The organism is Paenibacillus sp. 1011MAR3C5, from assembly GCF_003591485.1.
Taxonomy (GTDB): domain Bacteria; phylum Bacillota; class Bacilli; order Paenibacillales; family Paenibacillaceae; genus Pristimantibacillus.
In genome coordinates, this window is sequence record NZ_QZCF01000003.1 from 1 (window position 1) to 115,343 (window position 115,343).

The following is a 115,343-nucleotide window of genomic DNA, read 5'->3' on the forward strand; positions in this document are numbered from 1 at the left end:
GTCCAGTTGCGCCATCGGCCCCTGTCGGTCCAGTAGGTCCAGTTGCGCCATCGGCCCCTGTCGGTCCAGTTGGTCCAGTTGCGCCATCGGCCCCTGTCGGTCCAGTAGGTCCAGTTGCGCCATCGGCTCCTGTCGGTCCAGTAGGTCCAGTCGCGCCATCTGCCCCTGTCGGTCCAGTAGGTCCAGTAGGTCCAGTCGCACCATCGGCCCCTGTCGGTCCAGTAGGTCCAGTCGCACCATCGGCCCCTGTCGGTCCAGTTGGTCCAGTTGCGCCATCGGCACCCGTAGCTCCAGTTGCGCCATCAGCCCCGGTCGGTCCGGTTGGTCCAGTTGCGCCATCGGCACCCGTAGCTCCAGTTGCCCCATCAGCCCCGGTCGGTCCAGTTGGTCCAGTTGCGCCATCGGCACCCGTAGCTCCAGTTGCGCCATCAGCCCCGGTCGGTCCGGTTGGTCCAGTTGCGCCATCGGCACCCGTAGCTCCAGTTGCTCCAGCAGCCCCGGTCGGTCCGGTTGGTCCAGTTGCGCCATCGGCACCTGTTGCTCCAGTTGCCCCGGTCGGTCCAGTCGCTCCGTCGGCCCCTGTTGCGCCAGTGGCACCCGTCGGTCCAGTCGCTCCGTCGGCACCTGTTGCACCAGTCGCGCCATCAGCACCTGTAGGTCCAGTTGGTCCAGTAACGCCACTGTCTACTTCCAGTCTAACAATTGCAGATCCTTCTGTGACAGTAATATCGAGCGTATCAGATTCAAAGATCAGATTTTCGCCTAGGCCAACTGTTGCAGCTCCTGTTGGTCCGATAACATTAAACAGTAAGTCACCTTCAAAAGTTCCCGTAGGTCCAGTCGGTCCAGTCGGTCCAGTCGCCCCGTCCGCGCCAGTCGGTCCAGTCGCGCCAGTTGCGCCATCCACACCAGTCGGTCCAGTTGCGCCATCCACGCCAGTTGGTCCAGTCGCACCGTCGGCACCCGTCGGTCCAGTCGCGCCAGTCGCACCGTCGGCACCAGTCGGTCCGGTCGCTCCAGTTGCGCCAGTCGCGCCGTCCGCACCAGTTGGTCCGGTCGCTCCAGTTGCGCCAGTCGCGCCGTCCGCCCCAGTCGGCCCGGTCGCTCCAGTTGCGCCAGTCGCGCCGTCCGCGCCAGTTGGTCCAGTCGCTCCAGTTGCGCCGTCCGCGCCAGTTGGTCCGGTCGCTCCAGTTGCACCAGTCGCACCGTCCGCGCCAGTTGGTCCGGTCGCTCCAGTTGCGCCAGTCGCGCCGTCCGCGCCAGTTGGTCCAGTCGGTCCAGTTGCGCCAGTCGCACCGTCGGCACCAGTCGCGCCAGTCGCACCGTCGGCACCAGTTGGTCCAGTCGCGCCAGTCGCACCAGTCGCACCGTCGGCACCAGTCGGTCCAGTCGGTCCGGTCGCTCCAGTTGCGCCAGTCGCGCCGTCCGCACCAGTTGGTCCGGTCGCTCCAGTTGCGCCAGTCGCGCCGTCCGCCCCAGTCGGCCCGGTCGCTCCAGTTGCGCCGTCCGCGCCGTCCGCGCCAGTTGGTCCGGTCGCTCCAGTTGCACCAGTCGCACCGTCCGCACCAGTTGGTCCAGTTGGTCCAGTCGGTCCAGTCGCGCCAGTAGCTCCCGCACCCGTTGCTCCAGTCGGACCTGTCGGTCCAGTCGGTCCAGTAGCGCCGTCCGCGCCCGTAGCACCAGTGGCACCCGTTGCCCCCGTTGCCCCTGTTGGTCCGGTAGTTCCGGTACCATACGCACCAGTTGGCCCAGTGGCTCCAGTCGCGCCCGTAGCACCAGTTGCACCAGTTGCGCCTGTTGGTCCGGTAGTTCCGGTACCATACGCACCAGTTGGCCCAGTGGCTCCAGTCGCGCCCGTAGCACCCGTTGCACCCGTTGCCCCTGTTGGTCCGGTAGTTCCGGTACCATACGCACCAGTAGGCCCAGTGGCTCCAGTCGCGCCCGTAGCACCCGTTGCACCCGTTGCCCCTGTTGGGCCTGTTGTGCCAGTACTACCTGTGGGTACTTCCAGACGAACAGTTGCGGAACCTTCAGAAACGACAATGTCTAGTGTGTCGGATTCAAAGATCAGATCCTCACCAAAGCCAACTGTAGCTGAACCAATTGGTCCGATGACATTGAATAACTCTTCGCCGGGATTGATAGTTCCAGTTGGTCCCCGACGGCCTCTTTTCCCTCTTTCACCGTCTTTGCCTCTTTTCCCGCGTCTTCCTTCCGGCCCAATTGGGCCTTCTGGTCCTGGAGGTCCTGGAGGCCCTCTGTGGCCTCTTGGTCCGCGGATAAAGGTTACTTTTTTGCAGTCGTCATTCTTCCATTTTTTCTTTTTCTTCTTCCCGCAATGAGAAGAATCGCCCGAATGAATGGATAACGTACTGTTTGAGCGACGTTTGATTATCTTGATAGATTTCTTTTTGCTAGATGGATAATCCAGTTGAAACACCTCCTTGTATTCTCCCTTATATTACGAAGAGCAGATAGATTCTGCATGTGCGTTCATTTAGTGTTTTTCCCTTATATTAGAAAATGTGTGAATGTACATGAGAGAGGGGAGGGTACAGAGCTCATAAAACAAGAGAATCCAAGTCATAGACTAGGCTTCTACGAAGAATGATGACTATTCGATTGTTAGACCTGCACTACCATAACCGACAACCGCATTTATAAGGTTAAAACCCGTTGCAACAGCAGAGTATACGAGTAGCAAACGTGTTTCTGTCGTTACGGGAATACTCAAGCCCGTTAGTGATGCATTACTAATTGTTCCGATATTTACGACGCCAGTTAAAGGAGGGGAGAGGCTGACAAGCGTCCCAGGGATAGGGTTGAAGATATTATCGGGGGTAGCAGAGCTATATAATTGAACTTGAATTGTTATTTCGGTTCCTGGAATATTGCGCCGGGTCCTGTCAAGTCAATTGCTCCGCCAAGAATAGTAGATGTTGGAGCGCTTGTACCAAATCCAAGCAGTCCGCCGGTACCTGCCAGTCCTCCTGCGATCGTTGTTAAAGCGAGGGCAAGCCCTGAAGCGTAAGGGATAATTGCGCCGCCGCCCGCACCGGTTGCCCCTGTTTGCCCAGTCGCACCGTCCGCACCTGTAGGTCCTGTTGGCCCAGTCGCGCCATCGGCGCCTGTAGCACCAGTTGCCCCATCAGCGCCGGTCTGCCCTGTAGGTCCAGTAGCGCCATCGGCGCCGGTTGGCCCTGCAGGTCCAGTCGCGCCGTCCGCGCCGGTTGGCCCTGTAGGTCCAGTAGCGCCGTCTGCACCAGTCGATCCTGTTGGCCCGGTTGTACCATCGACGCCGGTCGGTCCCGTTGGCCCGGTCGTGCCGTCGGCCCCGTAGCACCAGTTGCCCTATCTGCCCCGGTAGCACCAGTCGGCCCTGTAGGTCCCGTAGAGCCAGTTGCGCCAGTGGAACCAGTCGCTCCTGTAATACCAGTAGCCCCCGCAGCCCCTGTCGGCCCAGTCGCGCCGGTTGTGCCAGAAGGTCCCGTAGCCCCTGTCGCTCCTGTGTGTCCGCGTTTACCTCTTTTGCCGCGAGGCCCCTTTGGTCCTCTAGGGCCCCTATAGCACTCGCATTCATCTTTTTTTCCATGCTTGTATGACTTTCGTTTCTTTTTGTTTTTGCTGCTGCTCGAATGCTTGGACAGGATGATGATCTCGTGATCTGGACCAGATCTTTTTTTAATCATACGCAACTTTTTGTACCCATCTTTTGCTTTCAGTGAAAACACCTCCTTATCATTCACTTATTCTATGAAAAAGTAATAGAAATGGCTTGTACGTTCTGGAGGAAAAATTAAAAGATAATAGGCTAGAGTAGGAGAGTTAGGGGATAAATGTGAATATAGTAATTATGTAAAAAGAGGGTAAGAGAAATCGTTTTTTTTCTATAATATAAAAAGAACAAAAACAGACCAAGCTGGCACTTGGTCTGTTGGGAATAGGGAGTCGGATACGGTTTAGTTAATTGTAATACCTGCGCTGCCATAACCGGCTACTGTATTGACTAACGTTAATCCAGTAGCCGTTGCGGAAAAGACGAGCAGGAGACGGGTCTGCGCTGTAACCTGGATGTTTAACCCCGATAATATGCCATTGCTGGTCGTCCCGGGAGGCACAAGCAGACCAGATAAGGATGGTGCCAGCGTGACAGCTGTGCCCGGAATTGGTCTGAAAATGTTGTCTGGCGTCGTTGAACTGTACAACTGAGCTTGCACCGTAATTGTTGTCCCGAGCAAATCGAGCGCCAATGTTGTACTGAAGTAAGCGGCGATGGATGTGATGACACCGTCTCTTGGGACAGAGAAGGCGAAATTGAGCAAAGTTCCTGCAGCACCAGTCAGATCGATGGTAGCCCCAAGCACGCTTAATGTTGGACCGCTACTACCGAAGCCGACAAGTCCTGCGGTACCGGCTAAGCCGCCAAGGATTGTGCTTAATACAAGCGGCTCGCCAGATGCGAATGGAATAATGGCTCCGCTGCCAGGTGTGCCTGTGGCACCGGTCGCTCCAGTAGCTCCAGTTGCACCTGTGGTTCCAGTAGCGCCTGTGGTACCCGTGGCACCTGTAGCGCCAGTAGTTCCTGTCGGACCAGTAAGTCCCGTTGGTCCGGTCGCCCCTGTGGCGCCCGTACCTGTAGCGCCTGTGGCGCCAGTAGCTCCTGTTGGACCGGTCGCTCCTGTGGCGCCCGTACCTGTAGCGCCAGTAGCGCCAGTAGCTCCTGTTGGACCAGTAAGTCCCGTTGGTCCGGTCGCCCCTGTGGCGCCCGTACCTGTAGCGCCTGTAGCTCCAGTTGACCCCGTCGGACCTGTGGCTCCAGTGCCGCCGTCCACGCCGGTCGGCCCCGTCGGACCTGTGGCTCCAGTGCCGCCGTCCACGCCGGTCGGCCCCGTCGGACCTGTGGCTCCAGTGCCGCCGTCCACGCCGGTCGGCCCCGTCGGACCTGTGGCTCCAGTGCCGCCGTCCACGCCGGTCGGCCCCGTCGGACCTGTGGCTCCAGTGCCGCCGTCCACGCCGGTCGGCCCCGTCGGACCTGTGGCTCCAGTGCCGCCGTCCACGCCGGTCGGCCCCGTCGGACCTGTGGCTCCAGTGCCGCCGTCCACGCCGGTCGGCCCCGTTGGACCGGTAGCTCCAGCAGCACCATCCGCGCCGGTTGGTCCCGTCGGTCCAGTTGCCCCGGTTGTTCCGGTTTCGCCAGTCACGCCTGTCGCTCCTGTGGTGCCCGTGGCGCCCGTGCCTCCTGTAGCGCCAGTGGCTCCGGTATTCCCGATTGGCCCTTGCGCTCCTTGGGCGCCTTGCGACCCGGCGGGTCCCTGTGGTCCGGCAGGTCCTTGCTGTCCGGCTGCACCTTGAGGCCCTCGCGGTCCGACAGGTCCTTGTGCTCCGGTTGCGCCGGCTGCTCCAGCCGCCCCAGTCGCTCCAGTGGTACCGGTGGCGCCCGTAGTACCCGTGGCACCGGTGTTGCCTACAAGACCTTGCGGCCCCTGAGGTCCTTGAGGTCCCACATTGCCTTGAGGTCCCTGTGGACCCAGAGGTCCCTGAGGTCCTAGTGGTCCGGGATCGCCTTGGAGACCTTGAGGTCCTTGAGGTCCTTGGGCTCCTGGCGGCCCGACTGGCCCTTGCGGTCCGATCGGTCCTTGAACGCCTGTCGCCCCCGTTGAGCCAGTTGGTCCGGGAGGGCCTCCTGAAGGCCCGGTAGCTCCTGTGCAGCCTGTTGCTCCGGTGGCTCCCGTAGCTCCAGTTGCACCTGTAATGCCAGTTGCACCTGTTGATCCTGTAATGCCAGTTGCACCTGTTGATCCTGTAGTGCCTGTTGCACCTGTAATGCCTGTAGCTCCTGTAGCTCCTGTAGCTCCGGTCGCGCCAGTCGTACCAGTCGCGCCAGTAGGTCCGGTGCGGCCGCGCTTGCCTCGATCGCCGTCATCACCTTTTTTGCCGCGTTCGCCTTCAGGTCCCTGGGGTCCTAATGGACCTATCTGACCTCTGATTTCGCTATGCTCATCACGATGATGGTGATGAGGACGAGGACGATATCTTCTTCTTGTTCCTGAGATGAAGATGCGTTTTCTCTTTGCAACAGCTATTTTTTTATGTCTCTTCGGATAGTTGCCGCGATTGGACGTTTTGATTTTCAACGTTTGTTTTTTTGTTGAACGTTTGCGGTAACGACGATTGGAATCGTTCAGTTGAAGCACCTCCTAGGTAATTTATTTATACTACGGGCTAATGTGTAGGTTTGCTTGGGTGCAGGATAGATGTGCGCGTAGGTATTGACCTATTTTTAGAAAAATGGGCGCTTGATCAAGGTTGACAACAGTTTATGAGAATGTTTATCATTTAAATGATAATAGTTATCAGTGTATAGGCGGATAAAAGGGAAGCGTCCGAATAAGACAGCCCTTGTTCTGTGCGCGGAAAGGGGTTGGAATCAATGCAGACGGGGACCAAACAGCCATGGAACTGGCTTCTATTCCCATTCTCCGCCGTGACGGCAGGGCCGTATGGCGTGTTCGCCGCTACGGTCGGGCATGGGGTATATTCGATTGAAGATGAATCCGAGTGGGACAAGCTGAGTGCAGGCTTGCCTGATACGACGGGAATCCACCGGCTTCAGCTGCACCAGGAGCTGCTTCATGCTTGCACGAATAACGGTTTGTATGAGTGGAACGGAGAAGTGTGGGAGCAAGATGGCTTGACACTGCCCTGCTATCAATGCCGCAGGCTTGGAGGCGCATGCTACGCCTCAACGTCGGATGGTCTATGGATCCGGACGGGGTCGAAGTGGGGGCAGCTCTCTTGCGAGGGGAAGCATGTATTCGATTTTCTAAGCCTCCCGCAATATGTCATTGTCGGACATGACACCGGCATTTCCTTATACGACAGGTTCATGGATGAATGGGCACATTTTGAGCTGCAGCGCAGTATTACCAGCCTTGCTGTCTATCGGGGGCATCTGATCGGCGCGACGGATCAGGGGGAATTGGTGGTAGGGGATAAGAAAGGCCGATTCGACCGGATTCAATTTGGGAAAAAGATCATTTATTCCATAGTCTCGAAGCGGGGCGGGCTTTATGTGTGCACGGATCAAGGGCTATTCAAGCTCGTATACATAGCAGACCGTCTGGTGCTGTTGTCTGTCCAGCTTGGATTCCCGGTGACGGATGTCGACGTTCTGGGGGATCAGATCTATATGGCGACGCTGTTCCATGGGATTCAGACGAAATCGCTGTAACACGAGCAGCTTCTGTAAGCCAGAGAGCAAAACCTTGCTTGCCAAAGGGGAGAGCCTTGATTCTACGATGAGCCATCGGTAGAGCAGGGCTTTTTTTGCTGAATAGACGTAGACGGCATCCGCGAGAAATAGAGTATGGACAAACGATCTGCACTTCAAGTAACATGGCAGTATTCATGGGAATTAATGCAGCTATGCATCGGGGAGAGAGATCAGCGTGTCAGAAGATTTATTGCTAACGTTTCGTTCGCCGCCTCTGCCTTTTTTTGTAGAGTCGAACCGAATTACATATCGACCAGGCGAGGAGCATCCCAACCGGACGAATCTTGGTGTATTCGACCTGCTGTTCGTGAATGAGGGAACGCTCTATGTAGCCGAGGAGAATCATAAATGGACTTTGAAGCCGGGAGATGTGCTTATCTTGCGGCCGGATCGCTGGCATTACTCCTTTCGTCCTTGCGACGAGGAGACCGTGTTCGATTGGGTGCACTTCCAGACCGTTGGAGCATGGGAGGAGACTGAGGACAATCAGCCCGGCAGCATCCGGGGCGATTATTATACGTATGCCATTCGATTGCCGAAGAAGATGAAGCTTAATTACCCGGATGAAGCGAAGCTTATCTTCTCTCAGCTTCATGAAGCGGCAAAGAGCTCCTCACATGGCGCTTTCTGGGACCGGCAGCAGCGATTCCTGCATCTGCTTCAAATGCTGGATGAGGGCTGGCGTTCGGACGCGGCTAGAGCGGCTGTATCCGTAGCGGAGCGAGCAGCGGCTTACTTGAAATTGAATTACCGAACCTCCATCAGCAACACAATGCTGAGCGAGGTGCTTGATCTCCATACGAACTATATCACACGCTGTATGACGGAAGTGTTCGGCTGTACGCCGCAGCAATATTTGCTGTATTACCGCCTTGACCAAGCGAAGCTGCTGCTGATCAAGACCGACTGGACGATTGCGAGAGTAGCGGAGGAAACCGGCTTCCGGCAAACCCCGCATTTCTCGCGGCTGTTCGCATCCCACACAGGCATGCCACCGCTCAAATTCAGGAAGCGGTTTACGACCTAAATGATTAATCCCGGCAACTAAATCTGGACGTTCAAAATTATTTCGAGAGCTCCCATGCATAATTTACCTCCATCCTACAAAAACTGGATTCAATTACGCAGCCAAGAGGCTAAAGGAGCGATCCAGCGATGATTGAACGGTTTTCGTTGACGGTGGATATGAGTGAGATCGTGGAGCGGTTTGGAATCAAAAAAGTGGTGGTCGGACACACGAATCGGTTCAACATAGCGCCGACACAGAACGTGTCCATCGTTATGAATGATCGGCATGAGACGCGCGTGCTGCAGGAAGCCAGATGGGGACTCTTTCCGTTTTGGGCCAAAGATTCGGTGAATGCCGATTATGCGGCTTTGCCGGATAAGCCATTCCTGCACCGGATGATGAAGCGCCAGCGCTGTGTTATTCCGTGCAGCGGATTTTACGGACAGAAGACCTTCGGCAAGGAGCGGGAGCCGAGAGCGATGCATACGGTTCTGCCCGGTCATGCTGTGCTTGGCATAGCCGGAATGTATGACTGCTGGCGTCATTCAAGCGGCAAGGAAGTGCGTGCTTTCACCATGCTGACGGCTGCAACTAACGGATCGATGTCGGTTTGGCAGCCGCGCTTGCCAATCGTGCTCGACGAGGAAGGCATCGAGGATTGGCTGAATCCGAAATTGACGGAATTCAGTAAGCTCCGCAAGCATATGGAGGTCCCGGAGAGCTACTTGCTGCGTTCCTATCCGGTCACAAACGCCGTCCATGATGAATGGTACGAAGCGCCTGATTGTATTAGGGAAATTGCGCTTCCTGATTTTGCATAACAAAGAAAAGAGAAGCTGGTCTTGTGCAGATTTAATATGCCGAGACCGGCTTTTTTTTGTAGTGGATAATATCTGAATTAATCTCTAATTTTTTCCTATTTTTTCATCATACCCCTTATAATAGAGGGAGTTAACGCTTTTTGCCGCAGATTCATAAAAAATAGATGCAGAAAGGGTGAAGCCGTTGGACATGATTTTTACGGTAGATCTGGAAGACTGGTTTTGCAGCCCGGAGTTGTCACTTGCCGATTGGAAGCGCTATCCATTCAGATTGGAGAAGCCAACGCATCTGCTGCTTGATATGCTGGACGAAAAGAATGCGAAAGGGACGTTTTTTGTATTGGGCTGGATAGCAGAGCATAAGCCTGAGCTGGTGAAGGAGATTCACCGGCGTGGTCATGAGATTGCATCGCATGGATATGCTCACCGACTGGTGTATGAGCAGTCGCGCCTGGAATTTAAAGAGGATATCCGGCATTCGAAGCTGCTGCTGGAGCAGCTGACCGGTTCAGAAGTTCGCGGTTATCGGGCACCGTGCTTCTCGATGACGGAATGGGGACTGGAGCTGCTGGAGGAAGAGGGCTTCAACTATGATTCAAGCTTAATGCCCAATTCATTCGCGGGCGAATCCGAGCGGCTGCGCGGATATCCAAATCTGAATGCCGGTTCCTCATTCCGGATTAGAAGAAGGCTGATCGAATATCCATTACCGGCGCAAAGGATCGGAGGGCTGCATATTCCCTGGGGAGGCGGAGGGTATTACCGGTTGTATCCGTACGAAGTATTTCGTTACGGTGTGCAGTCATGGCTGAAGCGCCATGATTATTTCCTGTTTTATATTCATCCGTATGATTTGGACAAGGAGCAGCCGCGCATATTCCAATCGACGTGGTCTAACAGCTTCAGAAGATATTACGGGCTTGGCGGGACTCACCGGAAAATCGAGCGAATGTTGAATGACTACGACTGCATGTCAATTGAGCATTACGAGCATCAAGCCTTAGGCATGGTCCGGCATGGCTGACCGGGTAGAGCGGATCATCGGCAAGCCAGCCGATGGCAGCGTGGCAGAGTTATTCCGAGATGATGAGCTTCTGACCTGCATGGCTTATTTATTCGCGCGAGAATCGGGCATACGATTGCCTGAAAGGTACAGGATAAGCCATTCTGTGCTGGAAAGGCTGAAAGAACGTGGATGGGTATCCCCCGCCGGAAGATTGCTGGACAGAAGACTTGCCTATAGCTGTTATGAGTATGAACGGCAACTATATCGCAAGGAACGGCTGGACCAGCTGCTCCTTGAAGAAGCGTCGGGCAGGCGAAGCATTGCGGACATTTGCTGCGGCGGGGGCGCTACGATCTTTGCTTTGCTGAAGGCGGAATGGCGGGAGCGGGTATGCGGAATTGATGGTGCAAGTGAACAGATTGGGCTTATGCGGAAGCTGCTGGAGATGGAAGGCAGTTATGAACGGGTACATACGAGCGTTGCAGGCACAGCGGCGTTTGCAGTGGACAGCTTAGCGGATGGACAGCGAATTGAAACTCATATCGGTGACATTCACCGGCTGCCTTGGAAGGAAGCGAGCTTTGATATGGTCATTTGCCGAGCGGCGCTGCACTATCTGGATGTCAGGACGGCAATCGGGGAGATGTATCGCGTGCTTGAACCTGGAGGAAAGCTGTTTTTGCTTGTTCACGGCTCGGGTTATCCGCTAGATTACTTGATTCGCAGGCGGATGATATGGAGGATAGAGACGATCGCATATGCTCTTCGGAAGCTGCGTCCGGTATTTGGGGCTGAGCATGACCTAGACCATTCGCAAGGGCGTTATTTGAAAAGGAAACAGGTGGAGAGCTTCATAACCGAGGCCGGATTCAAACATATCCGTTATTATACGGACAAGCACCGGATGATACTGGGACGATTCCCTGTATATTTTGCAATTGTGGCTGAGAAGCCGGAATGAGAGATAAAGCGCAGATGAAGAGAGCTTGCAGCAAATAGGAAAGCTATGCATCAGAGAAACCTCCGAATCGGTAGATTCGGAGGTTTCTTGTTGCTGCGGTCAGAGTGCAGACAGTAAGAGAAAAGCTCTCTTGTTAGTCGGCCTGCTGATTGGCGCGAAGCACTTCGGAGGTAAGCAGCGGCACGACCTCGAACAGGTCGCCGACGATGGCGTAATCCGCGATGCTGAAGATTGGAGCATCGGGGTCCTTGTTAATGGCGACGATGGTGCGGGACTGGCTCATGCCCGCAAGATGCTGAATCGCGCCGCTGATGCCGCAAGCGATATACAGCTGCGGCGTCACGACTTTGCCGGTCTGCCCGATCTGGAGGGCATAGTCGCAGTAGCCTGCGTCGCAAGCGGCGCGGGACGCGCCTACCGCGCCGCCGAACGCAGCGGCAAGCGCGTGCAGCGGCTCGAAGCCTGCCGCGCTGCGCACGCCTCGGCCTCCCGATACGACGACGTCGGCCTCGGCGAGATCAAGCTGTCCGCTGGCGCGGCGAAGCACCCCGCGCACGGCGGTCCACAGCTGCGGCGGCGCGTACGGAAGCGCCTGTACGGCGCCGCCGCTTCCGCCGGCATCCAGCGGCTCCGCCGGCGGAAGATTGTTCGGGCGCACCGTGACGACCCACGGGTGCCCCGGCAGGAAGCTGCGCCGCTCGAACGCCTTGCCGGCGTAGAGCGGGCGAATGAAGCCGACGTCTGCGCCATCTGCGGGCGGCTCGATGGCGGTGACGTCGGCGATGTGGCCGGCGCCATAGGCCGCGGCCACCCGGGGCGCGAGCTCGCGCCCCGCAGCGGTATGGCCGAGCAGCAGCGCGTCCGGCTTGACCGCATCCATGGCTGCGCGCAGCACGGCGAGATAGGCCTCTGGCGCGTAATCCCGGAGGGTAGGATCGTCGGCGATATGCACGACATCCGCCCCTCGAACCTGCAGCGCGGCAGCGTCCTCCGCCGCGCCGCCGCTTCCGGCGAGGACGGCGTGCACCGAGCCGCCCTCGCCTGCGAGGCGCCTCGCTGCGCCGAGCGCCTCGAAGGCGACGCGGCGCAGCGAACCGTCGCGCCGCTCGGCATAGACTAGTATCGTTCTGGACATGCGATACAGCTCCTTTCACATCTGGGATAAGCGGTGGGTCTTGTCATCGCTCTTACAGCACTTTCGCCTCCGTCCGCAGCAGCTCTACCAATCCCGCTGCCTGTTCTTCCGGGGAGCCGGCAATCCGCTTGCCTGTAGCGCGCGGCGGGGGAGGGGAGAGCGCTGCTCTTTGTGTACGGGCAGCGTCCCCGGCGCTGAGCCCAAGCTCCGATAGCGTTACGGTGCGCAGCGGCTTGCGCTTGGCCTTCATGATGCCCGGCAAGGACGGATAGCGGGGCTCGTTCAATCCCTGCTGGGCGGTAATGAGCGCCGGAAGCGGAATGGCCACCGTCTCGGTATCGCCCTCCGCATCGCGCTCGATCAGCGCGTATTGCGACGCTTGCACCGGATGGGAGAGCCCAAGCTCCTCTGCCGATCCCAGCGTTAACTTCACTGCTGCAGAGGCATGGGGCAAGCCCAGACGCTCGGCCACCTGAAGCGCGACGCTGCCGGAGCCGCTGTCTACGGCGAACAGCCCTGCCAGCAGCAGGTCGGGAGAGAGAGGGCCGACGACCGCAGCCAGCGCCTCGGCAACCTCATAGCTGTCGCCGGAGAGTCCTTTGCTATCTAGCCGGACCGCTTCGTCGGCACCGACGGCAAGCGCCGTCCGCAGCGCTTCCTGCGATCTTTCCGTTCCGCATGTGACGGCGATGACCACTCCTCCCAGCTTCTCTTTCAACTGAATGGCTTCTTCCAGCGCATATTCGTCGTACGGATTGATGACGAACTTGGCCTCACGCTCGTCTACGCCTTGGGGCGTGACGATTATTTTTTCCTCGGTGTCGAAGGTTTGCTTAAGCAACACGACAACTTTAGGCATAAGAGCTTCCCTCCCAGTCGTCCAAAAATAGGGCTTGCGGAAATGCAATACGTATTGTCCATCAGTGCTACCTTATGATGAACGGAGGGCGAATAGACCGCCAGCCATTCGCCGCTCCCGAAGCATGTTCATCGGATGCCGTTCATATACTTGGAGCACCGCGGCCATTTTTGAAAGCGCTTTATAAGCTTGTCCGACCAATCCGGAGGACGGCCATAGCCGGCGAGGCTGGGGCAATACGGGAGACGGGGAGGGCTGTGCGAATGACAGGGATATGGCAGACGCTGGCTGCCGGCGCAGGCGAGTCGCGCGGGCTGGCTGCGCAGCTTACGGCCGATACGGCTGCGCTTCTACTGGCAGGCTATCCAGATGTCATCATGTGGGGGAGGTGGATACTGTTCGCAGCGCTGACAGGGAGCGCAGTTTGGCTGTTTGCCGCTGTTGTGCTTCGTCGCATCGGGTATATGCGGCTGGGGGCGCCGGCAGCATTCGAGCGGCACAAGCCTGTCAGGCACAAAGGCATTGCGGGCGAGGTGCTCGGCCATCGCAGGCTGCTGAACGATGTTCGCAGCGGCGTTATGCATCTCGTCTATTTCTACGGCTTTATCATGCTTCAATTCGGAGCGCTTGATCTGATCTGGAAAGGGCTGAACGGCGGCAAGCCGCTGCCGCTGCCGTATTACGGAGCTTTCTCTTTGGCACAAGAGATTACGGTTGCGCTGGTGCTTGCAGCTGTGCTGTACGGCGCATACCGCCGCTATGGCGAGAAGCTGACCCGGCTGAAGCGGGGATGGAAGCCGTCGCTGGTCATGTGGTTTATCGGCACGCTTATGCTGACGGTGCTGCTGTCTCTCTCCTTCGAGCGATTAGCGGCGGGATCGGGAGAATCGGTGGCGGCTTCCTACGCTCCAATGAGCGAGCCGATATCTCAGCTTCTGATGCTGCTTGGCGTTCAGGAGAAGAGTACGCTTGCCATAGCCGGGTTCGAGCTGTTCTGGTGGTTGCACCTGCTGGTTCTGCTTGGCTTCTTGGTCTATGTGCCGCAATCGAAGCACTTTCATCTGCTTACCGCTCCGGTCAACCTGTGGTTCAGGCGGAACGAATCGCCGGGTCGGCTGGCGCCGCTTGATCTGGAGAATGAGGAAGCGGAGTCGTTCGGCGCCGGGAAAATTGAGGATTTCAACCGGAAGCAGTTGCTCGACCTGTATGCCTGCGTCGAATGCGGACGGTGTACGAATGTGTGTCCGGCAGCGAGCACAGGGAAGCTGCTTTCACCCATGCATCTCATTGTGAAGATGAGAGATCATTTGACGGAGAAGGGAGCTGCCCTCACCTCCAAATCGCCATGGCTTCCCGCCGGACTATGGTCCGGCAAAGGAGTGAATGACGGGGCTCATGTCATGGGCGCGGTCATGCCGGCTTGGGAGGCGGCGGCAGGGGAAAGCGAAGAGATGCTTCACCGCACCGACATTGGCCCTACGATGGCGGTTCAGGGCGCGGCTTGGAGCAAGCGGGAAGATGCGAGCCCGGCAGAGCTGCAACTGATCGGGGATGTCATCACCGAAGATGAGCTGTGGGCTTGTACAACCTGCCGCAATTGCGAGGATCAATGTCCCGTGGGCAACGAGCATGTAGACAAAATTATCGATATGCGGAGATACCTGGTATTGATGGAGGGGAGCATGCCGTCCGACGGTCAACGCGCTCTGCAAAACATTGAGCGCCAGAGCAATCCGTGGGGGCTTCCTCGTGCGGAGCGGGCGGCTTGGATCGAGGAATGCGAGCGGAAAACGGGCATTCGGGTCGACACGATGAGCGAGCGCAAGTCGCAGGACCGCATGCCGGAGGTGCTGCTGTGGGCAGGCTCCATGGGGTCGTACGATACGCGCAGCAGGCGCGTGCTGTTCGATCTGGTTCGGCTGCTTGCCAAGGCGGGCATAAACTTCGCCACTCTCGGCCAAGAGGAACGCAGCTCGGGCGATACGGCCCGCCGCATCGGCAATGAGCTTCTGTTCCAAGAGCTGTGCCGGGACAATATTGCCGTGCTGGCCAAATACGGCGTGAAGCAAATCGTCACTGCATGCCCCCATACGTACAACACATTCAAAAACGAATATCCGGACTTCGGGCTGTCAGCAGATGTACGGGTTATGCATCATACCGAGTTGTTGGCGGCGCTTGTATCGGAAGGAAGACTCATTCCGAGGTTTGATGTGGAGGAGCATGTGACGGTACACGACTCCTGCTATCTTGGACGATACAACGATACGTATGAAGCGCCGAGAAGCATCTTGAAGGCTATACCTGGAATGTTCATCGAGGAGATGGAGCGGTCGGGCAAAAACGGCATGTGCTGCGGAGCGGGCGGCGGGCTGATGTGGATGGAGGAGCATGCCGGTACGCGGGTCAATTACGCCCGGACCGCGCAAGCCCTGGCCGTCAAGCCTACCGTGATCAGCTCAGCCTGTCCGTATTGCCTGACGATGATGGAGGATGGCCTTAAGTCGCTGCAGGAAGGGGAGAATGTCATCGCACGCGATGTGGCGGAGCTGCTCGCCGACAGCGTGTTCGGAGAGTGACAGTGAGCCGGAAGAAGCAGCTTGAATCTATAAACATGAGGTGAGGCGATACGATGACCAACCAACAGACCCGTACGAAGAACGCGGGTTCCATTCGCAATGCGGCCGTCATCGGCTCCGGTGTGATGGGAGCGGGAATTGCCGCGCACTTGGCGAACGCGGGCATAAACGTCTTGCTGCTTGATGTCGTGCCGAAGAAGCTGACTGAAGAGGAGGAAAGGAAGGGGCTTGCGCTATCTGACGCTGCGGTGCGCAATCGATTGTCTGCGGCGGCCGTAGCCAGAATGGCGAAGGCGCAGCCGGCCCAGCTGTACGACAGCGCATGGGTGAAGCGCGTGACGCCGGGCAATCTGACTGATCATCTGCTGAATCTGGGCGATGTCGACTGGATCGTCGAGGCGGTCGTTGAGCGGCTGGATATCAAGCAGGAAGTGCTCGCCGCTATTGAGTCAGCGCGGCGTCCCAGTACTCTGGTCAGCACGAATACGTCGGGCTTGTCAGTCGCGGCGATGGCGGAGGGCAGGAGCTTGGAGTTCCGGCGGCATTTTGCCGCGACGCATTTCTTCAACCCGCCGCGTTACATGAAGCTGGTAGAGGTGGTTCCGACAGACGATACGGACCCGGAGACGATCGCGCTGCTGACAGAGCTATGCGAGAGGCGGCTGGGCAAAGGCGTGGTGCTGGCGAAGGATACGCCGAATTTCATCGCCAACCGGATCGGCTCCTACGGCATGATGGTGACGCTTGCTGATACGGAGATCTTCGGTCTTACGGTGGAGGAAGCCGATGCACTTACGGGACCGGCGATCGGCAGGCCCAAGACGGCGACCTTCCGCATGCTGGATCTGGTCGGACTCGATACGCTTCTGCATGTCGTGGACAATGTACGGGAGAGAAGTGCCGACGACGGGGAGCGGGCGATCTTCGAGAGGCCGGAACTGCTAGCCAGGCTTGTGTCGCTTGGCAGGCTGGGCGAGAAGTCTGGAGCGGGCTTCTATCGGAAGACCAAAGGCGAGGATGGCCGCAGCCGGATCGAGTCGCTGCGCCTGGATACGCTGGCGTACGGAGAGCAGCGGCGTGTCTCGTCCCCTGTCATTGAAGCAGCCAAGGCGGCGAAGGGAACAGCGGCGAAGGCGCGGGCACTGCTGGCCACCGATCCCGATCATAAGCATGCCCGGTTCGCTTGGTCGACGCTGAAGAAAACGCTATTGTATACGGCTGCTCAAGTTGGCGTCATTGCGGATTCGATTACGGAGATTGACCGGGCGATGCGCTGGGGCTTTAATTGGGAGCTCGGTCCCTTCGAGCTATGGGACGCGATAGGTCTGGAAGAGTCAGTCGCTCGGATGAAGCGAGAGGGCGACAGCATTCCGGCCTGGATAGAGGAATGGCTTGCCGAGGGGCATGCGAGCTTCTATCGCGTATCCGGTCAGAAGCGGTTTCATGCGGCAAGGGGCGGATTCACGGCGGAGAAGGAAGAAGAAGATGTCATCTCGCTGGCGGCGCTGAAGTCTGCTGGACGCACGGTATTCTCCACGCAAGGCGCCAGCTTGATCGACCTTGGCGATGAAGTAGCCTGCTTGGAATTCCATTCGCAGAACAATGCGATCGGAGGCGAGGTGCTGACGGCGATCCGGCAGTCGGTGCAGGAGGTGTCCCGTAATTGGAGAGGACTGGTGCTGGCCAATGAAGGCCGCAACTTCTGCGTCGGCGCTAACCTTGTCCTGTTGCTCATGGAAGCGCAGAACGGCGAATGGGATGAAGTCGAGGAAATTATTCGTTTCTTCCAGGACAGCATGCTGCGCCTCAAACGGCTTGACCGGCCAGTCGTGGCCGCTCCGCATCGCATGACGCTCGGCGGCGGTGTCGAGGCATGCTTGCCGGCGGATCAGATCATTCTATCGCCGGAGACCTACTTCGGACTGGTGGAGACGGGCGTTGGCCTTATTCCTGCAGGCGGGGGCTGCAAGGAAGCGGCGGCGCTGGCAGCTAAGCGGGCTGCGGCTGCATCGGGAGGCGCCAGAGGAAGCGCAGACATTCAGCAGCCGCTAAACGCGCTGTTCGAGACCATCGCCATGGCGAAGGCGTCGACAAGCGGTCATGATGCGAAGCGGCTCGGGCTGCTTCGTCCGCAGGATCGCATCATTACGAGACAGGACGCCCGCATATCGGAGGCGAAGCGGGCGGTGCTGGAGCTTGACCGGGCGGGCTATACGCCGCCGTCTGAGGAACGGATTGCCGTTGCCGGCAAGGAGGGCAAGGCGGTGTTGAAGATGGCAGCCCAATCCATGCGCTTGTCCGGTTTGATCAGCGAGCATGATGCTCTGATCGGAGGCAAGCTTGCTCATGTGCTTGCCGGCGGGGATGTGAAGCCGGGATCGGAGGTTAGCGAGCAATACTTGCTGGATTTGGAATGCGAAGCGTTCCTCAGCCTGTGCGGCGAGCGCAAGACACAGGAACGCATGAGCCATATGCTTGCCACGGGCAAGCCGCTTCGCAATTGAGAGGGGGAGTGCGATGAGCAGGCAGGAGAGATTTGCGCCGCATGAGCGGGATGCCGTTATTGTATCGGCAGTCCGGACGGCGGTGGGGAAGGCAGCGAAGGGCAGCCTTGCGGAGACGCGGGCGGAGGATCTCGGCAAGGCGGTTATCCAAGGCGCGCTGAATCGGGTGCCGAATCTGCCGAAGGATGCGATTGAGGATGTGATCTTCGGCTGCGCCATGCCGGAGGGCGAGCAGGGGCTTAATGTAGCGCGCGTCATCTCGTTATACGCAGGCCTGCCGGTGACGACGCCGGCCGTTACGGTGAACCGGTTCTGTGCGTCGGGCCTGCAATCGATCGCATATGCGGCGGAGCGCATCAGGCTTGGAGAAGCTGATGCCGTTATTGCGGGCGGTGTCGAGAGCATGAGCCATGTGCCCATGACCGGCTTCCGGCTATCGCCGCATCCAGGTATTGTGGATGCGATGCCGGAGGTGTACATGGGCATGGGACATACAGCGGAGGAGGTTGCCCGCAGGTACGGCGTATCCAGAGAGCTGCAGGATGCTTTCGCCGCATCCAGTCATCAGAAGGCTGCTACGGCGATTGCCGCTGGTTTGTTCCAGGCGGAGATTGTGCCGATTCCGGCCAGCCGGTCCGGTACGGATGACAATGGACGTCCATGGCAGAAGACGTTCACCTTCGCGATTGACGAGGGGGTACGGCCGGAGACGACGGTACAGACGCTGTCTTCGCTTAAGCCTTCTTTTGCAAGAGAAGGCACGGTAACGGCAGGCAACGCATCCCAGATGAGCGACGGGGCGGCGGCAGTCATCGTCATGAGCCGCAGCCGTGCGGAGGAGCTTGGCCTGAAGCCGCTTGCCGTATTCCGGAGCTTCAGCGTAGCGGGAGTAGCGCCGGAGGTCATGGGTATCGGTCCGATCGAGGCGATCCCGAAGGCGCTTCGGAAAGCGGGCATTACGAAGGAAGACGTCGATCTGTTCGAGCTGAACGAGGCGTTCGCTGCCCAGTGCGTACCCATCATTCGCGAGCTGGGCCTTGATCCGGAACGGGTTAATGTGAACGGAGGCGCGATTGCGCTCGGCCATCCGCTCGGCTGTACGGGCACGAAGCTGTCTGTGTCGCTTATTCATGAATTGGGCAGACGCGGTGGCGGCATTGGCGTCGTGACGATGTGCATCGGCGGCGGCATGGGGGCGGCCGGGGTGCTGGAAGTGTACGCAGGACAGTAGTGATGGGATCGGACGAAGTTCATGCAATTTACATTGCAAGCTATAGGGAGGCATTGGCATGACGGATACGAGACGATTCGGCGGACGGTTCATTATCGAGGACAGCAAGCCGGAAGCGGTCGTGACGCCCGAGGATTTCACGGAAGAACAACGGTTAATGCAGGATGCCGCCTTGCAGTTCCTGGAGATGGAGCTCGTTCCGAAGGATGCGGAGCTGGAGGCGCTGAATTATGAGCTGACGGTGGAGCTGATGCGGAAGGCAGGTGATCTGGGGCTGCTCGGCGCCGACATTCCGGAGGCGTACGGCGGCATCGGGCTGGATAAGGTCAGCACGACTTTACTGGCGGAGACGCTGGCCCGCTCTTCTTCCTTCGCGCTGTCGGTAGGCGCGCATACGGGCATCGGGACGCTGCCGATCGTGTTTTTTGGAACGCCGGAGCAGAAGAATAAGTATTTGCCGGATCTCGCTTCAGGAGCGAAGATTGCGGCGTACTGCCTGACAGAACCGGCGTCGGGTTCCGACGCGCTTGGCGCCCGGACGACGGCGAAGCTGTCCGCGGACGGTCAGCATTATCTATTGAATGGCTCCAAGCTGTATATTACGAACGCCGGCTTCGCCGACATCTTTATCGTTTATGCGAAGGTCGATGGCGATAAGTTCACTGCTTTTATTGTTGAACGGGATACGCCGGGGTTCAGTGTCGGTCCTGAGGAGCATAAGATGGGCATTAAGGGATCGTCAACCTGCCCGCTCTTTTTCGAGGATGTTGCCGTTCCAGCCTCTCATGTGTTGGGAGAGGTCGGGAAGGGACATCACATTGCTTTCAATATATTGAACATTGGACGCTTCAAGCTGGGAGCCGGATGTCTCGGTTCGTCGAAGGAGACGATCGAGCTGGCTTCCAGCTATGCCAACACGCGCAAGCAATTCGGGCAGGCAATATCGAGCTTTCCCTTGATTGCCGCGAAGCTCGCGGACATGAATATTCGCACGTTCGCGCTGGAGAGCTTGCTCTACCGCACGGCGGGATTTATCGACGATACGCTTAGGCTCTCCGATGAGGAAGCGCATGAGGAGAGCGAGCCGTCAGCCGCCGACGCAGGCAGAAGAGCGGCCAAAGCGATTAGCGAATATGCGATCGAATGCTCGATGGTGAAAGTATTTGCTTCGGAGACGCTGGATGCTGTCGTTGATGAGGGGGTGCAAATTCACGGAGGGTACGGGTATATCCGGGAATACAAGGTAGAGCGGATCTACCGGGATTCGCGAATTAACCGGATATTCGAGGGCACGAATGAAATCAATCGCATGCTCATTCCCGGAACGCTGATCAAGAAGGCAATGAAGGGAGAGCTGCCGCTGCTTCAAAGTGCCCAGGCATTGCAGGGCCAGTTGCTGCAGCCTATGCCGCTGCCGGTATTTGGCGGGCCGCTGGAGAAGGAAGCCTATCGGGTGGGCCAAGCGAAAAAAACGTTCCTCGCAATCGGCGGGCTGGCTGTTCAGAAGCTTGGCTTGCGGCTGGAACAAGAGCAGGAGGTGCTATGCGTATTAGCCGACCTGATGATACAGACCTTCGCGATGGAGAGCGTCTTGCTGCGGGCGCAGAAGATGCTGGGCAGGAACGGAAGCAAGGACGCGGAGCAAGCGGGGCTTGCGTCAGCAATGGCCGAAGTATTCATTCAGGAGGCGATGGAGAAGGTAGAAGGTCTTGCCAAAACTGCGCTAGCTGCATTAGAGAGCGGAGATGGCTTGCAGATGCAGCTGTCCGTGTTGAAGAAGCTGATGCGGGCGCCGCTCGTCAATACGATCGCGCTGAAAAGGGAAATCGCGGCCAGAGTGATTCGAAGTGAGCAATATGTCGTGTAGAGGGGGAGAGCCAGCATGGAATCGCATAGACCTGAAGACCCGCTTGTACCCGCACAATCGCCAGCTGAGGAAGAGGTGGCCGGAGCCGAGGAGGAAGCACGCTCCGAAGGGATTCCGCAGACCGCCTCCGCCATCGAATCAGAGCCTGTACAGCCTGCGGAAGACCATGTGACGGATTCTGGACATTCAGCGCAGGCTGTTGAAGCCGATTCGCCACTGGAAGAAGAGCCAGCCGGTTCGAATGAGGAAGGGCCGGACAGGGATAACGGCAAAGCTCCGCATGAGCCGCCGGCAGATCCAGCAGACGAGGAGCGGGACGCAACTGAGGACCAGAGAAGCGATCAAACGCTGGAACTGGAATTAGAACCGACAGAGGCTTATCCTCAGGAGCCTGAGCAGGATGTAGTTCAAAGCGAGGCTCATCAGCAAGAGTCTGAACTGCATGCGATTCCGAGTGAGGCTTACCATGTCGAGCATTCCGATGAGCAAGGAAGCGAAGCGCTAACGGGGGTTACGGAAGAGTTGGAGGATGCGACGGAGCCGGAACCAAGCGATGCCGACGGTCAAGAAGAAGCGGAGCATCCGCTTGTACGACCATGGCTGAATCATTATCCGGAGGAGGTTCCTGCGACGCTAGCGTACCCGAACTGCAGCATTGCGCAGTTTCTGACGGATGCGGCGATGCGGTTCCCGGACCATGATGCGGTATATTTCATGGGCAAAACAGTGACGTACCGCGAGCTTCATGCCTCTGCGGCCCGGTTAGCCAAGGAGCTGGCGGTGAGGGGAATCGCCAAGGGAGATCGGGTTGCAATTATGCTTCCCAATTGTCCGCAGGCCGTGATCGCCTATTATGCGGTTTTGTTCGCAGGCGCAGTAGTCGTACAGACGAATCCGTTATATGTAGAGCGGGAGCTAGAGCATCAGCTGAAGGATAGCGGCGCGTCTGCGATCATTACACTTGATCTCTTCTATGACCGATTGTCCCGCGTACGCGGTGAACTTCCGGAGAAAGGTCCTGTACCGGAGCTAAGGCATGTGATTGTAACTTCACTTAAGGATGGCTTGCCATTTCCAAAAAATATGCTGTATCCGATCAAGCAGCGGAAAGAAGGCTTTCGCTCCAATATCCCGTATGGGAAGCAAGGGGTTATCGCGTACCGCAGCTTGCTCAAGGGAACGGGGCCCAATGTGAGCTTGCCAGAGCAGGGGAAAGGCGATGAGCTGGCTGCCCTGCAGTATACGGGAGGTACGACCGGGACGCCCAAGGGCGTCATGCTGACGCATGCCAACTTCGTTGCCAATACGCTGCAGACCTCCGCATGGTGCTACAAGGCTGAGGACGGCAAAGAAAGATTTATGGCTGCGCTGCCGCTGTTCCACGTATTTGGCTTGACGGTTGTGATGAACATGTCTGTATTGAAGGCAGGCACGCTGATTTTGCTGCCCAGGTTCGAGACGGAGACGGTTCTGAAGACGATTGCCGAACGGAAGCCAACGATCTTTCCGGGAGCTCCTACCATGTATGTTGCCCTCATTAACCATCCCAATGCTTCGAAATTTGATTTGTCTTCCGTTAATGTCTGTATTAGCGGTTCCGCCGCATTGCCGCTGGAGGTACAGGAGCAATTCGAGGCGCTAAGCGACGGGCGGCTGATCGAGGGCTACGGTCTCACGGAGGCAACGCCGGTGACGCATGCCAATCCGATATGGGGGAATCGGAAGATCGGAACAATTGGCATTCCGTTCCCGGACACCGACGCTGCGGTCATGGACCCTGTATCCGGCAAGCTGCTTCCTTCGGGAGAGCTCGGCGAGCTGATTATACGGGGGCCTCAAGTGATGAAGGGCTACTGGAATCGTCCCAAGGAAACAGAAGCTGCGTTTCGGGATGGCTGGCTTCGTACGGGTGACCTTGCGACGATGGATGAGGACGGATATTTTACGATCATGGACCGTATTAAGGATGTCATCATAGCGAGCGGATTCAACATCTATCCGAGAGAGGTGGAGGAGGTGCTGTTCGAGCATCCTGCCGTTCGGGAAGCTGCGGTGCTCGGTGTCAAGGACGGTTATAGAGGGGAGACGGTGAAGGCCTATATCGTGTTGAAGGAGGGCTGGCAGGTATCGCGCAGCCAGCTTGACCGATGGTGCAGGGAGCGGCTTGCGGCCTTTAAGGTGCCACAGTACTATGTGTTTAGGGAAACGCTTCCAAAGACGATGGTCGGCAAGGTGCTCAGGCGCAAGCTTGCTGAGGAGGATATGGAAGCAGACGGTTCGGGGGCCGATAAGGAATGAAGGAGATGGATGAGAAGTGGTTTCACCAGCAGGCGGATGATGCAGGGCAGCTAACTCGGCTGGCTGAACGCGCGCAGGAGACGTTCTGGGGGTTGCTTGGCTGTGAAGTCGTGAAGGCAGACGGCAAGAAAGCGACGATCTGCCTGGATCTGATTCCGTCACATCTCAACTTGCTTGGCATTGTTCATGGAGGTGTACTGATGTCTCTTATGGATAATGCGATGGGACTAGTGGTGATGCTGGCGGAGACGACGGGACGGACGGTGACCGCTAATATGAATACGCATTTCCTTGCCAGTACATCAAGCGGATTGCTTCTTTGCGAGGCGGAATTATTGCATCGAACAGGAAGGACGCTTACGCTGCAAGCTGAAGTGAAGGACGAGGACGGGAAGCTGCTTGCCTGGGGGAGCGGATCGTACCGGCTCATTTAAAGGGTGTTACGAACGAAATGGAAGTAACCAAAGGAAAGTGCCATTGGTTGCCAGTTATTTTCAGATTAGATATAATTGTAGCAAATATATGGAAGCATTCTTGTGCAGTTTGTACATTAAGCGAGTTGCAGAAATAACCGATAATAATCTTAAAGGAAGGGGGCGAGGAGATGGAGCCGAGTTGGATTACAACGCTGTTATTGGTGTTCGGCATAGCGGTGGGCATTGTTGGCGTTATTGCATATTTGCGATTGCTGCGCAAGGAAAAACTGGCAGCGACGGTTCAATCCAGCACCGATTCCTCGCCTTCTGACGTACATTCCGGCGATCAACAACCCAAATCCGAAGGAGAATCTACAAAGGGAACATAATTGTTCACTTTCCTATTCGGAGTCAAAATGATATAATAGTAAGAAAAATGAAAACATTGTGACTCATTGGCCATGGAGTTGCCTGCACCGAAGGGGGTTCTTGCGGTGTAAGAGCCGCATACGTTCTCGGATACTGCTGTTTAGGACGACCATCCATCGTATAAGGGAGGAGATTTCATGGCGAAACATAGCCAGAATGAAGTCAAGGAAAGCCTGAAAGAACTTACGAGAATTTTCCAGCCTAAGGACCCGCGGAAATTTGTGAAGGATTATATTCGCAAATACCGCATCACAGGCGGGTATGAGGATGAGCTAACGTCTTTGGTGGAGGATGAACTGGGCAGAATGAACTCCTCGGTCGGATGAGATTAACAGGTAGAGGCTTTGTTTCCCAAGTTGGGGAGCAAGGCCTTTTTTGTTTGGTAAAAAAAAATGGCTGCTTAAATTGAGAATTGATATCAATTCAGGTATAGTATAGATAATGATTATCATTACCGCACATAGAAGCGCGATGGATGGGCGCTACGGGAGGAAGACATGAGAGATCAGCAGGAGCTTTATGATGTAACGATTATCGGCGGAGGACCCGCCGGATTATATACAGCATTTTACAGCGGGATGAGAGAGCTGAAGACAAAGATTATCGAGGCGCAGGATCAATTGGGCGGCCGTATGCTTTTGTATCCGGAGAAGATCGTATGGGATGTGGGCGGCGTGCCTCCTATTCGCGCTGAGAAGCTGCTGGAGCAGATTATCCAGCAAGGGATGACCTTCGATCCGACGCTGGTGATGAACGAACAGATCGTCGGCTTGGACCGGCAGGAAGACGGGACGTTCATTCTGACGGCGGCAAGCGGACAATTGCATTATACGCGTGCCGTTATTATGGCCTGCGGCTACGGCATTCGCAAGCTGGCAAAGCTTGAGATTGAAGGGGCAGATCGTTACGAGGTGACGAACCTTTACTACACGGTGCAAAATTTGGAGACGTTCCGCGGCAAGCGCGTTCTGATCTCCGGCGGCGGGGACTCGGCAGTCGATTGGGCGAATGAACTGGAGAAGGTGGCATCCCGCGTCACGGTTGTTCATCGCCGGGATAGCTTCGGAGGACTGGAGCGCAATGTTACGATGATGAAGGAGTCTTCGGTCGATGTTCGGACGCCGTACGCTCTTCATGCTTTGCATAGTACAGATGGGCGGGCGATCGGGCAGGTGTCAATCAAGCATATCGAAACGGAGGAAGAGATCCGACTTGATGTCGACGCTGTCATCGTCAATCATGGGATGAGGTCGGACTTCGGGCCGATTCGCGAATGGGGCTTCGATATGGGTGAATGGAAGGCGAATGTCAGCCCGAAGATGGAGACGAATATAGCGGGGGTGTTCGGAGCAGGTGATTTTGTCGGCCACGACAGCAAGGTCGGGCTGATCGCGGGCACATTCACGGATGCGATAGTTGCTTTGAATAGCGCAAAAGTATATTTGGAGCCGGAAGCGAACCCATATGCGTATGTTTCCTCGCATAATGACAGGTTCAAGGAGAAGAACAAGCTGCTTGAGGTGCATGGGTAGGCTTATCATGCGCCAAGCACATGAAACTTTCGGGGAATCGCCGCCAATGCCTTGCATGAGTTCTTGGTTCGTGGAATAGGGTATAGCATATACTCCCAATTTCTGTTATCCACGACTAAGAAGGAGGTACGCACATGGCGGTGGAATTAAAGACCCGCGAACATATCAAGGGGATTCGCAGAGCAGGACGCATCGTTGCGGCATGCCATAAGGCATTGTCCCAGCGGCTTGCTCCAGGGGTGACGACAAGGGAGATTGACCGGTTCGTTGAACGGTTCATGCTGGACCGCGGCGCCACACCTGCGCAGAAGGGATACAAAGGGTACCCGTATGCGACCTGCGCGTCCGTCAATGATGTAGTCTGCCACGGGTTCCCTGATATGGAGCCGCTGGAATCCGGGGATCTGGTGACGATTGATATGGTGGCGGACGTGAATGGATGGAAGGCGGATTCCGCCTGGACGTATATTATCGGAAGGTCTACCGCCGCGACCGAGAAGCTGCTTCGTGTGGCGAAGCAGGCGATGCAGGATGGCATCAAGATGGCGCTGCCCGGCAATTATATCGGAGACATCGGGCATGCCGTGCAGATGCGCGCGGAGCGGGAAGGCTACAATGTCGTGCGCATGTTCGTTGGTCACGGCATCGGACGTCAGATGCATGAATATCCCAATGTGGAGCATTACGGACCGCCGGGCCAGGGCGTCAAGCTGGAGGAAGGCATGGTGCTTACGGTAGAGCCGATCATTACATCAGGCAGGGCTGACGTCTATATTGCACGCGACGGCTGGACGGCCCGCACGATGGACGGCTCATGGTCGGCGCAATTCGAGCATACGATAGCGATTACGAAGGACGGTCCAATTGTACTTACGCGGTGGGATTAATGATGGTGTGATAATTTGATAATTTCATCCATATAGGATATAACCCGCTGTTGGCGAAGAGCCGGCAGCGGGTTTATTGTTATGATGCAATAGAACAGGAATTAAGGCGGAGAAACGGTGAGATCGCATAAAACAACCCGCAAGAGGAACACGTTAATGTGTCCGCCTTGCGGGTTTTGGGAGGATCGTTATACGCGGTAGACAATAGCCTCGTAAGGCTGCAATTCGATCACTGTCTCTTGATTAGTTCTTGTGGAATGATTGCTGATGACGATATCGCCCAGCTTCTCTGCACCGCAATCAGCCGTGTTGACGGTTGCCGGCTGCTCCGAGATGTTCAGCAGCACCAGCCAGGATTCGTCGCCAAGCGTGCGGGTATAGGCATAGATCTGATTGTGATCATCCAGATGAGTCGTGAAGCTGCCGTATACCATGACTTCATTCTGCTTGCGCAGCCCGATAAGCTTCTTGTAGTAATAGAATACGGAATTCGGGTCCGCCAAAGCTTGCTCGACGTTGATTGCCTTGTGATTCGGATTCACGCCGATCCAGGGCTGGCCTGTTGTGAAGCCGCCTTGCTGCGAACTGTCCCACTGCATCGGCGTACGCGAGTTGTCACGCGATAGATGCTGCAGCTCCTTCAGCACTGCCTCCGGATCACGGCCCTTGCCGACTTCTTCCTTATACTTGTTCCTCATCGAGATATCGTTGTATTCATCGATGGAGGAGAAGCGGATGCCCGTCATGCCGATTTCCTCGCCTTGGTAGACATAAGGCATGCCTGGCAAGGTGTGGATGAGAGTAGCGAAGCAGGTAGCGGATTGCTCCCGGTATTCGGTATCGTTGCCGAAGCGGGTTACGACCCGAGTATGGTCATGGTTGTTCAGGAACTGCGAGTTCCAGCCTTTGCCCCATAAGCCGTCATACCAGCGAGCTTGAATCTGCTTGAAGCGCTGCATGTCCCAATGGGCCATATAGTCGCATACTTCAAAGTGGAACATCGTATTTAATTCCCCGCGGTCCTCGCCCACATAGAGCAGGCCGTCCTCTGGGTTTACAAACGGGATTTCACCAACGGTGAACGCATCGTAATGCTTAAGCACTTTCTCATGCATTTCCTGCAAGTATTCGTGAATACCAGGGTTGTTGCCCAGATAGGAGATGTCTGCAGGGTTCTCAGCGTCCGGGAAGCCTGGAATCTTGGCCAGCAGGTTGATGACGTCCATACGGAAGCCGTCAATTCCTTTGTCCAGCCAGAACCGCATCAAGCTATACACTTCTTCTCGAACCTTCTCGTTCTCCCAGTTCAGATCCGGCTGCTCAGAGGAGAAGGAGTGGAAGTAGTATTCGCCTGTGGCTTCGTCATGCGTCCAAGCGGACGGGGCGAAGTAGGAGCGCCAATTGTTGGCTTCCTTACGCCAGATGTAATAGTCGCGCTTCGGATTGTCGATAGAAGAACGGGACTCCTTGAACCAGGCATGCTGGTCCGATGTATGATTCACGACCAAGTCCATAATGAGCTTCATCCCGCGTTCATGTACGGCCGACAAGAGCTTATCGAACGTAGCCATTGTCCCTGCTTTCGCCATAATGGAGCGATAGTCCGCAATGTCGTAACCATTGTCCACGTCAGGCGATTCGTAGCACGGATTGAGCCAAATTACGTCTGCACCCAAGCTTTGGATATAATCGAGCTTCTGATAGACGCCTTCCAGATCGCCGTACCCGTCGCCATTGCTGTCATAAAAGCTGCGCCAATATACTTGATAGACGACTGCTTCTTTCCACCAGGTTTTGTTCATGTTGTTATCTACCCTTTCCAACTTCAACCGCATAGCCCGTTGTATTGCTGAGCACATTCACATGCAGGTCATCATTCGTCGTTAATCGTTGTACTTCAATGCTAAGGTGGCCTTCGCCAATCGGAATTCGTTCGATCTTCAGACGGTTCATGCCGTCAGGAAGCGCTGGATTAAGCTTAATGGCACGGGACAGCGCATCAGGGAATAGTCCTAATGCCGTCTGCGCGATGACAATGGATACAGCCGCAGACCAAGCTTGCGGCGAGCATGTCGTCGGATAAGGGACGACGCCTTCGCCTTCATTCGCATAACCGCAGAACAGCTCAGGGAACCTTGCGTCCGCGAACGAACGGGAAGCCTCCAGCAAGCTGTCGATCAGCTGGACGGCACCGGCTTCATTGCCTATGCGGCTTAAGCCTAGCAGGATAAAGCCGTTATCGTGAGGCCATACGCTTCCATTGTGATAGCTCATCGGATAATAGCCGTCCGCGTCTGTGCTCATCGTACGAATGCCGAAGCCTCCGTTCATATCAGGGGCGCCCAGACGCTCCGCGACCTTTGCAGCGCGTCCCGTGCCGGGCAGCTCACAGAAGAGCAGATGCCCCGGATTAGAGGTGACGGAATGAACAGGATTTCGGTCACGCTCCAGCGCGATAGCGTAATACTGCTCGTCTTCCATCCAGTAGCGTGCCTCGAATTGCTCCTGCAATTGACGTGCTTCTTGCCGGAGCCTCTCTCCCAGCTTCGCATCGCCCAGGCGGTCATAGATCGCCGCAAGCTGCCACTTGGCATAATAGACATAGCCCTGCACTTCGCTTAGCGCGATAGGGGAGGAGGCGAGCTCACCGCTTGGATGGACGATGCAATTCGGTGAGTCCTTCCAGCCCTGATTCGGGAAGCCTTGCTCTGCTTCTTGATGGTAGGAGAGGAACCCGCCGTATTGCCCACTATTCTCATCGATCCATGCCAGCGCCTTTGAGACGGCGGGCGTCAGTTCTTTGACGAGCTCCAGATCGCCTGTCCACTTCACGTATTCAGCTAATACGACGAGAAAGAGCGGTGTCGCATCGACAGTGCCGAAGTAAGGGCCGAACGGGGATTGTCCCGTTGCCACCAGTTCGCCGAAGCGCATTTCGTGCATGATTTTGCCCGGCTGCTCGTCCCGTGTCGCATTATACTGCGTGCCTTGCCATGCCGCCAGTGTACGCAAGGTTGCTTGTGAGACCTTCGGCTGCAGCATCAGCATGTAGAGGGAAGTAATCAGACTGTCTCTGCCGAATGGCGCCGCAAACCACGGCAAGCCTGCTGTAGGCATCTCTCCATAGCCGTAATCGGACAATAGCATCTTCAGATCCTGTACGCTGCGGCTGAATACGCGCTGGAATGCGGGATGATCCGTCTCGACGGTCATCGTATCCTCCGTCCAGGCCCAGTAGCTCGTGGTTAGAGCAGCTAGTCCGTCCGCGAAAGGAGGGAGGGATGGCTTGTTAAGCGTCTCCCACTCCGGCGTAATCATGAAATGAATCGATATCGACTCGCGCGGCTGCAAGATCCGGTAGAACCGGACATGTCCGTCTTCCTTCACTTCGGCAGGCTCCGAATCCCACTGAATGTGAATGAAGCGCTCCATGCCGTCCTTGCCCGAATATTGCAGCGTAATCGCTTCTTGATCATAAGAAGTCTGGCTTATATGTCCGACTTCGCCGGTACGGTAGCGGCGAACGAGGAACATATCTTGAAAGTCTGCTCCAAACAACATATCGATATCGGCGGGTCTGGCATCCGGGAAAAAGTTCGTCACCGTAATCTGTTCATGCAGCGAACCTTTATGGATATAGCGTTCCCGGACAATCTCCATAGCGCCTACGTCTTTCGTTTGGTTCATGAGCCGAAGCTTGGTATAGTAGCTCCGGTCCAGATGGGAGGAGAGCAGCAGGGGCGGCTCTCCGTTCACCTTTAATTCCATCTCGCTCAGGAAGCGAGTATCTCTTGTATAGAGACCGTAGCCTTCTTCGGAGCCTCCGGACATATCGCCGCTTGGCCCTGTCAGACAGAACAAATCTCCTTCTTTCATTACACAGTTATTCATGCGGTCCATTCCTCCTGCCTTACTTCACTGCGCCTTCGGCGACCCCTTTAATAATGTGTTTTTGTGCGATGAAATAGAAGATAACCACTGGTATAATGGATAGCGTCAGACCAGCCATTGCCAGGTTCCACACAATGGTGAACTCTCCGAAGAAGTAGAACGTGGAGAGCGGGATCGTACGCAAGCCTTTGTCCGACAGCGTCAGGGATGGGAGCAGGTAGTCGTTCCACATCATAATGACGTCAAGAATGGCAACGGTAATTGTAATCGTCTTCAGCATCGGGAATACGATGCGCCAGAATACGCCGAACTTGCTGCAGCCGTCGAGTGTCGCTGCTTCCTCAAGCGCAATCGGCACCGACTTGATAAAGCCGTGATACAGAAATACGGCCATACTGGCGTGGAAGCCCACGTTCATGAAGATCAGGCCGCCATGCGTATTGAGCATGGGGATATGCAGATTGTTGCCGATCCAGCCCATGACCTGCATTAGCGGCATCATGAGGGTCTGGAATGGAATGAGCATCGTCGATACAAGCACCATGAAAATAATTTGACTCAGCTTATTGTTCGAACGGACGAGCATCCAAGCCGTCATGGATGCCAGCACCACGATGAACACGAGAGAGACGAGCGTAACGAACAATGAGTTGCCGAACGCCGTCAGGAAGTTCATCTTCTCCATTGCTTGCGCGTAATACTCGAAGCTGAAGGAGGATGGCAGTGCCAGAGCGTTCTCGTACAGCTCGGAGCGCGTCTTGAACGAGTTCACAATCATGATGTAGATCGGCGACAAGAAGAGGATGGCGATGACGACAAGCAATACATCCAGAATCCATTTGCTTGTTTTCTTCATTACATCTGCACCTCTCTTTTCTTCGTGATGTACACCTGTACGAGCGTAACAGCGGCTACAATCACGAAGAAGATAATCGCTTTTGCTTGACCTATGCCGTAACGGCTATAGCCGAATATTTCGGTGAAAATGTTCATGGCGAACATTTCCGTGGAGTTGATCGGACCGCCGCCGGTGAGCGACAGGTTAACGTCGAATATTTTGAATGCGCCGGATAGCGTCAAGAATAGGCAAATCGTAAAGGATGGCATCAGCAGCGGGAATATGATCTTGGTCAGCCTATGCCAAGCATTGGCGCCGTCGACCTTAGCCGCTTCCATCATGTCGTCAGGAATGCCTTGAATTCCCGCAATGTAGATAATCATCGTATAACCCGCCATCTGCCATGCAAAAACGACCGCGATCGCATACAAGGCATAATCGGGATTCAGCAGCCAGTTAAAGAAGAGGCCGCCCATGCCGGTGTTCTCACCGACATACTTGAACACATCGGTAAAGATAAATTTCCAGATATAACCAAGGATCAGACCGCCGATCAGGTTCGGCATAAAAAACAATGTTCTTGCGATGTTGCTGGTGCGCAGTTTGGACGTCACGAGCAGAGACAGGGCAAGGCCCATCACATTGACAATAATAAGAGCTAGAAATGTAAATTTAATCGTCAGCCAAGCCGACTTCAGAAACCGTTCGTCCTGGAAGATATGAACATAGTTGTCGAAACCCACGAATACCTTCGGATTGGCCGGGATACCGTCCCAGCTAATGAAGGAATAGTAGATGCCAATGGCAAAGGGGATAAGGACAACAATGGAAAAGATGGTCAGCAGGGGTGCGGTAAATAGAGCATACCAGGCTCTATTTTTGCTTGCTTTCATTTGCATTCACTCATTTCGGAGTAATTTCGTTCCGTACGGAAGTTCAAAGAGGAAAAACTAACCTGGCACCGCCAGGTTAGTTTCCTTTAATCAGCATCTGCCGGTTATGGCGTGTAAGCTTATTGCTTAGGAGCTTTTGCCCATACTTCATCAAGCTTCTGTAGCAATTGCGCACCCGTCATGGACTTGTTCAAGAAGAATTCCTGTGCGACAGGAGCCAGATCGTTCTGGATGATGCCTTGCGGGAAGTAAGTCAACGCCCAAGGAATCGTGTTGCCACTCACTGTAGCTTCGGATACCGCTTGGGAAAGCGGGTCCAGGCTGCTTGTTTCGATATTTGTCATCGCAGGAATGAATTTGAATTCGTTCACGATTATGTTTTTGCCAGTCTCGCTGTTGTACAGCCACTCGAAGAATGCGTTAGCCGCTTTGATTTGATCAGCGGATGCTTTGTTGTTGATGACCCAGATCGCAGGGATGTCTACAGCAAGCTTCGTGTTGCCTGCAAGCGGCATTGGCATCATGCCAACTTCAACGTCTTGGTAATCTGCAAGCATGCCGTGGCTCCAGTTGCCTTGGTGAACGATGGCTGTCTTGCCAGTGGCGAAATCGCCCATTTGCGTATCGTAAGTGACTTCAAGCGGGTTTTTCGACGACTCGCGGATCGCTTCCATGTATTGACCGAACTCTTGGAACTCTTTCGTGTCAGCCATTTTCACTTCGCCTTTGTTCAGTTGCTCAATGAATGCAACCGGATCTTGTTGTAGCGCAAAAGGCGTGTTGATGATATGTCCAATCAGGAAGTATGCTTCCTGGGACAGGCTGAAGCCGTTAATGCCATTCGACTTGCTTTCTTCCAGGAATGTCTTGAAGGTTGCAAGGTCAGTAATTTTTGCAGGGTCGACTAGCTCTTTGTTGTAGACAAAGCCGAAGCCTTCTACGCCTGTCGGTACACCGATGATCTTGTCGTCAATCTTCACTTCCATGTTCGGAGCGATGTTCTTAACATAGGATTCATTGCTCATGTCGTAGTAGTACGACTGGAATTTGGTTGTCTCAGCGCCTGTCTGCACGCCGAAGATCGTAGGGCCTTCGCCTGCATTCAGTTTCGCTTGAAGCTGAGTCAAGTAGTTGTCACCTGCGGAGCCCCATACGTCGATCTCGTTGCCAGTCTCTTCCTTATACTTCTTAGCCATCGCTTCCAGTTGGTCCGCGATTTCAACTTTGGATTGGAATAACGAGATTTTCGGAAGCTTTGCAGCTCCGCCTTCGCCGTTCGAACCGCCGTTATTGGTATTGTTCCCGCCACAAGCGGCGAGGATGGTAAGTAGCATAACGGAACTGATCATGATGGAAATAAAGCGCTTTACATTTGTCACTTGTAAGGTCCCCCTTTTGATGGATGTACCATTGATTATAAACCGACAGGTGAAGAAGTCAATAAAAAACTTATGAAATTTAGATGTTTTACTTAATAAAATGTAGTTGTTTTAAGTAAAATGTAGACTATAATAGTAAGTAAAACAGAGTTTCATTTTACTAATCGCAGATTGTGGTTGTTTTCAACGGTTCCTGTCGTTTCAATGGTTTTGACATTTTTATTACTGTCGAAAAGTGTAGGTAAAATGCTTGTAAAGTGATATAATTAGTTTTACTTACGGAATTTGATGAGGAGGTTTATGGATGAGCAGTTTGAAAGAGATTGCCCAACTGACGGGCGTATCTATTTCGACCGTATCCAACGTACTGAACGGACGGAAAAACGTATCGCAAGAAACAAGAGAGCGCATCTTGCGGATATGCGAAGAGCAGGGCTATGTGCACGACGCTTCGCCGAAAAAATCAAAATCGGATAAAGATAAAAGGATTGTTTTTATATTCAGCGATTTTGACCGCGAGTTTTATTTGAAAATTATTGAAGGGGTTAGCACCTGTCTGAATGAGAACGGATATGACCTCATCATTTGTACCAATAAATCAAGTGACAACTTCCTCAAGAGCAGCTTCGCGCGAGGCACGATCAGTCTGGACGGAAGCTTGTCGGACGAGTACTTCCAAGCGGTAGCGAAACAGGAATTCCCTGTGGTGCTTATGGACAGAGTGCTCGATAACGATAATAAAAATACAAAAAGCGTCATCGTCGACAATTATCCTGTCATGTGTCAGCTCGTGCAGACACTGGTGGACAAAGGGCTGAAGCGCTTTGGCTTTCTGGGCGGACAAGGTGCCACACTGGATAATAAAGAGCGGTTCGCGGGCTTCATGGATACGCTGCAGGCGAACGGAATCGGCTTCGACCAGTCGTATTATTACCACGGCAATTACCGGGAGAAGAGCGGGTATCAAGCGGCCAAGCTGATGATCCTGAGCAACGACTACCCGGAAGTATTGGTCTGTGCGAATGACAATATGGCAATCGGCGCGATCAAGGCGTTCGAGGAGCATGGGATCTCCGTACCAGATAATATCTCCATTACCGGCTTTGATGATTCCGATGCGGCTGCGCTGGCTGGACTGACCACGATCAAAATTCCGCGTTACGAAAGCGGATTCCTGGCCGCCAAGGAGCTGCTGGAGCTCATCAAAGGCAACGTCAATCGGGAGACCGTCAAGATTGGCGCGTCGATCATTTGGCGCCAGTCTGTGCGATCGTAACGCTGCAGTCGAGACAGCGCAGCTTCTTAGATGAACCTTCACAGTAAACCCAGCCTGGAGACAGGCTGGGTTTTATTTTAATTAAGGCCTAGAGCGGTAAGGAGTCCCTTTAACTTACCCCAATTATGGAAGAGCTAATCACGGACGTTATGTTTCTGAAGCATCTGAGCTAACCGATTCAGGCAACCGGACAATAAATCAAAAATTAAACTGTGAAGCTTAGACTGTAGCGATATAAATAGGGACAAACATTTATGTGGTACAATGATACGAGCAAATCAAGAAACTTATATCGTTTTTAATTAAGGAATGGAGATAAAGAAAAATGAGTTTGTTAACGGTTGAGCAATTATCGCATACGTTTGGCGATCGGGTATTGTTTAGAAATGTGTCTTTCCGTTTGCTTGAGGGAGAGCATGTCGGTCTGGTTGGCGCGAATGGTACAGGGAAATCTACGCTAATGAACATTTTGACAGGCAAATTGCTGAAGGACGAAGGCAAGGTGGAGTGGACGCCTCGCGTTCGTTACGGTTATTTGGACCAGCATACAAAACTTGAAGCAGGCAAAACCATTCGGGACGTCTTGAAGGATGCATTTTTGCCTTTGCTCGTATTAGAAGAGGAGCTTAACGCGATTACTGCGCGAATGGGCGATGCCGATCCGGATACATTGGATCAGCTTCTGGAGCGTATGGGAGAAATTCAAGAGGAGCTTGAAATAGGGGATTTCTATTTAATCGATGTGAAGATCGATGAAATGGCCAATGGTTTAGGCCTTAATGTGATCGGGCTTGACCGCGACGTCACCGCGCTTAGCGGAGGACAGCGGACGAAGGTTCTGCTCGCCAAGCTGCTGCTTGAGAAGCCGGGAGTCTTATTGCTTGATGAGCCTACGAACTATTTGGATGAAGAGCATATTAACTGGCTGACTAACTATTTGAAAAATTATCCGTATGCGTTTGTGCTTATTTCTCATGAAACAGGCTTTATGAATCAGATCGTCGACATTATCTATCATCTTGAATTTACGAAGTTGACGCGTTACTCGGCCAATTATGAAAAGTTTCTGGAGATGGCTGAATTGAACAAAGCGCAGCACATCGACGCCTATGAACGGCAAAAGGATTATATTAAGAAGCAAGAGGAGTTCATTCAAAAAAATAAAGCACGCGCTTCAACCTCCGGCCGTGCGAAGAGCCGCGAGAAGCAGCTCGATCGTATCGATCGCATCGACAAGCCGGAGGAGGCGGCAAAGCCGACCTTTAACTTTAAAGAGTCGAGAACAAGCGGCAAGACCGTATTTGAAGCAGAGGGAATGGTCATCGGCTATAATAAGCCGCTCCTTCCCAAAATGGATATGGTCATTGAGCGAGGCGATAAGATTGCGATCGTAGGCTGCAACGGCGTCGGGAAATCAACGCTCCTCAAGACGATTCTAGGCGTTATATCTCCGCTGGAGGGCAAAACCTATCTAGGCGATTATTTATCTCCTGCTTACTTCGAGCAGGAAGCAAAGGCACCGACCATGACTCCGCTTGAAGACGTATGGGATGAATTTTCCTTTATGAACCAGCATGAGGTTCGGGCAGCGTTAGCCCGCTGCGGCTTGAAAAATGAGCATATTACACGCTCGCTTAATCAGCTCAGTGGCGGAGAGCAGGCAAAGGTTCGTCTGTGCAAGCTGATGATGCGAGAGAGCAACTGGATTTTATTCGATGAGCCGACGAACCATTTGGACGTAGTCGCCAAAGCCGAATTGAAGCGAGCGTTGAAGGCTTACAAGGGTACAGTCGTTCTGGTCTCTCATGAGCCTGATTTTTATATGGATTGGGTAACCAAAACATGGGATGTAGAGGCCTGGTCGATTAAGAGCCTGGCACAATAGATAAACGGCGCGGCTTGCTTAGTGGTAACCCGGTGATCGCGGTAATGTTGTGCGTTCAATTGGCTTGATCGACTAATTCCAGGGAGCCAATTAAGCACCATATTGCATAGCACGAAAAAAGGCTTAATTCTTGAAACTCAAGTGATTAAGCCTTTTTGTTATGAATACCGTTGTGTATACTCTTGCAAAATGACATCAATGACACGCTTGCCCCAGTTCGAGAGCTCAGAGCCTCTCTCATTCCATGAGTAGGTGATGAGCGCTTTCCACAAAGCCCAGCCTCGCGCGCGATGAACGGTAACTTCGTCAACTTTCATCTTGCTTAGGAATACAGCGCGACTCTCATCATCAAAAAAGTTCCAAGCTATCACAAGATCGCTTGAAGGGTCGCCTGTCCCCATCGTACCGAAATCGATGACGCCGGACAGCCGTCCATGCTGAACGAGCAAATTGCCTACGGCAACGTCGCCATGCACCCACACCGGCTCAGATTGATAGTTAGTTGATAAGGACAGCTCCCATATTTCCGATAGAAGCTTCTGGTCATATTGGCCGGCAAGCTCCACTATGATAGCTCTTGTATCGCCATCATAGACCGCAAGATCGCCTCCGCGATGAAAGTTTTGGACACCCGCAGGAATGCCTTCGCTTGCATCGATAGCTTGCAATTCCTTCAAAAAAGCCGAAAGGTCAGCGGCAAACTGATTCAGACTAAGGATGTTGTCATCCGTGACGGTATCGCCTTCGATCCATCGGTTGACGGACCAGGGGAGGGGATACTCGTTTGTCGGCTCTCCCTTTGCAACGGGGGCCGGAATAGGGAGAGATAGATGGGGTTGAAAAAGAGGAAGCCATGTCTGTTCTTTTTCCACAGCGGATGCGTAGCGTTCATGGCTCGGGAGACGAACCGTCATTTTGTCGCCAAGCCGATAAGTGCGATTATCGTGCGGGGTGTTTTAGTGTCCGACTAATTCCCGATATTCCTTGCGTGCGATATGGAAGATGGCACCGAATAGAACGACAGTAGCAAGTCCGGTTGCGGCAAGCGGTGTCAATAGGGGCATGATATCCAGCGCCTGAGGCAAAATCACCCCGATCCCCCCCAATAGTTCCGCTAACCCGATAAAGAAGACGAGCCCCTTCGGGACTTCCTTTACCCATCCCCATGATGCTTTGGCTTTCTCATACTGGAACGCCTTCAACCATCCTGAATAGATGAATCCTAATCAGTTGAGGTAGAGCATGTGGAGGATATTCCGGACGGCATGGTGAGCATCAGCATTCCGACATTGACTTATGCGAAGAGTGAGGATCAACGGGGACAGAATATTGAAGTATCCTTAACGGAATACGTTCAACACTTCGTTTGGAAATTGGCTTTTCCATCTAGAATGGCATGCAGAAAGGTTTTCGACTTTCTTAATTGCTTTTGGATATCTTCAATTTCTTTGATTCTTTGCTCCACCATCTTCTTTTTAACCTCATAGGATAGGTTGAGCTCTTGATTGACTAGCAAACTGATTTCTTCAATAGAAAAATTTACGGATAACAGTGTCTTCACATCATCTAGAAAATCAACAATCTCCTCAGAATAAACCCGATAATTATTTTCATCCCTCTGAACAAATTTGTCCGGAATCAGGTTCTTGCGCTCGTAGAATCTTAAGGTCGATATGGGCAGTCGCGATAATTTGGAAACTTCATTTATTTTCATAGGATAACCTCACTTTTGGGTGCTTGCTATAAACCTAGGTTCATAGTTCATAATACGATTTATGATAACGAACGACATACATCATGTCAAAAAATCCAAGGTTATCAAAAGGAGAGGTTCTATGTTTACGAGTACTCAAAATAACGATTTTGCCAATATAGTCAAGGGCAGACGCTCTGTTCGTCATTATGACGAGAGCATTAAGATATCGAGAGAAGAGATAAGCGAAATGATTGCGGAAGCCAGTCTCGCTCCGTCGTCTGCCAATATGCAGCCTTGGCGCGTAGTTGTAGTGGATACTCCGGAAGGAAAAGAAAAACTAAGACCTCTGGTGCGATTCAATACGTTGCAAAATGACACTTCATCCGCAATGGTGTTAATTTTTGGCGATACAGAGAGCTACTTATATGTTGAAGAAATTTACAATACAGCTGTAGAACAAGGGAAAATGCCCGCTGAAGTAAGGGACAGACAGCTCGAAACCATTTTATCTATGTTTCCGACTTTGCCGAAAGAATTGAAGGTTGAGATTGCCAAAGTCGACAGCAGCTTGTTTGCGATGCAGTTCATGTTAGTCGCCCGCGCACACGGCTATGATACGAATCCCATGGCGGGATTTGAGGTTGATCAGGTGGCACGAGCATTTGATTTGGATGAGGAACGCTATGCTCCAGTCATGATTATTTCGATAGGAAAGGCCAAAGAAGAGGGATATGAGACCGTTCGATTGGCTTCTGACAAAATTACCTTTTGGAGATAAAAAGAAAAAGACGGCCGGTCATTGTGATCGGCTGTCTTGGTCATTCTACTTAGTCCGGTTGATAAAGGTCGAACAGGTTGCCGTCCAGATCCTGGAATCCAACGCCCCAGCCTCCTGGAACGCGATTGGGTTCTCCGTGAAAAACAACGCCTCGCGCTTTCATTTCGTTATAATCGCTATGAATATCATTCGAAAGGAACATGATTAGAATTTGGTCGGCGGCTTGTCTGCCGATCAACGATTCTCTTTCTGGCGTATCGGCCTGAACAAGCTCAATCACCGTCTGGTTGTCCCTATTAGGGGCGACCGTTAGATAAGACCATCCCGGTGAAAATTCGATGTCTGCACAGACAACAAACCCAAGTTTTTCGATGTAAAAGGTTTTGGCTTCCTCCTGATTCTTAACAAAGACTGTAATTTGGGCGGCATTCGTTATCATTAATCTTCCCCCTTTATTTCGTTTGCGTTAGGATTATTGTATCAGCAGCAATGCAGGTGGACTTCTTCTCGATTGCGCAATATGGATATGACTATTCAGATAGGGGGCAGTTGTATGTTTCTTGTTAATGTAGAGGGTGCTGTATTTAAAGAGGACAAGTGGCTCATCATTTGGCGCAGCGAGAAAGAGGAGCATGCGGGAGGGGGGCTTGCTCTTGTTGGAGGTACGGTCGAGAATGAAGGCAACTCGGTCGATATCCTAGAGAGAACGTTAAGAAGAGAACTGCTTGAAGAAGTGGGGATTGAGGTGAAAACGAAGCTGAGCTATGTCAGAAGTACTTCTTTTATGCTAGAGAATGGCAGCGAAGTTATCGATATCGTGTTCTTGTGCGAATATGACAAGGGTGAAGCGTATGCCAAGAGTCCAGATGAAGTGGATGCTGTCTATTGGATGAATACCGATGAAATTCTAGGTCATCCCAAAGCCCCGATTTGGCTAAAGGATAGTATTAGAGCAGCGCAGAAGCTTCGTCACCGTTAAAACAATATTGACCCCTCGCATCCATCGTGATATTTATCCTTGGAGATGATAGAAAGGGGAATTAACCGATGGCAGGAACTTTGTAATGGCGATGTTGTGTTGGAACATTATCCTAGGGATAGTGTGCCTTCTTATGCCATTATAAAGGGACGCAAGGTTAATGAGTTATGAAACCCGTGCGGACACCTTTGTGTCCGTTTTTTTGTTGGGAAGCTCCCATCTCCAATAACTCTATTGCCGTGCCTCCTTACCTATAGGAGGAATGATAGATGAATCGTTTGCAAGGCGATCGGATTTACCCATGGAGCGACATAAGGGAGGCGCACTTGCGAAGTGAGGGCAGGCATAGTCGCGGAAGAATACTATTGAGTGCTAGTATGTGACTCGGAGTACATCGCTCATGTGGCGATGTACTCCTTTGCGTTACGCTGAGAGGTGTCGGGGTCAACAAGGGTCAACAAAATGGTGGTTTAAGGTTCTTGTAACGGAAGTTAATTGTTCGCGTGTTGCGGTCGCCGAGGCACATAATTTTCACCTCTGAAGGCCATGTCTAGGCGACTCGGTCATAGCACGCTCAATATATGACACTGAACACGTATTCGCCTGTGACTCCGCAAATGGAAGGGATATCGTTGGCAAAAAGAAGATCCCCAAGCGGCAGCTTGAGGATGACGGTGGTCAGGAACGGGCCAGTGTTTGGTCAGCTTTGCTGGATAGCTGCTTGAACAGCCACGATAAGGTGAACATGATAGCGGTGAAAGCCAAACTGGACCAGAAGTTGATGGGTACTGTCCAGACATCTTTAAACAGAAAGGTTGAATATACATAGATGGCGATGGCTAAGATATACGTTACACCGCTGAGAATAAACCAGGATTTGCGCCCGAAGACAGTAGCCTTAAGTGCATACAACAGCACAAGTATAACAATTCCGCTTAAAGCGACTATGATCAGAAGGGGCACCATACTGATTTGCTCCACTTTAAGAGAGGGAATGAAATAAGAGAGCAGTTGAACGATTGTTTGTACGGCAAATAGCGAACCTAGCAGAATGGCCGTGTAATTGAACACATCAAGCACCCAGGACTGCTTGCTTTGATGAGGGATGTTGGCAATTAGTGCATCGCAGTAAGCGTGAAGATCTTCGCCAAAAACATCCTGAGCGTTTTTTTTATGCTGCTGTGCTTCAATTAAATGCTCAAGCAGTTCGAGCAATACGCTTTCCGTGATATATTCGGATCGGGCATTCAGCCGGATGTAAACCATAGCATTCTCATAAGCGGCCAAATTCTCATCGCTCAAAAGCTTGCGGCGTTCATTATTCAATAGAATCATTTGCTTGGTGTTCATCGCGATTCCTCCTTAAATAAGCGATTGCCATGTATAACTGTGCCCAGCTTTCATCAAACAGCTGCAATGCACGTTCACCCTTGGCAGTGAGACGATAATATTTTCGATCAGGACCAGTTGCAGAGGGCTTCATGGTTCCTACAATAAGCTCATTTTTTTGCATGCGCAGCAGTAGCGGGTAAATGCTTCCTTCCTTAACCATTGTCAGCCCTGCCTCATGCAGTTTTTCGCTCAGCTCATATCCGTATACTTCCTTCTCCCAAATAATTGAAAGTATGCAGCCCTCCAGCAAGCCCTTCAGCATCTGACTATCCAAGCCATATTCCCTCCTTGCTATTTGCATTGCAAATTACTTGTGCTATAAAATGGATGCTATATTGCAATGCAAGGTAGCTGATAATGATAATATACCATTTACTATGTTGCAATGCAAGTTAGCTAGCGACTTTTATGGTTTATTGAACGGTTTGCTCAAACTTGTTTCAGGAGTGGTTTTGTTTTAAAGGGAGAATGGTGCGATTGTATTCGACCGGGTTACCTTCGGTTACCGGCCAGAAGCACCTGTGCTGAAGGAGCTGTCATTTACGATTCCGCCGCAACTGTTGCGACCTCTTTAATTTGTTCTGCAATAGGAAAAGGGTGCACGGAGTCCCCACGCGTGACGCCTGTCAGACCTAATAGGCTGAATCGCCAAACGAAATTTATGTTTCTTATTTCTACCTTTTTTTATATAATATAATTGATTTACTATATTTTGCATCCGGTGGTGTGCTGATTTTATTGTGATTACCTTTCATAGTAAGGAGGTGAAAATAATGAAAAAAGTAGTGTTATTAGTCCTCATTGCGTTGTTTGCTTTCTCCAGCTCGGCCTATGCCGCGTATACTGCGGAATCGATAGAGACGAGATATGGGACGCCAGGCTATTCTAAACATGCCTATGAAGTGTCGGTTTCGGGACAACCGAATACCCAAGTGACGGTCACTTTGATGTCCAAAGGACCTTTGGGACAACGCGAGCCTATCTACGGATCGACCGTCACCGTCACACTAGATTCAAGCGGAAGCGCTTGGATCAATGGTCCCGATCTTGATTGCTGCTGGGCATCTTATACGGCTCCTTACGCTAATCCTGTAGTTATACAAGCCCAATTCGAAGGCAACTATGGAACTGTTAATTGGTTTTATTTGCACGCTAAAAATTAGTATGGTTGTCGCATCGTACGCGAGTTTGGGGGCTGTGACAGGTTGCCGAAAGGCAGGCTGTTGCAGCCCTCTTTGGTGTTCTCCTTCAACAGCTTGCAAACAAGAAATTTAAGAAAAAACTGGGGCAGCAGAGGTTGTAACCAAGGAGCAGCTTGCGATTCGACAGCTGTTCTTTTTCTCATTAAGCTAAGGGAGCAGGATAGCTTTAATATGTGATATCATAGTCAAAAGTTTAGAACAAGAGGATTGGGGACACAGAATCCTAGAGGGAGCTCGAAATGATGAAGACAGAACTGACACGCAGGCTTAAGATTGAATACCCTGTTCTTCAAGCACCCATGGCTGGTGGTCCGACGACACCAGATCTGGTTGCAGCTGTTTCAAATGCCGGAGGACTAGGAAGCTTAGGGGCAGGTTATTTAACACCCGAGCAAATCAGAAATGCGATCAGGGAGATAAAAGGAAAAACAGATCGTCCCTTTGCTGTTAACTTGTTCGTTCCCGAGCAACCAAGTACACCAGACCACACCATTGCCGAGATGAACGGTTATCTTAATAAATATCGCTTGGATATGGGCATCGCTCTGAATCCATCTATCCCGAAGTTTGCGGAGTCATTCGATGAACAAGCACAAGTTGTGCTTGAAGAAAATGTCTCCGTATTTAGTTTCACCTTTGGCATACCGCCAAAAAATATTATTCAATCCATGAATCAGAAAGGAATAGTCATCGTGGGTACAGCTACGACAGTCGTGGAAGCTATTGCTTTAGAAGCCGCTGGAGTAGATGCCGTTGTTGCCCAAGGAAGCGAGGCGGGAGGGCACCGTGGATCGTTCTTAGCGAGTAGCGCAGACACCATGATTGGGACTATGGCTCTTGTTCCTCAAATAGTGGATCATGTGTCGGTTCCTGTAATCGCATCGGGTGGCATCATGGATGGGCGTGGGCTTGTTGCAAGCCTCGCATTAGGAGCTTCAGCCATTCAGATGGGTACCGCTTTTTTAGCAAGCATGGAAAGCGGTGCCCATAAAGCTCATAAGCAGAAGATACTTTCATCTAATGAGGATGCAACTCAAGTGACAACAATTTATTCAGGAAAAGCTGCGCGTGGCATTCTCACGGGCTTTATGAAAGATATGAGCAACTATGAGGGGACGATACCCGACTATCCGATTCAAAATGCCCTAACAAGAGATATTCGCCAAGCGGCCTCTCATGTGAGTAACCCGGAATATATGTCACTCTGGGCTGGCCAAGGTCTTAGATTAGCCCAAGATCACGCAGCTGCCGAAATCGTGAAACAAACCGTTGAACAGGCCGAACTTCTCATTAAAAGTATCGGTCATCTTGGTGAGCGGTCCTGATGTCGTTATTGATCTAACTGGATGTCGTATAAGGGGAGCCCGATCGCGACGGGGAAAGAGTAAGGGCTTAACAGGCTGCGTCCGACGCGGGATTGGAGGCTGTAACAGGGTTAGGAGCATGTGACCTGTTGCAGCCTTCTTTGGGCTGCTTGCAAACAACAAGTCGAAGAGAGCAGCTGCAAGAAACCCATAGCTTTCTGGAATAGATGGAATCTGATCAGGCTGTGAGGCAACGCAAAGGTTGTGTTTTCATCCTTGGAGGTTAGGCTATATGCTCGAAAAAGGGAACGAATTTATTTTTTATATATATTGACGTGTATATGCACATTGGTATATATTATGTGCATGAACACATCAGCCATGCAACTAACGTTAATCACACTCGCCGAGCCGAATCGCTTCAACATTGTTGAACTGCTAAAAAAAGGACCGCGATCGGTAGGGGAAATCGTTCAAGCACTGGGCATCAGCCAGCCTCATGTGTCTCGTCATTTGCGCATCTTGGGCGAGGCTGGACTGGTACGATCCCGCAGCAAGGCACAACAGCGTATATATAGCCTCGAAGCCAGGCCTTTTCAAGAACTGGATGAATGGTTTGATTCCTTCAGCATCCTTTGGGAAGAGCGTCTCGACCATTTCGAGGAATACATGCTGGAATACGAGAAGAAGGAGGATTTATGACAGGTCTCAACAGCTTTATCCCGAGATACATGCTGAACTACCGGCACATCTGGAACGAGCGGTTTGACGCACTTGAAATTTACCTAAAAAGGATGATTGCAGATGAGAAGAAAAACAACCATTCGTAAAAACCGCGAGCGTAGGGAGCTCACCGTCGAACGCACCGTTGCCATGCCTGCTAAGCTTGCTTGGGAAGGCTGGACTGAGCCCGAACACATTATACGATGGTGGGGACCTAAGCGCTGGACGACAACCGTTTATGAAATGGATGTTAAGCCAGGCGGCGTTTGGCGGTACAGTCTGAAATCTGATGACAGCAGTGGTGAAGAAGCCTATTGTCGAGCCGTATATGAAGAGGTGGAGGCACCTCGGAAACTGGTTTATACAGACTCTTTTGCCGACCGGGACTGGAATATCGTTTCGGATAGCGAGATGTTCACGACCGTCCTGTTCGAGGAAGAAATCGGAGGTACGCGGATTAGCATCGTGACGCGATTCGCTACAGGTGAAGAGTTGGATAACGCGGAAGCTATGGGAATGATCGAAGGATTCACGGATGCGTATGATCGGCTTGAAGATTATTTAGAAACGTTAATGGGAGGCTCTATGAACAACGTTATTTCAAAAGACGGAACAAAGATCGCATATCAAAAACAAGGGAACGGCCCAGCGCTTATACTGGTTTCATCAGCAGCTGCGGATCATCGGGATGCTGCTCAGCTAGCTGAGCATTTGACCGCTCATTTCACCGTATACAATTATGATCGTCGCGGGCGGGGTCAGAGCACAGATACAGCACCGTATAGCGTGGAGAGAGAAGTGGAAGATATTGAAGCTTTAATTGAAGCTGCCGGCAGCCAAGCTAGCCTGTTCGGAAGTTCGTCCGGAGCCGTGTTGGCACTTGAAGCGGCAAACTTGCTGGGGGATCGGGTTGCGAAGCTCTATCTGTATGAACCTCCGTTTATTATCAATGACAGCCGTAAGCCTGTGCCTGCTGACTACGTGCAACAATTGCAGGCACGAACTGAAGCCGGCAAAAGATCCGAAGCCGTCGAATATTTCGCATCCGAGGCTCTCGGTATTCCAGATGAATTTATCGGCTACATGAAAGCCGATCCCTCCTGGAATAAGATGGAGGCATTATCGCACACACTCGCGTATGACGGCATGATTATGGGCACCACGCAGTCAGGCCAGCCGCTGCCAACCGATAGATGGGCAGTGAACGTTCCAACGTTGATCATGACAGGGGAAAACAGCGAGCCTCTCTTCCATGACGCAGCACGCGCACTTGCTGAACTACTGCCTAAAGCTGTCATGCATACTCTGGCAGGTCAAGATCATTCTGCAGTCATAATGGCACCTGAAGTACTGGCAAAGACTGTTGTCGATTTCGAACGGTAGGGGACATATTACATAAGGAGAATGAAAATATGACTGATCTTCAAACGTTGAATCGTTTGGTTGGCACCTGGCATATTAGCGGCGGAGCTGAAGGAATGTTTTTATCCTTCAAATCCCGCAAGATGGCCAGTTTGGTCCTGAAGTTCTGGCAGGACTGTTTGGACGAGTCTTGATCATAGCCGACCTTGTATGGCTTCTGATTGTCGGAATTCAAGCGGTCAAGCTTCATAAGCAGAGTTTATAAATCATATAAAAGGAAAAAGGCTGTTTTGACTGGCGATGATACATAGTACGTTATGATTGCCGGGCTGTGACAGGTTGCTAGTTTAGTGACCTGCTGCAGCTCTTTTGGCGTTTTCGTCCAGGAAATCGATGGACATAGATTGTTATTAAATTATCTACTATGGTATGATTTTTTGAGAACTCTTGTTCGAAAAAGCTTTTGCAAATGGAGGTAAACATGCATATAAATGAATTTCAACAGTGGGTGAAGGAGTACTATCAGCAAAGGAACTGGTCCGACTTGGATATCTTTGTCCGGATTGGATTCCTTGCGGAGGAGACCGGCGAAGTAGCGCGTGCGATTCGCGCACTAGAGATCGGACGAGATCGACCCGATGAGATCGAAGGTTCGTATCAGGAGAATAAATCGGATCTAACCGAAGAACTTGGAGACGTACTAGGAAATCTCATTGTCATTGCGAATAGATACGATATAGCTCTCGAAGATATTTTAAAAGCTCATAAGCAAAAACTTGAAGCGCGTTATTCATCAAAATAATAATTGGAGTGTTCAGCTATGAAATCTATCGCAGTATTCTGTGGCTCCAGCGAGGGAGCTTCTTCAATCTATAAGGAAAGTGCAGTGAAACTAGGTCATGTGCTTGCTGAACATCAGATTACCCTTATTTATGGTGGAGCCAATGTTGGTCTGATGGGGGCTATTGCTGATGCTGTGTTGGAACAAGGCGGTCAAGTAATCGGGGTCCTTCCTTATTTTTTGCAGGATCGCGAAATTGCGCATAAAGGGCTGTCAGAGCTCATTATGGTGGGATCCATGCATGAACGAAAAGCCAAGATGACGGAATTGGCAGACGGATTTATTGCTCTTCCCGGTGGCCCTGGGACGATGGAAGAATTTTTCGAGATTTTTACTTGGGGCCAGTTGGGTTTACATAACAAGCCATGTGGTTTTTTGAACATAAATCACTATTTTGATCCGATTGTATCTATGTTTGATGTGATGCAGCGCGAGCAATTCATGCAGCCCAAGTACCGTTCTATGGTCATTACAGACCATACCCCTGAAGGGGTTTTGAAGCAGTTCTCAAATTACGTCGCTCCTTCTGTCAAAACCTATCTGAATGAACAGCGTACGTGAACCCGAAACACGATTAGGGAATCAATTTTCTCTCTTCATAACTAATGAATACATCGCTCAAGCTTTAGCTTGGGCGTTTTTTAGGTTTAAAAAGTTTGCGATCTTGCTGTCTTACTCTGGTTCTCTATATTACGCATAAGGTGTGTGATACATTAATTGCAAATTCATCAATCTTCAAGGGGAAGTGAAGCGGATATGCATACGGTAATAGAACCTAAAATTCTTTATTTTGGCACCTCTGTCGTTCTTATAAGTACGATCAATGAAGACGGTACGCCTAATTTGGCTCCGATGTCGTCTGCCTGGTGGCTTAATCAATCGTGTATGCTCGGTCTTAGCAGCAAGTCGCAGACTGTACAAAATTTGATCCGCCAGCAGGAGTGTGTGCTTAATCTGCCGTCCATTGACTTAATTCCTGCGGTTGACCGGCTGACTCTGTTGACTGGACGTCATCCGGTGCCGGAATCCAAAGCTATGCGGGGCTACCAGTATGAAGCAGATAAGTTTGGTATCGCTGGACTAACCCCGATTCCGTCACAACTTGTCAGGGCACCTCGAGTCCAGGAATGTCCCGTCCATCTGGAGGCCAAGTTAGTAAAAATACATCCATTCGAAGAACCAAGTTCTCTAGTCGCTATAGAAGTGCATATTGAAAAGGTTCATGTTGAAAATGAGCTGCTTATGGAAATAAACACAAACTATATTGATCCTTCGAAATGGAATCCGATGATTATGAATTTCTGCGAATATTTCGGCCTCGGCGAGCAGTTGTCAGCATCCAGATTAGCTCCGGTATTCGGACCGACAGTTCCGCCGCGCTGATCGCCCCCTGAAGGGGCTGAATGAATAGAATCCGAACGCTAGAATAGAGCACGGCATGAGATGCCGGTGCTCTTTTTTAATAACCTATTATCAAATATTTTATAACAACTTATCATTCATTTTATAACAATTGTTGTAGTTGATATCTGTGTATCCGTTGAAAGATTTGTCTTTATTAATGAAAGGACTATTCATATGAACATAAGAAGAATTTTCTCTGCTTTAGCCATTGTTACGCTACTGCTGAAGTCCTGTCTAAAGTGGGGACTTGAAAATCATTAAATGACTTTTGGGACAGCCCCTTACTGTTGAATCTGGTGCTTTATTAAGCAACGGCAAATTGCAATTCATCCGATTCGGCGAATGGATGGCTTCACACGGAGCCAGGTCTCGATTAAGTATTTGGACAACATGATTATGGTCGGCGGCGGCAGTGCCGAGTTCATCGTGACGGTTGAGACAAGCACTGCAATTCGCAATCTTCTCAGCTCAGAGGAAGAGGATGAATTTGTAGAGTTTACAGTAGGCGGCCAAGCCTGCGAATTTCCCCCGGAAGTTTATCGTTAGCTTCGAGTTAGTTGAATCTGCACTCTTTCAATTAGAAGACACCTCTATTGATCTGAGCTGGGAAGTTATTGAAAGTAATGAATTCAATCTGTATCTAACATTAAATGATCGGATTAAATGCTCTTGCAAAAGCATTTGGCATAGGCTGAATCATGTTGCGCTTCGGCGGAACCGACTATTGTAAAAATTCATGTTCATAAATCGTATGAATCCTCTCTAAAACGTTTCTCGCCTGATCTCTAAATTGTAACTCTGCAACCTTGCCTTTCAGCAAAAACATGCCTGTCTCATTGCTGTAGTCCCCGAGAGCACCGTCATACAGCATGTTTGCGCCGTGGGTCGGTGGAGAGAAAAACAGCTTCATCAACGGCTTGACCAATAGGGGAAGTCCGGATTTCTTCCCTTTTCTAAGCGTATTGTTACTACCTGGGTCAACACTGCGAATCTTAATGCCGTCCTTAACTAGCTGCGGCGCAATGGCCTCTGTCCACAGTGAAAGCGCCAGCTTGGAGGTAGCGTAAGGGCCAATCAGCTTGCGGAAGGTTTTGGGGCGTTCCAAGACTTCGATGCTAAACGCTTTTGTGAATTTAAGTGCTGACGATGACGTGTTGATGACCGTTTTTAAACGGCCGTTGTTCAGGAGTTCCTTTAATTCCATCAGGATGATATACGGCACGACCGTCATCAGCTCATAATGCTTCTCGCGTCCTTGTTTCGAATAACCCAGCTCATGAAAGCTCCCGCCGGCATTATTAAACAAAATATCGATCCGCTGTTCGTTAGCTTTCATCTCTTCCAGAGTCCTTCTCAAGCTAGCATAATCTGCGAGATCCGTTACTTTATACATGCGCAGCCGCCTGCTTACGAGCGCTTTTTGGATGCTCACATCGTCCGCCGGAAACGCCGAACGATTCAAGGCGACCACCTGCCAGTCCTCCGACAGCAATTTTCGGGTTAATTCCAACCCAATTCCGGCGTTTGCTCCTGTAATCAATGCGATATTTTCACGTTGGAATGTGTTCATTGTACTTCTCCTCCTGAAGTCGGGATATTTTCCCCTAGTAACGCCCATTGTAGAACTTGGAGTCGGCTCCAAGTCAAGGTATGAAGATAAGGTTTTGGTTCAAAGGGGAAGAGGCTTGACTTGGAGCCAGCTCCAAGGTGTATAATGCACAAAAAACATTTTCCGGGAGGGAATAGGGTGAAGGCAGAGCACACGTATACGATCAAGCAAACAGCTGAGCAAACCGGCATATCCGAGGATACAATCCGTTATTATGAGAAGATCGCGCTCCTGCCCCGAGCGGACCGGAAGGACAACGGGCACCGCATCTATCGGGAGGAGGACATCCATATGATCCGGCTGCTATCCTGTCTGAAAAAGACGGGAATGCCGTTGGAGGAAATGCGCCCATTTTTGGTGGTTTCCGCCGATTCCGACCCCGCAGAATATCCCGAGCTGGTGGAGCGTTTAAAGAGCCATCGTGAAAATATCGTCAGCCAAATCGCCTCGCTGCAGCAAGTCGTCGATTTTATCGACATGAAGCTGGTGAAGGGGAGATACCGCCGGGACGATTCATCAAGCTGCCACCCTATTGACTGACATACGACCACGATTCACGCAATACCAGCCATGGTAGCTGAAAACAGTACCAGGCGGGGCGAGACGTACCTTCCCACACTCAAGCCCGCTCTCAATTTAAGAAAAACTTTAGGTTTGAGCCCATTTCTTTTTTAACAGTTTGCTTTATCCTTCTAGCATACGAAAGATTAGGAGGAAGCTGGAGCATGAAGAAATGGGTTTTTTGTCTTTTAGTTTTGTTGATGCTAGGCTACGGATTGACGAAGTTTAAGGCGGGTATGAGCGACTTGCCTGATGAATCAAAGCTTCAGATTGAAAACTCAAACAAGCCTGATGAGGTAACTCAAGCAGATGGTTTTAAGATAAAAGTAACGAAAGAAATGATTTTCCAGGGAGACCTGCTGCTCGTCAACAAGGACTATCCTGTTCCAGATGGACTTGGACTTGACGCTGAGTCGGAAGCGATAAGTCTGGTTAGAAATCCCGAATGGATCGATGGCTTCGGCGTGCTGGATAACAGAGTCTTGCTATCGCCCCGGCTGGCAGAGAAGTTCCGCGCCATGGTGAAGGATGCGGCACAGGAGGGGGTTTCCAGCTTCCTGATTAGCAGCGGTTTTCGGAATGAAGCCGATCAAGAGGAGCTGTATCGCACATTGGGAGCAGAGATTGCCATGCCTCCAGGGTATAGCGAGCACAATATTGGTCTATCGATGGATATCGGCTCCTCGCAGGGCGAAATGAGTCGTGCCCCGGAAGGGAAGTGGCTAATCGACCACTCCTGGAAATACGGGTTTGTTTTGCGCTATCCCGAGGATAAAACGGCGATTACCGGTGTCCAATTCGAGCCGTGGCATTTCCGCTACGTCGGTTTGCCGCATAGTGCGATAATGAAGGAAAGGAACTTCGTGCTGGAGCAATATCTGGATTTTCTGAAGGAGCAGAAGTCGGTGAGTACAACGATCGGGGAGGACAACTATCAAGTCTTTTACTATCCGGTAACTGAAAATCACATGATCACAGTGCCTGCGAAAGGCGAATATGAGATTTCCGGCAATAATCAGGATGGCGTTATCGTGACGATTCGCAAATAAGCAGGACAAGGAGGGAACGGGCGAATGAGTGCGAAAATAGGCACGGTGGCAGCATCCAGGATAAAGACGAATATTAGCGTCCATCAAAGCAATAGGAAAGCAAGAAAGAGAGGCCGTCTGAGCGTACTAAGCCTCCGGGCTCTGCTTGTCCTATATCTATACATGCTGGTCAAAATCATCTTATTGAAGTTTCATGCCTTGAGCCCCGGTATTCTTTGGGACCGTCTGCTGACTGGCTTACAGCAGCCGGGGTTGCTCTCCCAGTGGCTGGATGCAGGCAATTTGTTGCCATTCCGGGAAATCTCCAGATCGCTGCATTCGTTAAGCGGCCACGATTTATTTAACCTGCTCGGCAACGTGGCGATATTTATGCCGCTCGGTATTTTATTGGGATTGACGTTCAAGGATGAGAGGATGGCCGGAGTAAAAATATGGGCTTGTTCGTTCGTCTTAAGCCTGGGTCTCGAGTCCGCCCAGCTTCTGTTCAGGATTGGCCAATTTGATGTCGATGACATATTGCTCAATACCTTGGGGGGTCTTCTGGGCTTCGCGATATACCTGGCGGCTATTCTTCCCTTCCGCCGAGCATCAAAGTGAAAGAAGCATTTGAAATCGCAAGCCGGACTCGGTTATGCTTGTCCTTGAAAAGGAGAGAATGTCATGAAATCGATCACCATTCTAATTGCGGATGACGAGGCGGAAATTGCCGATCTGATCGAGCTGCATCTGGTCAAAGAGGGCTACCGTTGCCTAAAAGCCGTCGACGGACAAGAGGCTCTCGGCATGATCTGGACGCAATCCGTGGATTTGGCGATATTGGATATTATGATGCCCAAGATCGACGGGTACGAGCTGACTCGGATAATTCGAGAGAAGTTTCATCTGCCGATTATTTTTCTTAGTGCCAAGGCGACCGATCTGGATAAAATCACCGGTCTGGTTCGCGGCGCTGATGATTATATGACCAAGCCATTTAACCCTATGGAGCTGGTAGCTAGAGTGAATGCCCAGCTGCGCCGCTTCATTCAGCTGAATCCGTCGATGGCTGCTCCGGCGGCAGATACGTCCATACTGGAGGCCGGCGGGGTCGTAATCTATCCCGAGCAGCGCAATGTGTTCCTGTATGGCAATCCGGTCGAGCTTACGCCCAAGGAGTTCGATATATTGGTGCTGCTCGCCAGCCATCCGAAGAAGGTATTCAGCTCGGAGCATATTTTCCAGCGGGTGTGGGGCGAAGCGTATTATGAAAGCGGAAATACCGTGATGGTGCATATCCGAACGCTGCGCAAGAAGCTTGGGGAGGACCAGCATAAGAACAAGCTGATCAGGACGGTTTGGGGAGTAGGTTATGCGTTCAATGGCTAAACCCAAATTCCGAAGCTTCCGTTTCCACATGATTCGCCTGTTCGGGCTCAGCATGCTGTTGTCCGCTGCCACTACCTTCTTGATCTATTTGGTGCTGCAGCAATATTACTACACGCTGCTCCGCGAAAACCCCATGTTCCAAATTCGCGAAATCATTCGCGATATCGGCGATATCAATGCGTTCCTGATCTTCTTTTTCCCGATCTCGTTTTTTTACTTCTATTTATTAACTCGGCGTTACGTTGCTTATTTCCGGGAGATTTCCCGCGGGATCAACCAGTTGGCCGGGGGAGATTTCACCCATCGGGTCCATGTTCCATCCAATGATGAGATTGGGGATATTGCCAGAGATATCAACTTGGCTAGCGAAAAGCTGAAGCAAGCGGTGGAACGGGGCGATTTCGCCGAGAATAGCAAGGAGCAGTTAGTGCTTAACCTTGCCCATGATTTGAGAACCCCGCTGACTTCGGTCATCGGGTATTTGGATTTTATCCTCCAAGGCAAGGATTTGACGGTTGACCAAATGAAGCACTACACGACGATCGCCTTCACGAAATCACAGCGGCTCGAGAAGCTGATCGACGAGCTGTTCGAGATTACACGGATGAATTATGGCAAGCTGAATATTCATCGGGCGCCGCTCGATCTGGGAGAGTTGCTGACCCAATTAGGCGAAGAGATGTATCCCGTATTCGAAAAAAACGAGCTGACCGCTCGCCTTGCAATGGCTCCGAATCTTATGATTTCAGGTGATGGTGAACTGCTCGCACGCGTGTTCGAGAACCTGCTGTCCAATGCCATTCGTTACGGCAGGGATGGTGAATATATCGATGTTCGCGGCAGCGAGGAGGAGGGACAGGTCGTTATTCAAGTCACCAATTACGGCAGAATCATCCCGCCAGATGAGCTGCCTCATGTGTTTGACATGTTCTTTACCGGAGATCGAGCGCGAACCCATCAGGAAGGAAGCACCGGGCTTGGCTTGTTTATCGCCAAGAACATTGTAGATCAGCATGAAGGCGTCATATCGGTGCAAAGCGATCTCATCCGTACCGAATTCGAGGTGCGATTGCCTTACTTGAAAGCATCCCCTCAAACGAATCCATTTTAGGAAAAGTTAAGAATTACCCCACTTCTTATTTTAACAGTCTGGCCTATGCTTAGAGCATCAACGGCAGGAGGACTGGAAGATGAAGAAGTGGTTTTTTTTGTGTGCTCCGAGGGGCCTCGCCCGGTGGATGCGCAGGGACACTGCGGCGGCGTGGCTATTTCTCGCGCCGAGCGCAGTTGGCTTTGCCGTGTTCTATCTGATCCCGTTTGCCATGGGAGTGATGTATTCGTTCATGGGCAGCGCTTCTGAGGGAGGATTTGAGGGCCTTACGAATTACCGGGAGCTGCTGTCCAGCGCTTCCTTCCGGAAGGCAGCGTACAACACCTTTTATTTTAGCGCGGTGAGCGTTCCGCTTATGCTGGCATTGTCCCTGGGGCTGGCGTTATTGCTGAATCGGCAAATTTATTTCCGAAAATGGCTGCGGACCTCCTATGTATTGCCGCTTGTTGTTCCGGTCGCCTCTGTCATCATCATCTGGCAGATGGTCTTTGACTGGAATGGAGCGTTGAACTATGCGTTCAGCTGGTTCGGCATCGACCGGGTGGACTGGATGAAGACGGATGCGGCCCGGAATGTGGTTATAGCGGTATATCTGTGGAAGAACGTCGGATACAACGTCATTTTGTTTCTGGCAGGACTTCAGCAAATTCCGAAGGATTATTACGAAACCGCGCAGCTTGAGGGTGCCGGCCGCTTTCGCCAGTTTTATGGCATTACGCTGGTTTATTTGACCACAACGACGTTTTTCGTAGTCATCATGTCGATCATCAATTCCTTCAAGGTGTTCCGGGAGACGTACTTGATGGCGGGCGATTACCCGCATGACAGCATTTATATGATGCAGCATTATATGAACAACATGTTCGTGTCACTGGATATTCAGAAGCTGACGGCGGCAGCTGCTTTGATGGTCTGCGGCATCATGGTGGTCGTGCTGGGGATGTTCGGCCTGGAGCGCCGGTATCGCCAGTTTATGGAGTAGGAGGAGGAGCTTTGCGAATCATTTCAACTATACATAAAGTCCTGTTAACCGCATTGATGGGGATGATTGGGCTGCTGCTGCTGTTCCCGATCGTCATTACCTTCACCAATTCGCTGATGAGCAAGCAGGAACTGAACATCAACTACGGAGCTATTGGAAAGCTCACGGAGGTGACGTCAACGGGTGCCGATGCGTTCGTCAATATGAAGTGGCTGCCGGACAAGGTGACCCTGGCGCAATATGGCGAGCTGTTGGTGCATTCCCCCAATTACTTGCTGCTGTTTTGGAATTCAGCAGGCTTGGTCGTGCCTATCATTATCGGACAGACGGTTGTCGCGGCGCTGGCAGCCTATGCCTTTGCGAAGCTGAACTTTCGCGGTCGTGATTCCCTGTTCCTCGTGTATCTGCTGACCATGCTGATGCCTTTTCAGGTCACGCTTGTCCCGAACTATATCATGGCGGATAAGCTGGGCTTGCTGCATACGCCCGGAGCTGTCATTCTTCCGGGTATCTTTGCCGCTTTCGGTGTATTCATGCTTCGTCAGTTTATGCTGCATATTCCGTACGCCTATATCGAAGCCGCCAAGATGGACGGCGCCAGCCATCTCAGGATATTCCTGACGGTCATCCTGCCAATGGTCAAGCCGGGGCTTGCTGCGTTGGTCGTGCTGCTGTTCGTCGATTACTGGAATATGGTCGAGCAGCCGCTGATTTTTATAGACGATCCGTTCAAACAGCCTTTATCGGTATTTCTGTCGAGGTTAAGCGGTGAATGGGATACGGTGTTTGCCGCATCGATGCTATATATGGCTCCGATGGTGCTGTTGTTCCTATATGCGGAGACGTATTTCATCGAGGGCGTTCAATTGTCCGGGATCAAGGGGTAGGAGGAGAAGACGAAGGATATGGAGCTATCGAAGGAGCAGGTTGATCGTAAGCGAAAAAAATGGATATCCGCCGTGCTGTTGCTGTTGATCGGATTGCTGCTGTTCTTCACGCTATTCAGCAATACGCTGCAGTCCGTTACCTTGCCGAAGGTAAGGGCCGAGCAGGCGGCAAGTGGTGGGATCGCTTATAAGCTGGAAGGCAGTGGCGAATTGCAGCCTGTTAATCAGGCGGAGCTGCCGAATTCGGCTGGTTGGAGGGTCCGGCAAGTTCTAGTGAAGGAAGGAGAGGAGGTCAAGAAAGGGCAGAGGCTCGTTGCATATGACAGCACCTCTGCCGAGAGGGAACTGGAGGATGAGCTGGCACAGCTGGAGAAGCTGACCATCGCGCTGGAAGGCGTGCAGGACCAATTCAAATTGTCGATGGTCGAAGGAAATGAGTCCGCTACACGGGAGGTTAGACGCGAGCTGGCAACGCGCAGTATTGATATAGCTATGCAGCAGCGGAAAATTGACGGACTAAAGGAGCAGTTGAATCGGCAGAGAGAGCTGAGGGCTCCGTTCGACGGGATAGTGGCGAAGATGAATGTGGCAGAAGGCCTCGTCTCCACTGGCCAGCCGGATGTCGTAATCACGAACCGGGACTTAGGCTATCTTCTGGAGATCATGGCCGACAAGGTGCTTGTTGACCGCTTAGGTCTTGCGGTTAAGCAGCCTATCGAGCTGAGAGTTGCAGCAGAAGGGGAGCAGCCAGCCCGCACGCTGGAGGGCATCATCGATGAAATTGCCGATGCGGGCACGCGAATCGCAGACCCGTCAGAAGGCGGCGGTGGAGCGTCAGCCATTATTCGCCAGAAGGAGCTGCGCATCCATGTGGCCGATGCCGCCCTGAAAGGGGGTGAGCAGGTTTCGGTCAAGCTGGAGCGGGCATCGTCTGGGAAGGGATGGCTCATCCCGAACGAAGCGGTTCATCGGGAAGGCGAGAAGCGGTTTATATTCAAGGTAGAGCAGCAGCGGGGGGCATTGGGCAATGTGTTTGTGGCCCGCAAGGTTCCGATTGATGCAAGCGAGTCCACAGATCGGGAGACGATGATTCCGGCAGATTGGCTGTATGAAGGTGAGCTAATCATTCTGGAAAGCAGCGAGCCGCTGCAGGACGGGAACCGGATTCGTCTGCAATAAAAACAAAGAGGAGAGGTAGGAAGCGATGATGAAAAAAGTAGGTTTGACAATGATTGGAGCAGTTATCATGTTGGTGGCTATGACTGCTTGCAGCACCGGTGGCGGCAACGGGGCTGAAGCGGGAGAAAAAAACAAAGTAACGGAAGAGGGGAAATCCGTTCTCACGCTGTCCATTATGCAGTCCACCCCGTATTATGAAGCATTGGAGAAAGCATTCGAAGCCAAGCATCCGGACATCGATCTGCAGATTCAGGCTTATAAGCAGGCTGGGGAAGAGGCGAAAGCCGGGGACTGGGAGGAGTACCGAAAGTCAATCAATACGGTTTTATTATCCGGGAAAGGATCGGATGTTCTCGAACTGATAGACGGGTTGCCTGCGGACGAGTATGTCGAGAAGGGACTTCTTCTGAATATGGAAGATTTAATGAGCCAGGATGACACGCTGAAGCAAGACAATATGTACATGAATGTATTAGAGGCGATGAAGCACAAGGGCGGAACGTATGCGATTCCGTCCGGATTTTCCCTCAGAGCGTTCATTGGAAATGGAGAGATGTTGAAGGACGCGGGTATCAATGAGCAGACCTGGACCTGGCAGGATTTTGCCGGCATTGCTAAAGGGCTGACGCAGGGAGGGGAGAGCTTGTATGCAATGGCTGATTATACGCCGGATATGCTGATGCAGGAAATGACGGTCGACAGTTACAGCTTATACGTGGATAAAGCTGCGAAAAAAGCAAAGTTCGATACCCCGGAATTCGTGGCATTACTGAAACAGGTGAAGAACATGTATGATGAAGGCGTGATGACCGCCGAGCCAGCGGGGCTTGACAAGCAATTATTCTACTCTGCCGTATTGCGTGAGCCGGCTGACGTGATTAACGTAACGCATGCGGTGTTCGATCACCCTCGGTTACTGCAAAAGCCGCATAGCGTAGAGCAAACCGGCATGATGCGAATCATCCCGTCCTCCAAGTTTGCGATTCGGGCGAAATCCCCGGTGCAGGAAGAGGCGTGGAAGCTGCTGAGCTTCCTCTTGTCCGAAGAGGGGCAGTCGATGCCGGAACGCGCCGGATTCTCGATGCTTAAATCGGTGAACGAGGGGAAGCTGGACGAGATCAAGGAGCAAATCCAAGCCGGAACCTATCAGTTGCCTGACGGTCAATCTGTTCAGGCGAAGGACGAGGAATTTACTCGGTTCAATGAGCTACTGAACATGGCCGATCAATATTCGAGTCTCGACGGAAAAGTGATTGCCATCGTCGGGGAGGAGTCCCTCGCTTACTTCAGCGGTCAGAAGTCTGCGGAGGAAGCCGCCGGGCTGATTCAAAACCGGGCTACGACCTTTTTGAACGAGTAGATGATTTAAAGGAAAGTCCTGTCTTCTTCCAAGGCAGGACTTCTTTAAAATCGCAACCCTTTGCCGCCGACCGGTCTGATTGTTGTCGACTCCACTCCGGCAATCAACGGCATGGCGCGCGCAATGGAGGCTTTTGTTTCTTCATGGTCGAGAGAGGCGCGATGAGCTTCCGGATTGCTCCACACCTCAGTCACCCATATAGCATCTGGCTCGGTATCCGATACATTGACGATATACAGCTCGCATTCCTCCATGGCTTGCATAGCAGCTTCGCCTTCCAATAAAATCTTGACTAACGTATCCCGTTCACCGGGTTTCGCTGTAAATTTGACATACATCCCAAATCTGCTCATGACCATCGCTCCCAACGTTTTTGTTAAGTATAGGTTAGGATGCCTATTAATGTATTGTAAAAAAGCGACAGCTTCTTGTTCCTCTTCACTTTCCGGCAAAAAAGACTTGATAATAATTATCGTTCTTGATAAAATCAAAAAAGAAGAAGGAACACCTGATGTATTCCTTCTCCATGTGGCTTATTTAACTTCGAATGTTTTGCAGTCTGTTTCCGACGATGTGCTAGCTTGGTGTTTGGATACGATGTAAATTTGTTCAGCAGCGCACTTGTTGCCGTTGCTCCAGTGACGGCAGGAGTCGACTTCACAAAGAACGTCTTTAGCCATTGCGGACACCCCCTTATGAAATTGATGGAAGACACAAATCGAATACAGCAAGGCGATATTCAAGTTCGCACCTTGTCATCGCTCGCATGCATGTCCCTTTTTCGCACAAAGGGCTATTTGTGTTTCATGCTTATAATACAACGAAATTAGACGCGACCGCAAGCTGTCTATCGTTGTTGCTGAGAAATTTCATAGGAATTTCATAGATGTATTCCACACGAACCCGTTGCGCTGTATGCAGGCGCAGCGGGCTTTTTTATGATAGATGAAAATAAAAACGGAGCGGACTTTTGTGATGAGGCAAAAATCCGTATAATAGGACGCATGGGTTTAATGTGAAAGGGCGGATTAACATGAACAATATTGTTTCCATGGCATGGGTGAAAGAGCAAATCGGAGCGCCGGATGTCGTTATCGCCGATTGCCGTTTTGTGCTTGGCAAGCCGATGACTGGACGTGAGGCTTATGAGGCATCTCATATTCCAGGAGCGGTCTATTTGGATTTGGAGAAGGATTTGTCCGCGCCTGTGGATGAGCATGGCGGCCGTCATCCGCTGCCGGATATATTCGATCTGACCGTTGCGCTTAGCCGCGCAGGGATCGGCAATGAAACGAAAGTGGTGGCTTACGACGACCAGGGGGGAGCGATGGCTTCCCGGCTTTGGTGGCTGCTGAAATATTTGGGCCACGAGCAGGTGTATGTGATGGATGAAGGATTTGCAGCGTGGGTGAATGCAGGACATCCGCTGACGGACGAGATTGTGGAACCTGCTCCTACGAAATTCCTGGCAGTCGTTGAGCATACGATGCTGGTTGAGATGGATCAGGTACAAGAGCAGCTAGGGCGAGAAGACGTCACGCTGATCGACTCCCGCGAAGCTCCGCGCTATCGTGGCGAGGTGGAGCCGATCGACCGCGTGGCGGGTCATATTCCGGGCGCCATCAATCGCTTCTGGAAAGACGGACTGACGGCATCCGGCAGTTGGAAGGATGCAGCAGATCAAGCGGAACGCTTCGCCGATCTGGACAAGAATCGTGAACTCATCGTGTATTGCGGTTCGGGCGTCACCGCTACGCCGAATGTGATCGCCCTGCAGGAAGCGGGCTTTACGAATGTAAGGTTGTATGCGGGCAGCTGGAGCGATTGGATTAGCTATGAGGGGAACCCGATCGCGACAGGGGAAGAGTAAGAGTGTAGAGGCATATAATAGTATGTAAAGTTTGAATACATCGCCATGTGGGCTAAGTGCCTTGGGCGATGTATTTTTTATGCTCGAAATCAACGTGGAATCAACATATGCTTGGAGAAAGTGTTTTCTATGGGAGAAAGAAATACACGCCCCGGAATGTGTGGGGCGTGTAAGGTGTGATTGATGACTAAAGGACCAGGAAAAGTGAAAAGAACACTCCGAACGCATGTTTTAGACGTTTGGAGTCAACAGAACTGTGCGGCTTCGTTAGTCGGATCAACGGAAAGCCAACGAAACTTTTAGCGAGCGAAACTCCAATTGCCATACTTTTGCCTTGTACATTGACAGATTAACTTAATAAAATTGGCGTAGGATTTTATGTTGAAAAGCAATATTTTAAGACTAGAAATGCGGAATATAAATTGACCAATGGCCTCAATAGTAAAGTTATTATTGAGTATTTGATTAAGTGGGATAATAAAACATGTAACTTAAAAGAAAAGAATTGAATTGTCAACCCAAAACTGAACAACAATTATGAGGGCACTTTTCTGGCTTGTACGGGGGTAAGATAGCCCAGGGTACCGTGAATGCGATTCGGCGTAGTAGATCCGCTCCTTCATCTTATCTGCTCATTCTACTAGCCATTATATTTCTGTCCAACTTAGTGTAGCCGATCCATCCATGGAGGGAGAATAACTAGAGAATTGTTTTACAGTGACGGCCATTCATGAGAGAGATTTTAGCAAAGGTGTGGTGAATTCGTATGTCACGAACACGTTTTGAATGTATGAGCCGCAATCGCATCAATAAGAAAATAAGAAGATGTGAGAGGGCTGTCTCTGCCGTGGATGTTACACGGTGGAGGCGGCTTTTTTAATTTATACTTTTGTAAGCTTTTTATAATCCTTTCGCAAGGGGATCGTTCTTGGATAGTTAGCTTTATCGTTTATGATTCCTTGAGTAGGCTAGTCAATTCTAATGAGGGGGGAACGAAATGAAGAAAAGGTACTGGGGTGTGCTTGTTACAGGTTTGATGCTGCTGCTTAGCGCATGCAATTCGAATGACAACGAGATGTTGAATGAAAAGCCGACCACGGAAATGAACGACAGCATGAAAGAAGAGGAAATGAAGGATAACGGCATGATGGAAGATAACGCGATGGAAGATAAAAAGATGGAAGATAAAAAGATGGAAGATAAAAAGATGGAAGAAGAGAAGATGGAAGAAGGTGAAATGAAGGACGACGGCATGATGGAAGAGAAGGAAGTGGACGATAAGGGAATGATGGACGAAGACATGATGGACGAAGGCATGATGGAAGAGGAGATGAAGGAAGATAATAAAATGTAGACAATGTCCCTCGCTACCTGGCGAGGGATTGTTTCATGGCAGTCGAATGCAACGCCGATTGGCGTTATAATAATAGAAAGAAGATGCAGCAGGGAACGGGGGATCGGCATGAGTACTCGTATTGTCGTGGCTGATGATGAACGAAATATAACGGATGTGTGCCGGCGGTATCTCGAACGAGAGGGCAACACGGTTTATGTTGCATCTGACGGCGAGGAAGCTCTTAACCTGTGGCGAGAGCATCAACCGGATCTGTTGGTGCTCGATTTGATGATGCCCAAGATAGACGGGCTTGAGGTTTGTGATACGATTCGCCAGACAGAGGATACGCCGATTATATTGCTGACGGCTCGCGGGGAAGAGCCGGATCGGCTGCTCGGCCTTACAATGGGAGCCGACGATTATATGACCAAGCCCTTCAGTCCGAGAGAGCTTGTGCTGAGAGTCAAAAATATTTTAAGGCGAACGGGCTATAGGGACCACGAAGCTGCCGCTCTCAGGGATGGAAAAAAGGATGCGGAGCAACTGCAGGACGCGCTGCACTTCGACGGGTTATCGATCTACCCTTCGGAGCGGAGGGTAGAGATTGCCGGGAAAAACGTTGAGCTGACGGCCAAAGAGTTCGATCTGCTGCAGCTGCTGGCGGCATATCCGGGAAAGGTGTTCTCCCGAAGTCAACTGCTTAATCACGTATGGGATGTTGCCTATGAAGGAGATATGACAACCGTCACGGTTCATGTACGCCGGTTGAGAGAGAAAATTGAACCCAATCCGTCCGATCCAAGCTGGATTAAGACGGTATGGGGCATCGGATATAAGCTGGACGGAAAGGGATTCATGCCATGAAGCTGCGATCCTATTTAATTCTGGCAAACACGATCAGCATCGCGTTCATCATTATATTGCTGCTCGTCTTTTTTCAATACATGCTTGTGACAAAGGAGCAGCTCATATGGCTTGCGCTTGCTACAGTCGGAGCGGGTATCGTATCTTCGGGGTTGTTTTTCGTGCTTGTCCGACCGCTTGAAGCATCCGTTAGGCGCATAGGGGAAGGCGCGGGCCGGATTGCGGCGGGGGATCTGGAAGCGCGGGTCGCGGATACGGTATTGTTGGAATTCAAACAACTGGCCGAGCAATTTAACCGGATGGGCGTGAATCTGGAGCAAAGCTTTCGGCAAGTGAAGGCGGCCGAGTCCGCTCAGAGGGAGCTGGTTGCCAATATGGCACATGATCTTCGCACCCCGCTGGCCTCTATGCAATCCTATGCCGAGGCGCTCGAGGATGGCGTAATCGAAGATGAAACGACTTACCAGCGCTATTTGTCGACCATTCGTTCGGAGACGGTACGTCTTGGGGATCTCATTCAGGATTTATTCGAGCTATCGACACTGGAAGCAGGCGGGCAGCAAGGCACTGCATACTCGCCAGCGGTTGCAGAGGATGTTCTCGTAGAGCTGCTTCCGCGATTCACGTTGCAACTCGAGGCGAAGTCCTTGCAACTGCGCGTACTTCTTCCGGAGCGGTCGCTTAAAGTGCATATACTCGCGCGACATTTGCAGCGGGTTCTTCAAAATATGATTGAAAATGCGGTAAGGCATTCTCCGTATGAAGGCATTATTCGAATAGAAGCAGAAGAGCGGAACGACAGCTTCGTTCGTTTTACCGTTACGGATGAAGGGGAGGGCGTTCCGCAGCAAGAGCTTGAGCGTATCTTCGACCGCTTCTACCGCTCGGATCGTTCCCGCAGTCGCGAAGGCGGGGGAGCGGGCCTGGGATTATCCATTGCGAAGCTGCTCGTGGAGCAGTATCAGGGACAGATCGGCGTAGAGCAAGCTAACGGGCAAGGCAGCAGGTTCTGGTTTACGGTTCGCAAAGCGGATGAAAGATCCATTATGCCTGAAAATACCCAAATCGAGGAGGAGTCCCTGTGAGTGGCACACTGGAGAGGCTGCGCAAAGGATTTGGCAAGAAGCTGGTTGCGTTGCATATGTGGAACGGATGGATCGTCGTTATTTTGGCGCTAACGGGGCTCATTCTGGTGGGCGGTTTCTGGCGGGGTATTCTCGGCGAGGGCCGGGTATGGATTAAGTGGCTGCACATTGTCGTCGGCGTCGCATCGATCATGCCGGTACTGTACTACTTGCTTCTCGCGGGCAAGCATTGGAAGCAGCTAAAGGATAAGCCCGCACAGCGAGCCAATGTGCTGATCGTACTGGGGCTGCTGCTCGGCTGGTTCTTATCCGGCGTGCTGTTGTGGCAGTTCCGGGCGGTTGGACCACGCGTGACGAACGTTGCTTTAGTTGTACATGATCTGCTCACATGGGTCGGACTGCCGTACATCATTTATCATTCGATTACGAGGGTGCGATGGCTGAAGGAACCGACCCGAAGGACGGTTAAGCGGGAGAACGAGCGTGATACCGCCACGGACGCTCTTCATCCTGCCGCGCCTCAACCGATCTATACGCGCAGGTCGTTCATTCGCGGCGCGATTGGAGTTGGCTTGGCCGTTACGATCGGACCGTCTTTTCTCAAATGGGTCGGGGATTCGCTTGGCAACTTCGGAGTGGGCGGCAGCCAGTCGCTCGACAAACTCATCGAGAGCGACGCGAACAGCCTCGTTCCCTTGCCGCAGCCGCTTCCGGCATCTGCGCCGCCGATTGGCGGAGGCGCGCAAGGACAATTTCGTGTATACTCCGTGACGCCGATCCCTGCTTTTACAAACGAGAACTGGTCGTTCACGATAGACGGACTCGTCGACAAGACGTCCAAGTGGGACTGGAAGCAATTCGTCGCGCTGAAACGCGAGGTACAGGTTAGCGACTTCCACTGCGTCACAGGCTGGTCGGTGTACAAAAACACATGGGAGGGCATCAAGCTGAAGGACCTGCTGAAGCAGTCAGGGGTGAAGGCGAATGCTCGTACCGTGAAATTCTACTCCGGCGACGGGGTGTACACGGATACGCTCACGCTCGAACAAGCCGATATGGACGACGTTCTCGTTGCCGTCATGCATGACGGCAAGCCTATCCCAAGCGATCTCGGCGGTCCGGTCCGTCTGATCGTACCGAAGATGTACGCCTACAAGTCGGTGAAGTGGCTGAACCGCATCGAGCTTATTGAAGGGGAGCATGTCGGGTATTGGGAGCAGCGGGGTTATTCGAACGAAGCTTGGGTTTAGATGGAGCAGGAGCAGGAGAAGGCGGCCTGTTACAACTATGGCTAGATTACGCATAGGAGCAAGACATTAAGTAAGTAATAGTAAATGGGATGAAACACGAAAGTCCGGGGTGCGGCGACGCGCCCCGGGCTATTTGTTGTACGCCCAGCATGGGCGTCATTTCTAGGGTGAAAGTCTCGAACGGGGGCTGGAGAACGCCTGCCGTTGGCCAAGAGCAAGGGTGTCCATCGCGAGGTGGAATCTGAAGGAAGCTGGAGGCAAATGCACGAGCCAAGGTTCGCGTTCTGGATTCGAGGCAGGGCTAGTCGATGAAGTCACCTACACATGGCGAAATCCCAAGTCGCCAAGGACTACTTCTGTAAACGTCAGTGGCTGAGGGCAGAAAGATGACGTTCTTATTCTTAAGGAGGCCTGCGGAATACGCGAAGTCACCAGAAAATCTCGCAAGAGAGCTCACGGCAAAGAGAAGCGGTGAAGCCGTCAGGGTATGCCGAAGCGCCGAGTTCTTCGTCGGCACAAGTCGCCCCTTCCTCTCGCGAAGGGAATAACGACTTGTTGGAACGAATGCTGAGGGGAGATAACCTCAGGCTCGCCTACAAGCGAGTGGTGCAGAACGGAAGAGCACCTGGCGTGGACGGCGTAACGGTAGCGCAGCTACAAGCTTACCTGAAAACACACTGGGAAGCGGTGAAAACCGAACTCCTGACGGGAACATACAGACCCGCACCAGTCAAACCGGTGGAAATCCAAACCCAGAGGCGGCGTGAGGCTGATCGGCATCCCGACCGCAATGGACCGCTTCCTCCAACAAGCCCTTCTACAAGCGATGAACCCAATCTTCGACTCAGGATAATTCATTACGTATATGGAATATAACGGTAACTAAACCAAGGAGGACTTATATGCTATTTCACTTTAGTGAAGATAATAGTATCGAAATGTTTGTACCTAAAGAGAAACAAAATCGTCCCGATTTTCCTGCGGTAGTTTGGGCAATTGATGGAGAAGTTTACATATTATTTCCCTAGGGATTGTCCTCGTATTGTATGTAAAAGAAACGAAGCAACAACTGACGAACATTTACAACTTTTCTTTAACAATACAATTGCTAATACCATAGTGACAGTAGAAAGTGATTGGTACACAAGGATTTCAAAGCAAACATATTTAGATATTGCTTTGATAATGAGGGTTTTGATCTTTTTGATAACACAGCGGGATATTATATATCTCGTCAAGTAGTGAAACCTAAATCGGTTGAAAAATATGAGAATCTGATAGAGAGATTACTCCAAAAAGGAATTGAATTGAGATTTACAACAAATTTAAATCCACTTAGAGAAGCGATACTGGTTTCCGACTTTGAAGGATTCAGCATACATAGATTTAATAATGCAAGAAAACTTTAATGATTACTTACAAATTATGCTATAATTAGACTAGCACATAGAACGGCTTGCAAGGGCGGTCGGCTACCTCTCAAAGAAGGGAGGGATGCCCATGGAGGTTAAAGACGCTTTGACGTTGATGATCGGTTTTGGCGCGCTTATTATAGCGCTGCTGACGCTGGTGGTCGCCATCGTCGCAGCAATTAACCAAAAGAAATAGACCGCCCCTCTGCTAGGATGACGGTCTATTTCTGATCACATTCCCGAAGCCGACCGCCTTTGAAGCGGTCTACTGTGCCGAGGAGTCGTGTTGTCGCACGGCTCCTTCTTTAGTTTTATTATAACTGTGCAGGTTTATACATGCAACATACAGAATTGTACGGGTGGAATATTGTCTTTGAATGGTTACTCCTGAGTCATTAATAAAATTTAAATAGTTATATCTATGAAAGGGGGATATCATGTGAACTTGTATTATTCCATGATAGGTCGATTGCTGGACGGGAGGACATCAATTCGCAATGAGGGATATTACATCATGGATGATCAGAATGAGGTTGTGTTTAGCAAGAAAGCGCCGATCTACACGGAAATCGTGACAATTGAGCGTTTTACGGACGCATTGGCCGAAGGGTGCAGACATGTTCTTCGTTCTTTCGCTGAAACCTCCGATAACAAACAGGTGTATGCTTTTAGCCTGTGTGCGGATGAATACAGCAGCATCTATGTATATATGAACACGATAAGTTGTTTTGAGAAAACGCTAGAAAAGTATCAGAGCAAAAATGCCGATTATAAGAAACAGGATCGGATTCAATCGCTGAAGTATAATTGCGGGGATTTCGATTTTCAGTTTTGGCAAGACCACATGGGTCAGAATGGACGGTACGTCTCACTTTTTGAATCGATTGCTTATCGTTCCGAGGACGTGGACAAAGGAGAATTCGAACAGGCTATTGCGGGCACTGCTGTTGTCGCATTTGAAGCGGGGATCATCGAAAATGGATATTATGTTTGCGCGCTCGAGGCGATGCAGCGTCTGGTGGACGAGGGTGCGTTTGACATTTTGAATAAAGCCGATGATTTTATTGCCTATACTTTTACGAGAAATGATTATTTGGATTACGGTCTCGTTATGAGAAAGACGATCGAGCGGGATTTGTTTTACCGGGTGTTCCCGGATATTCAGAAGTCGGATGAGCAGTTTAACGAGGAAATGAACCGGAACAGGCAATTGTCGGTTATCGATTCCATCGCTTATTGGTCTGATGCCATTCATAGCGATTATAGTTTAGAACCACCGTTTACCTATGTTAAGCCTGCTATGGAGGTATTTGTGCAGCTTGAGCATTTTGGCAATGAATTGGCCAAGGAATGCCTTGAAAGACTGACGGCGCTCGCGAGTCTGAATAGTTTCGACAGAAAAGACTATGAGAGACTTGGATTTTACATCGAGGCCCTATACTTCTGTGGCCCATTGACATCTGAACAAACGAAACAGTGCATTGAAATCGGCCTAAAACTAACCGAGGCAGGAGATATTCTAATCGAATATGCCAAGGAATTGGAAGCGATAGCAAGCTGAATCGTGGGGATTATAACCGACAGCTGGAGCGATTGGATCTCGTATGAGGGGGAATCCGATTGCGACTGGAGAGAAGTAAGAGCCGAGAGGCCGCGTCGGACACGGGGTGGAGGGCTGTAACCGGGGCGGTCGGGTCAGTGGTTGTTGAATGGCATATTGCACCTTGCTTCCGTCCATCCATCCTTCAACGTGAAGGAACCGAAGGAAGCACTTGAGCGTCCGGGTGCCTGGTGTACGAGGCTTGCCCTGACATCATGTGCCCAACATACATACTGGCGAACGTGGTCGGCGGTCAGTGCTTTCAGCTTGAGAGTCGGGTACCATTCAGTCAGCCAACTCTGACTCTTGTCGTCGTTCAGCGTTCAGGGCTTCAAGACTTCCGTTTTCTTGGCTCGAAGAAACAGGGCGAAGTAATAATCAAGCGGATGGTGCAAGGTGATCGCAGCGGAAGTTAATCGTTCGCGTGTTGCTGTAGCCGTGGGCATATGAATCGCTCCTCTCAAAATGAGTAAAAAAAACCGCTAAAGGTTGGCGGCAACGAACCGGTTCATATAGAATAATTAAAAATCCTGGAAACCCAAGCGAACCAGCCATACATCTCATATTTTGTCAATCAACGTGCGTTAATGGGCAGCATTGTTGAACAGTGATAAGATGAACAGCATCACAAGTAACGGTAAAGTATAATTATAACGATACAATACATGGCTACTTATTCATTTTCCGTAAAAAGGAGAATCGACCTTGAATGAAAAAACTTTATATTCGTCTAACCTCGTCATTAGAAGCGCAGTCGTCGACGACGTCGACAAGCTGCGCGATGTCTTTCGACGTGCATCGCTGACAATTGAGGGCGACCGTGATCTCATCGCCACTCATCCTGAGTGGCTCGTGTGGGACGACGCGATGTTGCCGTTCACGCGTGTCGCTATTATTGACGGGCGGGTCGTCGGCTTTGCTTCGGCACGTCCTATCGACGACTTCCTCGAACTCGAGGATCTGTTCACTGATCCTGACTGGATGCGCCAAGGCGTCGCGAGTGTCCTGATCGAAGACATTGCGCGTCGCGGTGTGCGTGTAGAGGTGACCGCAAACCCACACGCGATAGGATTTTATGAATCCGTTGGCTTCGTCGCCAGAGGCGTCGCCAACACACAGGGTGGGCCGGTGCCGCGGATGTACCTCGATGTCACGCGTGCTCGACCTTGAAATCATTAGAGATGTAGAAACTTAGTCAACTCAGATATCAAAAAACACTTATATAAGCACCCCCTCATTACGTTAACGGGCACGACTTGCAAACAACATTCAACAACCTGCAACAAATACGTTAGGACCGGTCCATACCCAGCCCACCCTTCCGGGTGCTACCTTGCTTCACTTGGCATTTTGTTGGCGTTCCGTCCGGCTTAGGAGCCACAGTTGGATACTTCGCCTTGGCTCAAACCATACTGTTCCGCCAGCCCCGTCGTCTACGGGCTTCTTGCTCCCTAATTCCTCCCTAGCGTAGCCAAGGGAGATCGTTGCAAATGAGCTTTGGCATATCCTCAGATGCATTTCCCGCCGCGCTGATCGGAACCCCTACTTTTTAACGTTGGAACTATTCGAGCATGGGGGTTCGTGAGGGGATAAGAAGCTGGAGCGATTGGATTTCTTACTCGGAGAATTCGACTGCGACGGGGGACAAGTAAGAACCGAGAGGTCATGTTGGACGTAGGCTGGAGGGCTGCGACAGGTTAGGAGCAAGTTTCCTGTTGCGGCCCTTTTTGGGCTTTTCGTTCAACAGTTTTAAATTTAGTGAATGTGGAGCGAAAATGAACATAAATGGAAGTGAAGAACGATTTGAACCACGGGCTAACTACATAGCAGGAGGGTTACTACGTTGGGTCCAGGATGGTACTTTTATTGAAATTGACAGCAAAGTTTTTACTAAAGAGGAAATGATCTATTTGGCAAAATCAATGTTCAACTAACAGGCAGTTTAATTACAAAGACGTACAGCGGGGCACTCCTCGAAGTAGAGTGCCCTGCCACAAAGTGTTTTAACTAATATTACAAAAGTGAAAAAAATTAATTCAGTTTTTGCACACCATTTAACCAAACAGCTTTAATGGATAGGGTATCCGAGATATTGGTTGTCGGATCGCCATTGACCAGTACAAGGTCAGCTCGCGCACCTTCGGCAATACGGCCGCGATCGTTAAGACCAAAGCAACGGGCTGGTTTCGCGGTAGCTGACTGAAGCGCTTCTATCGGAGTGAACCCGGCTTTCACCAGCAATTGCATTTCATGATGGACGCTGGCTCCATGAGCAAGGCCGCCAAGATTCGGAACGGGAACCGGAGCGACATCCGTCCCTACCAGAATATCAACTCCGGCACGGTGAAGGTCCATCACATTCTTAAAGCTGTTCTCCATATTGCCTTGTGGAAACGTATTGAAACTGGAGTTCAAGATATCGATCCAATCCGGACTTAATTTGGAATGAACACGCGGATCATTCGCCAATTCCGATGCCGGATTTCCAATAATAGATGAATTCAACACCAAGCACGGTGTAACAAAAGCGCCTGAATCCGCTATGGACCTCACTAATTCGGACGTATACTCGGGTCTGTCGATAAACAAGTGGCCCAAACCATCGACTCCAAAGTCGATGGCTTCTTGCGATGAACGGGCCGTCAAGACATGGGCGATGACCAACTTATCGAACTTGTGGGCTTCTGTCACGGCTGTTTTCAGAATCTCGTCGCTTAGTACGGGCAGGCCAGGCGCACCCATGACCGTTCCTTCCTCAATCATGATCTTAATATAGTCGGCTCCATTTTCCACTTGAGTATGCACATGTTTAATCGCCTCTTCCACCGTCGTCACTTGCGGTATTTCTTCATGATCGTGAGCGTATGCAGCCAACATCGCTTCCCGGTCTTCCTCCGATAACTTCTCTAGTTCCTTTAATACGAATTCCGGTATTTCATCTCCATCTGGCAGTAATTCATCCGGGTGTCCCCCCGGAGCGGTGATCGCTGTGCCAGCAGAACGGACGTCTGCGACGTCATCCACATTTTTCAACTGAATCTCGCGCCCTCTTTTAGTAAAATCGCCGTTCATTTCGAGTTCTGTTGTAACGCCGAATTTTAAGGCATCTCGTAATCCTCCGATTGAAGTGTGAACATGTGCATCAATTAGACCTGGCATTAGAGTCGCATTTTTTCCATCTATAATCGTTGCATCAGCTGGAAGGTCTCCGCCCACTGAAATAATGTACTCTCCCTTAATGACAACATATCTGGGCGTAATAATTTGATCCCCATCAAAGATACGTACATTTGTAATCGCCGTAACTTGTTCCAACGCAGCATTTTGAGCTACCTTCTCCATTTGAATTCCTCCCAAGTGTTTTCTATTAAACAATTCGAAGTATAACTGTTAGCCTTCTAACTGTCAATAAACTAATGTTCGTTTGACACGAATGCTGGATCTTTGTATAGTTTATTTACTTACAGTTAGTTTTCTAACAATATGGGGAGGTACGATCATGAAGCCTCGCAAGGATACGCCTTATCTGGATTTGTTTCAGATTATTGGCCTTAAGTTAAAGAAAAAAGCGGACGATAGCATAAAAGAATTAGGATTAAACGCTCAACAAGGAAAAATAATTGGCTATATCTACGAAAATCAAGAAACTGAATTAATTCAGAGGGATCTTGCCGATCGGTTTCATCTGCGCGGGGCTAGCATTACAAGTATGCTTCAAGGTCTTGAGCAAAGAGGATTTATCGAGCGTAAAATCCCAGCCAATAATGAACGGCAAAAAAATATTTATGTTTTACCAAAGGCCGTTGAATTGATTGAAGACTTTAATGACTCCTTCCAAAAGGTGGAGGACGAAATCGTTCAAGTTCTTACCGAAGAAGAGAAGCAAACCTTAAAGGAATTGTTGATCAGAATTAATGAACGCTTATAATTGCGGTTGGAAGCTGCCTCAAAGTGGCTTGGAGTTCCTCGTTTCATTAGGCTATGTCATATTGTCCAAAAAACGGAGATTAAAAGCTCAATAACGACTACGACGATTGATTAAACTATCGGGTACGATAGTTCAATGTGGACCGGTTTGCAAACAGCCTGCCAACAACCATTCAACAGCTGCAAACAGACAAAAACATCGTCCACACCCCAGTCCATCCAACCTTCCGGGTGCTACCTTGCTTCGATTGGCCTTTTTGTTGGCGTTCCGTTCGGTTTGAACCACCACAGGTGTATACCTTACCTTGGCTCAAACCATACTGTTCCGCCAGCCCCGTCTACACGTGCTTCTTGCTCTTGAATTGCTCCCAAGCGTAGCCAAGGGAAGTCGTTGCACATTGGCGCAAGCATATCCTCTGAGTCATTCCCGCTGCGCTGTTCGGAACCCCTACTTTTTGGCTTTGGAACTATTCGAGCATAGTGGTTCGTAGGGGGATAAGACGTTGGAGCGAGTGGGTTGGTTATGAGGAGAATACGGTTGCAACGGGAGAGGGAGAAAAGGCGTAAGGCCACGTCGGACGCGGGTTGAAGGGCTGTGACAGGTTGGGAGCAAGTGACCTGTTTCGGCCCTTTTTGGGCTTTTCTGTAAACAGCTTGCAAACAAGAGCCCGGCGAAAGCAGTTGCAGGACGACTAGAGCCAGACAGGACAGCTGGCTGTTGAACGCTCACGGCGAAAATCGATCATTCGCATGTTACGATTGACGTTGGTCTATGAATCGTTTCTCTAAAAATGGATGCACAAGGTTTTGCATAAAATGGACAAAAAATGTGAAGAAATCCATCTAACTTAGTTATATAGTATGGGTGAGAGGAGGAACGCATGGATAGCTCCGATAGAACTGAAGCCGTTATCAGCTATATTGAGTCCAATATTCTGGATATCGATTATGATGAAATTGCAAGAATTGCTTGTTGTCCATTGGGACTTTACCACAGAATTTTCTCTTATATAACAGGTATTTCAATTGCCGATTACGTGAGACGTCGAAGATTAACCTTGGCGGCTATCGATTTAATTAATGCAGAGCAGAAGGTCATTGATGTAGCGCTAAAGTATGGGTATAACTCTCAAGCTGCCTTTTCACGAGCATTCAAAGAGCACACTGGCGTACCGCCATCACTTGTGACACCCGATTTGAATTTGAGGCTGTATCCACGAATGTCTCTTCATTACATTAATGAAACTTATCGGATTGAGAAAGGGAGGAAGACTATAGTGGCTAAATTGACGACGATTGAGTTTGTGCACTTTGGTGGCTATAAGATGGTTGGTAAGGAGATTAGAGCCAAAATAAGTGAACTAGGTGCATTCTGGAAAAAGTGTTTCGAGGAAGGTATGTATGACCCGTTGATCAAAATGAAGGAATATCTTCCCGACGATATCGACGAGTATGTTGGCTTTTTTAAAGGCTACAACGACGACGATGACAGCGTTAATTATGTTGTAGGAATGTTTATGAAACGAGATGTTCCAATACCTGATGGTTTTGTTGGATATGATGTTCCAAAGCAGACTGTGGCAAAGGCTTGGATTGAAGGTGAAGAAAATGATATCTACAGCAACGCCTACTTGCTTACAACAGAGGCTATAAAAAAACATGGATATGAAACTGATTGGAGCAGCTATTATTGGTGTGAGGTGTACACAGACCAACGCTTTGGAATCCCGAAATCAAAGGGTGAAAAAATCCTGACACTGGATATCTACATGCCATGTGTAAAAATATAATAACATGTAGCCCGAGGTCATGGCGGCTTATATGTATATCCGAAGTCAACGTCCAGGTACAGCAGCAGCGAAGGCTTTGGCTATACCACCACCATATGTAAAATAGTTTTATTCGCGTTGCTCTTGAGACAAGGAAAGCAAGCGGTCTTGCGTACGTACTAAAAGGGAGGATTGACGCGAGGGAAGGGAAAAAGACTGACCCCGAACGAGTAAGGACCAGTCTGCGAGAAATCACGATTGCGGTGGGATTATATCCCTTACATAATTATAGGAAAGTAACCTTGATTACATCCCTGCCAATGAGTGTCCCCGAACTGTTATAAACCAATGCGAGAATATTAAAGTTTCCGTTGGCCAGCATGATCTTCGTACTGTTCGGCAGCGTATGACGAATATCGTATCCGCTGGATGGCACGTTGATCTTGCCCGAATAATAGGATAATGATCCGTTGTTCGTCTCCTGAATGTGGATCTCGTACTGGTAAGCCCCGGTCGGCTTCGTAATGCCAATATAATCCGGAACAGCGCCGATGCTATTCGGATACGGGTTAAACACATAAACCCCATTGGCCGCGCTCGCTTGGGAAGCGATCCCGAGCAGCAAACCGAGGGCCATGACAAGCGACAACATTTTCTTCATTAATCATTCCTCCTAGTAAGGTTCGTCTTACCCGTTCTGGCCGAAACGGGGATGTACCTTTGCAGAGAGCTCTCGCGATAAATATATCATCATTTAGTAGAAGTAACTATATTTAGAATTTTGAATTGTATGTCTATTTCTATCGGAATCTTTTTCGGTCAAAAGGAGGTTGCTCATGGCGGCAACCTCCTATATATGCTTTGCTCTACAGCGACTCGTCAACGAGAGTCTGCATTGGACGCGGGTTTGAGGGCTGTGACAGCTTGCCAGGGGGGCGAGCTGTCACAGCCCTCTTTGGCGTTTTCGTTCAACAACTGCGTTATTTTACCAATAGCCGATCGCCTTGCAGGAAACCGGAAACGGGCTTTCCACCCGACAATGCCCCCTGAAATCGACAAAATTCGACGAATCTTTATAAAAGATATACAGAAGGAGTGAATCTTGATAGTGAATAAATACAAAAGCTTCATTCAAAATCAATACGAAAAAGCGAAATCTACCGCTTCCGGATTCATATCTTCAAGAGGTGAAGAACAAGAAGAGGGGACTATAGAACTCAATTCACAATATTATGTTGAGCTGAAGGCAATCGCCGATATGCAAGGTACGAACGTACAAGCTTTCGTAAATGGAATCATTGCCCAGTATCTGGTAAGCGTAAACGCCCAATACGAATCAATTCCCATCTCAGTGGATCAAAAGGAAGAAAATCCGCTTCTGTATTTGGATGGTATTTGCAAACTTGAGGATTAAGGAGTGCCGACATATGGATAACCATTTGAACGTTCAGGATACCATTTTTCTGGATGAAACAGCTTTAGCCGCTTTAATGAACCCTGATAACCCACGCTATTTAAAAGCCCGTTCCCTGTTTCTGGATTTGCATGATCTTGAACGTAATTACGTGACGACCAACTCCATTATATTTGATCTTCATGAATGGCTCTGCAATGAATACAGCTATCAGCAGGCGGAATTTTTTCTGAATGCCATTGATAAAGCAGTGAGTAACGGCAAGCTTGAAGTCATCTCCAGCGGCCCCGAATTTGTGAGGGAATCGCGCAGACTGCTTATAGACAGGCCCGAGCTCCGTTTCTCTCTCGGTGAAGCTTTAACTGCTGTCACGATGTCTTATTATCAGGTAAAACGCATCTTTACTTTCAATCGCAATTTCATGATGCTTGCCAATTTGGATAAGGATATTCGAATTATTCCATCCAATTAGATGGAACGATCAGATTGCAAGGCTACCATCTTCAAGTGCCTGGCAGTTCCAAAGGCATAAAGGCATAATCCCCGTTCTTAACGATGCTGCATTTGTGAACAGGTATAGGATGGTTGAAGATGGGGCCATCAATTACGGTGGTATGGAACTCGCCGCCTTCTCCACATGGGTCAATACCACGAGCGATCATTTCCTTAATGAAGTCGTAAGTTAGCGTTCGTCCCAAATCTTCTTCCCGCATCCCCAATGCTAGATTTACAGTGACCAGAGTCGATTTAAAACCGAGATCGATAAATTGTTTGACAGCTTCATAGTGATCCATTTCCCATAGGGGCATGCCAAGCTTTAAGCCTGCTTTTTGGGTAACCTTGTCATGCCAGCAGTTATCAATAGGCATATCCAAATCTCCTGTGACTAACACCTCTGCGCCCTGACGCTTTGCGTGTTCTAAAAGAACCATAAATTTATTTTCATAGTCGTCCCAACTTGCAGCTGCTGTATAGAGGGGCAAGCCGATAGATTCAGCTTGGGCTTGGATAATCTCCGGAGGCATCCCATGGGATCTGGAACGTTTTCCTTCTTCCTCCATCATGACGATCAGTCCGATCGCTTCTCCAACCAACATAGATTTATACAGCGCCAGGACGCTATCTTTTCCCCCGCTAAAAGAAGCTATAAATTTATGCCCATGAGCGCCATTTTTCCAGTTTACCGTTTCGTTCATTTCTATCGTTCTCCTTTGTTAGTTGGCAAAGGTATGCTGCATCATCAAAATTTGGACAGCCTGTATACCGGCCACAATGCCAGCCTCAACATCTTACGAAGATAATAAGCCATTATTGTCGCTGGGGTCCATGAGCTGCGCTTGTTCTGGAGGTATTGATCATTGATCATATAAGTCCGAGTGGAAGTAGGGCTCTTCAGGCCGAACTTTTCCCACATTGCCGGATCATTCGAGCCTTCGAGTCTTACAAGCATATTCGCCGTCTCACTATTTATTTTAGCCGGAATTTGCTCGTAGGCTTGGGTGATTTGCACATGGAATTCGTCGATCGGATTGCGGCTGGCAAGGCTCTCCAAGTGGATGCCTTCGCGAACGTAAGAAACGTATGCCAGATGGTCAGCCCAGCACTCGTCGATATAAAAAAGCCGAACCCGCTGCTCCGAAGGACTCATCGGCTTCTCGCCTTTCAAAATTCCGAGCCGCTCCTCGTATAGAATTCGCCTCTGATCCTCCACCATATCCGAATAACCGTTCAGTTCCTTGCGGATATGGAAGTTTTGGGCCATAGCAACGCGCTGAATATGCGAGATTTTGCTGTGGAGCAAGGGCTCTTTGAGCGCCTCATCTTGCCTAAGACCGCGAACCCATTTATCGATGCCGAACTGAAGCATCAACTCGTCCTCCAAACTAACGAAAAAAATGGAAGCTCCCGGGTCGCCTTGACGGCCGGAACGCCCGCGCAGCTGGTCGTCGATCCGTAGGCTTTCGTTCACATGTGTACCAATCACGTACAACCCGCCCAGCTTGGCGACAGCTTCTGCTTGCATGGGGTTCCCGCCGCCAAGCCGAATGTCGACGCCGCGCCCCGCCATATTGGTAGACACCGTCACGGCGCCGATTTCTCCCGCTTTGGCGATGATCTCGGCTTCTTTTGCGTCGTTCTTCGCATTCAGAACATGGCAAGGCACGTCGGCGACCGCTAGCGACTCCGCCAGCATGTCAGACTCCTCGACACTTGACGTACCAATGAGAATCGGACGTCCCGTCGCATGGACGGACGAGATTTCATGTACAAGCGCCTTAAGCTTGGCCGCTTTATGGGTATAAATCCGGCGCGGATGGTCGATCCGTATGTTTGGCCGATTCGGCGGAATTTGCACAACCTGCAGGTCATAAATATCTTCAAATTCCATTGCGGAAGCGTGCGCGGTAGCCGTCATTCCGCATGCCTTCGGATATAGGCTAAGGAAGTGTTGAAGGGTGATCGTCCCGAGAATTTTTCCGCCGGATTTCGACTGCAGCCCTTCTTTGGCCGTAAGCGCGGCTTGCAGCCTGTCCGGCAAATGCCTGTTCTTCGCCACGCGTCCCGTATATTCGTCGATCAGCTCGATTTTCCCGTCCCGGACAATGTAGTCCACGTCTTTTTTTAATAACACTTCCACATGCAGCGCGCAATTTAATGACGATAACAAATGACTATTATGACTTTCGTACAAATTGCCGCATCCAAGCAGCGATTCTACTTTTGCAGAGCCCGCTTCATTCAAATAAACGTTCCGATTGGACTCGTCGAAGTCGTAATGCTCAAGCGGCTCGAGCTGCCGAGCCACTTCCGCGAAATGTATGTCGTCATTGCTGGAAGAGTCCGACTCGCCGGCGATGACTAGCGGGACCCGCGCTTCGTCGAGAAGCAGCGAATCCGCTTCGTCAACGATGACGTAGTGGAAAGGACGATGCACGGTATCGGCTTCGTCTAGCGCAATCGTGTCGCGCAAATAATCGAATCCCGCCTCTTTGGCCGTCACATAGGTTACATCCGCAGCGTAGGCTTCCCGTTTCTCGGACAGGCTCATGCCAGCTTGAACCGAGTTTATCGTTAACCCGAGGAAACGGTAGATTGGGCCCATCCACTCCGCATCTCGCTTTGCCAAATAATCGTTGAAGGTCAGCACATGAACGCCTTTGCCGGTCAGCGCATTTAGATAAGCAGGCATAACTGCAGAGAGCGTTTTTCCTTCGCCGGTATGCTGCTCGATCAGAAATCTCTCGTGCAGAGCGATGGCTGCCATGATCTGGACCTCGTAGGGCTGTAATCCGAGCTTTCGCTTCGCTGCCTCGCAGACTAACGCATAGGCATCCACAAGCAGTTCGTCCAAAAGCGTACCCGATTTTGCTTCTTTTTGAAGCCGGAGGGATTCCGCTTGAAGCTGCCCATCGTCCCATGCTTCCAAATTCCGTTTCCTGATAAGCTCCGCTTTATCCTGATAGTCTTTCAGCTTATTCTCTGTAACGCGGTCTTTGAATTTTTGCATCAACTTGACGGCTATATTCATCGGAATTCGATCCCTCCCAAGTTTCCTACTCATCCTGTAACCGTCGTTGATACAAAACAACAGCTACAGTTGTTAAAACAACCGTCCATGCCAATATAATGAGGAGGGGTTTTAATAACTCTCCTGTTGTAAAGCCTGTATTGCGTATGCTTAGCAAATGCACAAGTTGAACGCTTGGCGTATAATCCAGCACTTTGAAAATCGGGAAATCACCAAATAATAATGTTGCAACTGGAGGCGCGGTAAATATCATCGCTGCAGGAATGATAGATAATGATGCTTCAAGTAACGTCTTGGAGAATAAACCGCATATCGTCCCGACTGCTGTGTATAGAATAATCGAAAGAATGATTGCTGCCACAAACGCCCATAGACTAGCCGGCTCATAGCCCAATATAGAGGTAGCAATAGTCAGAATAATAGCAGACATCACAAAGACTAGAGTGCTTTTACCGATTAAAACATCTATGGTTGTGGCAGGTGTCATCATTAATGTTCGTAAAGTGTTGCGCTCCTTTTCCTCCGCAATCAAGCATGCTTGTGCTAAACACGTTAGTAACACAAAGGAAGTATTTAGAAGAAAACCGATTGCTCCAGGCAAAGACGGGCCTGCACTACGAAAAAGAAATGCGAAGAGAATTGGAACAAGCAAACAAATCGATACTCCATAATTGCGGGAAAATTCTTTATAATCCTTCACAAATACCGCTTGAGCACGTTTCAATGAGATACTCATCGTAACTCACTTCCTGTCATTTTAATAAAGATATTACCTGGTCTTGGCTCTTTCGTTTCTAATTGATCAATCAACCCTCGCTTCATCCAATCGGCTATTTGATCAGCCGTTGATGGTCTAAGTATATAAAGATTCCATGCTTCTAACCATCAAAATCCGCCGAAATGTAGCTGTTATCGCCTGAATGGTACCACCCATGCTTGAATGGTTCGACAATTTCCCCGGAAATTAAATATTGAGAAGTGCTTTTAATTCTTGCAATTTTGAACGAGATAACGGTACCACGTCATCTTTACCTGTATTTAATCGCAAGCTGTAGCTATTCTTCGTCCATGTAATAATCTCTCTTACCTTTTGCAGATTAACGATATAGGAGCGGTGACATCTAAAAAATCCGAAATTCAATAATCTCTGTTCGAGCTCGGTTAGCGTCAAAGCACAGTCATAATGTTCTCCACTCACATGGACAAGGATCGAACCATTTATACTTTCGATATAATCGATTTCAGGCGGATTAAATAAAATCACTTTGTCCTTTCTTTTCGTAGAAATCTTCTGCAAGGTTATATTGACCTGATCTTGTTCCTGCACTTCCTGCTTATCCCCGTCAGAGTCCCGAATATCCAATGGATGAAATCCGGAATCATTCAATCGATAAATGGCATCACAGGAAATCATGGCATCCTCTAAATTCGACGTTAAAATTAAAATCTGCTTTTCTTCCGATAGGTCATCCAAAATTCGTTTCAATTGACGGCGATCTTGCTCTTCCAAGTAAAAATAGGGCTCCTCCAGTACAAGAGTAGGCTGATGCGCAAAAAAGACACGCAGCAAGGTCACATACATCCTTTTCGATGAGCTGAGGTCCTTGATTTTTACTTTCCGTTCTTCTTTTAAAGCAAAATAATCGATTAACGAAGCGACACGCTCATTCCTCTCCGTTACGTTGATTAGAAAGGTAAGTAGTTCTTCCACAGTTAAACGCATATACTCGTTTTGCCCAGCTCGAAATAAATAATAGTGGGAATGATCCATTAATTGATTCATTAAAAACTGCTTTCGCTTCAAGTCCGTTATAATGCCAATCGACTGGTTCGATGTCATATGTAATTCGATCTTCGGCAGAAATAATTCATCATTATCATACATGGGTTGAAATTGCATGCTGTCCTCCCAATCAGTTCCTCTATAGGATATATAGAACAATTATAATGTTGGGATAATTGTTTGTCAGTTTCTATTAAAAAACAATGCATTTTTGCTAGGACAGATGTATGCCCATCCTTTTGAAACGCCTGCGTATACTGACGGAGGGCTGCAAGATTATTCCAGGTTATGGGGTGTCATAACGGAGCTCGATTCACGCAACTATTTACAGGGGGAGCAGAACAATTATTATCCGGCCAATCAGCTGCAGCCAAGACCCAGAACGAATACAAGACGCCTTTGTGGCCTGATGATGCGGATAACTCATTGGCATACGGTCTCGGTTGGGACAGTGTTAATCTGTATCCTTTCGGCGAATATGGGATGAAGGCGCTGACCAAAGGCGGGGCCACGGCCTCTAACAGGCGTCGCCCGTTGTGCTTCCCGAGCAGGATATAGCGGCAGCGGTCGTCACTTCCGGCGGATACAACCAGCTTATGGCGAACGAGATCCTGCTTCAGGCGCTGAAGGAGAAAGGGACAAGGGCTGTGATAGGCTGCCGGGAGGGCGGCTTGTTGCAGCCCTTTTTTTGTTCTGGTCAAGCGAGAGTATCACAACTTATAACAACAAAAATATATCTAAATTCGTCATAAATTTATTGTAAAACGATAAATATATGCTAGAATAAAATGAATTCAATGAAGTGAGGGGCTTTCTTATGAGACGAGGAACAACATTCTTATTGAAGATGACAATTGCTTTAATGGGAATTGCAGCTCTTGCATTGTGCGTTTTTCTGGTGCCTGAAATCGCGAATTTCGCGGGGGAATTGTATCCGAACAGGACGTATATGGAATCTCTCGTGTACATCGCATTATATGTGCCAGCGATTCCTTTTTACATCGCTCTATATCAGGCGCTTCAGCTTTTAAGCTACATCGACAAGAACATCGCGTTCTCGGAATTATCAGTGCAGGCTTTGAGGAATATCAAATACTGCGCGATTGCAATCAGTGGTTTGTTTGTGTTAAGCATGCCGATCTTCTATCTCATGGCGGACAAGGATGATGCTCCGGGAATAATCGTAATTGGAATGGTTATCATTTTTGCCTCCATGGTCATTGGCGTTTTTGCTGCCGTTCTTCAGAGGCTTTTGCAAGAGGCTATTGATATCAAATCAGAAAATGACTTGACGGTCTGAGGTGAACATTATGGCGATCATAATCAATATTGATGTGATGTTGGCAAAGCGAAAAATGAGCGTAACGGAGCTTTCGGAGAGGGTTGGCATTACAATGGCTAACCTCTCTATCTTGAAAAACGGAAAGGCAAAGGCAATTCGCTTATCAACATTGGAGGCTATTTGCAAGCACTTGGAATGTCAGCCGGGAGATATTTTGGAGTACAAAGACGATGAGGTCTAAGCATAGGGTAGGTATGACGATGGATGAATCAAACTCATCGATGGCCGAAGTGAGAGAAGGATGTTTCCACGGTAGCGCCATGAAACATGTGAGAATGATACGGGAACTTGGGCATGTCATTCGGTTTGTCACAAAACAGATCCGTTATTTGTCTGTATAGGTGTATCAAACTAGTGAGTGAGGGAGAGGCCGAAGTTGGAGAAACTGCTTGTTATTATTGCGCATCCCAAAGTAGAGAGCGAGTCGTCCGTAAGTTTGCAAGTGCTGGATCATTTTCTGAAGACTTATAAAAGAGTTCATGCGGAAGGGCTTGTCGAACAAATCGATTTATATCGAGCATACATTCCTTCGATAGATCGTACTTTTTTAAGCCTGCAGGAAAAAAGGCGACAGGAGAGCGTCTGAGCGGAGAAGAAGAGGAGCTCGATTCTCGGATGTCGAAGCTTCTTCAACAATTTAAAGGCGCGAAAAAATATGTTATTGCCATGCCGCTGCATAACTTTAACATTCCTTCCAAGCTGAAAGACTACATGGATAACATTCTGATCGCCAAGGAGACCTTTGCCTATACGGACAAGGGATCGGTGGGTCTGCTGAACGACGGCAGGAAGGTGCTTGTCATTCAAGCGAGCGATGGGATCTATACGAACCAAGATTGGTATACGGAAGTCGAGTATTCCCACAAATTTTTAAAAGCCATGTTCAATTTCATGGGAGTCGAGTATCAAATCATCCGTGCGCAAGGGAACTATTCTCTGGGAAGAGATGAAGTATTGGCTAAGGCCCTTCAGGAAGCCGATTCGGCGGCTGCATCCTTCTAGAGAAAGCGCGGTTCGAAGAAACCATAGAGTGGAAAAAGTGGTTCCAAAACCTTGAAAGGCGACCCCAATTGGGGTCGCCTACTTGTGTATACCGGCCTCGAAATCTGTAGAAAACGAAGTATCTGGCGGTTTCGACGGCAGTAATTATGTCATCAGCTAGGAACCATAGCGGCGTCCGTTCATATAAAAATTGTCCTCGCGGCCAACCCGGAAGGAAAGCTCCAAATCGGGTATACCGAGCGACCGGACATGCCTATCGATGGCCTCGGCCATCTTGTCGCGCACTTCATCTCCCCGCTCAAACCACCATACGTCGATGAACGGGTACGAATCGGTATATTTGCCGTCGAATATAGCGGTGACGTGCAGGCACTCTAAGGTGAAATTATCCGTTCCGCATTGGCATATGGCGGCCATCTCTTCTACGAGAGGTATGCTAATGGCACGTATGCCCTCGGCTGGAATTCCTCTAAAAATTAATTGCGGCATCTAATATCCTCCTGTCGATATGACGTTAGCTCTTGTCATTTTATTATTGTATATGTACAACTCTGTCTGTGGCAAGATGGCTCATCAGCGATCATAGATGATCTATCCATATCCTATAGGAGGTGTGCAGGATGCACGACGTTTACGGAGAGAACTATGTTATGATGGAGGAAGACGAAAGTATGGAGTTCCCGTTCTATTCACCTTTGAAGGAAAGAAAAAAACGATGAGGAATGTGATAGGAAATGGTTAAGTCAGTTGACGTTCCCTCCTAAACTACAAACATTTTAGGAGGGTGAACAATGAATTTTAATCGGATTAATATGGAGCGATGGGCACGAAAGCCATATTTTGAACACTATATGAATCAGGTAAGATGCACTTACAGCATGACGGCTAATCTTGATATTGCTGAACTGCGGACAGAACTTAGAGTCAGGGAGATGAAGCTATATCCAGCCCTGATCTACATGATTACGACGGTAGTTAATCGTCATCGTGAGTTCCGGACTTGCTTTGATGCGGAGGGAAGTCTTGGGTTCTGGGACCAGATGTCTCCCAGCTTCACCATATTCCATGAAGAGGATAAGACCTTCTCAAGCATTTGGACTCCGTATTGTGCAGAGTTTATCCAATTTTATGGCGGGTATCTCAAGCAGACGGAAACCTACAAGAATGCGACTCAGCTATTCCCTGATTCTAGCGAACCGCTGGGCACATTCCCCATCTCAAGCATTCCATGGGTGAACTTCACGGGATTTAATCTGAATGTTTATAACGAGGGAACTTACTTGCTGCCCATATTTACAATAGGAAAATTCGATAAGCTGGACGACAAGGTACTGTTGCCCTTATCTGTACAGCTTCATCATGCCGTTTGCGATGGCTATCATGCAGGCTTGTTATTCAGCGAGCTTCAAGAAATGGCGGCTGATTGCAAGAGCTGGCTGGCAGGGAATTGATCTTGAGTATGGCTGCAATCCTATAGATTGCAGTCATGTTGGAGTCGTGTTGACGCACGGCTCCTTTTTTAATTTCATTAGAACTGCCCTGATCTAGATATGCAAGTTGGATTTTGGTTCCAGCCGGAAAACTCTTATAATAGAAGAGACAATAACGACATGGGGCAGGTGGAATGCCATGCAAGCGAAGATTATGGTCATCGAAGACGAAAAAGCGATTGCGGATGCGATCTCCTATGCCCTGAAGCGTGAAGGCTACGAGGTGGAGGTCATCGATCGCGGGGATACCGCCGCGAAGCGTCTTGGAGAGATTCGTCCGGACGCCATCATCCTCGATGTGATGCTGCCCGGCATGGACGGCTACGACGTGCTCAAGAAGTTGCAGGATAAAGATGGGATCGGCGTCATTATGCTGACAGCCAAGGAAGACATCGTGAACAAGGTGCTGGGACTGGAGCTTGGGGCTGACGACTATATGACGAAGCCCTTCGACATGCGGGAGCTGCTCGCGCGGCTCAAGTCCCTCCTTAGACGGATACAGGCCGCCGGAGAAAAGAAGGAGCCAAATGAGATTCGGCTAGGCGGAGTGAAGGTGAGCGTCGCTAGAAGAACGGTTATTGCGGGAGAACGGAAGCTGGAGCTGACGCCCAAGGAGTTCGATCTAATGGCTCTGCTGGCAGCCAATCCAGATAGGGTCTATGAGAGGGAGCAATTACTGGACCTGGTGTGGGGGATGGATTATTACGGAGGCACGCGTACGGTAGACATTCATGTGCAGAGGCTGCGCAAGAAGCTGGGACCCGACTACGGCGATACCATCCAGACCGTTCATGGCATTGGCTACAGGGCGTCCGCATGGTGAGAGTTAGCATCAAGCTGAAGTTTAGCCTGTTCCTCGCCGGTCTGCTGCTGCTCACGGTATTCGTGCTAAGCCATTTGGTCCTGCAGGGAATCGAGCGGAATCAACGTACGCAGACAGAGGGTCTCCTTGCTCAGCAAGCCGACACGGCGAACGTCTATTTCATCCAATCCATTATGGAGCAATCCAGTAAAGTTCCCCAGACCTTCCTGGAGACCAATGGAGCGGCGTTCGGCGAGCAGCTAGCGCTGATCAGCGGGCAGCCTGTCGTGCTATACGATGGGAATGGCGTCATCATGGGGAGGAAGCATGCCCCTCCATCCGATAGCATCAAGCAGACACTGGCCTATGCGCTGAAGAACAAGACCGCTTATTTGGTGGAAGGGGAGTCCATGTATTATTTGACCCCGCTGCGCGCAGGGGGAGAGCAGGTTGGCGTCGTCCAATTTTATTACTCCCTCCGAGACCATCAAGCCTTCTACGATGAGATCAAACGATTGTTCATCTATATCGGTACAGGCGTATTCGTGCTTAGCTTCCTCTTGGCCTATTTGTTTTTCAACTCCTTCGCCCGCAGCATCATTAGGCTGAACGATACGGTTGGACGTATCCGAGAGGGACAGTTCGCTGTGCCAGACATGAAGCGGAGAGACGAGATCGGGGAGCTGGGAGCAGGCATAGCCGCCATGAGCGAACGGCTCATGGCTACGATGCGAGATAAGGACGAGGAGCGGGAGAAGCTGGCGCTAGCTGTTCGCAAGCTATCGGAGCTGGATCGGCAGCAGAAGGAGTTCATCGGCAATGTCACGCATGAGTTCAAGACACCGCTGACTTCCATTAAAGCCTACCTCGATCTGCTCGACATGTATCCCGATGACGAGGAGCTGCTGAACACGGCCAAAACCCATATCGCCGGAGAGGCTCAGAGGCTCTACGAGATGGTGGAGAAGGTGCTGCAATTGTCAGCGATGGAGAAATACGATTTTGAGTACAACAAGGAAATACTCGAGGTACGGGGTACAATTGAGTCGGTGCTGAGCAGCCTGAAGGGGAAGATGGACAAGTTCGGCCTCTCGCTGGAGACGGATTTGCACGAAGCCTACATGGAAGCCGACAAGGATTATATGAATATTGTGCTGGCGAACCTGCTGGACAATGCCATCAAATACAACAAGACGGACGGCCGTATTTGCGTAAGCAGCTTCGTCAGGGACAACGAGATCATCATCGAGATAGCCGACACGGGGATCGGCATTCCTGGGGAAGTCGCGGATCAAATTTTCGAAGCCTTCTATACGGTAGATAAGAACAGAGCCAGGGAGCATGGCGGCGCCGGACTGGGGCTATCGCTGGCGAAGCGCTATGCCGAGACGCAGGGAGGCAGCATCTCTATCGTGAAGTCGGATGGCAGCGGTACGACATTCCGAATGACGTTCCCGTTACAAACTCGCTGAATTTGTTTACAACTTGGAAACAACTCTATGCTGAATCGCAACATTCGGTTGGTATTGTATGCATTAGGGAGGCGAATACAATGAACAAAACAAAAGCAGCCATCATAGCATGCGTACCCGCCTTGTTGCTTGCGGTCACCGCTTGCAGCGGAGATAATGGAGGAAATCGCGAGGTTATTCGGGAGCCGGGGAAAACCATCACTATCATTGATAACGACAGCAAGACGCCGGAGGCGGGACCGGCCATTACGGTGGGCAGCATCAAACGGTATGAGAAGGTAGAAATATTCGGCTGGCTGGACGAAGATACGATCATCGTCTCACAGGAGAATGAAACGTTAGCGAAGATGAAGCTGGAGGAACTGGCGGATTTCTATCCCCGCAGCTTGTACCGGATGAATCTGCAGACGGGAGAACGTGTGCCGTTGAAAGAACAAGAGAACGTGTTCTTGGGCGGCGCGAGCTTGTCTCCGGACGGACAACATCTTATCTACCAGGAGTATACGCTCGGCGATCCCGTGTATCATGTCATGAACCTGGAAACGCTGAAGTCGTTCAGCTTGACCGGCGAGCCCATTGGAGGAGCCATGAGCGCCAGATGGACGGATGATGGAAGCATTATCGGCACTTCTTATGGGGGCGGAGCATACACAGCAACGACGAAAGGCGATATCGCCGTGCTTGAGGAATTAGGCGAAGGCGCACTGTTTGTCGTAGCCAAGCTCGGCAGCCGCGTCTATTATAACTCCAATTCGGATGAAACGCTGAGGGTGCTCCAGCTGGATACCAAAGAGACCAACGATATGGGTCTCGGTTCCGTGGGCAGCATCATTCCTTCGCCTGACGGCAAGCAACTGCTGGTGACGCAATACGAGAGCTCCAAGGTGAAGCTGACGCTGTGCGATCTGGACGGAGGGAATGCGAAGACGATTGCGGAAGGAGCGGAGCTTGGCGGGATTTCCTGGTCGGGGGATCAGCGGCTGATCGCGTACAGCATGCAAGCGGAAGTAAGCGGCGCGACAGTCAAAGGCTTGTACGTCCACGATCTATTGTCGGACCAAGCCGTCCGAATTGCAGCCGATGTCGACAATGCTGTAGACTCCTCGTGGAGCCCCTCGGGCGACAAGCTGACCTATTCGGTATGGAACGGCAGCAGCTACGACAGCAGCGTCGTCGAGATTCATTCTTCCTTAGAGCCAGGCGGGCAATAAATGAATGCAAAAATACAGAGCACAGCCAGTTCAAGCTGAAGCTCTGTATTTTTTTGTCCGGAACAGCTCATTCACACTCTAATCGCAAGATTATTGACCGTCCGATTCATCAATGCTTTAATCGTGACACCTGTTAATTCCGCCAATTGCTTAACGGTATAGCGCATGATTTCCTCACCTCGTGTTTGATTGTAAGGGCTCCTGAGGAGGGTCAAGGGTATGCTGTAGATTTAGTATAGGGGTTTTGAAGCTCGGAAACGAAAGGATTGACCGTGACAAAATAGGGGGTAGTTTGCTGATTACGCGCTATACTATTGCATACTCTGGCATCTAGGCCGATGCCTCTCCAAGGTTCTGTAAGAAGACATGTTCTGTGTGGCGATAGGGGAGTGGAAGTTGAACGAAGTCAGAAATGTAAACAACATCGCCACAAGGCTTACGAGCCTTGGGCGATGTTGTTTTACTGATTATGTCCAGCTGTCACTGGTGCAGCTTAGTCTTCCTTCACCTTCATATTTCTCGCCCAGTATAGAACGGGTGTAGCCAGGAAGGAGATGAGCAGCTTGAGCAAATAAGTTGTCAGGAAAATTTGGATCCAGATATCGAACGTATGCACCTTGTAGAAAGCAATTGTACAGAATACAAGGGAATCGAGAAGCTGACTGACAAGCGAGCTGCCGTTGATCCGAATCCAGAACTGATTGCGTACAGGGAACTTCTTTTTCAGATAGGCAAACACTCGTACGTCCAGGAACTGACTGACGAAGTAGGCGCACAAGCTTCCTGCCGCAACCTGTGGAAGGAACCCGAAGATCGCCGTCAGCGGCTCATGGGCAAAGTCCTCTGCCTGCGGAGTGAAGGCGAGTGTCATCTGCATCAAGATATTCGACGCAATAAGCGTGAAGAAGCCGAACCAGACCGCCTGCCTTGCGGCTTGCTGGCCGTACTTTTCATTGAGCAGGTCCGTCGTCATATAGATGGTCGTGTAGATCGTATTGCCCAGCGTCATGACGATAGCGAAGGTGCCGATGGACATCTCGATCGTTTTGGTCACCTGGATATTGGCGATAACGGTAGCAAAGCCGATCCAGGCGTACAGCCCCTTTTTGCCGAACATGCGGTAGCAGAGCAAAAAGAGGCCAAAGTGGACGAGCATAAACAGCACGCCCCATAGCAAATTAAACATAACAAAAAAGCCCCCTTAGTTTTGGTAACGCGGGATGGTCTCGAACCGCGACTGCCGATGCAGACAGCCACTATCATAACAGCTTTTCCGATTGGTGAAAAGTTAAATCTGCGCCCAGCCTTCTTACACACATAGTTCCGCCAGGTTGAATATACGGAAGACGGGCCAGGTATCAAAAAAAGCCGCCTCCAGGAATGGAGGCGACTTAATGCCGAACTTCTATTCATCTATTCTTCGATATAGAAATTGTTGTCACCAATCTGAATACTGCCCAGTTCTCCCCGGTTCTTATCCTCATGAATAAAGAACAATCGATGGGCAACTTCACCATCACTATAAGCAAGGACGATGGTATTGCCTGTTATACGGTATGATCCGGAAAGGTCTTTGCTGGACGTTCCCGTGGTCGTACCTCCCCCTTGGACAGTGCCGAGCATCAAACGGTTGCTTATGAAGGTGCCATCGGCATAAAAGGTGATTTTTTCGGTCCAGGAAGTTGAGCCGCCAGTAATGCCGATCAATCCCCAATACCCTCTGTAGACATACTCTTCGGACAGCTTCAGATTATTGGTTGCTGTCTTTACCCGTGACAAGACAACATCGTTGATGACCAGGTTTCCATCTTCCTTGCTGATGTTATAGGTATCACCATTGTCGAGTGTCAATACATTATTCTTGATCGTATAGCTGCTGCATTGGTCCTTCGTACAATCGATCGTCTCTGGCCCGCCATTGGGCGGTTCGCCGATTAATAACTTGCTGTTAGGCAGAAACGTGTACAGATCCCAGCAGATGCCACCGCAATCATAGCCGCCATAATCTGATCTGAATCCATAGTACATGCCTTGCAGCTTGCTTAAATCAACCGTATCCGTAGCAGCGGGCTTGTATTCGCCACTTCCCTTGGGAACAGGGGGGACAGTTACCGGTTTCACAGGCGCATTGGCCTCCTGCTCAGCTTCATACTCGGCTTTGATCCGTTCCAGCTCTTTATCAATTGCCGCTTGGACCTGTTCTTTCGACAAACCGACGGAATCCAGGAAAGAGGATGTATAAATCAAAATTTGGGGCTTATACGGATTCCAGGCGACCAGAGCATCGGTCGCTTCGCTAACAAAGCGAAGCGGTACCATCGTATGGCCATTCTGAATTTGGGGTGCTTGCAGCAGCGTGACAGAAGCTCCATTCACAGTGGCTTGCGTGCTGCCAATTTTCAAAACAATGGCTAGATCATCCTTTGTCCCGGTGACGACCCGATTGACGCTGTCCCACTCAACGTTCATTCCCAATGCTTCAAATAATGGTCGGAACTGAACAAGTGTGGTTCCCTTGATTTTGATGGGGTCTTTTTCGAACGCAATCACTTTTTCATCCAATTGAACTTGTATGGGATTGGCAGTTGCTTCAGCAGCTGCGCGGCCTTGCCATGCGACGAGGGTAATTGCAATTACGAGCAACGCTATGATTCCCGTCATAAGACGGGATACGCCAGTCGAGTGCTTGTAAGCTGTCATCGTCTTGATCAAGCCTCCTAATTGAACCGTTTTTTAAAATATAAACGATATCGCTACTTGGAAACAGGGCCATATGGAATAATTTATAACATTCAATACTTTAGACCTGTCTATGGATGAGGTTGTAAATGTGCGTTGAATCCGGATTGCCGGATTGTTAGAAAAGATGGTGTACATCCTATTATATAGGGCTATTTACAATAGTGTGTGACACACAGTATAATGACATCAGGAGTTGATCATATGGCAGGAGTGGAAGAAGTTTTGGGCGGTTTGCTGCAGGAGCTTCGTCGAGGCACGCTTATTATTAGCGTATTAAGCCAGCTGTCAGAACCGCAATACGGCTATTCGCTTGTTGCGATGCTGGAATCCAAGGGGATTACGATTGATCCGGGAACCCTGTATCCGCTATTGCGCAGGCTTGAGAAGCAGGGGCTTCTTAAGAGCGAGTGGGATACGCAGGAGACAAGGCCGCGCAAATATTATTTGCTCAGCCCGATGGGGACTGAGGTTTATAACCAGCTTTGCAAGGAATGGAGAACGATGGCAGCCAACATGGATCGGCTGATCGGCGCAGACTAAGGCAGGCTTCATTAATGAAGGAGATACGGCGAAGGGGGAAGGCGTATGGAATTGGTATTAAGGTATGTGCATGCTGTGATAAGCAGGCTGCCAGTTGAGCAGCGGGACGATATTGAGAAGGAGCTGCGCGGACTGATCGAGGATATGCTGGAGGAGAGGAAGGGGCATGATAGCGGATCGGCAGACACTGATGACATCGAGGCCGTACTGCTTGAGTTAGGTCCGCCGGCGGAGCTGGCAGCCAAGTACAGCGGGCGCAAACGTTACTTGATTGGCCCAGAGCTATTTGACAGCTATATACGTGTGTTGAAGATTGTTGGTATGGCGCTCGTTATCGCGATGAGCGTTGTATTGATCATTGATATGCTGCAGACGAATATCAGCAATCCTGCCGAGGCATTCAGCGGCATCTTCACCAGGTGGATCGTTTCCATCATGGAAGCGGGAATGCAGGGCTTTGTATGGGTTACGGTTATCTTTGCTTTGCTGGAATACAAGGGAGTCAGGGACGCTACGGCATTGGCAACAGGGGAGAAGAAGGCTTGGCAACCATCCGATCTGTCGCCAATCCCGAATTCAGAGCTGCAGATCAAACGATCGGAGCCCATCTTCGGCATTATCTTTACCGTGCTGTTTACCGTCATTTTTATCAGCATGCCTGAATGGATTGCCATACACATTTCACATTCGGGTGAATATTATTATGCCCCAGTTTTTGATATAGAAAGATTAACGTCTTATGCGCCGCTGATTTGGGTTAGCGCAGCCCTTCTAGTACTGAAGGAGATTCTGAAGCTTGTAGCGGGGAAATGGTCGAAAGGGCTATTGGTATATCACGTTGTCATCAGTGTTCTGCTCTTTATAGCCGCTTTGATCCTATTTGCCGACGGTTCGGTATGGAATGGACAGTTTACGCTTCAACTGCAAGAGATTGCCGGGCAAATCACGGACGGCAAAGACTTTGCCGCGGTTCTGTCAATTTGGAATAATGTCACTGATCGTATTCTCTATTTCATCTTTGTATTTTTTATAATCGACCTTGCGTTGCTTCTACACAAAGCTTACAAGCTTAGAAGGTATCTGTAACGGATTCATAATTTCATTTGAGATACTCGAATACATCGCCGCAAGGGACGCTTGCCTTGGGCGATGTTTTTTTTGCCAAGATGAACCCGGCTGGATTTCAGACGATGTATTTTGGGGGGAGGAAGGAGTATGGGGCCGCTTCAACTAATCTTAATAGAGATGCGTTTCAAGAAATGAGGCTTGTATATGACCATGTCCGTTAACACGCTTGTTATTGATCCTGCTTGCATACAGTCACATGTGCAACAAATTGCACCTTCAGTGATTCGTCAGCTCATCTCGTGGAGCTGCAGTCCGCTAGGAGTAATCAAGGAAGAAAGCTCGGTCTACCGGGTATCTTGTACAGTTCAATTCGACGATAACAGCAGGCGAGACTACTCACTTATTCTGAAAATAGCAAAGCCCGACTCCATGCGGGATGAGGCCGATCACTACTATTATTGGAAGCGTGAAGCGCTGGTGTACCAGTTGGGGATACTGAGTCAGCTGCCTGAAGGCATAAGAGCGCCTCAATGCTATGGGGTCGAAGAGCAGGCTGACGGGGATATCAGGGTGTGGCTTGAGGATCTGCCTATTGATACACTTCACAAGGACTGGACCTTGGCGCATATGTGCGAAATTTATTACGCATTAGGAAAGTTCAATGGCGCGTATTTGGCAGGCGCTACTCTCCCTGCGGATTGGTTCTTATGCCGGGCATGGATGCGGTCTTGGGTGGAAGTATGTACAGCTTATGCGAAACCCATTGGGGAGCAGAAGGCAATTTGGGATTCGCATTCAAGCGAGCGGTGCGGCAGCAACGGGCTATGGGCGCAGTATCTGAGCAATAGGAGGCGAGCAAGCAGCCTGCTTGAGACGCTGGAGCGATTGCCCCGTGTATTTGCACATCAAGATGTGCATTGGGACAATATTTTTTTGGCAAAAGGGAATGGCGATAGTTCATTAGTTGCGATTGATTGGCAGTTTGCCAGCATATCAGGTGTAGGGGAAGATCTGGGCCGGATGTTTGGCTATGCGCTATTAAAGAACATGATTCCCGTTGATCAAGCGTCGGAATATAAAGAAGAGCTTTTTTCGAGCTACGTGCAAGGGCTTAGAGCCTCAGGGTGGGAGGGGGACTCCAAGCTGGCCCGTTTCGGCTTTGCGACGGCAGCATCGCTCAGGTATATCATGGTGATGGATAAGCTGCTTCGCGGCTTGGAAGAAGGCAGCATCAAGAATGAAGAATCCAATCTGAGCCACCTGGAGGCCGTAACGCAAGAGCTTCTTCACATGGCAGAGGAAGCTTGGAGTCTGCGAAATGAAATAACGGGTTGCATTTAACGTCTGCGCAGTATAGAATAGGTTGAATTTAATGACTGGAAGGAGTGGGAATATGAGGCGGAAGCGGAGGGGGATCATCCATCGTTTCTTTCAACTTCATATTTCTCTTCTATTGAAACACTAAGGCATTCATTGCTTTAGTGTTTTTTTATTAGGCGTGGAGGTGTATAGGGTGACGATGTACAAAAGAGTTCTCATTAAGCTAAGCGGCGGGGCAGTCGCAGGGAACACGGAATTTGGGTTCGAGCCTGAAAGGCTGGACCATATTGCGGGTGAAATTATGTCCGTGGTCAATCTGGGCGTAGAGGTGTCTTTGGTAATAGGCGGCGGCAATATCTTCCGCGGCAACATGGCTGACAGCTGGGGCATCGATAGAGCGGAGGCGGACAACATCGGAACGCTGGCAACCGTCATTAACAGCTTGATGCTTCGCGGCGTGCTGAAAGCCAAAACGGACAAAGAAATCCGTGTCATGACGGCCATCCCGATTACATCGGTGGCAGAGCCGTATATCAGGCTAAGAGCCATGCACCATTTGGAGAAAGGCTACATTGTTATTTTCGCAGGAGGCAACGGGCAGCCCTATGTGACAACGGACTATCCTTCTGTTCAAAGGGCGATTGAGGTGAATTGCGATGCTCTTCTCGTAGCCAAGCAAGGCGTAGATGGGGTGCTTAGCGCAGACCCCAGGCAGGACAAAGGAGCCAGGAAGTACAAGTCACTCCACTATAATGATGTCCTGAATCACAACTTGAAGGTCATGGATCAATCGGCATTCATCCTAGCCAGAGACTACAACCTGCCCATGCATGTGTTCAACTTCGATAAGCCGGGATCCATGAAGGCGATTTGTGAAGGGAATCATCATCATATCGGAACCATCATTAGCGGTGAGTCGGTTTTGGAGTATGAGAAATAGACTGCTTTGATCAAAATGGCCAGTTTGGCCAAGCCGGGAGATGGCTTCTGCATCGGTCAGGAGTCATCTTATCTCATCGTCCGTCCGGCGAACTAGACTGGCTCATGATTGTCGACCAGATCATGCTGCCAGCGGCGTGATCGATAGCGGAAATAACCAATGACCGTCCTCATGACTTCCTCCGCCAAATACAGCGCGTATACGAATTCCACGGGCCATTTCAATACCCCCGCGCCAATGAAGGTGATGGGCAACCCGACAAGCCAAGTCGAGCCGAGAACAAGCTTCATCGAATAACGGGTATCTCCGCCGCTGCGGAAGACGCCGACGATCCAGATGTTGTTGACGAAAATGAATACCATCAGGCATGCAAAGATGCGAAGGATGTTAATGGCCTGCCTATTCAACGGTTCATCGAACTGAAACATCCCAACGATTAACGGCGCCATCGTGAATAATAGAGCGCCGATAACCAAAGCCAGGACGAGGCCGATTCGGGTAAACCGTCTGGCGAACGTTTGCGCGAGCTCCCGCTGGCGCCGGCCGATTTGCTCGCCGATCATGATTCCTGCCGCTTGGGAGAAACCTGCGACAGCCGCAAATACAAAGACGCTGATTACTTTTGCGACTTGAATGACAGCAAGCGTTGCTGTGCCAAGCATTCCGAAAGCGACCATGTAGATGGCCGCGCCCAGTCCCCAAAGCGTCTCGTGAGCGATGATCGGCATGGTCAGCTTGAACACTTTTCTGGTAAGCGCCCGGTCAACCGTTACAGGCCTCCGTACAGATACCGCGACTTCCCGGCGTTTCGTATAGACGTAAGCGACAATCATAATCATTAAAAGTAGCTTTCCGATTAATGTAGCAATGGCTGCTCCTTGAATGCCGAGGGCGGGAAATCCGAAATGTCCATAAATGAGCGGGTAATTGAGCAGGGTGTTCAACAGCAGACATGATGTTGTCATATACATAACTGCCTTCACGTCCCCTATACTTTTAAGGCTCATGGCAAACGCAGTAGATACTGCGGACGCGATATACCCGTAGCTCACGATAGCAACAAACGAAGAGGTCAGCTTGAGCAGCTCCGAATCCCGGCTGAACGGCATGAACAGATAGGGTGAGCTTAGCGTCACCGCCAAGAAAAAGAAAGTCCCGATCCCAAGTCCGGCATACAGGCATAAGCCTGCCAGCCCGTTAATGGTCTTATAATCCCTCTGACCGTAATATTGCATCATGAATATGGAAGGTCCGCTCAGAATGCCCGCCAAGATAATAACAAGCATCATATCAAACTGACCGGCAATGCCTAGCGCGGCCACTTCCTTCTCCCCCAAGCCCGATACCATCAAGGTGTCGATCAGGACGAATGACGAAGTGAATATAAATTGCAGCGTCAAAGGAAACGCAAGCTGGGCAAGCTTGCGGTAAAAGTTATCTTCCAATTTCATGTTCAATCTCTCTTGAATTGCAGGCACTCCAGTCCCTCCCCATTTAGATCAGCGTTTTGCATATGCCAGATTATACCGTTACAATATAGATTAATAAATTGAATGTTTGTAATGGATTGATTGAATTTATTTCATGATAGATAGGGGAGGACGGGCATGAGTCTCATCAAGTACCAGATATTCAGTGAAGTGGTCGAGCAGAGGAGCCTCACAAGGGCGGGGGAGAAACTGAATTTGACGCAATCCGCTATCAGTCATGCCGTGTCTAGCCTGGAGGCTGAATTCGGATTGATCCTTCTGAAAAGAAGCAAATCCGGAGTTCTGCTAACTGCCGACGGGGAGCGTTTAATTCCGCATATCCGGCAAGTTCTGCAGCTGAACGAGAAGCTGAAGCAGGAAGTGGCAGCACTTAAGGGGGGTGAAATCGGTAAGGTTAAGATCGGCACATTCTCTAGCGTAACCATTCATTGGCTGCCTCGCATTCTCCGGGATTTTTGCATTCAATGTCCGGGTATTGAAATCAAGCTGCAAGATGGCAATCACACCGAGATGGAAAACATGCTGATGGACGGATCGGTCGATCTGGGCTTTATCACACTACCTACTTGCGGGGTCTTCCATATGGTTCCCTTGAAGAAGGACCGGATGATGTGCATGATGCCGGTGAATCATCCGCTTGAGCGCCAAGCCGTCATTAAAGTTGAACAACTTGCAGACGAGCCTTTTATTATGCCGGTTACAGGGTGCAGCTCCGATGTGCAAAGAATACTCTCGCAGCATCACATTCAGCCCAATATTAAATATGAATTGGAAGGCGATCACGCTATCATCGCTATGGTCCAAAACGGCCTAGGGATTAGCATTCTCCCCGAGATGGCTGTATCGCAAATACCGGCCAATATAAGCTGCCGCCCGCTCGAAGGGGAGTATGACCGAACGATCGGACTTGCCATCCCATCATATGACACGGCCTCTCCAGCAGCCAAAAAGCTATACAGCTTCATTACGAATTGGATTGAGCAAGATGCCGCCCAAAATGGATAGTCCAACGAAAAAGACTGAACAAGTCAACGCTTGTTCAGTCCTAGTATGACTATACACCAACAGGAATTTTTTCGTAGGCCATTTTATGGATCACTTCGCGATGCTCGGGATACTGTGCGAGCAGCTCTTGCTTCGTAAAGAGCTCGAAATCTTGAAAATCAAAGCCAGGCGCGACCATGCAGCCAACAAGCGAGAAGGTATCTGGTTCCATAACAGAAGAGCCGAAGATCGAGTTTTTTGGCACAAGATATTGCATCGTTTCGCCATTCTCCAGGTTGGTGCCCAGCTTGATTTCCTCGTATATGCCATTCTCATGAATAACATGGATCGTCAGCGGACTCCCTGCATGATAGTACCACAGTTCGTCCGATTTCAGACGGTGGAAGTGCGAGATATCCTGGGAGCGAAGCAGAAAATAAATGCTGGTATATAGCCAGCGATGGCCATCGAACTCCACGGATAATTCCTGATCGGTAATCTTCTCCTCGCCTTGATAGGTGCGTTTATAATAGCCGCCCTCGGGATGAGCGTTTAATTCCAGCTTGTTAATCCAATACTCGGGACTAGTTGCCTGCATGCGATCATTTCCTTTATATAAATTTTGAATTTATTTATAATACCACTGATTCATCGGTTTGGCGACATAGGAGAGGAAGCCTCCTCCTACAGGATTTTGGCTAAATTAGGGTTGACAAACAAGACCGGGTTGGCGGATACTGTGGTCATAGAACAAGTTGGAGCGCTCCCAATTGTGGGGTGCCACTATTCATCCTTCTTTAGGCTTGTTGGCGTGAAGGGTATGGTGTTTGGAGGTCGCAGTGAAGCATACATTGGAATCCATCGCAGCTCTCGCGGGAGTTTCCAGAGGGACGGTATCCCGGGTCATTAACAATCAGCCAAGCGTAAAGCCGGAAGTGCGGCAGAAGGTGCTGGATATTATCGCTGAGACGGGATATACGCCGCATCCCCAGGCACGCAGTCTGGCCGGCGGAAAAACCGGGAATATCGGCGTTATCGTATTTGGCGCCAAGCTGGATTTTTTGACGCATCATATTTTCTATGAAGTGCTTCAAGGCATTCAGCTTATAACAGCCATGAACAGCTACGACCTGCTCTTGTTCTCCAACCGGAGCGATTACGATCATGAATATTGGAAAAAAATCGCGATCAGCCGCAAAATCGACGGTCTTGTCATAATGGGCGAATACATCCGGGAGGAGTATTTGCGATTTTACCGGGACCAGGGCATTCCGTTCGTCCTCATCGGGAAACGCAATTATGATCAGCTGCCGCTTGCCTGTGTAACCTCCGATTATCGCCAAGGAGCGTACGATGCGACGAATTATTTGATTCGCCATGGCAAACGCTCGATCGTGTATATTCAGGGTTTGATCGGAACCCCGCATGAGGATGAACGTTATGCCGGCTATAGGCAGGCTTTGCAGGATGCTGGCATTGGTGGCCGTTCGGAATGGGTGATAGTCGGCAATGCCGAGCAGGAGGAAGCGCGCAGGCGAATGGACCGGCTCATTGCGGAAGGACTTGCATTCGATGCGGTTTTTGCCGCCAACGATCTGATGGCGCTGGGCGCTATTGAATCGTTAACGAAGCATAACTATCGCGTTCCGCAGGACATTGCCGTTATCGGTTATGACGATATTCAAGCGGCGGCCTTTATGAACCCGCCATTGACCACGGTCAGGCAGCATAAGCAGAAGCTGGGGCAGCATGCCGTGGAGCTGCTTCTGGAGATGCTGCGGGGTGAGCTGGCCTGGCATGCATCCAAAGATGTCGTGCTTGAAAGCGAATTGATGATTAGAGGAACAGCCTAGTAAGGGAACCTTCCATGGACACGGCTAGCGGCCGCTGTCCTTTCTTAACAACATATATTGGAGCGCTCCCAACATGAAAATGGGAGCGCTCCAAAAATAACAGCGGGAGTTGATACTATGCATGACTTGGAGAAATACGATGTAGCGGTTTTGGGAGGCGGACCGGCCGGTATAACCGCTGCGATAAGCGCTGCCCGTTCCGGGGCCAAAACCGTTCTGATCGAACGTTACGGCTTTCTTGGCGGCATGTCCACGGCAGCGATGGTTTATCCGTGGATGACCTTCCATGCAGCCTCTGGAGAGCAAGTGATTAAAGGGCTGGCTCAGGAAATTGTGGATCGGCTAATGGCGCTGGGGGCTTCGCCGGGCCACCTGCGGGATACGATCGGCTTTACCCATACATTAACTCCTTACCATCCCGAGGTGTACAAGGTGCTGGCCTGCGATATGCTTGCGGAGGCGGGCGCCGATATTTTGCTTCATACCTCCGTGATTGATGTAAAGACGGACGGGGACCGGATTAGCGCTATTACGCTATACGGCAAGAACGGCATTAGGGCATTGAAAGCCAAGGTATACGTTGACGCTACAGGGGACGGTGATGTCGCCTATATGGCCGGTGCCCCGTGGGAGAAGGGCAACGATGACGGGAAGCTGCAGCCGATGACGATGAAGTTCCGCATGCGCGGCGTAGATTTGCAGGCCATCAAACATTATATGAAAAACAACCCTTCGGAATTTTATGAAAAGACGCTGATCTCCGAGCTGGACCGGCTGCCGTTAACCGGAATAATGGGCTTTTACAGCAAGTGGCGGGAGGCCCGGCTGCCTATATTGCGGGACGGATTATTGTTTTTCAGCGGCCCTGGCGAGGATGAAGTGCTGGTGAATACGACCCGGGTGTCGGGCCTGGACCCTACGAGCAGCGAGGACCTGACCAGAGCGGAGATTGAAGGGCGCAAGCAAGTGCTGGAGCTGGAAGCCTTCTTGCAGCAGCATATTCCCGGATTCGAGCGGGCCTCCGTGTCCGCCGTCGGCACGCAAATCGGGGTCAGGGAGACCCGGAGAATGATCGGGCAGTATGTGCTAAGCGGCCAGGATGTATTGAGCGCCCGCAGATTTGCGGACGTCATTGCGCGCAGCGGCTATCCGATTGATATTCATAATCCGGAAGGCAAGGGCGTGACCGCCAACTTTATCCGGGAGGGCGGGGCCTATGATATTCCGTACCGGAGCATCGTTCCGCTTCAAACGGCCAATCTGCTGCTTGCGGGACGCTGTATTTCGACCTCTCACGAGGCCCAGGCGACAACGCGGCTGACGCCTAGCTGCATGGCGATCGGGCAAGCGGCCGGTACGGCGGCGGCGCTGGCGGCGGAGCTTGATTGCGACACTGGCGATGTGCCTATCGATGCCTTGCAAAAGCTGCTGCTTGCAGGTCATGCTGAACTTGGTATAAACGGTGCCGCAGTATGACGACGAAGGGCGCAAGCTGCCAATGATAGACGGCTCTGACTAATCCGGGGAGGTGGATGCATGATTCGTTTCTAAGCTCTTTGCCTGGTTCATGGGAATAACAAACTTCAATTAACGGGGTGCATTCTAATGAAGAAAGGTTTAATGGAACGATGGTTTTGCGTCATTCTTTCGTTTTCACTGGTTTTCTCTATGTCGTCTATGCAGGTGTTCGCCGGGTCCGCAGAGGATGCGAATCCGGTCATTGTCAATCCCGGCTTCGAAATGGAGGAGGAGTCCGGCAAGCTTGCGGGCTGGCGGCTGGTTACAACAAATGAAATAAGCTTTGTGGCCCCAAGCTCCGAATTTGTGCGTACCGGACAAAAAAGCATGCATTTCAATAATCCGACCAATCAGGAACAATTGCAGGCAGCGAGCGAGAAAATTGATGTCGTACCGGGAGGCGTCTATAACGCCAAGGCGTGGGCTTATGTGATCAACCAATCGCATAGCATTGGATACGAAATTCATTTCTTTGCTGCTGACAATAAGCCGGTTACGCCGGCGACCTTCAAAAATTTTGCGAAAGGCACATTGGCGCTTAATGACTGGAATGAGCTGGTTGTTCCATTTACGGTGCCGGACAATGCCGCCAAGGTCGAATTGAGATTCAATTCCGGCAAAGCGGCTACACATACAGAGGCTTACTTCGACGATGTGTCGATCGAAACGGTCAGCTTGCCTGGCACACCGGAGGAACAGGAGCAGCCAGAGGAGCCGGAACAGCCGGAGGGACCCGGCGAGCCTGTGCGGAATCTGGACTTTGAGCTGGAGCCGGTGTCTGCCGGCATTCCCGGATGGAGCCTGAAGGCGCCGACGACAGGGGTGCTGGAGCTGGGGGCCAGTCCGGTTCGAGGCGGCAAATACAGCCTTTATTTCGCCGATCAGTCGAACGCCGCGCGAACTCAGGCGCATAGCGATCCGCTGGATGTGAACGAGGGGGCCGAATATGTAGCCGGAGCCTATGTGTACGTCGTGAATCAAACCCATAGCATAGGCCTGGAAGTTCATTTTGAGAATGATCTGGGAACAGCGGTGGGCAGCCCGACTTTCCTTAACTTTTCCGCAGCCCAGCTGTCCGCCAAGCAATGGTCGATAATGGAGGTGCCGTTCACGGTGCCGGCCGGCGCAACCAAGGTGCGGCTTCTAATCAATTCCGGCATTCCGAGCTTGACGGAGGCTTACTTTGACGACTTGTATATAACGGAAGCGGGCGGCGGGACACCGGTTGACTTGCCGGATGAAATTCAGAATCCTGGTTTTGAGCTGCCGTCAGCGAACGGCAAGATTACGCATTGGAGTGTCGGATCCGGTACGGAGGGGGTGCTCGAGCTTAGCGCGGAGCGGGTCAGAAGCGGCTCGAACAGCCTTTATTTTGCCGATCGCGATACGGGGCTTGGACTGCGGGCCATTAGCGACGCTTTCCGGATAGAAGGCGGTGAGACCTATATTGCCGGCGCTTATGTAAACGTTATCAGCCAATCGCATAATATTGTGCTGGAGACCTATTATTTTGATGCCAACGATGCTCAGGTCGGCGTGAAGTCGGAGCTGTTCAGCTCCAATTCGCTGGGAACGAATCAATGGACGCGGATGAGCACGCAGACGGACGCTCCGCAGGATGCGGCCTATGCCAGAGTGGCGTTGTACTCGGGAGGCGTGAGTCTTACGGAAGCCTATTTCGACGACGTTTCATTTGAAATCCTGCCCAAAGAAGAGCCGCTGGACCGCGTCTATCAGGAGCCGATTCATCTTGGCGACATGGTAAGCGTCAATCTGGGCCAGGCGGGGCAAATTCAAACGAACAGTCTGGGAGAAAATGAGGTTTATTTCCACTCCAACGGTCTGCCAGGCCCATTCTCGGTCCTCGATGCCGAGACAGGGGAACTCAAGTTTTCGGAGCTGATTCCGAATTCGGAAGCGATGTGGGCCATGACAGTCGGATCGGATAAAAATGTTTATTTTGCCGCAACGGGAGACGGGCTGCTGTATCGCTATCTTCCTGAAGAGAAGCGGATTGAGCCGCTAGGGGTCAATCCGGCCGACAGCTGGGTCTGGGATTTGGAGGCGTCCTCCGACGGCAAGATTTACGGAGCGACCTTCGAGGATAAAGGCTCGGGCAAAGTGTTCGAATATGATATCGCCTCCGGCACATACAAAAACTACGGCGGTGTCATGGACGGCATGGACTACGTCCGGGGCATTGCGGTGCATGGGGAATATATTTATGCCGCACTTGGAGCCAATGTCCATCTGTACAAAATTCATCGCGAAACGGGCGAAAAAACCGAGATTCCGATTAAGGGATACAGCGGTAATGTCGGCACGATGGCGGATGTCTTCGTGGTGAAGGATAAGCTGTTCGCATCGGTCAGCACGATCAATATGGTCGTCATGGATTTGGACACGTATGAGGTTGTCGGAGAGTTCCAATACAGCAATATGATATCGGAACCGAATCCGGATCATGCGAACGAGATCTATTACAAGAACGGCAGCGAGCTGTACAAATACGATCTAGAGCAAAACAAGTCGGTCAAGATATCGCTTCCGTTCCCTCTACCGGATACGCTGCGCGTGAAGGATATGACGTGGATCACGCTCAAGGAAGGCAGCAGCGCGGGAGACACGGTGCTGGCCATGATTACGCAATATGGCGAGTACTGGCACTATAATCCGAAGGACAACACTATTCAATTTGTAGATTTGGACATTGCGCCTCAATATGTACGGATTCAAGCGCTCGAAAGCGGTCCGATGGACGGACGAATCTATTTGGGCGGCTATCAACGGGGAATGAGTGTCTACAACCCGTTCACCAATGAGATGAATGTCAATATCGCGGCTTTCGCCCAACCCGAAGGAATTGGGTTCCTGAACGATCATGTCTATTACGGCACTTATGTCGGAGCGATGATGTATAAATACGATCCGCGCAAGCCAGCCGAGATGGGCAACAATCCGGTGCTGGCTTATGACATCGGACATCATCAGGACCGTCCGTTCGCGATTGCATCGGGCGGAGGCAAGCTGTATGTTGGCACGGTAGCCGACTACGGTATGCTTGGCGGGGTGCTTGCCGTCTACGACGAGCGGCAGGACAAATGGACGCAATACAATGATGTGGTCGAGGACCAGGCGATTATCGGGCTGGCTTACAAGGACGGCCTGTTGTACGGGGGCACGACCGTATGGGGCGGCCTTGGCATCTCACCGACGCAGGAGGCAGCCAAAATCTTTGTATGGGATGTGGCAAAGGGCCGGAAAGTAGCCGAATTTACGCCGGACATTCCAGGCATGGATGAAACACCGAAGATGATCGGTGATCTCTCGTTCGGTCCTGACGGCCTCTTATGGGGCGCGGTTGATGGCACTGTCTTTGCGATGGATGTTGAAAGCAAGGAAGTCGTGAAGAGCAAGATGATTCGTCCAAGCCTCTACAACTCCAGCAAATGGAAGCCGTATCATTTGAGATGGAGCCCGGACGGCATGCTGTACACGACATTGTCCCGTCAACTGACTGTCATTGATCCGGAAACTCTGCAATACAAGGTAATTGACAGCACATTCACCAACGACATGACGATCGGTCTGGACGGTTCCATCTATTATGCGCCGGATGCAGGCACGACTTTAGTGAAAATCCCGGTGCCCGAGACCGACGCGACCTTGCGTGCCGTGACGATAGACGGCAAGCCGTTTGCGGAATTCTCGACCGGAGTTACCAGCTATGTCAAGAAACTGACGTCCGAGTCGGCGATTGAGGCAGCTCCGACCCAGCAGGGCGCGACGGTTGCGGTCGAAGTGGTGAAAGCGGACGAAAAAACGCGGATTCAGGTTACCGGCGCAGACGGCAAATCCAGGCTGGATTATACCCTGTATTGGAATGAAGCTGCGCGTCTGAAGGACAGACCGGGAGCAGGAAATCCGAACCCTCCGGTCACACCAGGGCCGTCTGAGCCATCCGGGCCTGCTGAATCGGCGAATGAAGGAAGGCAGATCGTATCCGAGAATGAGCTTCGTCCGAACGCCCAGGGCGAGATTGCAGTCAAGCTGGCCCCGAATGCGGACCACGCGCTGCTGCCGATTAATGCGGGCGAACTGGCCGGCAATCGGGCGATCAGGCTGGACGGCGGGGATTATGCCATTGACGTTCCGGCGGAAGTGCTGGAGCAATTGAAGCAGCTGGCGGAAGGCATGACGGGGGCGCGGATCAAAGTGTCCTTTGAGCGGGCAACCGAACAAGACGCGGAGTCGCTTGCGCGCGCCGCATCGGATCGGTACGCGGCAGCCGTTGCGGCGCGAAGCGATATCCGCAGCATTCTTCTGTCCGTTGTCGGCCAAGAAGGCGGGGAGAAGCAGCCGGAGCGACTCGCTAAGCCGGTGACGCTCGCCTTTGAGGGCGATTTCGACCCGGATGCAACGGGCGTCTATCGCGTAGATGATAACGGGGTTCTGTCCTACATCGGCGGAACGATCAGAGACGGCCGCATAGTTGCGGAAGTGCCGGCATCCGGACGCTATGCGGTCCTGGCATTCGACAAGTCGTTTTCGGATATGCCGTCCGGCCACTGGGCTTCCCAAGCGGTCAAGAAATTGACGGCGATGCTGATGGCTGAGGGCGTGAGCGAGAATCGGTTTGCGCCTGAGAAAGTGACGACAAGAGCGGAGTTTGTATCGTTCGTCGTTCGGGCGTTGGGATTGGGAGCGGCTGAAGCGAGTCCAGCCCGCTTCGAGGACGTGGCGTCCGACAGCTGGTACGCGGCGGAGGTTGAGGCGGCGTACCAGGCAGGCATCGTGAGCGGAACAAGCGGCAATACCTTTGCCCCGGGAGCTGCGGTTACAAGGGAGCAAATGGCTGTTATTCTTTACCGGGCCTATGAATACAAGCGCGGCAGCGGCAGGGCTTCCGCGGCAGGCGGCGGCTTTGCGGATCAGGATGCCATCAGCCCTTGGGCTGCCGATGCCGTATCGGCCGCTCAAAATCTCGGTCTGGTGCGCGGACGCGGCAACGATAAATTTGCGCCGCAAGCGAATCTGACGCGGGCGGAGGCCGTGCAAGCGGTATTGAATTTGCTTGAAAAATAATCGTTTGCGGGTAATGCGGGCTTTGTCCCGCATTACCCCATATAATGGAGCTGTGGAGCTAAAATAGGGAAAGAAGGAGGAATGCCATCATGGCTGATATGCTGGTTAAATTGTACGATTTGCCTCACCCTGAGCCGATGGACGCATTCGAGCGGCGAACGGGCGTTGTGATTCGCAGGGCGATTGGTCCGGAGAAGCATGTGGTGACACAGTGGGTCAAGGAGCGGTTCCGCCCAGGCTGGGCGAGCGAATGCGAGGTAGCGTTCGCCCGGAGTCCCATTACTTGCATTGTGGCGGTTGAAGAAGGAAAGCTGAGGGGTTTCGCTTGTTATGACGCTACCGCCAAAGGCTATTTCGGTCCAACCGGCGTCGACGAGGCTGAGCGCGGCAAAGGGATCGGCAAAATGCTGTATCTCTATACGCTGCATTTAATGCGTCTGGACGGGTACGGCTACGCTATTATCGGCGGCGCCGGTCCGGTGGACTTTTATGCCAAGTCATCGGGCGCCGTTGTCATTGAAGGCTCGGAGCCCGGAATATACAAAGGAATGCTGAGATCGCAGTCCGATCCATTTCGGCCGGTCTCATCAAGCGATACGGAGTGATTCATGATGGGGAAGCTTGCGATCAGGCAGCTGAGAGAGCATCCGGTATTAAACTTTGCAAGCGAAGAGCTGCAAGCGGTTAGCGAGTCCTATGCGGAGGAATCGGCTGCCACCTCCAAGCAGTGGATTATTGGAACCTGGAGCGATTGCGAGCGGCACTTGTCGGCTGTCCCGTTCGATCCAGCGGCGGCAAAGCCGGTATGGCCGTGGCAAAGGGAAGCGGAAGGCGATCAGGAGCATGCGGAATATACGTACCCGGATGACGCCTATGTCATTTTGCGCGGGGAAGACGTTATTATTCTAGCCGGGCACAACGAGCGGGCGGCCTTGTATGCGGTATATGCCTATTGCAAAGAAGAATTCCAGCTCGAATGGATCTATCCGGGAGAAGCGGCCGTTCATGTCTCGCGGCAGGCCTACAGCTTGGAGCGGGAGCAAGCTTGCAAAGCGGATAGGTCTGCCATTCAAATTCCGTCCATGCGGCGCAGAGGGTTTGTGTATGAGAACCTGAAAGACGAACCTTATTTGCTGGCGGTGGTCGATTGGCTCGCCAAAAACCGTATCAATGAGCTGTTTATGACGTTTATGCTATGGGAGGAGCTTGGTTCGGCGCTGGCTCCCGAGCTGGCCAAGCGCGGCATTGCATTGACGCTAGGCGGCCACAGCATGACGTTTTTTATGCCGGAGCTCATGGAGAAGAAGCAGCTGGATTATTCCGACTTGAGCTGGCAGCCCGGTGTAATAGCTGGTATTGTGCAATACTGCGGGAAGGTTCCGCAGCTGGCCCGGCTATCGTTGTGGCCGGAGGATGCGGCAATTGCCGATAACGAGGCGGAGAAAAAAAGGTTTCTATCCGGCTATATCCGGTTTACAGAGCGGATCAAAGAAGCTTTGGGCGCAGCCGGCATAGAGATTGAAGTAGAGCATATCGCATATAATGCGGGCTTGTCCTGGGATATGCTTGAGCTGCTTGACGGAGTGGAGGCATCGGACCGCAGCGATGTCCTGTTCGCCTACTGGGGAAGAGACTACAGCAAACAATGGTCCTATAAGGACAGCCGCGCTGAGGATGCGAGAGCCGTCAGAGCTTTAAAACGCTGGACGAAAACAGCGGCCGAAAAAAATAGAAATATGTGCGTATTTGAATATTACAGCGACCACTTTATGTTAAGTCCGTTATTCCCTGCTCTTCCGGGTCGAATCTATGATGACATGGCGCTGTTCAAGCAGCTAGGCATCGACTCCATTGTCAATTTGGTTGTCCCGGGCTCCGGTGCTGGCGACGGATACTCATGGAAGTGGGCGCAAGGCTACAACAGCTATCTGTTCGCGCGATGCGCCTGGGACGATCGCGATGAAGCGGCTTTAGAGGATTATTGGCAATACGCGCCCGCAAGCGAGCGCGCATTCCTCAGGGCGGCCGTGGATCGAATGGGCTGCAAGCTGGCCCGCTTGACCCAATACAACTTCCCGTTATTCCCCGCAAGAGTGGTCGATGTGAAGCAATTGGCGGCGCCCGTTTCGGAGGCCGGAGCGATTAGCGCCGAATTGATAGAGCTGGAAGCGGAGGTACAATCGATGCTGGTGCGCTTGAGGGATGGCACAGGCACTGGTCTGGAGCCGTTTATGATGTATTTCAATCATCTCAGCGCTACGCTTGAGGAATTGAGCAGAGAATGGGCCGACAAAGGAGAACACGGGTAACCGGTTCTCCTTTTTTTTCGGCAGTGTACGGCCAATGAAAATGGCCTTGCGTCCTTCCCTGAACGGTGCCCCGTAAGATGGATACTTTGGAGATAGCGACCCTCAGCGGGTCATTTTGTGTTTATGCAGTAGGCCCTGCAGTGGTAATCATCCACGGTACACCGTATTTATCTTCGACTTGTCCGTACAAGGCACCCCAGAATGCCGGCTCCAGCGGACACTTCACAATGCCGCCTTCAGCAAGCTTGTCGAAGACATCCCGGGCTTCGGCTTCCGTTGCAAACTCGAAGGACAGGTTTATGGAATTCCCACAAATGACTGGCTCGAATACGGAATCGGACATCATGAAGTGAATGCCACCGGCTACCAGGCTCAAGTTGACGACCTTGTCCTTAAGCTCTTCCGCTGCGCCTGGAAGCTGCCCATGCGTCATGACGGACAAAATTTCTCCTCCAAATGCATAAGTGTAAAACTCAGCTTGAGCTCTTGCGTTCTCCGATACAATATAAGTAGTGTACTTTGCCATTTTACTTAACATCCTCTCATTCATTGGTTTGACTGTTGTTAACCAGCCTCTATGAAGACAACGAATGAGGAAAGACAAAATCGACAGCTTCAGAAATAAATTTTTTTCAAGCTTAAAAAATCAGGATTGTAACTTATTCCTTCCTGAAACGTGAATAGAGCAGAGCATGGCGCCAAGAGCTAGCAGGAAGGGGGATGCACGGTCGATACACACGAGCTGGATCATATTTATCGCCGATACGGACAGGAATTGTACCGTTACCTGTGCTCCCTCGCCGCCAGCCCCCAGGTTGCCGAGGATCTGATGCAGGATACCTTCTACAAAGCATATGTCTATCTGGAGAGCTACGACAACGAGCGGATAAAACCCTGGCTGTTCAAAGTCGCTTATCACGCCTTTATCGACTGGCAGCGCAAGGAGCGGCGAAGCACGCCTTATGAGCCTGCATGGATGGAGCAGACCGTTGCCTCCGGCGATACGGCACGAAGCGCTGAGCAAGAGGCGCTGGCGCGCGAAGCGGCCGAGAGCTGGCTAAGCATGCTGGGGAAGCTCTCAATCAATAAGCGGCATGTTGTGCTGCTGCGCGACCATTATCAGCTATCCTACCAGGAGATTGCCGATATTACAGGCTTGTCGATCTCCAGTGTCAAAATTAACATTCATCGCGGACGCGAGGAGCTGCGGCGTCTAATCAAGCAAACCTACGGAGGAGGGGATAACCTATGACTGACCGATTATGCAAAGAGATGGAGCCGCTCTGGGACCGCTACCTGAGAGGAGACTGCGCACCGGAGGAAGAGCAAATGGCTGAGGCGCATCTGGAGCAATGTCCGGCATGTCAGGAAAGACTGGACCAGGCTATGGCTGCTCAGACGCCCCTTGTTCCTTCTGCACCGTCTGGGCAGACAGTCCCATCAGAAGGCAAGCAGCAGCGCTGGATGAGAAGAGCCAAGTGGAAAAACCGCGTCAGCACAGCGGTCAATCTGCTGGCTGCCTTCATCCTTCTGTCTGTTCTGTCCGGCATTATGACCGGGTTGCTCTATGGCCTGGGCGGCTCGTCCAGCACCAGCGAACGGCTGCCCAAGGTATTGGGCACGGCTGTCGGCATGACGGTGCCCAATCTGAATGTGAACAGCGGCGGGGTCAATGCTGGACTCTACTTGAACCTTTCCATGGAATACAAGATGAGCAAGCAGGTTGGGAAACAGCAAGAGCTGTACGGCATCCTACATGGGGATATGCGATTCAATCTGTTGAATGTGAAGCGCGAATGGTTCGGCGGCGGCTATCAGAGCAATCTCTACTTTGCATACCCGGAAGCTCCGGGGACGCTTACGGATGAGGAGCGTCAATATGAGCGGGAAAGAGATAACGAAGTATGGCAGGCGCTGGAGATGCTGCCGGAAGGCACGGTATCCGAGCTTGCCATCTCGCTAGATGCAGCTTATTCACTGGATGAAATCTATGGCATGTTCCAGAATTATGACATGGATCTTGTCTGGTATGCCTTCGATACTGGGCTTGAGCAGGCTGGCGCAAGGCAGGGCAACTTCTTGAGCGGCTGGAGCGGGGAGCTGTGGGGCATGAGCAGCGACTTGATGCTACGATATGCCGATTACAGCAGCGGGCTTCAGGTATGGGGCGATGGTCCGGCCAAGGAGCAGGCATTCTTGCGGGGCCTTCAGGAGCTGCAGAAGAATGAGCGCTGGGTGCGCAAAATTGTTTACGCCGATCCCAAGCTTCAGGAGCGGATCGAATATGTGAGCGAGCATGGCGCGAGAAGCTACGGCCTGATTGTCACCGGCCCAACGAAGGAACTGCTGAAGCTGCGCCAGCATGAGCATGTCACCCGTCCCGCACTGGGGGAGACCGACTGGTGGAACTGGTATCAGCCCGGCTTTAGCAGCGTGCAGTATTAATCGTCTGAATGACATCCTGTCTGTTGATCGTGCGAGAGGCTTCCTATGCCGATCCCGGCACTAATACTGAATGGAATGCCGTCACTGGAGGCATGCGGTGCGTCATCAGAAGCAAGTGAAGGAATACATCATTGCAGAGTCTGTCCGGTTTGTTTTAAGTCAAAATCGGGGTCAGATGCTCGATTGCCATGGAGTGTACGCGCTCGCTGTCCGGGATATGGTCATACAGGAGATGGCCCTTGCCTGCCTGTTCCAATTGCGAGCTTAGGGCCGCATTACGCTTCTTGCCGGAATCGATGAAACGAAAGTCTATCTGACGAAGCCGCTGCATATCCTTCAAGGGTTCAAAGGCGTCCGCCTTAATCGCCGTATTGATCTCTTTCAACATTAGAGATTCGAGCCGTTTTGCCGTCCAAAGATTCTGAATGTCACGCAGAGCTTTCATATAATCCAGCTCCAGCTGCCGAAGGTTGCCCAGCTTAGAGAAGTCGCACAAGCGCTCAACCTTGGGCAGCGATATATGCAGGAACTCCAAGTTGCGCAGCTTGCCGAGCGGCTCGATATCCGTTAGATTGCGCACCGAGGACAGTCTCAGCATGCTGACATGGGAAGGAGCCAGTACCTCGAGCGGTCCCTTTAAATCGCAGCTGTCGATGGCCAGATATTTGATGAGCGGAAGTTCGTTTACGAAGTCCAACTGGTCTATGGAGCAGTTTAGTACAAGCGTCTCCAGGCGAATGCACTCGGCAATCGGAGACAAGTCCTTGAATTTGCCGTGCAGCTCAAGATAGGCTAGCTGTTTGCACCTTTGGATAAAGGCCAGCTCTAACGGCTTTTTGGGCGAGCTGAGATTGAGGAATTGCAATTGCGTCATCGTCCCAAGCGCGGACAAGTCTTGCGGCTCACGAAGATCCAGCCGCAAGGCGGCAACATGCTTCAAGGACGCAAGCGTCTTCAGAAGTTCATCCGTATAGCGGGTCTTATCGTCCATTGCCGATAGGTACAGGATTAGATCGGGCCGCTTGGCGAACACCCGTGCATCCAGCTCAACCAGATCCTCCAGCGTGTCCGCGCCAACCCTGAAGCTGACGGTTGCCCGGTTTCGCAGATGCTTAACCGCATGAATCATTTTTTCCGCATCCCAAGGAACGCCTTGTATAGAAGCCTGCCAGATTTCACTCATGATCGGTCACCTCGTATATGAATTTGATAGAGTGGTAGATTACAAGTAGTCGATTCCAGAAACTAGCTATAAAATGGTAGAGGATACAAGCCAAGTATAAAGGTTATAGTGGGCAGTTGCCACTCGGAGCGAAGGTTGAGGGGAGCGAAGCGTGATGGAGCAAATCCTATCCATTCCCGGAAAGCTAACGCTTGATTGGGGGGCACGCGATAAGTCGGTGGAAAGCTTTAAAAGCGCGGGCTCAACTTGGTGGAGCGAATTAAGTCGTTGAGACCGCCTTAAAAGTGCCGCTGCACTTGGCAAATGAAACGAATGATTCCGACTATGAGGTCGTAATGTTGCCGTAGTCAACCGAACGATGTGATCGCACATATTCCATCAGATGGATCAGTTATTCCTTTCGGTATATGATCAATAGAAACAAGAAAGCTGAAAATCTCGGCGTACAACATACATGTACTCCGAGATTTTTGCTAACCTGCAGTTTTCGTTTGGCTCGCCTTCACATGCTTGAGCTGCGCGACGATGATTACGCTTATGATGACGAGTAGAAACCATGAGCTGATCTTGCTGAAGTTGACGAGCTGCCAGGTTTCGTGCTGATCGGGATACTTCCAGGCGTTGAAGAAGGTGGCGATATTTTCGGCCAGCCAGATGAAGAAGCCTACTATGACAAAGGCGATCGACAGAGGCATGCGGTAAGTCGCATCCCGTACCCGGTAGATAATCCGCGTTTTCCAGAATACGATGAATACCAGCCCCGTCAGCCACCAGCGAAAATCGGGAATAAAGTGATGGGTGAAAAAGTTCAGGTAAATAGCTCCGCCCAGCAGCATCGAAGGCGCAAATCCGGGCCAGCCTGTCATATCCATTCGCAGTCTCCGCCATATTTGGCACATAAAACTTGCCACGCTGGCATACATAAATCCGCTATAGAGCGGGACACCGAACAGCTTCGTAAATCCAGGGTCCGGGTATGCCCACGACCCCATATGCACCTTATACAGCTCCAGCGCTAACCCGATAACGTGGAACAGACAGATGACCTTGATCTCATCCAGCGTCTCCAGCCCGCTGCGGTACATGAGATACTGCACGCCAAGCAGAATCAGCAGTATGGCATCATATCGTGGAATGAAAGGGATATCTATGAGTGTAGATACAGCCAAGGTTCCGAAGATTGCAACAGGAAAGATGCAGCTCATCGCCTGGTGATAGCCAAAATGCAAAAGCTGAATAACAGGTCTCATTGGGTGTTCACCCCGCACATGGATTTGGATTGCTTTGGTCATTCCTAATCATAAAGGGGCGGGCTGCTCGGAAAAAGAGAAATTAACTGGCGGAAAATTGCTTATTTTCGCAAATCGCTCCTGTCAGCAATCTGTGCGCCGTTCAAAATGAATTAAAGAAAAATATTCCCTTTCTTGTCACGAAAATCTTGGGTTGCGATCAATACAGCTAAGCGTGTGAGGAAGGGACCAAGATGGCCGGAGTGTTTAAAATGGATACTCAAGCGGATATCGAAGATACAGTGGCTCAGTTAAAGGTTGCCGCTCTGCGAGTGCTGCTGCATTGTGATCTGGATTGGAAATCTATTTGGTTCAATCAATGATCAGAAACATGTACGTTTAAAATAAATACAAAGGAAGCGGGATTGAACAAGGAGGACATTGTATCCGAGATCGTCTGGCTGGATTTTTTGAATGAAAGGATGAATATGCCTCTGCCCAAACGTGTTCAGGCTCGTAATGAAGCCAGCGTCGTAAGAGTTTTTCAAGGGTATGGCACTCAGGCGTACGCTTCGCTTATGCGCTGGGAGAGCCGGTTCTATTTCATGCGTGGAGATAGCTCATTCCGATCCTGAAAAGTTTCAAATAGATGCAAGCAGAAAGCCTCCGGGCTCCCTGCTTGTTGTTGTGTTGGCTGCTCATATCCATCTCAAGACTGATCGAGGTTACATCTCTGGAGGAATGTGGCGGTACTCTCAGTCATTTATACTGGTGTGGTGATAGCATGAATGATAAAACTTTAGTTCTAACGGAACAAGTTTGGAGGCAGGGATTGTGCAAACTAATGACCATAAGATGGCCATGCAATTCATTTTATTTACCTACCTTATGACACTTTTGACTTGGGGGAGTCTGATACTCGCATCTTCACTCGAATGGTTCGGCAAAGATACGCCGTTAGGTATGACTATCTTCATTCTTGGAGGCAATGCACCTCCAATCGTGGCTTATTTCATATTAAAGAAGCATGGCAAGGTAAGCGGATTTAAAGCTTTTATCAAGACAGCTTTTGCATTAAAACAACCTTTTCCGATGTACATGCTCGTTTTGATCCTGACGGCTGCTTATTTTGGAATCCCGGCGCTTATGGGCGGGATCACAAATGATTTCCCGATCTACATAGCTATCCTGTCCATTCCTGTGATGATTATTGGGGGCGGATTAGAGGAGTTAGGTTGGCGGCATATCCTGCAGCCTTTTCTGGAAACACGCTTTAGCTTTATCACCTCAACTTTATTGACTTCTTGCATCTGGGCACTGTGGCATTTGCCGTTATTTTTCATCCCGGGTACTAGTCAATCTAATTGGAGTTTTGGACTATTCTGTATTTCGATTGTAGGGATGTCATTTGCGCTTGCTGTCATCTACCGGATCAGCGGAAGCATCTGGCTATGCATCTTCTTTCATGCGTTAATCAATGCGTTTTCCGCTTCTTGGGTAGTGAATGAGGATTTTTGGATTAAACTCGCAATTGCCCTGGGATTAACAATGATCTCCCTTGGATTATTTTTCTTGTATGGTAATAAGAATAAGGCAGTGGCCATATGAGGCTTGTATCATACATGTAAAAGCTTGAGCGGCAGCATTCATCCTTTCTTTCCAACCAGCATATTGACTTTCCCATTGCGATTATGTACGATCAAGGGCATAACTTCATACATGGCATTGATCAAAGACAAGATCTCCATCACGGGTTGCCCAGAGAGAGAAGCGATTGCTGGAAGCTTCTTCTGCCACGGACGAGAGATTACCGCTTTGTAGCTGTGTCGTTGAACCTTGTGAATCTGTTCTTCACAAGCAGTAAGCGATCACCGCCTTATCCCCGTTACCGGATACCAGAGGACCTTGCAACTGACTGCGGAGAACAGCCGCAGATGACCATATGCAGGTTGAACTAGGGTGGAACCACGAGCTGAACGCACTCGTCCCTTACGGGATCGTGCGTTTTTTTGCGTTCACAAAAATAATGGAAATGGAGGCAAGGGTTATGGAGATCAAGGTAACGTTGGCAGATCAGACAGTCAGGAGGTGTGAGCAAGGCACCACCGTCATGCAATTGGCCGAGTCGATTAGTACTGGACTGAAAAAGAATGCTGTCGCCGGAATCGTAAACGGCAGGCTTGTAGATCTAAGTCACGCGATCGAACATGACAGCCTCGTGGAAATCATAACACTGGATAGCCCGGAAGGGCTGGACGTATATCGGCACAGCACAGCGCATGTGATGGCTCAAGCGATCAAACGGATTTTTGGCGAACAGAATGTGAAGCTCGGGATCGGTCCCGTCATTGCGGACGGTTTCTACTACGATATGGATATCGAGAAGCCTTTGTCCAGCGACGACTTGCAAGCAATTGAGCGGGAGATGGAGCGTATCGTAAGCGAGAATCTTCTCATTGTGCGCGAGGCTGTCAGCAGGGATGAGGCGATTCGGTTATTCGAAGGATGGAATGAACCGCTGAAGCTGGAGCTGATTCGCAATTTGCCTGAGGATTCGGAGATTAGCATCTACGAGCAGGGAGAATTTGTAGATCTGTGCAGAGGGCCACATCTTCCCTCCACTGGGCGTATCAAAGCCTTCAAGCTGCAAAGCGTCGCAGGCGCATATTGGCGCGGCGATTCGAACAACAAAATGCTGCAGCGCGTCTACGGCACAGCTTTCCTGA

General features: G+C 51.0%; 102 protein-coding genes and 7 pseudogenes (1 of these 109 running past the window's edge). 75 read left to right on the forward strand and 34 right to left on the reverse strand.

All coding sequences use genetic code 11. The annotated features are described in order from the left end of the window. The 3 genes and pseudogenes from D3P07_RS27465 to D3P07_RS09690 all read right to left on the reverse strand — a co-directional run. Positions 1–2,440: pseudogene (locus D3P07_RS27465) on the reverse strand (collagen-like protein); the annotation flags it as partial. A gap of 464 nt (positions 2,441–2,904) precedes the next feature. Further along, a pseudogene (locus D3P07_RS27860) lies at positions 2,905–3,560 on the reverse strand (collagen-like domain-containing protein); the annotation flags it as partial. Positions 3,561–3,959: 399 nt separating this feature from the next. Then, entirely contained in the window at positions 3,960–6,134 is a 2,175-nt protein-coding gene (locus D3P07_RS09690; RefSeq protein WP_310732546.1) for an exosporium glycoprotein BclB-related protein, read from the reverse strand. Positions 6,135–6,430: 296 nt separating this feature from the next. Here D3P07_RS09690 and D3P07_RS09695 point away from each other — a divergent pair, with 296 nt between their 5' ends. The 5 genes from D3P07_RS09695 to D3P07_RS09715 all read left to right on the forward strand — a co-directional run bounded on the left by D3P07_RS09695 (position 6,431) and on the right by D3P07_RS09715 (position 11,070). Next, entirely contained in the window at positions 6,431–7,231 is an 801-nt protein-coding gene (locus tag D3P07_RS09695) for a hypothetical protein (protein ID WP_119800039.1), read from the forward strand. A 217-nt stretch (positions 7,232–7,448) separates the two neighbouring features. Beyond that, positions 7,449–8,300 (forward strand): AraC family transcriptional regulator, encoded by an 852-nt coding sequence (locus D3P07_RS09700; protein ID WP_119800040.1) that lies wholly within the window; start codon positions 7,449–7,451, stop codon positions 8,298–8,300. Positions 8,301–8,428: 128 nt separating this feature from the next. Further along, positions 8,429–9,103: an SOS response-associated peptidase gene (locus D3P07_RS09705; RefSeq protein ID WP_119800041.1), complete on the forward strand. Its 675-nt coding sequence runs from the start codon at positions 8,429–8,431 to the stop codon at positions 9,101–9,103. A gap of 190 nt (positions 9,104–9,293) precedes the next feature. Next, positions 9,294–10,127 (forward strand): polysaccharide deacetylase family protein, encoded by an 834-nt coding sequence (locus D3P07_RS09710; protein WP_119800042.1) that lies wholly within the window; start codon positions 9,294–9,296, stop codon positions 10,125–10,127. Continuing rightward, positions 10,120–11,070 (forward strand): class I SAM-dependent methyltransferase, encoded by a 951-nt coding sequence (locus D3P07_RS09715; RefSeq protein ID WP_119800043.1) that lies wholly within the window; start codon positions 10,120–10,122, stop codon positions 11,068–11,070. Before D3P07_RS09710 ends, D3P07_RS09715 begins: the two co-directional genes overlap by 8 nt. Positions 11,071–11,203: 133 nt before the next feature. On the opposite strand, the gene D3P07_RS09720 is transcribed toward D3P07_RS09715, so the two are convergent. Together D3P07_RS09720 and D3P07_RS09725 are read right to left on the reverse strand one after the other, a co-directional pair. Then, complete coding sequence (locus D3P07_RS09720; protein ID WP_119800044.1) at positions 11,204–12,205, reverse strand: electron transfer flavoprotein subunit alpha/FixB family protein; 1,002 nt, start codon at positions 12,203–12,205, stop codon at positions 11,204–11,206. A gap of 52 nt (positions 12,206–12,257) precedes the next feature. Beyond that, positions 12,258–13,064, reverse strand: a complete 807-nt coding sequence (locus D3P07_RS09725; protein ID WP_119800045.1) for an electron transfer flavoprotein subunit beta/FixA family protein — start codon at positions 13,062–13,064, stop codon at positions 12,258–12,260. 377 nt (positions 13,065–13,441) lie between these two features. Between D3P07_RS09725 and D3P07_RS09730 the strand changes: the two genes are divergently transcribed. From D3P07_RS09730 to map, 10 genes are all read left to right on the forward strand, one after another. After that, positions 13,442–15,643, forward strand: coding sequence for a (Fe-S)-binding protein (locus tag D3P07_RS09730; protein ID WP_119800778.1), 2,202 nt, complete (start codon positions 13,442–13,444; stop codon positions 15,641–15,643). Positions 15,644–15,696: 53 nt separating this feature from the next. Further along, the gene (locus tag D3P07_RS09735) at positions 15,697–18,147 is read left to right on the forward strand and encodes a 3-hydroxyacyl-CoA dehydrogenase/enoyl-CoA hydratase family protein (protein ID WP_119800046.1); all 2,451 of its coding nucleotides are present in this window, start codon (positions 15,697–15,699) and stop codon (positions 18,145–18,147) included. Positions 18,148–18,160: 13 nt separating this feature from the next. Further along, positions 18,161–19,378 (forward strand): acetyl-CoA C-acyltransferase, encoded by a 1,218-nt coding sequence (locus tag D3P07_RS09740; RefSeq protein ID WP_119800047.1) that lies wholly within the window; start codon positions 18,161–18,163, stop codon positions 19,376–19,378. A 58-nt stretch (positions 19,379–19,436) separates the two neighbouring features. Beyond that, positions 19,437–21,245: an acyl-CoA dehydrogenase family protein gene (locus tag D3P07_RS09745; RefSeq protein ID WP_119800048.1), complete on the forward strand. Its 1,809-nt coding sequence runs from the start codon at positions 19,437–19,439 to the stop codon at positions 21,243–21,245. 600 nt (positions 21,246–21,845) lie between these two features. Beyond that, positions 21,846–23,543, forward strand: coding sequence for a long-chain-fatty-acid--CoA ligase (locus tag D3P07_RS09750; RefSeq protein ID WP_259391485.1), 1,698 nt, complete (start codon positions 21,846–21,848; stop codon positions 23,541–23,543). Then, positions 23,540–23,977, forward strand: coding sequence for a PaaI family thioesterase (locus tag D3P07_RS09755; RefSeq protein ID WP_119800050.1), 438 nt, complete (start codon positions 23,540–23,542; stop codon positions 23,975–23,977). Before D3P07_RS09750 ends, D3P07_RS09755 begins: the two co-directional genes overlap by 4 nt. A 170-nt stretch (positions 23,978–24,147) precedes the next feature. Beyond that, a complete protein-coding gene (locus tag D3P07_RS09760) occupies positions 24,148–24,348 on the forward strand; it encodes a hypothetical protein (RefSeq protein WP_119800051.1) in 201 nt (66 codons plus the stop codon). Between the two features lie 177 nt (positions 24,349–24,525). Continuing rightward, positions 24,526–24,714 (forward strand): hypothetical protein, encoded by a 189-nt coding sequence (locus D3P07_RS09765; protein WP_119597648.1) that lies wholly within the window; start codon positions 24,526–24,528, stop codon positions 24,712–24,714. A 171-nt stretch (positions 24,715–24,885) separates the two neighbouring features. Beyond that, positions 24,886–25,920, forward strand: coding sequence for an NAD(P)/FAD-dependent oxidoreductase (locus tag D3P07_RS09770; RefSeq protein ID WP_119800052.1), 1,035 nt, complete (start codon positions 24,886–24,888; stop codon positions 25,918–25,920). 134 nt (positions 25,921–26,054) lie between these two features. Then, complete coding sequence (gene map / locus D3P07_RS09775; RefSeq protein WP_119800053.1) at positions 26,055–26,807, forward strand: type I methionyl aminopeptidase; 753 nt, start codon at positions 26,055–26,057, stop codon at positions 26,805–26,807. Between the two features lie 188 nt (positions 26,808–26,995). Here the strand turns inward: map and D3P07_RS09780 are convergent, their stop codons facing one another. The 5 genes from D3P07_RS09780 to D3P07_RS09800 form a co-directional block, all read right to left on the reverse strand. After that, entirely contained in the window at positions 26,996–28,609 is a 1,614-nt protein-coding gene (locus tag D3P07_RS09780; protein ID WP_119800054.1) for a glycoside hydrolase family 13 protein, read from the reverse strand. 4 nt (positions 28,610–28,613) lie between these two features. Further along, positions 28,614–30,698 (reverse strand): amylo-alpha-1,6-glucosidase, encoded by a 2,085-nt coding sequence (locus tag D3P07_RS09785; RefSeq protein ID WP_119800055.1) that lies wholly within the window; start codon positions 30,696–30,698, stop codon positions 28,614–28,616. A gap of 19 nt (positions 30,699–30,717) precedes the next feature. Continuing rightward, entirely contained in the window at positions 30,718–31,554 is an 837-nt protein-coding gene (locus tag D3P07_RS09790) for a carbohydrate ABC transporter permease (RefSeq protein ID WP_119800056.1), read from the reverse strand. Then, complete coding sequence (locus D3P07_RS09795; protein WP_119800057.1) at positions 31,554–32,429, reverse strand: carbohydrate ABC transporter permease; 876 nt, start codon at positions 32,427–32,429, stop codon at positions 31,554–31,556. The genes D3P07_RS09790 and D3P07_RS09795 overlap by 1 nt, the downstream gene beginning before the upstream one ends. A gap of 119 nt (positions 32,430–32,548) precedes the next feature. Next, a complete protein-coding gene (locus D3P07_RS09800) occupies positions 32,549–33,808 on the reverse strand; it encodes an ABC transporter substrate-binding protein (RefSeq protein ID WP_119800058.1) in 1,260 nt (419 codons plus the stop codon). Between the two features lie 304 nt (positions 33,809–34,112). Between D3P07_RS09800 and D3P07_RS09805 the strand changes: the two genes are divergently transcribed. Together D3P07_RS09805 and D3P07_RS09810 are read left to right on the forward strand one after the other, a co-directional pair. Beyond that, a complete protein-coding gene (locus D3P07_RS09805; RefSeq protein ID WP_119800059.1) occupies positions 34,113–35,084 on the forward strand; it encodes a LacI family DNA-binding transcriptional regulator in 972 nt (323 codons plus the stop codon). A 325-nt stretch (positions 35,085–35,409) separates the two neighbouring features. Beyond that, the gene (locus tag D3P07_RS09810) at positions 35,410–36,969 is read left to right on the forward strand and encodes an ABC-F family ATP-binding cassette domain-containing protein (RefSeq protein WP_119800060.1); all 1,560 of its coding nucleotides are present in this window, start codon (positions 35,410–35,412) and stop codon (positions 36,967–36,969) included. A gap of 158 nt (positions 36,970–37,127) precedes the next feature. Here the strand turns inward: D3P07_RS09810 and D3P07_RS09815 are convergent. From D3P07_RS09815 to D3P07_RS09825, 3 genes and pseudogenes are all read right to left on the reverse strand, one after another. Continuing rightward, positions 37,128–37,901: pseudogene (locus D3P07_RS09815) on the reverse strand (aminoglycoside phosphotransferase family protein); the annotation flags it as partial. A 24-nt stretch (positions 37,902–37,925) separates the two neighbouring features. Beyond that, positions 37,926–38,186 (reverse strand): DoxX family protein, encoded by a 261-nt coding sequence (locus tag D3P07_RS09820; RefSeq protein ID WP_119800062.1) that lies wholly within the window; start codon positions 38,184–38,186, stop codon positions 37,926–37,928. Between the two features lie 137 nt (positions 38,187–38,323). Continuing rightward, positions 38,324–38,683 carry a MerR family transcriptional regulator gene (locus D3P07_RS09825; protein WP_119800063.1) on the reverse strand — a complete coding sequence of 120 codons (360 nt, stop codon included), beginning with the start codon at positions 38,681–38,683 and terminating at the stop codon, positions 38,324–38,326. 121 nt (positions 38,684–38,804) lie between these two features. Here D3P07_RS09825 and D3P07_RS09830 point away from each other — a divergent pair, with 121 nt between their 5' ends. Further along, complete coding sequence (locus D3P07_RS09830; RefSeq protein ID WP_119800064.1) at positions 38,805–39,443, forward strand: nitroreductase family protein; 639 nt, start codon at positions 38,805–38,807, stop codon at positions 39,441–39,443. A gap of 49 nt (positions 39,444–39,492) precedes the next feature. On the opposite strand, the gene D3P07_RS09835 is transcribed toward D3P07_RS09830, so the two are convergent. Continuing rightward, positions 39,493–39,882, reverse strand: a complete 390-nt coding sequence (locus tag D3P07_RS09835) for a VOC family protein (RefSeq protein ID WP_119800065.1) — start codon at positions 39,880–39,882, stop codon at positions 39,493–39,495. A gap of 114 nt (positions 39,883–39,996) precedes the next feature. Here D3P07_RS09835 and D3P07_RS09840 point away from each other — a divergent pair, with 114 nt between their 5' ends. Beyond that, a complete protein-coding gene (locus tag D3P07_RS09840) occupies positions 39,997–40,422 on the forward strand; it encodes an NUDIX hydrolase (RefSeq protein WP_119800066.1) in 426 nt (141 codons plus the stop codon). 678 nt (positions 40,423–41,100) lie between these two features. Here D3P07_RS09840 and D3P07_RS09845 read toward each other — a convergent pair. Continuing rightward, a complete protein-coding gene (locus D3P07_RS09845; protein WP_119800067.1) occupies positions 41,101–41,772 on the reverse strand; it encodes a DUF1129 family protein in 672 nt (223 codons plus the stop codon). Then, positions 41,741–42,088 (reverse strand): PadR family transcriptional regulator, encoded by a 348-nt coding sequence (locus tag D3P07_RS09850; protein ID WP_182914249.1) that lies wholly within the window; start codon positions 42,086–42,088, stop codon positions 41,741–41,743. Before D3P07_RS09850 ends, D3P07_RS09845 begins: the two co-directional genes overlap by 32 nt. Before the next feature lie 499 nt (positions 42,089–42,587). Between D3P07_RS09850 and D3P07_RS09855 the strand changes: the two genes are divergently transcribed. From D3P07_RS09855 to D3P07_RS26730, 9 genes are all read left to right on the forward strand, one after another. Further along, entirely contained in the window at positions 42,588–42,977 is a 390-nt protein-coding gene (locus D3P07_RS09855; RefSeq protein ID WP_119800069.1) for a hypothetical protein, read from the forward strand. Between the two features lie 278 nt (positions 42,978–43,255). Beyond that, positions 43,256–44,341: an NAD(P)H-dependent flavin oxidoreductase gene (locus D3P07_RS09860; RefSeq protein ID WP_119800070.1), complete on the forward strand. Its 1,086-nt coding sequence runs from the start codon at positions 43,256–43,258 to the stop codon at positions 44,339–44,341. Positions 44,342–44,701: 360 nt separating this feature from the next. Next, entirely contained in the window at positions 44,702–45,022 is a 321-nt protein-coding gene (locus D3P07_RS09865; protein ID WP_119800071.1) for an ArsR/SmtB family transcription factor, read from the forward strand. A gap of 102 nt (positions 45,023–45,124) precedes the next feature. Continuing rightward, the gene (locus D3P07_RS27475) at positions 45,125–46,426 is read left to right on the forward strand and encodes an alpha/beta fold hydrolase (RefSeq protein ID WP_259391426.1); all 1,302 of its coding nucleotides are present in this window, start codon (positions 45,125–45,127) and stop codon (positions 46,424–46,426) included. A gap of 29 nt (positions 46,427–46,455) precedes the next feature. Then, on the forward strand, positions 46,456–46,599 hold the full coding sequence (locus tag D3P07_RS26950) for a hypothetical protein (RefSeq protein WP_182914250.1): 144 nt from the start codon (positions 46,456–46,458) through the stop codon (positions 46,597–46,599). Positions 46,600–46,886: 287 nt separating this feature from the next. Further along, positions 46,887–47,207, forward strand: coding sequence for a MazG nucleotide pyrophosphohydrolase domain-containing protein (locus D3P07_RS09885; protein ID WP_119800072.1), 321 nt, complete (start codon positions 46,887–46,889; stop codon positions 47,205–47,207). Positions 47,208–47,225: 18 nt separating this feature from the next. Next, positions 47,226–47,807 carry an LOG family protein gene (locus tag D3P07_RS09890; RefSeq protein ID WP_119800073.1) on the forward strand — a complete coding sequence of 194 codons (582 nt, stop codon included), beginning with the start codon at positions 47,226–47,228 and terminating at the stop codon, positions 47,805–47,807. Positions 47,808–48,002: 195 nt separating this feature from the next. Further along, positions 48,003–48,629, forward strand: coding sequence for a flavin reductase family protein (locus D3P07_RS09895; protein WP_119800074.1), 627 nt, complete (start codon positions 48,003–48,005; stop codon positions 48,627–48,629). A 363-nt stretch (positions 48,630–48,992) separates the two neighbouring features. Then, complete coding sequence (locus tag D3P07_RS26730; protein ID WP_147384501.1) at positions 48,993–49,196, forward strand: hypothetical protein; 204 nt, start codon at positions 48,993–48,995, stop codon at positions 49,194–49,196. Positions 49,197–49,371: 175 nt separating this feature from the next. On the opposite strand, the gene D3P07_RS09900 is transcribed toward D3P07_RS26730, so the two are convergent. Further along, positions 49,372–50,220 (reverse strand): SDR family NAD(P)-dependent oxidoreductase, encoded by an 849-nt coding sequence (locus D3P07_RS09900; protein WP_119800075.1) that lies wholly within the window; start codon positions 50,218–50,220, stop codon positions 49,372–49,374. 144 nt (positions 50,221–50,364) lie between these two features. On the opposite strand from D3P07_RS09900, the gene D3P07_RS09905 reads away from it, so the two are divergent. The 9 genes from D3P07_RS09905 to D3P07_RS09945 all read left to right on the forward strand — a co-directional run bounded on the left by D3P07_RS09905 (position 50,365) and on the right by D3P07_RS09945 (position 58,753). Continuing rightward, complete coding sequence (locus D3P07_RS09905; protein WP_119800076.1) at positions 50,365–50,799, forward strand: MerR family transcriptional regulator; 435 nt, start codon at positions 50,365–50,367, stop codon at positions 50,797–50,799. A gap of 185 nt (positions 50,800–50,984) precedes the next feature. After that, positions 50,985–51,869: a M15 family metallopeptidase gene (locus tag D3P07_RS09910; protein ID WP_119800077.1), complete on the forward strand. Its 885-nt coding sequence runs from the start codon at positions 50,985–50,987 to the stop codon at positions 51,867–51,869. Between the two features lie 24 nt (positions 51,870–51,893). Then, complete coding sequence (locus D3P07_RS09915) at positions 51,894–52,466, forward strand: VanZ family protein (protein WP_119800078.1); 573 nt, start codon at positions 51,894–51,896, stop codon at positions 52,464–52,466. 63 nt (positions 52,467–52,529) lie between these two features. Beyond that, a complete protein-coding gene (locus tag D3P07_RS09920; RefSeq protein WP_119800079.1) occupies positions 52,530–53,234 on the forward strand; it encodes a response regulator transcription factor in 705 nt (234 codons plus the stop codon). Then, positions 53,227–54,345: a sensor histidine kinase gene (locus D3P07_RS09925; RefSeq protein ID WP_119800080.1), complete on the forward strand. Its 1,119-nt coding sequence runs from the start codon at positions 53,227–53,229 to the stop codon at positions 54,343–54,345. The genes D3P07_RS09920 and D3P07_RS09925 overlap by 8 nt, the downstream gene beginning before the upstream one ends. Positions 54,346–54,424: 79 nt before the next feature. Continuing rightward, positions 54,425–55,327 (forward strand): carbohydrate ABC transporter permease, encoded by a 903-nt coding sequence (locus tag D3P07_RS09930; RefSeq protein ID WP_259391427.1) that lies wholly within the window; start codon positions 54,425–54,427, stop codon positions 55,325–55,327. Between the two features lie 56 nt (positions 55,328–55,383). Then, entirely contained in the window at positions 55,384–56,214 is an 831-nt protein-coding gene (locus D3P07_RS09935) for a carbohydrate ABC transporter permease (protein ID WP_119800781.1), read from the forward strand. A gap of 18 nt (positions 56,215–56,232) precedes the next feature. Then, complete coding sequence (locus D3P07_RS09940) at positions 56,233–57,393, forward strand: efflux RND transporter periplasmic adaptor subunit (RefSeq protein WP_119800081.1); 1,161 nt, start codon at positions 56,233–56,235, stop codon at positions 57,391–57,393. Between the two features lie 25 nt (positions 57,394–57,418). Next, on the forward strand, positions 57,419–58,753 hold the full coding sequence (locus D3P07_RS09945; RefSeq protein ID WP_119800082.1) for an ABC transporter substrate-binding protein: 1,335 nt from the start codon (positions 57,419–57,421) through the stop codon (positions 58,751–58,753). Between the two features lie 44 nt (positions 58,754–58,797). Here the strand turns inward: D3P07_RS09945 and D3P07_RS09950 are convergent, their stop codons facing one another. After that, complete coding sequence (locus tag D3P07_RS09950; RefSeq protein ID WP_119800083.1) at positions 58,798–59,106, reverse strand: putative quinol monooxygenase; 309 nt, start codon at positions 59,104–59,106, stop codon at positions 58,798–58,800. A 49-nt stretch (positions 59,107–59,155) separates the two neighbouring features. Here D3P07_RS09950 and D3P07_RS26955 point away from each other — a divergent pair, with 49 nt between their 5' ends. Further along, a complete protein-coding gene (locus tag D3P07_RS26955) occupies positions 59,156–59,356 on the forward strand; it encodes a hypothetical protein (RefSeq protein WP_182914318.1) in 201 nt (66 codons plus the stop codon). Here the strand turns inward: D3P07_RS26955 and D3P07_RS09955 are convergent. Further along, complete coding sequence (locus D3P07_RS09955; protein WP_119800084.1) at positions 59,287–59,433, reverse strand: DUF1540 domain-containing protein; 147 nt, start codon at positions 59,431–59,433, stop codon at positions 59,287–59,289. The two genes, D3P07_RS26955 and D3P07_RS09955, sit on opposite strands and share 70 nt — an antisense overlap. 353 nt (positions 59,434–59,786) lie before the next feature. Between D3P07_RS09955 and D3P07_RS09960 the strand changes: the two genes are divergently transcribed. The 9 genes and pseudogenes from D3P07_RS09960 (at position 59,787) to D3P07_RS10000 (ending at position 68,131) form a co-directional block, all read left to right on the forward strand. After that, a complete protein-coding gene (locus tag D3P07_RS09960; protein ID WP_119800085.1) occupies positions 59,787–60,623 on the forward strand; it encodes a sulfurtransferase in 837 nt (278 codons plus the stop codon). Positions 60,624–61,620: 997 nt separating this feature from the next. After that, positions 61,621–61,977, forward strand: a complete 357-nt coding sequence (locus D3P07_RS09965) for a hypothetical protein (protein ID WP_119800086.1) — start codon at positions 61,621–61,623, stop codon at positions 61,975–61,977. A 108-nt stretch (positions 61,978–62,085) separates the two neighbouring features. After that, on the forward strand, positions 62,086–62,823 hold the full coding sequence (locus D3P07_RS09970) for a response regulator transcription factor (RefSeq protein WP_119800087.1): 738 nt from the start codon (positions 62,086–62,088) through the stop codon (positions 62,821–62,823). Beyond that, positions 62,820–63,908, forward strand: a complete 1,089-nt coding sequence (locus D3P07_RS09975) for a sensor histidine kinase (RefSeq protein ID WP_119800088.1) — start codon at positions 62,820–62,822, stop codon at positions 63,906–63,908. Before D3P07_RS09970 ends, D3P07_RS09975 begins: the two co-directional genes overlap by 4 nt. Next, positions 63,905–65,158, forward strand: a complete 1,254-nt coding sequence (locus D3P07_RS09980; protein ID WP_259391428.1) for a molybdopterin-dependent oxidoreductase — start codon at positions 63,905–63,907, stop codon at positions 65,156–65,158. The genes D3P07_RS09975 and D3P07_RS09980 overlap by 4 nt, the downstream gene beginning before the upstream one ends. 411 nt (positions 65,159–65,569) lie before the next feature. Then, a pseudogene (locus D3P07_RS27480) lies at positions 65,570–66,002 on the forward strand (group II intron reverse transcriptase/maturase); the annotation flags it as partial. A gap of 58 nt (positions 66,003–66,060) precedes the next feature. After that, a pseudogene (locus D3P07_RS27875) lies at positions 66,061–66,567 on the forward strand (DUF6886 family protein). A 91-nt stretch (positions 66,568–66,658) separates the two neighbouring features. Continuing rightward, positions 66,659–66,766 carry a putative holin-like toxin gene (locus D3P07_RS09995; protein ID WP_220482019.1) on the forward strand — a complete coding sequence of 36 codons (108 nt, stop codon included), beginning with the start codon at positions 66,659–66,661 and terminating at the stop codon, positions 66,764–66,766. A gap of 243 nt (positions 66,767–67,009) precedes the next feature. Then, positions 67,010–68,131, forward strand: coding sequence for a DUF4303 domain-containing protein (locus D3P07_RS10000; protein ID WP_182914251.1), 1,122 nt, complete (start codon positions 67,010–67,012; stop codon positions 68,129–68,131). Positions 68,132–68,493: 362 nt separating this feature from the next. Here the strand turns inward: D3P07_RS10000 and D3P07_RS27485 are convergent, their stop codons facing one another. After that, the gene (locus tag D3P07_RS27485; protein WP_259391429.1) at positions 68,494–68,616 is read right to left on the reverse strand and encodes a hypothetical protein; all 123 of its coding nucleotides are present in this window, start codon (positions 68,614–68,616) and stop codon (positions 68,494–68,496) included. Positions 68,617–68,875: 259 nt separating this feature from the next. On the opposite strand from D3P07_RS27485, the gene D3P07_RS10005 reads away from it, so the two are divergent. Continuing rightward, entirely contained in the window at positions 68,876–69,340 is a 465-nt protein-coding gene (locus D3P07_RS10005; protein ID WP_119800091.1) for a GNAT family N-acetyltransferase, read from the forward strand. 861 nt (positions 69,341–70,201) lie between these two features. Here the strand turns inward: D3P07_RS10005 and D3P07_RS10015 are convergent. Beyond that, positions 70,202–71,512 carry an amidohydrolase family protein gene (locus D3P07_RS10015; protein WP_119800093.1) on the reverse strand — a complete coding sequence of 437 codons (1,311 nt, stop codon included), beginning with the start codon at positions 71,510–71,512 and terminating at the stop codon, positions 70,202–70,204. Between the two features lie 157 nt (positions 71,513–71,669). On the opposite strand from D3P07_RS10015, the gene D3P07_RS10020 reads away from it, so the two are divergent. Next, entirely contained in the window at positions 71,670–72,098 is a 429-nt protein-coding gene (locus tag D3P07_RS10020; protein ID WP_119800094.1) for a MarR family winged helix-turn-helix transcriptional regulator, read from the forward strand. Positions 72,099–72,978: 880 nt separating this feature from the next. Continuing rightward, positions 72,979–73,887 (forward strand): AraC family transcriptional regulator, encoded by a 909-nt coding sequence (locus D3P07_RS10025; protein ID WP_119800095.1) that lies wholly within the window; start codon positions 72,979–72,981, stop codon positions 73,885–73,887. Positions 73,888–74,152: 265 nt separating this feature from the next. Here the strand turns inward: D3P07_RS10025 and D3P07_RS10030 are convergent, their stop codons facing one another. After that, positions 74,153–74,527: a hypothetical protein gene (locus D3P07_RS10030; RefSeq protein WP_119800096.1), complete on the reverse strand. Its 375-nt coding sequence runs from the start codon at positions 74,525–74,527 to the stop codon at positions 74,153–74,155. A gap of 447 nt (positions 74,528–74,974) precedes the next feature. On the opposite strand from D3P07_RS10030, the gene D3P07_RS10040 reads away from it, so the two are divergent. Together D3P07_RS10040 and D3P07_RS10045 are read left to right on the forward strand one after the other, a co-directional pair. Further along, entirely contained in the window at positions 74,975–75,280 is a 306-nt protein-coding gene (locus D3P07_RS10040) for a hypothetical protein (RefSeq protein ID WP_119800098.1), read from the forward strand. Positions 75,281–75,293: 13 nt separating this feature from the next. Next, on the forward strand, positions 75,294–75,752 hold the full coding sequence (locus D3P07_RS10045; protein WP_119800099.1) for a type II toxin-antitoxin system VapC family toxin: 459 nt from the start codon (positions 75,294–75,296) through the stop codon (positions 75,750–75,752). Positions 75,753–75,783: 31 nt separating this feature from the next. Here D3P07_RS10045 and D3P07_RS10050 read toward each other — a convergent pair whose 3' ends face one another. From D3P07_RS10050 to D3P07_RS10070, 4 genes are all read right to left on the reverse strand, one after another. Beyond that, positions 75,784–76,476 (reverse strand): Dph6-related ATP pyrophosphatase, encoded by a 693-nt coding sequence (locus D3P07_RS10050; protein WP_119800100.1) that lies wholly within the window; start codon positions 76,474–76,476, stop codon positions 75,784–75,786. A gap of 44 nt (positions 76,477–76,520) precedes the next feature. Further along, a complete protein-coding gene (locus D3P07_RS10055; protein ID WP_119800101.1) occupies positions 76,521–78,809 on the reverse strand; it encodes a preprotein translocase subunit SecA in 2,289 nt (762 codons plus the stop codon). Between the two features lie 25 nt (positions 78,810–78,834). Continuing rightward, positions 78,835–79,545 (reverse strand): ABC transporter permease, encoded by a 711-nt coding sequence (locus tag D3P07_RS10060; RefSeq protein WP_119800102.1) that lies wholly within the window; start codon positions 79,543–79,545, stop codon positions 78,835–78,837. Between the two features lie 228 nt (positions 79,546–79,773). Then, positions 79,774–80,709, reverse strand: a complete 936-nt coding sequence (locus tag D3P07_RS10070) for a LytTR family transcriptional regulator DNA-binding domain-containing protein (RefSeq protein WP_119800103.1) — start codon at positions 80,707–80,709, stop codon at positions 79,774–79,776. Positions 80,710–80,898: 189 nt separating this feature from the next. Between D3P07_RS10070 and D3P07_RS27490 the strand changes: the two are divergent. From D3P07_RS27490 to D3P07_RS10090, 4 genes and pseudogenes are all read left to right on the forward strand, one after another. Then, positions 80,899–81,239 (forward strand): annotated as a pseudogene (locus D3P07_RS27490) (serine hydrolase); the annotation flags it as partial. A 170-nt stretch (positions 81,240–81,409) separates the two neighbouring features. Continuing rightward, positions 81,410–81,892, forward strand: coding sequence for a DUF2975 domain-containing protein (locus D3P07_RS10080; RefSeq protein WP_119800104.1), 483 nt, complete (start codon positions 81,410–81,412; stop codon positions 81,890–81,892). A gap of 10 nt (positions 81,893–81,902) precedes the next feature. After that, positions 81,903–82,115 carry a helix-turn-helix domain-containing protein gene (locus tag D3P07_RS10085; RefSeq protein ID WP_119800105.1) on the forward strand — a complete coding sequence of 71 codons (213 nt, stop codon included), beginning with the start codon at positions 81,903–81,905 and terminating at the stop codon, positions 82,113–82,115. 195 nt (positions 82,116–82,310) lie between these two features. Beyond that, positions 82,311–82,936 (forward strand): annotated as a pseudogene (locus D3P07_RS10090) (FMN-dependent NADH-azoreductase). Between the two features lie 156 nt (positions 82,937–83,092). On the opposite strand, the gene D3P07_RS10095 reads toward D3P07_RS10090, so the two are convergent. Further along, positions 83,093–83,425 carry a DUF1904 family protein gene (locus tag D3P07_RS10095; RefSeq protein ID WP_116046997.1) on the reverse strand — a complete coding sequence of 111 codons (333 nt, stop codon included), beginning with the start codon at positions 83,423–83,425 and terminating at the stop codon, positions 83,093–83,095. A 302-nt stretch (positions 83,426–83,727) separates the two neighbouring features. Here D3P07_RS10095 and catA point away from each other — a divergent pair, with 302 nt between their 5' ends. The 4 genes from catA to D3P07_RS10115 all read left to right on the forward strand — a co-directional run bounded on the left by catA (position 83,728) and on the right by D3P07_RS10115 (position 87,911). Then, on the forward strand, positions 83,728–84,387 hold the full coding sequence (catA, locus tag D3P07_RS10100) for a type A chloramphenicol O-acetyltransferase (RefSeq protein ID WP_119800106.1): 660 nt from the start codon (positions 83,728–83,730) through the stop codon (positions 84,385–84,387). 178 nt (positions 84,388–84,565) lie between these two features. Beyond that, a complete protein-coding gene (locus D3P07_RS10105) occupies positions 84,566–85,249 on the forward strand; it encodes a response regulator transcription factor (RefSeq protein WP_119800107.1) in 684 nt (227 codons plus the stop codon). Next, positions 85,243–86,700: a sensor histidine kinase gene (locus tag D3P07_RS10110; RefSeq protein ID WP_119800108.1), complete on the forward strand. Its 1,458-nt coding sequence runs from the start codon at positions 85,243–85,245 to the stop codon at positions 86,698–86,700. Before D3P07_RS10105 ends, D3P07_RS10110 begins: the two co-directional genes overlap by 7 nt. 80 nt (positions 86,701–86,780) lie before the next feature. Then, a complete protein-coding gene (locus D3P07_RS10115; protein ID WP_119800109.1) occupies positions 86,781–87,911 on the forward strand; it encodes a TolB family protein in 1,131 nt (376 codons plus the stop codon). A gap of 493 nt (positions 87,912–88,404) precedes the next feature. On the opposite strand, the gene D3P07_RS10120 is transcribed toward D3P07_RS10115, so the two are convergent. Both D3P07_RS10120 and D3P07_RS10125 read right to left on the reverse strand, forming a co-directional pair. Then, complete coding sequence (locus D3P07_RS10120) at positions 88,405–89,097, reverse strand: queuosine precursor transporter (RefSeq protein WP_119800110.1); 693 nt, start codon at positions 89,095–89,097, stop codon at positions 88,405–88,407. 227 nt (positions 89,098–89,324) lie between these two features. Continuing rightward, positions 89,325–90,611, reverse strand: coding sequence for a copper amine oxidase N-terminal domain-containing protein (locus tag D3P07_RS10125; RefSeq protein WP_119800111.1), 1,287 nt, complete (start codon positions 90,609–90,611; stop codon positions 89,325–89,327). Positions 90,612–90,854: 243 nt separating this feature from the next. On the opposite strand from D3P07_RS10125, the gene D3P07_RS10130 reads away from it, so the two are divergent. From D3P07_RS10130 to pyrH, 4 genes are all read left to right on the forward strand, one after another. Further along, entirely contained in the window at positions 90,855–91,193 is a 339-nt protein-coding gene (locus D3P07_RS10130; protein ID WP_119800112.1) for a PadR family transcriptional regulator, read from the forward strand. A gap of 45 nt (positions 91,194–91,238) precedes the next feature. Next, positions 91,239–92,279: an HAAS signaling domain-containing protein gene (locus D3P07_RS10135; RefSeq protein WP_119800113.1), complete on the forward strand. Its 1,041-nt coding sequence runs from the start codon at positions 91,239–91,241 to the stop codon at positions 92,277–92,279. Positions 92,280–92,465: 186 nt separating this feature from the next. After that, positions 92,466–93,602 (forward strand): phosphotransferase, encoded by a 1,137-nt coding sequence (locus tag D3P07_RS10140; protein ID WP_119800114.1) that lies wholly within the window; start codon positions 92,466–92,468, stop codon positions 93,600–93,602. A gap of 178 nt (positions 93,603–93,780) precedes the next feature. Continuing rightward, entirely contained in the window at positions 93,781–94,521 is a 741-nt protein-coding gene (pyrH, locus tag D3P07_RS10145; RefSeq protein ID WP_119800783.1) for a UMP kinase, read from the forward strand. Between the two features lie 92 nt (positions 94,522–94,613). Here pyrH and D3P07_RS10150 read toward each other — a convergent pair whose 3' ends face one another. Next, on the reverse strand, positions 94,614–95,972 hold the full coding sequence (locus D3P07_RS10150; RefSeq protein ID WP_147384502.1) for an MATE family efflux transporter: 1,359 nt from the start codon (positions 95,970–95,972) through the stop codon (positions 94,614–94,616). A 156-nt stretch (positions 95,973–96,128) separates the two neighbouring features. Between D3P07_RS10150 and D3P07_RS10155 the strand changes: the two genes are divergently transcribed. Further along, positions 96,129–97,016 carry a LysR family transcriptional regulator gene (locus tag D3P07_RS10155; RefSeq protein ID WP_119800116.1) on the forward strand — a complete coding sequence of 296 codons (888 nt, stop codon included), beginning with the start codon at positions 96,129–96,131 and terminating at the stop codon, positions 97,014–97,016. A gap of 49 nt (positions 97,017–97,065) precedes the next feature. Here D3P07_RS10155 and D3P07_RS10160 read toward each other — a convergent pair whose 3' ends face one another. Continuing rightward, a complete protein-coding gene (locus D3P07_RS10160; RefSeq protein WP_119800117.1) occupies positions 97,066–97,593 on the reverse strand; it encodes a cupin domain-containing protein in 528 nt (175 codons plus the stop codon). 241 nt (positions 97,594–97,834) lie between these two features. Here D3P07_RS10160 and D3P07_RS10165 point away from each other — a divergent pair, with 241 nt between their 5' ends. The 5 genes from D3P07_RS10165 (at position 97,835) to D3P07_RS10185 (ending at position 107,760) form a co-directional block, all read left to right on the forward strand. Then, positions 97,835–98,848: a LacI family DNA-binding transcriptional regulator gene (locus tag D3P07_RS10165; protein ID WP_182914253.1), complete on the forward strand. Its 1,014-nt coding sequence runs from the start codon at positions 97,835–97,837 to the stop codon at positions 98,846–98,848. Between the two features lie 117 nt (positions 98,849–98,965). Beyond that, on the forward strand, positions 98,966–100,324 hold the full coding sequence (locus tag D3P07_RS10170) for an FAD-dependent oxidoreductase (protein WP_119800119.1): 1,359 nt from the start codon (positions 98,966–98,968) through the stop codon (positions 100,322–100,324). A 129-nt stretch (positions 100,325–100,453) separates the two neighbouring features. Next, positions 100,454–105,451: an S-layer homology domain-containing protein gene (locus tag D3P07_RS10175; protein WP_119800120.1), complete on the forward strand. Its 4,998-nt coding sequence runs from the start codon at positions 100,454–100,456 to the stop codon at positions 105,449–105,451. An 89-nt stretch (positions 105,452–105,540) separates the two neighbouring features. Next, positions 105,541–106,056 carry a GNAT family N-acetyltransferase gene (locus D3P07_RS10180; protein ID WP_119800121.1) on the forward strand — a complete coding sequence of 172 codons (516 nt, stop codon included), beginning with the start codon at positions 105,541–105,543 and terminating at the stop codon, positions 106,054–106,056. Positions 106,057–106,059: 3 nt separating this feature from the next. Next, positions 106,060–107,760 (forward strand): hypothetical protein, encoded by a 1,701-nt coding sequence (locus tag D3P07_RS10185; protein WP_147384503.1) that lies wholly within the window; start codon positions 106,060–106,062, stop codon positions 107,758–107,760. A 121-nt stretch (positions 107,761–107,881) separates the two neighbouring features. Here D3P07_RS10185 and D3P07_RS10190 read toward each other — a convergent pair whose 3' ends face one another. Continuing rightward, positions 107,882–108,286, reverse strand: a complete 405-nt coding sequence (locus tag D3P07_RS10190) for a VOC family protein (RefSeq protein ID WP_119800123.1) — start codon at positions 108,284–108,286, stop codon at positions 107,882–107,884. A 225-nt stretch (positions 108,287–108,511) separates the two neighbouring features. Between D3P07_RS10190 and D3P07_RS10195 the strand changes: the two genes are divergently transcribed. Continuing rightward, a complete protein-coding gene (locus tag D3P07_RS10195) occupies positions 108,512–109,012 on the forward strand; it encodes a sigma-70 family RNA polymerase sigma factor (RefSeq protein ID WP_259391486.1) in 501 nt (166 codons plus the stop codon). After that, positions 109,009–110,205, forward strand: a complete 1,197-nt coding sequence (locus D3P07_RS10200; RefSeq protein ID WP_119800125.1) for an anti sigma factor C-terminal domain-containing protein — start codon at positions 109,009–109,011, stop codon at positions 110,203–110,205. The genes D3P07_RS10195 and D3P07_RS10200 overlap by 4 nt, the downstream gene beginning before the upstream one ends. 154 nt (positions 110,206–110,359) lie before the next feature. On the opposite strand, the gene D3P07_RS10205 is transcribed toward D3P07_RS10200, so the two are convergent. Both D3P07_RS10205 and D3P07_RS10210 read right to left on the reverse strand, forming a co-directional pair. Then, a complete protein-coding gene (locus D3P07_RS10205; protein WP_119800126.1) occupies positions 110,360–111,388 on the reverse strand; it encodes a leucine-rich repeat domain-containing protein in 1,029 nt (342 codons plus the stop codon). Between the two features lie 473 nt (positions 111,389–111,861). Further along, a complete protein-coding gene (locus D3P07_RS10210) occupies positions 111,862–112,638 on the reverse strand; it encodes a DUF817 domain-containing protein (protein WP_119800127.1) in 777 nt (258 codons plus the stop codon). Positions 112,639–112,871: 233 nt separating this feature from the next. On the opposite strand from D3P07_RS10210, the gene D3P07_RS27495 reads away from it, so the two are divergent. The 3 genes from D3P07_RS27495 to thrS all read left to right on the forward strand — a co-directional run. Then, positions 112,872–113,000 (forward strand): hypothetical protein, encoded by a 129-nt coding sequence (locus D3P07_RS27495; protein WP_259391430.1) that lies wholly within the window; start codon positions 112,872–112,874, stop codon positions 112,998–113,000. 451 nt (positions 113,001–113,451) lie between these two features. Continuing rightward, positions 113,452–114,225, forward strand: a complete 774-nt coding sequence (locus D3P07_RS10220) for a CPBP family intramembrane glutamic endopeptidase (protein WP_119800129.1) — start codon at positions 113,452–113,454, stop codon at positions 114,223–114,225. Between the two features lie 439 nt (positions 114,226–114,664). Beyond that, on the forward strand, positions 114,665–115,343 hold the start of the coding sequence (thrS, locus tag D3P07_RS10225; protein ID WP_119800130.1) for a threonine--tRNA ligase. The gene runs 1,235 nt beyond the window's last position; 679 of the gene's 1,914 nt are visible here — the first part of the coding sequence; the start codon lies at positions 114,665–114,667; its stop codon lies off the right edge, out of view.

Excerpts from the sequence above, each read along its gene's own strand:
- D3P07_RS09960 (WP_119800085.1), top strand. The coding sequence starts at position 59,787 with ATGAACAATATTGTTTCCATGGCATGGGTGAAAGAGCAAATCGGAGCG.
- D3P07_RS09810 (WP_119800060.1), top strand. The coding sequence starts at position 35,410 with ATGAGTTTGTTAACGGTTGAGCAATTATCGCATACGTTTGGCGATCGG.
- D3P07_RS09900 (WP_119800075.1), bottom strand. The coding sequence starts at position 50,220 with ATGAACACATTCCAACGTGAAAATATCGCATTGATTACAGGAGCAAAC.
- D3P07_RS09765 (WP_119597648.1), top strand. The coding sequence starts at position 24,526 with ATGGCGAAACATAGCCAGAATGAAGTCAAGGAAAGCCTGAAAGAACTT.
- D3P07_RS26950 (WP_182914250.1), top strand. The coding sequence starts at position 46,456 with ATGACTGATCTTCAAACGTTGAATCGTTTGGTTGGCACCTGGCATATT.
- D3P07_RS09835 (WP_119800065.1), bottom strand. The coding sequence starts at position 39,882 with ATGATAACGAATGCCGCCCAAATTACAGTCTTTGTTAAGAATCAGGAG.
- D3P07_RS10095 (WP_116046997.1), bottom strand. The coding sequence starts at position 83,425 with ATGCCGCAATTAATTTTTAGAGGAATTCCAGCCGAGGGCATACGTGCC.
- D3P07_RS10030 (WP_119800096.1), bottom strand. The coding sequence starts at position 74,527 with ATGAAGAAAATGTTGTCGCTTGTCATGGCCCTCGGTTTGCTGCTCGGG.
- D3P07_RS09965 (WP_119800086.1), top strand. The coding sequence starts at position 61,621 with ATGAAGAAAAGGTACTGGGGTGTGCTTGTTACAGGTTTGATGCTGCTG.
- D3P07_RS10105 (WP_119800107.1), top strand. The coding sequence starts at position 84,566 with ATGCAAGCGAAGATTATGGTCATCGAAGACGAAAAAGCGATTGCGGAT.
- D3P07_RS09855 (WP_119800069.1), top strand. The coding sequence starts at position 42,588 with ATGAAAAAAGTAGTGTTATTAGTCCTCATTGCGTTGTTTGCTTTCTCC.
- D3P07_RS10015 (WP_119800093.1), bottom strand. The coding sequence starts at position 71,512 with ATGGAGAAGGTAGCTCAAAATGCTGCGTTGGAACAAGTTACGGCGATT.
- D3P07_RS09970 (WP_119800087.1), top strand. The coding sequence starts at position 62,086 with ATGAGTACTCGTATTGTCGTGGCTGATGATGAACGAAATATAACGGAT.
- D3P07_RS09715 (WP_119800043.1), top strand. The coding sequence starts at position 10,120 with ATGGCTGACCGGGTAGAGCGGATCATCGGCAAGCCAGCCGATGGCAGC.
- pyrH (WP_119800783.1), top strand. The coding sequence starts at position 93,781 with ATGTACAAAAGAGTTCTCATTAAGCTAAGCGGCGGGGCAGTCGCAGGG.
- D3P07_RS09910 (WP_119800077.1), top strand. The coding sequence starts at position 50,985 with ATGAAGAAATGGGTTTTTTGTCTTTTAGTTTTGTTGATGCTAGGCTAC.
- D3P07_RS10020 (WP_119800094.1), top strand. The coding sequence starts at position 71,670 with ATGAAGCCTCGCAAGGATACGCCTTATCTGGATTTGTTTCAGATTATT.
- D3P07_RS10025 (WP_119800095.1), top strand. The coding sequence starts at position 72,979 with ATGGATAGCTCCGATAGAACTGAAGCCGTTATCAGCTATATTGAGTCC.
- map (WP_119800053.1), top strand. The coding sequence starts at position 26,055 with ATGGCGGTGGAATTAAAGACCCGCGAACATATCAAGGGGATTCGCAGA.
- D3P07_RS10050 (WP_119800100.1), bottom strand. The coding sequence starts at position 76,476 with ATGAACGAAACGGTAAACTGGAAAAATGGCGCTCATGGGCATAAATTT.
- D3P07_RS09995 (WP_220482019.1), top strand. The coding sequence starts at position 66,659 with ATGGAGGTTAAAGACGCTTTGACGTTGATGATCGGTTTTGGCGCGCTT.
- D3P07_RS09945 (WP_119800082.1), top strand. The coding sequence starts at position 57,419 with ATGATGAAAAAAGTAGGTTTGACAATGATTGGAGCAGTTATCATGTTG.
- D3P07_RS10155 (WP_119800116.1), top strand. The coding sequence starts at position 96,129 with ATGAGTCTCATCAAGTACCAGATATTCAGTGAAGTGGTCGAGCAGAGG.
- D3P07_RS10115 (WP_119800109.1), top strand. The coding sequence starts at position 86,781 with ATGAACAAAACAAAAGCAGCCATCATAGCATGCGTACCCGCCTTGTTG.
- D3P07_RS09920 (WP_119800079.1), top strand. The coding sequence starts at position 52,530 with ATGAAATCGATCACCATTCTAATTGCGGATGACGAGGCGGAAATTGCC.
- D3P07_RS10175 (WP_119800120.1), top strand. The coding sequence starts at position 100,454 with ATGAAGAAAGGTTTAATGGAACGATGGTTTTGCGTCATTCTTTCGTTT.
- D3P07_RS09865 (WP_119800071.1), top strand. The coding sequence starts at position 44,702 with ATGCAACTAACGTTAATCACACTCGCCGAGCCGAATCGCTTCAACATT.
- D3P07_RS10210 (WP_119800127.1), bottom strand. The coding sequence starts at position 112,638 with ATGAGACCTGTTATTCAGCTTTTGCATTTTGGCTATCACCAGGCGATG.
- D3P07_RS09755 (WP_119800050.1), top strand. The coding sequence starts at position 23,540 with ATGAAGGAGATGGATGAGAAGTGGTTTCACCAGCAGGCGGATGATGCA.
- D3P07_RS10140 (WP_119800114.1), top strand. The coding sequence starts at position 92,466 with ATGACCATGTCCGTTAACACGCTTGTTATTGATCCTGCTTGCATACAG.
- D3P07_RS09780 (WP_119800054.1), bottom strand. The coding sequence starts at position 28,609 with ATGAACAAAACCTGGTGGAAAGAAGCAGTCGTCTATCAAGTATATTGG.
- D3P07_RS10180 (WP_119800121.1), top strand. The coding sequence starts at position 105,541 with ATGGCTGATATGCTGGTTAAATTGTACGATTTGCCTCACCCTGAGCCG.
- D3P07_RS10205 (WP_119800126.1), bottom strand. The coding sequence starts at position 111,388 with ATGAGTGAAATCTGGCAGGCTTCTATACAAGGCGTTCCTTGGGATGCG.
- D3P07_RS09695 (WP_119800039.1), top strand. The coding sequence starts at position 6,431 with ATGCAGACGGGGACCAAACAGCCATGGAACTGGCTTCTATTCCCATTC.
- D3P07_RS10060 (WP_119800102.1), bottom strand. The coding sequence starts at position 79,545 with ATGAGTATCTCATTGAAACGTGCTCAAGCGGTATTTGTGAAGGATTAT.
- D3P07_RS09730 (WP_119800778.1), top strand. The coding sequence starts at position 13,442 with ATGTGGGGGAGGTGGATACTGTTCGCAGCGCTGACAGGGAGCGCAGTT.
- D3P07_RS09805 (WP_119800059.1), top strand. The coding sequence starts at position 34,113 with ATGAGCAGTTTGAAAGAGATTGCCCAACTGACGGGCGTATCTATTTCG.
- D3P07_RS09885 (WP_119800072.1), top strand. The coding sequence starts at position 46,887 with ATGCATATAAATGAATTTCAACAGTGGGTGAAGGAGTACTATCAGCAA.
- D3P07_RS10085 (WP_119800105.1), top strand. The coding sequence starts at position 81,903 with ATGGCGATCATAATCAATATTGATGTGATGTTGGCAAAGCGAAAAATG.
- D3P07_RS10110 (WP_119800108.1), top strand. The coding sequence starts at position 85,243 with ATGGTGAGAGTTAGCATCAAGCTGAAGTTTAGCCTGTTCCTCGCCGGT.
- D3P07_RS10135 (WP_119800113.1), top strand. The coding sequence starts at position 91,239 with ATGGAATTGGTATTAAGGTATGTGCATGCTGTGATAAGCAGGCTGCCA.
- D3P07_RS09740 (WP_119800047.1), top strand. The coding sequence starts at position 18,161 with ATGAGCAGGCAGGAGAGATTTGCGCCGCATGAGCGGGATGCCGTTATT.
- D3P07_RS09710 (WP_119800042.1), top strand. The coding sequence starts at position 9,294 with ATGATTTTTACGGTAGATCTGGAAGACTGGTTTTGCAGCCCGGAGTTG.
- D3P07_RS09840 (WP_119800066.1), top strand. The coding sequence starts at position 39,997 with ATGTTTCTTGTTAATGTAGAGGGTGCTGTATTTAAAGAGGACAAGTGG.
- D3P07_RS09845 (WP_119800067.1), bottom strand. The coding sequence starts at position 41,772 with ATGAACACCAAGCAAATGATTCTATTGAATAATGAACGCCGCAAGCTT.
- D3P07_RS27495 (WP_259391430.1), top strand. The coding sequence starts at position 112,872 with ATGGCCGGAGTGTTTAAAATGGATACTCAAGCGGATATCGAAGATACA.
- D3P07_RS10045 (WP_119800099.1), top strand. The coding sequence starts at position 75,294 with ATGGATAACCATTTGAACGTTCAGGATACCATTTTTCTGGATGAAACA.
- D3P07_RS09825 (WP_119800063.1), bottom strand. The coding sequence starts at position 38,683 with ATGAAAATAAATGAAGTTTCCAAATTATCGCGACTGCCCATATCGACC.
- D3P07_RS09830 (WP_119800064.1), top strand. The coding sequence starts at position 38,805 with ATGTTTACGAGTACTCAAAATAACGATTTTGCCAATATAGTCAAGGGC.
- D3P07_RS10200 (WP_119800125.1), top strand. The coding sequence starts at position 109,009 with ATGACTGACCGATTATGCAAAGAGATGGAGCCGCTCTGGGACCGCTAC.
- D3P07_RS09915 (WP_119800078.1), top strand. The coding sequence starts at position 51,894 with ATGAGTGCGAAAATAGGCACGGTGGCAGCATCCAGGATAAAGACGAAT.
- D3P07_RS09905 (WP_119800076.1), top strand. The coding sequence starts at position 50,365 with ATGCACAAAAAACATTTTCCGGGAGGGAATAGGGTGAAGGCAGAGCAC.
- D3P07_RS09940 (WP_119800081.1), top strand. The coding sequence starts at position 56,233 with ATGGAGCTATCGAAGGAGCAGGTTGATCGTAAGCGAAAAAAATGGATA.
- D3P07_RS27485 (WP_259391429.1), bottom strand. The coding sequence starts at position 68,616 with ATGCCCACGGCTACAGCAACACGCGAACGATTAACTTCCGCTGCGATC.
- D3P07_RS09925 (WP_119800080.1), top strand. The coding sequence starts at position 53,227 with ATGGCTAAACCCAAATTCCGAAGCTTCCGTTTCCACATGATTCGCCTG.
- D3P07_RS10130 (WP_119800112.1), top strand. The coding sequence starts at position 90,855 with ATGGCAGGAGTGGAAGAAGTTTTGGGCGGTTTGCTGCAGGAGCTTCGT.
- D3P07_RS09795 (WP_119800057.1), bottom strand. The coding sequence starts at position 32,429 with ATGAAAGCAAGCAAAAATAGAGCCTGGTATGCTCTATTTACCGCACCC.
- D3P07_RS10160 (WP_119800117.1), bottom strand. The coding sequence starts at position 97,593 with ATGCAGGCAACTAGTCCCGAGTATTGGATTAACAAGCTGGAATTAAAC.
- D3P07_RS09790 (WP_119800056.1), bottom strand. The coding sequence starts at position 31,554 with ATGAAGAAAACAAGCAAATGGATTCTGGATGTATTGCTTGTCGTCATC.
- D3P07_RS10190 (WP_119800123.1), bottom strand. The coding sequence starts at position 108,286 with ATGGCAAAGTACACTACTTATATTGTATCGGAGAACGCAAGAGCTCAA.
- D3P07_RS10185 (WP_147384503.1), top strand. The coding sequence starts at position 106,060 with ATGATGGGGAAGCTTGCGATCAGGCAGCTGAGAGAGCATCCGGTATTA.
- D3P07_RS10055 (WP_119800101.1), bottom strand. The coding sequence starts at position 78,809 with ATGAATATAGCCGTCAAGTTGATGCAAAAATTCAAAGACCGCGTTACA.
- D3P07_RS09735 (WP_119800046.1), top strand. The coding sequence starts at position 15,697 with ATGACCAACCAACAGACCCGTACGAAGAACGCGGGTTCCATTCGCAAT.
- D3P07_RS09720 (WP_119800044.1), bottom strand. The coding sequence starts at position 12,205 with ATGTCCAGAACGATACTAGTCTATGCCGAGCGGCGCGACGGTTCGCTG.
- D3P07_RS10120 (WP_119800110.1), bottom strand. The coding sequence starts at position 89,097 with ATGTTTAATTTGCTATGGGGCGTGCTGTTTATGCTCGTCCACTTTGGC.
- D3P07_RS10080 (WP_119800104.1), top strand. The coding sequence starts at position 81,410 with ATGAGACGAGGAACAACATTCTTATTGAAGATGACAATTGCTTTAATG.
- D3P07_RS09760 (WP_119800051.1), top strand. The coding sequence starts at position 24,148 with ATGGAGCCGAGTTGGATTACAACGCTGTTATTGGTGTTCGGCATAGCG.
- D3P07_RS09955 (WP_119800084.1), bottom strand. The coding sequence starts at position 59,433 with ATGGCTAAAGACGTTCTTTGTGAAGTCGACTCCTGCCGTCACTGGAGC.
- D3P07_RS09785 (WP_119800055.1), bottom strand. The coding sequence starts at position 30,698 with ATGAATAACTGTGTAATGAAAGAAGGAGATTTGTTCTGTCTGACAGGG.
- D3P07_RS09930 (WP_259391427.1), top strand. The coding sequence starts at position 54,425 with ATGAAGAAGTGGTTTTTTTTGTGTGCTCCGAGGGGCCTCGCCCGGTGG.
- D3P07_RS09895 (WP_119800074.1), top strand. The coding sequence starts at position 48,003 with ATGCATACGGTAATAGAACCTAAAATTCTTTATTTTGGCACCTCTGTC.
- D3P07_RS09705 (WP_119800041.1), top strand. The coding sequence starts at position 8,429 with ATGATTGAACGGTTTTCGTTGACGGTGGATATGAGTGAGATCGTGGAG.
- D3P07_RS10070 (WP_119800103.1), bottom strand. The coding sequence starts at position 80,709 with ATGCAATTTCAACCCATGTATGATAATGATGAATTATTTCTGCCGAAG.
- D3P07_RS26955 (WP_182914318.1), top strand. The coding sequence starts at position 59,156 with ATGTATTGTAAAAAAGCGACAGCTTCTTGTTCCTCTTCACTTTCCGGC.
- D3P07_RS09770 (WP_119800052.1), top strand. The coding sequence starts at position 24,886 with ATGAGAGATCAGCAGGAGCTTTATGATGTAACGATTATCGGCGGAGGA.
- D3P07_RS09745 (WP_119800048.1), top strand. The coding sequence starts at position 19,437 with ATGACGGATACGAGACGATTCGGCGGACGGTTCATTATCGAGGACAGC.
- D3P07_RS09935 (WP_119800781.1), top strand. The coding sequence starts at position 55,384 with ATGGGGATGATTGGGCTGCTGCTGCTGTTCCCGATCGTCATTACCTTC.
- D3P07_RS10125 (WP_119800111.1), bottom strand. The coding sequence starts at position 90,611 with ATGACAGCTTACAAGCACTCGACTGGCGTATCCCGTCTTATGACGGGA.
- D3P07_RS10170 (WP_119800119.1), top strand. The coding sequence starts at position 98,966 with ATGCATGACTTGGAGAAATACGATGTAGCGGTTTTGGGAGGCGGACCG.
- D3P07_RS26730 (WP_147384501.1), top strand. The coding sequence starts at position 48,993 with ATGGATGGCTTCACACGGAGCCAGGTCTCGATTAAGTATTTGGACAAC.
- D3P07_RS09950 (WP_119800083.1), bottom strand. The coding sequence starts at position 59,106 with ATGAGCAGATTTGGGATGTATGTCAAATTTACAGCGAAACCCGGTGAA.
- D3P07_RS09725 (WP_119800045.1), bottom strand. The coding sequence starts at position 13,064 with ATGCCTAAAGTTGTCGTGTTGCTTAAGCAAACCTTCGACACCGAGGAA.
- D3P07_RS09890 (WP_119800073.1), top strand. The coding sequence starts at position 47,226 with ATGAAATCTATCGCAGTATTCTGTGGCTCCAGCGAGGGAGCTTCTTCA.
- D3P07_RS10150 (WP_147384502.1), bottom strand. The coding sequence starts at position 95,972 with ATGAAATTGGAAGATAACTTTTACCGCAAGCTTGCCCAGCTTGCGTTT.
- D3P07_RS09975 (WP_119800088.1), top strand. The coding sequence starts at position 62,820 with ATGAAGCTGCGATCCTATTTAATTCTGGCAAACACGATCAGCATCGCG.
- catA (WP_119800106.1), top strand. The coding sequence starts at position 83,728 with ATGAATTTTAATCGGATTAATATGGAGCGATGGGCACGAAAGCCATAT.
- D3P07_RS27475 (WP_259391426.1), top strand. The coding sequence starts at position 45,125 with ATGAGAAGAAAAACAACCATTCGTAAAAACCGCGAGCGTAGGGAGCTC.
- D3P07_RS09860 (WP_119800070.1), top strand. The coding sequence starts at position 43,256 with ATGATGAAGACAGAACTGACACGCAGGCTTAAGATTGAATACCCTGTT.